Origin of the sequence: Paractinoplanes ovalisporus, from assembly GCF_016834655.1 — a bacterium.
Classification (GTDB): Bacteria; Actinomycetota; Actinomycetes; order Mycobacteriales; family Micromonosporaceae; genus Actinoplanes; species Actinoplanes ovalisporus.
In genome coordinates this window covers 1-114141 of sequence record NZ_JAENHP010000011.1, presented here as the reverse complement: position 1 = coordinate 114141, position 114141 = coordinate 1, and the positions used below count along the sequence as shown (strand labels likewise).

General features: G+C 71.4%; 110 protein-coding genes (1 of these 110 only partly in view). 70 read left to right on the top strand and 40 right to left on the bottom strand.

Annotation, left to right across the window (positions count from 1 at the left end; translation table 11 throughout):
• Together JIG36_RS29315 and JIG36_RS29310 are read right to left on the bottom strand one after the other, a co-directional pair.
• Window positions 1–252, bottom strand: partial view of a cupin domain-containing protein gene (locus JIG36_RS29315; RefSeq protein ID WP_203379634.1) — the 5' portion only. It extends 540 nt beyond the left edge of the window; the window shows 252 of its 792 coding nt (coding positions 1–252); the start codon lies at window positions 250–252; its stop codon lies beyond the left edge, outside the window.
• A complete protein-coding gene (locus tag JIG36_RS29310; protein WP_203379719.1) occupies window positions 249–761 on the bottom strand; it encodes an RNA polymerase sigma factor in 513 nt (170 codons plus the stop codon). The genes JIG36_RS29315 and JIG36_RS29310 overlap by 4 nt, the downstream gene beginning before the upstream one ends.
• Window positions 762–937: 176 nt before the next feature.
• On the opposite strand from JIG36_RS29310, the gene JIG36_RS29305 reads away from it, so the two are divergent.
• The 5 genes from JIG36_RS29305 (at window position 938) to JIG36_RS29285 (ending at window position 6052) form a co-directional block, all read left to right on the top strand.
• Entirely contained in the window at window positions 938–1735 is a 798-nt protein-coding gene (locus JIG36_RS29305) for a GntR family transcriptional regulator (RefSeq protein WP_203379633.1), read from the top strand.
• Window positions 1732–2670: an eIF2B alpha/beta/delta subunit family protein gene (locus JIG36_RS29300; protein WP_203379632.1), complete on the top strand. Its 939-nt coding sequence runs from the start codon at window positions 1732–1734 to the stop codon at window positions 2668–2670. The genes JIG36_RS29305 and JIG36_RS29300 overlap by 4 nt, the downstream gene beginning before the upstream one ends.
• 63 nt (window positions 2671–2733) lie before the next feature.
• The gene (locus JIG36_RS29295) at window positions 2734–3582 is read left to right on the top strand and encodes a nitrilase-related carbon-nitrogen hydrolase (protein ID WP_203379631.1); all 849 of its coding nucleotides are present in this window, start codon (window positions 2734–2736) and stop codon (window positions 3580–3582) included.
• 11 nt (window positions 3583–3593) lie between these two features.
• Window positions 3594–5015, top strand: coding sequence for a dihydropyrimidinase (gene hydA / locus JIG36_RS29290; RefSeq protein ID WP_203379630.1), 1422 nt, complete (start codon window positions 3594–3596; stop codon window positions 5013–5015).
• A gap of 8 nt (window positions 5016–5023) precedes the next feature.
• Complete coding sequence (locus JIG36_RS29285; RefSeq protein WP_203379629.1) at window positions 5024–6052, top strand: TIGR03842 family LLM class F420-dependent oxidoreductase; 1029 nt, start codon at window positions 5024–5026, stop codon at window positions 6050–6052.
• 198 nt (window positions 6053–6250) lie between these two features.
• Here the strand turns inward: JIG36_RS29285 and JIG36_RS29280 are convergent, their stop codons facing one another.
• A complete protein-coding gene (locus JIG36_RS29280; RefSeq protein ID WP_203379628.1) occupies window positions 6251–7261 on the bottom strand; it encodes a LysR family transcriptional regulator in 1011 nt (336 codons plus the stop codon).
• Between the two features lie 238 nt (window positions 7262–7499).
• Here JIG36_RS29280 and JIG36_RS29275 point away from each other — a divergent pair, with 238 nt between their 5' ends.
• The 6 genes from JIG36_RS29275 (at window position 7500) to JIG36_RS29250 (ending at window position 13505) form a co-directional block, all read left to right on the top strand.
• Complete coding sequence (locus JIG36_RS29275) at window positions 7500–8402, top strand: pseudouridine-5'-phosphate glycosidase (RefSeq protein ID WP_203379627.1); 903 nt, start codon at window positions 7500–7502, stop codon at window positions 8400–8402.
• Between the two features lie 272 nt (window positions 8403–8674).
• Window positions 8675–8980 carry an SAM-dependent methyltransferase gene (locus JIG36_RS29270; protein ID WP_203379626.1) on the top strand — a complete coding sequence of 102 codons (306 nt, stop codon included), beginning with the start codon at window positions 8675–8677 and terminating at the stop codon, window positions 8978–8980.
• A 17-nt stretch (window positions 8981–8997) separates the two neighbouring features.
• Window positions 8998–9429: a P-loop nucleotide/nucleoside kinase family protein gene (locus tag JIG36_RS29265; RefSeq protein ID WP_203379625.1), complete on the top strand. Its 432-nt coding sequence runs from the start codon at window positions 8998–9000 to the stop codon at window positions 9427–9429.
• A 113-nt stretch (window positions 9430–9542) separates the two neighbouring features.
• Entirely contained in the window at window positions 9543–10445 is a 903-nt protein-coding gene (locus JIG36_RS29260) for a DUF6282 family protein (protein WP_203379624.1), read from the top strand.
• Window positions 10446–10917: 472 nt separating this feature from the next.
• Entirely contained in the window at window positions 10918–11748 is an 831-nt protein-coding gene (locus JIG36_RS29255) for a haloalkane dehalogenase (protein ID WP_203379623.1), read from the top strand.
• A gap of 413 nt (window positions 11749–12161) precedes the next feature.
• The gene (locus tag JIG36_RS29250) at window positions 12162–13505 is read left to right on the top strand and encodes a hypothetical protein (RefSeq protein WP_203379622.1); all 1344 of its coding nucleotides are present in this window, start codon (window positions 12162–12164) and stop codon (window positions 13503–13505) included.
• Window positions 13506–13563: 58 nt separating this feature from the next.
• Here JIG36_RS29250 and JIG36_RS29245 read toward each other — a convergent pair whose 3' ends face one another.
• From JIG36_RS29245 to egtA, 5 genes are all read right to left on the bottom strand, one after another.
• On the bottom strand, window positions 13564–13935 hold the full coding sequence (locus JIG36_RS29245; RefSeq protein WP_203379621.1) for a YciI family protein: 372 nt from the start codon (window positions 13933–13935) through the stop codon (window positions 13564–13566).
• 92 nt (window positions 13936–14027) lie between these two features.
• Window positions 14028–14972 (bottom strand): L-histidine N(alpha)-methyltransferase, encoded by a 945-nt coding sequence (egtD, locus tag JIG36_RS29240; protein WP_203379620.1) that lies wholly within the window; start codon window positions 14970–14972, stop codon window positions 14028–14030.
• Window positions 14969–15712, bottom strand: a complete 744-nt coding sequence (egtC, locus tag JIG36_RS29235) for an ergothioneine biosynthesis protein EgtC (protein WP_203379619.1) — start codon at window positions 15710–15712, stop codon at window positions 14969–14971. The genes egtD and egtC overlap by 4 nt, the downstream gene beginning before the upstream one ends.
• Window positions 15712–17013: an ergothioneine biosynthesis protein EgtB gene (egtB, locus tag JIG36_RS29230; protein WP_203379618.1), complete on the bottom strand. Its 1302-nt coding sequence runs from the start codon at window positions 17011–17013 to the stop codon at window positions 15712–15714. Before egtB ends, egtC begins: the two co-directional genes overlap by 1 nt.
• Complete coding sequence (gene egtA / locus JIG36_RS29225) at window positions 17010–18296, bottom strand: ergothioneine biosynthesis glutamate--cysteine ligase EgtA (protein ID WP_203379617.1); 1287 nt, start codon at window positions 18294–18296, stop codon at window positions 17010–17012. The genes egtB and egtA overlap by 4 nt, the downstream gene beginning before the upstream one ends.
• Window positions 18297–18601: 305 nt before the next feature.
• Between egtA and JIG36_RS29220 the strand changes: the two genes are divergently transcribed.
• The 6 genes from JIG36_RS29220 (at window position 18602) to JIG36_RS29195 (ending at window position 25985) form a co-directional block, all read left to right on the top strand.
• Window positions 18602–19861, top strand: coding sequence for a pyridoxal phosphate-dependent aminotransferase (locus JIG36_RS29220; protein ID WP_203379616.1), 1260 nt, complete (start codon window positions 18602–18604; stop codon window positions 19859–19861).
• A 152-nt stretch (window positions 19862–20013) separates the two neighbouring features.
• Window positions 20014–20943 carry a diacylglycerol/lipid kinase family protein gene (locus tag JIG36_RS29215; protein ID WP_203379615.1) on the top strand — a complete coding sequence of 310 codons (930 nt, stop codon included), beginning with the start codon at window positions 20014–20016 and terminating at the stop codon, window positions 20941–20943.
• A 37-nt stretch (window positions 20944–20980) separates the two neighbouring features.
• Window positions 20981–23512: an ATP-binding protein gene (locus JIG36_RS29210; RefSeq protein ID WP_203379614.1), complete on the top strand. Its 2532-nt coding sequence runs from the start codon at window positions 20981–20983 to the stop codon at window positions 23510–23512.
• A 66-nt stretch (window positions 23513–23578) separates the two neighbouring features.
• Entirely contained in the window at window positions 23579–24097 is a 519-nt protein-coding gene (locus JIG36_RS29205; protein ID WP_307872958.1) for a SigE family RNA polymerase sigma factor, read from the top strand.
• Window positions 24094–24927 carry a hypothetical protein gene (locus JIG36_RS29200; RefSeq protein ID WP_203379613.1) on the top strand — a complete coding sequence of 278 codons (834 nt, stop codon included), beginning with the start codon at window positions 24094–24096 and terminating at the stop codon, window positions 24925–24927. The genes JIG36_RS29205 and JIG36_RS29200 overlap by 4 nt, the downstream gene beginning before the upstream one ends.
• Window positions 24924–25985: an amidoligase family protein gene (locus JIG36_RS29195; RefSeq protein WP_203379612.1), complete on the top strand. Its 1062-nt coding sequence runs from the start codon at window positions 24924–24926 to the stop codon at window positions 25983–25985. Before JIG36_RS29200 ends, JIG36_RS29195 begins: the two co-directional genes overlap by 4 nt.
• A gap of 109 nt (window positions 25986–26094) precedes the next feature.
• Here the strand turns inward: JIG36_RS29195 and JIG36_RS54255 are convergent, their stop codons facing one another.
• From JIG36_RS54255 to JIG36_RS54250, 4 genes are all read right to left on the bottom strand, one after another.
• A complete protein-coding gene (locus JIG36_RS54255; RefSeq protein WP_203379611.1) occupies window positions 26095–28359 on the bottom strand; it encodes a putative bifunctional diguanylate cyclase/phosphodiesterase in 2265 nt (754 codons plus the stop codon).
• Between the two features lie 132 nt (window positions 28360–28491).
• Entirely contained in the window at window positions 28492–30078 is a 1587-nt protein-coding gene (locus tag JIG36_RS29185) for a ricin-type beta-trefoil lectin domain protein (protein ID WP_203379610.1), read from the bottom strand.
• Between the two features lie 64 nt (window positions 30079–30142).
• Window positions 30143–30787 carry a PulJ/GspJ family protein gene (locus JIG36_RS29180; protein ID WP_236048427.1) on the bottom strand — a complete coding sequence of 215 codons (645 nt, stop codon included), beginning with the start codon at window positions 30785–30787 and terminating at the stop codon, window positions 30143–30145.
• Complete coding sequence (locus JIG36_RS54250; protein ID WP_307872953.1) at window positions 30787–32193, bottom strand: putative Ig domain-containing protein; 1407 nt, start codon at window positions 32191–32193, stop codon at window positions 30787–30789. The genes JIG36_RS29180 and JIG36_RS54250 overlap by 1 nt, the downstream gene beginning before the upstream one ends.
• Window positions 32194–32335: 142 nt before the next feature.
• On the opposite strand from JIG36_RS54250, the gene JIG36_RS29160 reads away from it, so the two are divergent.
• From JIG36_RS29160 to JIG36_RS29150, 3 genes are all read left to right on the top strand, one after another.
• Window positions 32336–32944 (top strand): SAM-dependent methyltransferase, encoded by a 609-nt coding sequence (locus JIG36_RS29160; protein ID WP_203379608.1) that lies wholly within the window; start codon window positions 32336–32338, stop codon window positions 32942–32944.
• Between the two features lie 149 nt (window positions 32945–33093).
• Window positions 33094–34080, top strand: coding sequence for an LLM class flavin-dependent oxidoreductase (locus tag JIG36_RS29155; protein ID WP_203379607.1), 987 nt, complete (start codon window positions 33094–33096; stop codon window positions 34078–34080).
• Between the two features lie 482 nt (window positions 34081–34562).
• Entirely contained in the window at window positions 34563–35234 is a 672-nt protein-coding gene (locus JIG36_RS29150; protein WP_203379606.1) for a YceI family protein, read from the top strand.
• Window positions 35235–35491: 257 nt separating this feature from the next.
• Here JIG36_RS29150 and JIG36_RS29145 read toward each other — a convergent pair whose 3' ends face one another.
• Window positions 35492–36430, bottom strand: a complete 939-nt coding sequence (locus JIG36_RS29145) for a GlxA family transcriptional regulator (protein ID WP_203379605.1) — start codon at window positions 36428–36430, stop codon at window positions 35492–35494.
• 160 nt (window positions 36431–36590) lie between these two features.
• On the opposite strand from JIG36_RS29145, the gene JIG36_RS52345 reads away from it, so the two are divergent.
• The 3 genes from JIG36_RS52345 (at window position 36591) to JIG36_RS29130 (ending at window position 39212) form a co-directional block, all read left to right on the top strand.
• Window positions 36591–37124: a hypothetical protein gene (locus JIG36_RS52345; protein ID WP_438870770.1), complete on the top strand. Its 534-nt coding sequence runs from the start codon at window positions 36591–36593 to the stop codon at window positions 37122–37124.
• Entirely contained in the window at window positions 37121–37384 is a 264-nt protein-coding gene (locus tag JIG36_RS29135; RefSeq protein ID WP_307872952.1) for a DUF3817 domain-containing protein, read from the top strand. The genes JIG36_RS52345 and JIG36_RS29135 overlap by 4 nt, the downstream gene beginning before the upstream one ends.
• Before the next feature lie 286 nt (window positions 37385–37670).
• Window positions 37671–39212, top strand: a complete 1542-nt coding sequence (locus JIG36_RS29130) for a diguanylate cyclase domain-containing protein (protein WP_307872951.1) — start codon at window positions 37671–37673, stop codon at window positions 39210–39212.
• A gap of 94 nt (window positions 39213–39306) precedes the next feature.
• On the opposite strand, the gene JIG36_RS29125 is transcribed toward JIG36_RS29130, so the two are convergent.
• Window positions 39307–39795, bottom strand: coding sequence for a cupin domain-containing protein (locus JIG36_RS29125; protein ID WP_203379604.1), 489 nt, complete (start codon window positions 39793–39795; stop codon window positions 39307–39309).
• 191 nt (window positions 39796–39986) lie between these two features.
• Here JIG36_RS29125 and JIG36_RS29120 point away from each other — a divergent pair, with 191 nt between their 5' ends.
• From JIG36_RS29120 to JIG36_RS29090, 7 genes are read left to right on the top strand one after another with little or no spacing between them, the layout of a single operon-like run.
• Window positions 39987–40997 carry an AAA family ATPase gene (locus JIG36_RS29120; protein WP_203379603.1) on the top strand — a complete coding sequence of 337 codons (1011 nt, stop codon included), beginning with the start codon at window positions 39987–39989 and terminating at the stop codon, window positions 40995–40997.
• Complete coding sequence (locus JIG36_RS29115) at window positions 40994–41956, top strand: DUF58 domain-containing protein (protein ID WP_203379602.1); 963 nt, start codon at window positions 40994–40996, stop codon at window positions 41954–41956. Before JIG36_RS29120 ends, JIG36_RS29115 begins: the two co-directional genes overlap by 4 nt.
• Window positions 41953–42903 (top strand): VWA domain-containing protein, encoded by a 951-nt coding sequence (locus tag JIG36_RS29110; protein ID WP_203379601.1) that lies wholly within the window; start codon window positions 41953–41955, stop codon window positions 42901–42903. The genes JIG36_RS29115 and JIG36_RS29110 overlap by 4 nt, the downstream gene beginning before the upstream one ends.
• A gap of 20 nt (window positions 42904–42923) precedes the next feature.
• Window positions 42924–43775 (top strand): S1C family serine protease, encoded by an 852-nt coding sequence (locus JIG36_RS29105; RefSeq protein WP_203379600.1) that lies wholly within the window; start codon window positions 42924–42926, stop codon window positions 43773–43775.
• A 7-nt stretch (window positions 43776–43782) separates the two neighbouring features.
• Entirely contained in the window at window positions 43783–44469 is a 687-nt protein-coding gene (locus tag JIG36_RS29100) for a response regulator transcription factor (RefSeq protein ID WP_203379599.1), read from the top strand.
• Window positions 44466–45662, top strand: a complete 1197-nt coding sequence (locus JIG36_RS29095) for a sensor histidine kinase (RefSeq protein WP_203379598.1) — start codon at window positions 44466–44468, stop codon at window positions 45660–45662. The genes JIG36_RS29100 and JIG36_RS29095 overlap by 4 nt, the downstream gene beginning before the upstream one ends.
• A gap of 49 nt (window positions 45663–45711) precedes the next feature.
• Window positions 45712–46167 (top strand): MaoC family dehydratase, encoded by a 456-nt coding sequence (locus tag JIG36_RS29090; RefSeq protein WP_203379597.1) that lies wholly within the window; start codon window positions 45712–45714, stop codon window positions 46165–46167.
• A gap of 55 nt (window positions 46168–46222) precedes the next feature.
• On the opposite strand, the gene JIG36_RS29085 is transcribed toward JIG36_RS29090, so the two are convergent.
• The 3 genes from JIG36_RS29085 to JIG36_RS29075 all read right to left on the bottom strand — a co-directional run bounded on the left by JIG36_RS29085 (window position 46223) and on the right by JIG36_RS29075 (window position 50570).
• Window positions 46223–46906, bottom strand: coding sequence for an SCO2207 family protein (locus JIG36_RS29085; protein ID WP_203379596.1), 684 nt, complete (start codon window positions 46904–46906; stop codon window positions 46223–46225).
• 91 nt (window positions 46907–46997) lie between these two features.
• Window positions 46998–47879, bottom strand: coding sequence for an ion transporter (locus JIG36_RS29080; RefSeq protein ID WP_203379595.1), 882 nt, complete (start codon window positions 47877–47879; stop codon window positions 46998–47000).
• A gap of 9 nt (window positions 47880–47888) precedes the next feature.
• The gene (locus tag JIG36_RS29075) at window positions 47889–50570 is read right to left on the bottom strand and encodes an ATP-binding protein (protein WP_203379594.1); all 2682 of its coding nucleotides are present in this window, start codon (window positions 50568–50570) and stop codon (window positions 47889–47891) included.
• A gap of 60 nt (window positions 50571–50630) precedes the next feature.
• Here JIG36_RS29075 and JIG36_RS29070 point away from each other — a divergent pair, with 60 nt between their 5' ends.
• Window positions 50631–51305, top strand: a complete 675-nt coding sequence (locus JIG36_RS29070) for a DUF4386 family protein (protein ID WP_203379593.1) — start codon at window positions 50631–50633, stop codon at window positions 51303–51305.
• Window positions 51306–51347: 42 nt separating this feature from the next.
• On the opposite strand, the gene JIG36_RS29065 is transcribed toward JIG36_RS29070, so the two are convergent.
• Window positions 51348–52058 carry a DedA family protein gene (locus JIG36_RS29065; RefSeq protein WP_307872950.1) on the bottom strand — a complete coding sequence of 237 codons (711 nt, stop codon included), beginning with the start codon at window positions 52056–52058 and terminating at the stop codon, window positions 51348–51350.
• A 200-nt stretch (window positions 52059–52258) separates the two neighbouring features.
• On the opposite strand from JIG36_RS29065, the gene JIG36_RS29060 reads away from it, so the two are divergent.
• On the top strand, window positions 52259–52912 hold the full coding sequence (locus JIG36_RS29060) for a GNAT family N-acetyltransferase (RefSeq protein WP_203379592.1): 654 nt from the start codon (window positions 52259–52261) through the stop codon (window positions 52910–52912).
• Here JIG36_RS29060 and JIG36_RS29055 read toward each other — a convergent pair.
• From JIG36_RS29055 to JIG36_RS29040, 4 genes are all read right to left on the bottom strand, one after another.
• Complete coding sequence (locus tag JIG36_RS29055) at window positions 52909–53361, bottom strand: 2'-5' RNA ligase family protein (RefSeq protein WP_203379591.1); 453 nt, start codon at window positions 53359–53361, stop codon at window positions 52909–52911. The genes JIG36_RS29060 and JIG36_RS29055 overlap by 4 nt on opposite strands.
• Before the next feature lie 2 nt (window positions 53362–53363).
• Window positions 53364–54425 (bottom strand): spore photoproduct lyase family protein, encoded by a 1062-nt coding sequence (locus JIG36_RS29050; protein ID WP_203379590.1) that lies wholly within the window; start codon window positions 54423–54425, stop codon window positions 53364–53366.
• Window positions 54426–54521: 96 nt separating this feature from the next.
• Entirely contained in the window at window positions 54522–55241 is a 720-nt protein-coding gene (locus JIG36_RS29045; RefSeq protein ID WP_203379589.1) for an ABC transporter permease, read from the bottom strand.
• A 30-nt stretch (window positions 55242–55271) separates the two neighbouring features.
• Window positions 55272–56153 (bottom strand): ABC transporter ATP-binding protein, encoded by an 882-nt coding sequence (locus JIG36_RS29040; RefSeq protein ID WP_203379588.1) that lies wholly within the window; start codon window positions 56151–56153, stop codon window positions 55272–55274.
• A 108-nt stretch (window positions 56154–56261) separates the two neighbouring features.
• Here JIG36_RS29040 and JIG36_RS54245 point away from each other — a divergent pair, with 108 nt between their 5' ends.
• The 12 genes from JIG36_RS54245 (at window position 56262) to JIG36_RS28980 (ending at window position 68948) form a co-directional block, all read left to right on the top strand.
• The gene (locus JIG36_RS54245; RefSeq protein WP_203379587.1) at window positions 56262–57419 is read left to right on the top strand and encodes a sensor histidine kinase; all 1158 of its coding nucleotides are present in this window, start codon (window positions 56262–56264) and stop codon (window positions 57417–57419) included.
• Window positions 57416–58018, top strand: a complete 603-nt coding sequence (locus JIG36_RS29030; protein WP_203379586.1) for a response regulator transcription factor — start codon at window positions 57416–57418, stop codon at window positions 58016–58018. The genes JIG36_RS54245 and JIG36_RS29030 overlap by 4 nt, the downstream gene beginning before the upstream one ends.
• A 7-nt stretch (window positions 58019–58025) precedes the next feature.
• The gene (locus JIG36_RS29025) at window positions 58026–58700 is read left to right on the top strand and encodes a GOLPH3/VPS74 family protein (protein ID WP_203379585.1); all 675 of its coding nucleotides are present in this window, start codon (window positions 58026–58028) and stop codon (window positions 58698–58700) included.
• A 40-nt stretch (window positions 58701–58740) separates the two neighbouring features.
• Window positions 58741–59385, top strand: coding sequence for a hypothetical protein (locus tag JIG36_RS29020; protein ID WP_203379584.1), 645 nt, complete (start codon window positions 58741–58743; stop codon window positions 59383–59385).
• Between the two features lie 140 nt (window positions 59386–59525).
• On the top strand, window positions 59526–60236 hold the full coding sequence (locus JIG36_RS29015; protein WP_203379583.1) for an ABC transporter ATP-binding protein: 711 nt from the start codon (window positions 59526–59528) through the stop codon (window positions 60234–60236).
• Window positions 60233–61525 carry an FtsX-like permease family protein gene (locus JIG36_RS29010; protein WP_203379582.1) on the top strand — a complete coding sequence of 431 codons (1293 nt, stop codon included), beginning with the start codon at window positions 60233–60235 and terminating at the stop codon, window positions 61523–61525. The genes JIG36_RS29015 and JIG36_RS29010 overlap by 4 nt, the downstream gene beginning before the upstream one ends.
• Window positions 61522–62733, top strand: coding sequence for a sensor histidine kinase (locus tag JIG36_RS29005; protein ID WP_203379581.1), 1212 nt, complete (start codon window positions 61522–61524; stop codon window positions 62731–62733). Before JIG36_RS29010 ends, JIG36_RS29005 begins: the two co-directional genes overlap by 4 nt.
• Before the next feature lie 3 nt (window positions 62734–62736).
• Window positions 62737–63381, top strand: a complete 645-nt coding sequence (locus JIG36_RS29000) for a response regulator transcription factor (RefSeq protein ID WP_203379580.1) — start codon at window positions 62737–62739, stop codon at window positions 63379–63381.
• 259 nt (window positions 63382–63640) lie between these two features.
• The gene (locus JIG36_RS28995; RefSeq protein WP_203379579.1) at window positions 63641–64204 is read left to right on the top strand and encodes an NAD(P)-binding domain-containing protein; all 564 of its coding nucleotides are present in this window, start codon (window positions 63641–63643) and stop codon (window positions 64202–64204) included.
• Complete coding sequence (locus tag JIG36_RS28990; protein WP_203379578.1) at window positions 64201–64773, top strand: NAD(P)/FAD-dependent oxidoreductase; 573 nt, start codon at window positions 64201–64203, stop codon at window positions 64771–64773. The genes JIG36_RS28995 and JIG36_RS28990 overlap by 4 nt, the downstream gene beginning before the upstream one ends.
• Window positions 64774–64925: 152 nt before the next feature.
• A complete protein-coding gene (rph, locus tag JIG36_RS28985) occupies window positions 64926–67403 on the top strand; it encodes a rifamycin-inactivating phosphotransferase (protein WP_203379577.1) in 2478 nt (825 codons plus the stop codon).
• 93 nt (window positions 67404–67496) lie between these two features.
• A complete protein-coding gene (locus JIG36_RS28980; protein ID WP_203379576.1) occupies window positions 67497–68948 on the top strand; it encodes a carboxylesterase/lipase family protein in 1452 nt (483 codons plus the stop codon).
• On the opposite strand, the gene JIG36_RS28975 is transcribed toward JIG36_RS28980, so the two are convergent.
• Window positions 68870–69352, bottom strand: a complete 483-nt coding sequence (locus JIG36_RS28975; protein WP_203379575.1) for a DUF6578 domain-containing protein — start codon at window positions 69350–69352, stop codon at window positions 68870–68872. The genes JIG36_RS28980 and JIG36_RS28975 overlap by 79 nt on opposite strands.
• A 63-nt stretch (window positions 69353–69415) precedes the next feature.
• Between JIG36_RS28975 and JIG36_RS28970 the strand changes: the two genes are divergently transcribed.
• Window positions 69416–69925, top strand: coding sequence for a hypothetical protein (locus JIG36_RS28970; protein ID WP_203379574.1), 510 nt, complete (start codon window positions 69416–69418; stop codon window positions 69923–69925).
• 81 nt (window positions 69926–70006) lie between these two features.
• On the opposite strand, the gene JIG36_RS28965 is transcribed toward JIG36_RS28970, so the two are convergent.
• Window positions 70007–71089, bottom strand: coding sequence for a hypothetical protein (locus JIG36_RS28965; protein WP_307872949.1), 1083 nt, complete (start codon window positions 71087–71089; stop codon window positions 70007–70009).
• Between the two features lie 213 nt (window positions 71090–71302).
• On the opposite strand from JIG36_RS28965, the gene JIG36_RS54240 reads away from it, so the two are divergent.
• From JIG36_RS54240 to JIG36_RS28950, 3 genes are read left to right on the top strand one after another with little or no spacing between them, the layout of a single operon-like run.
• Window positions 71303–72808: a GGDEF domain-containing protein gene (locus tag JIG36_RS54240; RefSeq protein WP_203379572.1), complete on the top strand. Its 1506-nt coding sequence runs from the start codon at window positions 71303–71305 to the stop codon at window positions 72806–72808.
• A 56-nt stretch (window positions 72809–72864) separates the two neighbouring features.
• Window positions 72865–75162: a bifunctional diguanylate cyclase/phosphodiesterase gene (locus JIG36_RS54235; RefSeq protein WP_203379571.1), complete on the top strand. Its 2298-nt coding sequence runs from the start codon at window positions 72865–72867 to the stop codon at window positions 75160–75162.
• A 46-nt stretch (window positions 75163–75208) separates the two neighbouring features.
• The gene (locus tag JIG36_RS28950) at window positions 75209–76381 is read left to right on the top strand and encodes an NAD(P)/FAD-dependent oxidoreductase (RefSeq protein WP_236048426.1); all 1173 of its coding nucleotides are present in this window, start codon (window positions 75209–75211) and stop codon (window positions 76379–76381) included.
• Here JIG36_RS28950 and JIG36_RS28945 read toward each other — a convergent pair.
• On the bottom strand, window positions 76374–77339 hold the full coding sequence (locus JIG36_RS28945) for a hypothetical protein (RefSeq protein ID WP_203379570.1): 966 nt from the start codon (window positions 77337–77339) through the stop codon (window positions 76374–76376). The two genes, JIG36_RS28950 and JIG36_RS28945, sit on opposite strands and share 8 nt — an antisense overlap.
• Before the next feature lie 148 nt (window positions 77340–77487).
• On the opposite strand from JIG36_RS28945, the gene JIG36_RS28940 reads away from it, so the two are divergent.
• From JIG36_RS28940 to JIG36_RS28925, 4 genes are all read left to right on the top strand, one after another.
• The gene (locus JIG36_RS28940; protein ID WP_203379569.1) at window positions 77488–78981 is read left to right on the top strand and encodes a DHA2 family efflux MFS transporter permease subunit; all 1494 of its coding nucleotides are present in this window, start codon (window positions 77488–77490) and stop codon (window positions 78979–78981) included.
• A 125-nt stretch (window positions 78982–79106) separates the two neighbouring features.
• Window positions 79107–79718 carry a HEAT repeat domain-containing protein gene (locus tag JIG36_RS28935; RefSeq protein WP_203379568.1) on the top strand — a complete coding sequence of 204 codons (612 nt, stop codon included), beginning with the start codon at window positions 79107–79109 and terminating at the stop codon, window positions 79716–79718.
• 246 nt (window positions 79719–79964) lie between these two features.
• Entirely contained in the window at window positions 79965–81395 is a 1431-nt protein-coding gene (locus JIG36_RS28930; RefSeq protein ID WP_203379567.1) for an amino acid permease, read from the top strand.
• Window positions 81396–81490: 95 nt separating this feature from the next.
• Window positions 81491–81802: a hypothetical protein gene (locus JIG36_RS28925; protein ID WP_203379566.1), complete on the top strand. Its 312-nt coding sequence runs from the start codon at window positions 81491–81493 to the stop codon at window positions 81800–81802.
• 9 nt (window positions 81803–81811) lie between these two features.
• Here JIG36_RS28925 and JIG36_RS28920 read toward each other — a convergent pair whose 3' ends face one another.
• Window positions 81812–82660, bottom strand: coding sequence for an aminoglycoside phosphotransferase family protein (locus JIG36_RS28920; RefSeq protein ID WP_203379565.1), 849 nt, complete (start codon window positions 82658–82660; stop codon window positions 81812–81814).
• A gap of 103 nt (window positions 82661–82763) precedes the next feature.
• Here JIG36_RS28920 and JIG36_RS28915 point away from each other — a divergent pair, with 103 nt between their 5' ends.
• On the top strand, window positions 82764–83333 hold the full coding sequence (locus JIG36_RS28915) for a hypothetical protein (RefSeq protein ID WP_203379564.1): 570 nt from the start codon (window positions 82764–82766) through the stop codon (window positions 83331–83333).
• Between the two features lie 290 nt (window positions 83334–83623).
• A complete protein-coding gene (locus JIG36_RS28910; protein ID WP_203379563.1) occupies window positions 83624–84325 on the top strand; it encodes a hypothetical protein in 702 nt (233 codons plus the stop codon).
• Window positions 84326–84486: 161 nt separating this feature from the next.
• Here JIG36_RS28910 and JIG36_RS28905 read toward each other — a convergent pair whose 3' ends face one another.
• Window positions 84487–85164, bottom strand: a complete 678-nt coding sequence (locus JIG36_RS28905) for a hypothetical protein (protein ID WP_203379562.1) — start codon at window positions 85162–85164, stop codon at window positions 84487–84489.
• A gap of 91 nt (window positions 85165–85255) precedes the next feature.
• Between JIG36_RS28905 and JIG36_RS28900 the strand changes: the two genes are divergently transcribed.
• Genes JIG36_RS28900 through JIG36_RS28870 form a run of 7 tightly spaced genes read left to right on the top strand, consistent with a single transcriptional unit; the run spans window position 85256 to window position 92067 of the window.
• Window positions 85256–86593, top strand: coding sequence for a ferredoxin reductase family protein (locus tag JIG36_RS28900; RefSeq protein WP_203379561.1), 1338 nt, complete (start codon window positions 85256–85258; stop codon window positions 86591–86593).
• 15 nt (window positions 86594–86608) lie between these two features.
• Complete coding sequence (locus tag JIG36_RS28895; RefSeq protein WP_203379560.1) at window positions 86609–87040, top strand: FMN-binding protein; 432 nt, start codon at window positions 86609–86611, stop codon at window positions 87038–87040.
• Window positions 87041–87050: 10 nt separating this feature from the next.
• The gene (locus JIG36_RS28890; RefSeq protein ID WP_203379559.1) at window positions 87051–87725 is read left to right on the top strand and encodes a response regulator transcription factor; all 675 of its coding nucleotides are present in this window, start codon (window positions 87051–87053) and stop codon (window positions 87723–87725) included.
• Window positions 87722–89071: a HAMP domain-containing sensor histidine kinase gene (locus JIG36_RS28885; RefSeq protein WP_307872948.1), complete on the top strand. Its 1350-nt coding sequence runs from the start codon at window positions 87722–87724 to the stop codon at window positions 89069–89071. The genes JIG36_RS28890 and JIG36_RS28885 overlap by 4 nt, the downstream gene beginning before the upstream one ends.
• Before the next feature lie 37 nt (window positions 89072–89108).
• Complete coding sequence (locus JIG36_RS28880) at window positions 89109–90638, top strand: GGDEF domain-containing protein (protein WP_203379558.1); 1530 nt, start codon at window positions 89109–89111, stop codon at window positions 90636–90638.
• Between the two features lie 41 nt (window positions 90639–90679).
• Complete coding sequence (locus tag JIG36_RS28875) at window positions 90680–91012, top strand: PadR family transcriptional regulator (RefSeq protein ID WP_203379557.1); 333 nt, start codon at window positions 90680–90682, stop codon at window positions 91010–91012.
• A complete protein-coding gene (locus tag JIG36_RS28870) occupies window positions 91009–92067 on the top strand; it encodes a PepSY domain-containing protein (RefSeq protein ID WP_203379556.1) in 1059 nt (352 codons plus the stop codon). Before JIG36_RS28875 ends, JIG36_RS28870 begins: the two co-directional genes overlap by 4 nt.
• On the opposite strand, the gene JIG36_RS28865 is transcribed toward JIG36_RS28870, so the two are convergent.
• On the bottom strand, window positions 92015–92434 hold the full coding sequence (locus JIG36_RS28865) for an alpha/beta fold hydrolase (RefSeq protein WP_203379555.1): 420 nt from the start codon (window positions 92432–92434) through the stop codon (window positions 92015–92017). The two genes, JIG36_RS28870 and JIG36_RS28865, sit on opposite strands and share 53 nt — an antisense overlap.
• A 23-nt stretch (window positions 92435–92457) precedes the next feature.
• Between JIG36_RS28865 and JIG36_RS54820 the strand changes: the two genes are divergently transcribed.
• Window positions 92458–92715 carry a hypothetical protein gene (locus JIG36_RS54820; protein ID WP_203379554.1) on the top strand — a complete coding sequence of 86 codons (258 nt, stop codon included), beginning with the start codon at window positions 92458–92460 and terminating at the stop codon, window positions 92713–92715.
• Here JIG36_RS54820 and JIG36_RS28855 read toward each other — a convergent pair.
• From JIG36_RS28855 to JIG36_RS28840, 4 genes are all read right to left on the bottom strand, one after another.
• Window positions 92705–93280 carry a dihydrofolate reductase family protein gene (locus JIG36_RS28855; RefSeq protein ID WP_203379553.1) on the bottom strand — a complete coding sequence of 192 codons (576 nt, stop codon included), beginning with the start codon at window positions 93278–93280 and terminating at the stop codon, window positions 92705–92707. The genes JIG36_RS54820 and JIG36_RS28855 overlap by 11 nt on opposite strands.
• Window positions 93281–93399: 119 nt before the next feature.
• Window positions 93400–94524, bottom strand: coding sequence for an epoxide hydrolase family protein (locus JIG36_RS28850; protein ID WP_236048425.1), 1125 nt, complete (start codon window positions 94522–94524; stop codon window positions 93400–93402).
• A gap of 82 nt (window positions 94525–94606) precedes the next feature.
• Window positions 94607–95365, bottom strand: coding sequence for an NAD(P)-dependent oxidoreductase (locus JIG36_RS28845; RefSeq protein ID WP_203379551.1), 759 nt, complete (start codon window positions 95363–95365; stop codon window positions 94607–94609).
• Complete coding sequence (locus tag JIG36_RS28840; RefSeq protein WP_203379550.1) at window positions 95362–96003, bottom strand: GntR family transcriptional regulator; 642 nt, start codon at window positions 96001–96003, stop codon at window positions 95362–95364. The genes JIG36_RS28845 and JIG36_RS28840 overlap by 4 nt, the downstream gene beginning before the upstream one ends.
• A 111-nt stretch (window positions 96004–96114) precedes the next feature.
• On the opposite strand from JIG36_RS28840, the gene JIG36_RS28835 reads away from it, so the two are divergent.
• From JIG36_RS28835 to JIG36_RS28815, 5 genes are all read left to right on the top strand, one after another.
• Window positions 96115–96840 carry a PIG-L deacetylase family protein gene (locus JIG36_RS28835; protein WP_203379549.1) on the top strand — a complete coding sequence of 242 codons (726 nt, stop codon included), beginning with the start codon at window positions 96115–96117 and terminating at the stop codon, window positions 96838–96840.
• Window positions 96837–97526, top strand: coding sequence for a 4-carboxy-4-hydroxy-2-oxoadipate aldolase/oxaloacetate decarboxylase (locus JIG36_RS28830; protein WP_203379548.1), 690 nt, complete (start codon window positions 96837–96839; stop codon window positions 97524–97526). Before JIG36_RS28835 ends, JIG36_RS28830 begins: the two co-directional genes overlap by 4 nt.
• Window positions 97523–98545 carry a 4-oxalomesaconate tautomerase gene (locus JIG36_RS28825; RefSeq protein ID WP_307872947.1) on the top strand — a complete coding sequence of 341 codons (1023 nt, stop codon included), beginning with the start codon at window positions 97523–97525 and terminating at the stop codon, window positions 98543–98545. Before JIG36_RS28830 ends, JIG36_RS28825 begins: the two co-directional genes overlap by 4 nt.
• A 524-nt stretch (window positions 98546–99069) precedes the next feature.
• On the top strand, window positions 99070–99501 hold the full coding sequence (locus JIG36_RS28820) for a VOC family protein (protein WP_203379547.1): 432 nt from the start codon (window positions 99070–99072) through the stop codon (window positions 99499–99501).
• On the top strand, window positions 99498–100241 hold the full coding sequence (locus JIG36_RS28815; RefSeq protein ID WP_203379546.1) for an alpha/beta hydrolase: 744 nt from the start codon (window positions 99498–99500) through the stop codon (window positions 100239–100241). The genes JIG36_RS28820 and JIG36_RS28815 overlap by 4 nt, the downstream gene beginning before the upstream one ends.
• A gap of 48 nt (window positions 100242–100289) precedes the next feature.
• Here the strand turns inward: JIG36_RS28815 and JIG36_RS28810 are convergent, their stop codons facing one another.
• The 7 genes from JIG36_RS28810 to JIG36_RS28780 all read right to left on the bottom strand — a co-directional run bounded on the left by JIG36_RS28810 (window position 100290) and on the right by JIG36_RS28780 (window position 108987).
• Window positions 100290–101564, bottom strand: coding sequence for a sensor histidine kinase (locus JIG36_RS28810; RefSeq protein WP_307872946.1), 1275 nt, complete (start codon window positions 101562–101564; stop codon window positions 100290–100292).
• A complete protein-coding gene (locus JIG36_RS28805; RefSeq protein ID WP_203379545.1) occupies window positions 101561–102217 on the bottom strand; it encodes a response regulator transcription factor in 657 nt (218 codons plus the stop codon). Before JIG36_RS28805 ends, JIG36_RS28810 begins: the two co-directional genes overlap by 4 nt.
• Before the next feature lie 59 nt (window positions 102218–102276).
• Complete coding sequence (locus JIG36_RS28800; protein WP_203379544.1) at window positions 102277–103527, bottom strand: cation:proton antiporter; 1251 nt, start codon at window positions 103525–103527, stop codon at window positions 102277–102279.
• Window positions 103524–104858, bottom strand: coding sequence for a cytochrome P450 (locus JIG36_RS28795; RefSeq protein ID WP_203379543.1), 1335 nt, complete (start codon window positions 104856–104858; stop codon window positions 103524–103526). The genes JIG36_RS28800 and JIG36_RS28795 overlap by 4 nt, the downstream gene beginning before the upstream one ends.
• 76 nt (window positions 104859–104934) lie before the next feature.
• Entirely contained in the window at window positions 104935–105951 is a 1017-nt protein-coding gene (locus JIG36_RS28790; protein WP_203379542.1) for an alpha-hydroxy acid oxidase, read from the bottom strand.
• Entirely contained in the window at window positions 105948–107480 is a 1533-nt protein-coding gene (locus JIG36_RS28785; RefSeq protein ID WP_203379541.1) for an NAD(P)-binding domain-containing protein, read from the bottom strand. Before JIG36_RS28785 ends, JIG36_RS28790 begins: the two co-directional genes overlap by 4 nt.
• A 10-nt stretch (window positions 107481–107490) precedes the next feature.
• A complete protein-coding gene (locus JIG36_RS28780; RefSeq protein WP_203379540.1) occupies window positions 107491–108987 on the bottom strand; it encodes an aromatic amino acid ammonia-lyase in 1497 nt (498 codons plus the stop codon).
• 62 nt (window positions 108988–109049) lie between these two features.
• On the opposite strand from JIG36_RS28780, the gene JIG36_RS28775 reads away from it, so the two are divergent.
• Both JIG36_RS28775 and JIG36_RS28770 read left to right on the top strand, forming a co-directional pair.
• Window positions 109050–110597, top strand: a complete 1548-nt coding sequence (locus tag JIG36_RS28775) for an NAD(P)-binding domain-containing protein (RefSeq protein ID WP_203379539.1) — start codon at window positions 109050–109052, stop codon at window positions 110595–110597.
• A 201-nt stretch (window positions 110598–110798) separates the two neighbouring features.
• A complete protein-coding gene (locus JIG36_RS28770; protein WP_307872945.1) occupies window positions 110799–112166 on the top strand; it encodes a class I adenylate-forming enzyme family protein in 1368 nt (455 codons plus the stop codon).
• 15 nt (window positions 112167–112181) lie between these two features.
• On the opposite strand, the gene JIG36_RS28765 is transcribed toward JIG36_RS28770, so the two are convergent.
• Window positions 112182–113306 carry a cellulose binding domain-containing protein gene (locus tag JIG36_RS28765; RefSeq protein WP_236048423.1) on the bottom strand — a complete coding sequence of 375 codons (1125 nt, stop codon included), beginning with the start codon at window positions 113304–113306 and terminating at the stop codon, window positions 112182–112184.
• Window positions 113307–113554: 248 nt separating this feature from the next.
• On the opposite strand from JIG36_RS28765, the gene JIG36_RS28760 reads away from it, so the two are divergent.
• Entirely contained in the window at window positions 113555–113968 is a 414-nt protein-coding gene (locus JIG36_RS28760) for a hypothetical protein (RefSeq protein WP_203379537.1), read from the top strand.
• Window positions 113969–114141 lie beyond the last annotated feature (173 nt).

Here is a 114141-nt window from a genome sequence, read left to right as displayed (position 1 = left end):
CCACCGGTGGGCGAGGCGACGCCAGGCGCGTCGACGGACCGGCTCGGGCCCGGTACGCACCCCCCGATCGATCATCACCTGCACGTCGTCGAGCAGCGCGGTCAGCGGTTCCGGGGCCACGGCGGCGAGCTGCGCCCGGCAGTCGGGGCAGTTCTCCAGGTGGACCTCGATCGTCCAGACCGCGGTGTCGTCGAGTGCCGGGTCCCCGGTCGTGTAGGCGGCCAGCGAGGCGGCCGGGATGTGGTTCGTCACGACAGTGCCTCCCGCATGACGGTCCGGGCGCGACGCGCCCTGCTTTTCACGGTTCCCTCGGGCAGGCCGAGCAGGATCGAGGTTTCCCGTACGGTCAGCCCGTCCAGCACCATGGCGTGCAGCACGGCCCGCAGTTCCGGGGCGAGTCCGGCCAGCGCGGCGCCGACCTCGTCGCCGATCGACCCGGCGAGCGCCTCGTCCTCGGCGGCGGGCGTACTGCGTACGGGAAGCTCCTCAGCCGGAGTCTCCGGGTGCCGGGCCCGCCGTCGCATGGCGTCGACCAGCCGGCGGGCGGCGATGGTCCACAACCAGCCGGCCGCGCTCCCGCCGCCCTGCACCCCGGCGAACGAACCGGCCGCGCGCCAGACCGCCAGATAGGTGTCCTGCATGACCTCGGCGACCATGCCGTCGTCGGCGCACCGGCGCCGCAGACGGACGGCGAGCCACGGCGACGTACGCCGGTACAGCTCGTCGAACGCGGCCCGATCGGCCCGCGCGACGCGCCGCATCAGCTGTTCCTCGTCCAGCTCGGTCACCTTCACATCCCGTCAGACGACGAGGGCACCCGCCACGGATCATCCTTCGATGTGACCCCGGTCACAGGCGAAGGCCGGTATGTCACGACGCGGTGAACAGCTCGACGCGGGGCTGGAACCTAAGAACATAAACTAATAATCTTTCGCCCGTGACCCCGCCCGGCACCCTGCGCCCGCGCGGACTGCCCCTCTGGGAGCAGATCCGGACCCTCGTGCACGACGAGATCCGTTCCGGCCGATACCAGCCGGGCGATCGGTTGCCGACCGAGAAGGAGTACGCCGACCGCTTCTCCGTCTCGGTGGCGCCCGTGCGGGCCGCCCTGGCCGACCTGACCAGCGCCGGCCTGATCGAACGGCGCTCGGGCAAGGGCACGTTCGTCACCGGCCGCACGGTCAGCTACGAGGTCAGCCTGCTGCGCAGCACCACCGACACGCTGCGCACAGCCGGCGTCGAGTTCACGGTCGACATGGTGACCGCCGGGTTCGTCAAGCCCGACGGCGAGGTCGCCCGCCACCTCGGCCTGACCGGCCGGGAACGGGCCTTCCACCTGCGCCGTACGGTCGAGATCGGCGGCCGGATCGCCGTCATCCTCGAGACCTGGCTTCCCCGCGACGTCGGCGACAAGCTGCCCGGCGCGGAGTTCTTCGAAGACGGCGGTTCGCTCTACCGGGCCCTCGCCGGACACGACATCCACCTCCGTACGGCCGAGGGCACCCTCCAGGTCGTGCGCGCCGACGACGAACAGTCCCGGCTTCTCGGCGTCGACTTCGGCGCCCCGCTGCTGGCCCTGCGCTCGTCCGCCGCCGACCAGCACGGCCGGGTCGTCGAGGTCGCGCGGGCCACGTACGACTCGAATCGCTTCAGCATGCGGTTGCAGATCCCTGCCACCGCCGCCACGGTGGACCGCCCGCCGGCCGCCGCATCTGACCAGAAGGGCACGTCATGACCGAGCTCGAGGATCTCACCCGGGCAGTGGCCGACAACAAGATTCCCGGCGGGAGCCTGTTCGGCCGCACGGTTGCGCGCATCATCGACCTGACCCTCGAACCGCTGCGCGACGCCGAGCCGGCCGTCGTCCGGGCCGAACTCGACAACGTCTGCGGCTGGGCCAACCGCACCAAGCCGTCGATGACGAGTGTCCGCAACGTCGTCGACCTCGCCCGGTCCGCGGCCGCCGGCACCGACGGCACGTCCCGCTCGGTCGTCGAGGCCGTCTCGGGTGCCATGCGCGCGTTCGTCACGCGGTCGGAGAAGGCCGTCGACGCCCTCGCCGACGGCATCACTGAGATCGTGAAGCCCGGCACCCGGTTGCTCTACCACTCCAACTCCGGCTCGCTGCGCAGCGTCATGCGCCGCGTCGTCGACACCATCCCCGACGTGTCCGTCAACGCGACCGAGTCCCGTCCGTACCGCGAGTCACGCGGCCTGATCGAGGGCATCGCCGGCACCGGCGTCCCGGTCACCCTCTACTCCGACGCGGCCATGGCGATCGCCGTCAGCAAGTCGGACGTCGTGGTCGTCGGCGCCGACGCCGTCTTCGCCGACGGCACCCTGGTCAACAAGACCGGGACGCTGCCGCTGGCGCTGGCCTGCCAGTACCACGGCGTGCCGATCTACGGCGTCACCGAGCTGTCCAAGGTCTTCGACGGCGACCCGTCCGAGATCGGGATGGAGCTGCGGCCCGGCTCGGAGCTCAGCGATGGGTGGGAGCTGGCCGAGAACGGCCGGGTCACCGTCTGGAACCAGTTCTTCGAGCCCACCCCGCCCGCCCTGGTCACCGCCTACCTGACCGAGATCGGCCTGGTCGAACCCGCCGGCATGCTGGCGGCCTACCGGGAGAGCGTCGGGCGGCCCCGAGACGCCCGACCTGAAATCCGGTAAGAGCGCCGTTTCCCAGAGCCGTTTCCTAGAGTCGTCTCAGTGTCGCGTCTTGAAAGGAAGTCCATGGCTGTCGTACGAGCCGCCATCACCCAGGCCACCTGGAGCGGCGACAAGGAGTCGATGCTCGACAAGCACGAGCAGTTCGCCCGGGACGCCAAGGCCCAGGGCGCCCAGGTCGTCTGCTTCCAGGAGCTGTTCTACGGCCCCTATTTCGGCATCGTGCAGGACAAGAAGTACTACCGGTACGCCGAGCCGGCCGACGGGCCCATCGTGCAACGGTTCGCCGATCTGGCCCGCGAGCTGGGCACGGTGATGGTGCTGCCGATCTACGAGGAGGCGCAGACCGGCGTCTACTACAACACCGCCGTGGTGGTCGACGCCGACGGCTCGGTCCGGGGCAAGTACCGCAAGCACCACATCCCGCACCTCGACCGGTTCTGGGAGAAGTTCTACTTCCGGCCCGGCAACCTGGGGTGGCCGGTGTTCGAGACGGCGGTCGGCAAGGTCGGCGTGACCATCTGCTACGACCGGCACTTCCCGGAGGGCTGGCGGGTGCTCGGCCTCAACGGCGCCGAGCTGGTGTTCAACCCCAACGCCTCCAAGCCGGGGCTGTCCAACCGGCTGTGGGAGCTGGAGCAGACCGGGGCGGCCGCCGCCAACGGATACTTCGTGCTGGTGCCGAACCGGGTCGGGGCCGAGACCAACGAGTTCGGTGACCAGGCGGTCGACTTCTACGGCACCTCGTACGTGGCCGATCCGCAGGGCAACTACGTCGGCGAGCTCGGCTCCCGGCATGACGAGCAGCTTCTCGTACGGGACCTGGATCTCGACATGATCCGGGCGGTGCGCGACGACTGGCAGTTCTATCGTGATCGTCGTCCGGACGCCTACGGCCCGATCGTCGCTCCCTGATTGGTGGTTCCATGACTACGACTCTGATCCGCGGCGGCACCGTCGTCAGCGCCACCGGCTCGGCCCCGGCCGACGTGCTGGTCGACGGCGAGACCATCGCCGCCGTGCTGCAGCCCGGCTCGACCCTGCTGGGCACCGATATCGCCGCCCTGGTCGACCAGGTGATCGACGCGACCGGCAAATACGTGATCCCGGGCGGCGTCGACGCGCACACCCACATGGAGATGCCGTTCGGCGGCACGTTCGCCTCGGACACGTTCGAGACCGGCACCCGGGCCGCGGCCTGGGGCGGCACGACCACGATCGTCGACTTCGTGGTGCAGTACCCGGAACAGCGGGTGCTCGACCAGTACCAGGCGTGGCACGCCAAGGCGGCCGGCAACTGCGCGATCGACTACGGGTTCCACCAGATCCTGTCGGACGTGCAGGACGAGTCGCTCAAGGCGATGGACGAGCTGATCGCCGAGGGCGTCACCAGCTTCAAGCTGTTCATGGCGTACAAGGGCGTCTTCCTCTCGGACGACGGCCAGATCCTGCGCGCCTTCCAGAAGGGCGCCGACAACGGCGCCATGATGATGATGCACGCCGAGAACGGCGCGATGATCGACGTGCTGGTGCAGCAGGCGTTACAGGCCGGCAACACGTCGCCGTACTACCACGGGCTCACCCGGCCCTGGCAGGCCGAGGCCGAGGCCACCCACCGCGCGATCATGATCGCCGACCTGACCGGGGCGCCTCTCTACGTCGTGCACGTCAGCGCCAAGCAGGCCGTCGAGCACATCGCGACCGCCCGCGACCGCGGCCTCAACGTGTTCGGCGAGACCTGCCCGCAATACCTCTACCTGTCGCTGGAGGAGCAGCTGGGCGCGCCCGGGTTCGAGGGCGCCAAATGGGTCTGTTCGACGCCGCTGCGCTCACGGGCCGAGGGCCACCAGGCGCACATGTGGCAGAGCCTGCGCACCAACGACATCCAGATGGTCTCGACCGACCACTGCCCGTTCTGCATGAAGGACCAGAAGGAGATGGGCGTCGGGGACTTCTCGAAGATCCCCAACGGCATCGGCTCGGTCGAGCACCGGATGGACCTGATGTACCAGGGCGTGGTGTCGGGACAGATCACCAAGGAGCGCTGGGTCGAGATCACGTCGACGACGCCGGCGCGGATGTTCGGCCTGTACGGGCGCAAGGGTGTCATCCAGCCCGGGGCGGACGCGGACATCGTCGTCTACGACCCCCAGGGGCACACGTCTCTGGGTCTTCATAAAACACACCACATGAACATGGACTACTCGGCGTGGGAGGGGTTCGAGATCGACGGCCACGTTGATGTCGTGATGTCGCGTGGCTCAGTGATCGTTGACTCGTCGGGATATATCGGGCAGAAGGGTCACGGCCGCTATGTGCCGCGTGGCCTCTCTCAGTACCTGGTCTAGGGGGAGCCATGGACTTCGGCGTTGTCGTGCAGGTGAATCCGCCCGCGCCCCGGATCGTGGCGCTGGCCCGGCGGGCCGAGGAACACGGGTTCAGCCACTTCTGGACCTACGACTCGCACGTGCTCTGGCAGGAGCCGTACGTGGTGCACTCGCAGATCCTGGGTCAGACCCACCGCATCATGGTCGGGCCGATGGTGACGAACCCGGCCACCCGCGACTGGACGGTCACGGCGTCGACGTTCGCGACGCTCAACGCGTACTTCGGCAACCGGACCATCTGCGGGATCGGCCGGGGCGACTCGGCGGTGCGGGTGACCAACGGGAAGCCGACGACGTTGAAGACGCTGCGCGAGTCGGTGCACGTCATCCGGGAGCTGGCCAACTCGCGGGCGGTCGAGATCAACGGGTCGCAGATCCGGTTCCCGTGGAGTCATGGTTCCCGGCTGGACGTGTGGGTCGCGGCGTACGGGCCCCTCGCCCTGAAACTGACCGGCGAGGTGGGCGACGGTTTCATCCTGCAGTGCGGCGACGTGGACATCGCCCGGTGGATGATCGGGGCCGTGCGGTCGGCCGCCTCCGCTGCCGGTCGTGACCCCGACTCGCTGGCGTTCTGCGTGGCGGCGCCGATGTACATCACCGACGGCACCGAGGCCGGGCGGCAGCACGCGCTCGACCAGTGCCGCTGGTTCGGCGGGATGGTGGGTAATCACGTGGCCGACATCGTCGCCAAGTACGGCACGGACGGCGCGGTGCCGGCCGCCCTGACCGACTACATCAAGGGGCGGCAAGGGTACGACTACAACGAGCACGGCAAGGCGGGCAACTCGCACGTCGACTTCGTGCCGGACGACATCGTCGACCGTTTCTGCCTGATCGGCACGGCGGAGGAGCATCAGGCGAAGCTGGCGCGGTTGAAGGAGCTCGGGGTGACGCAGTTCGCGGGGTACCTCGACCACGACAACAAAGAGGAAACCCTTCGCGTGTACGGCGAAACCGTGATCCCGTCCCTGCAGGAGCACATCATCGCGAAGGTGTGAGCGGGTTGCTCTCGAGCGCGCGGCACGTCATCCCGGTGGCGTGCCGCGTGTGTTTCCGGAGTGCGGGCCTGCTCATCGTGGTGGTGTGCCGGGGTTTCCGGAGTGCGGGCCTGCTTATCGTGTTGGTGTGCCGGGGTTTCCGGAGTGCCGGCCTGCTTATCGCGTTGATGTGCCGGGGTTTCCGGAATGCCGGCCCGGTCATCGTGGTGGTGTGAGCGCCAGGTCGGCCACTGCTCGGATCTCCGGGCGGGCGGGGTCGCGGGGCATGAGGAGCTCCAGCGGCACCGAGGCCGGTCGGGAGAGGGGGATTGCCCGGGTGCCGGGGATGGGCCGTTGCGCGGTCGACTCCGGCACCAGGGTGAAGGCGCGGCCGTCGGAGATGAGGTAGGAGCGGGCGCCGACCAGCTGGGGCGGGCCGGCCAGCAGCAGGGGAGTGAGGCCGCGGTCGGTGCAGATGCCGACGAGGTGGTCGAAGTAGGCGGCGTGGCGTTCGCGGGGCCAGAGCAGAAGCGGCAGATCGCCCTTGCCGGTTTCCCGCTCGCGCCGGTCGTCGTCCCGTTCGCGCCGGTCGTCGTGCCGCTCGCGCCGGCTCTCGTCCAGGCCGACCCGGCGCTCTCTTCCATATGCGCTCGAATCGGTGTCGGCCAGCTCGGCGAGGTTGAGCGTGGCTCGCCGAGCCAGGGGGTGGCTGTCGCCCAGCAACGCGAAGACGGGCTCGCGGCCGATGGTGGCCACGACGTAGCCGTCGGAGGCGGTGAGGAAACGGCCGAGGCCGAGGTCGGCCTCGCCGTGGCGGATCGCGTCTTCGACCTCTCCGGTCGGGACGGGCACGTCGGTCAGGGTGACGTCGGGCAGTTCGCGCTCGGCCCGGCGCACCAGCTCACCCAGGAAACGGTCGAGCACGCTCGGACTGGCCGCGACGCGCACCTCGCCGTGCGGGTTGCTGACCAGACGCTCGGCCCGCATCGTGAGGTCACGGACGGTGGTGAGGGTCCGTTCCGCGTACGGAAGCAACTCGGCCCCGGCAGCAGTGAGCGCGACGCTGCGGGTGGAACGGTCGAACAGGCTCGTGCCGAGGGCCCGCTCGAGGCGGCGGATCTCCTGGCTGATGACCGGCTGGGTGACGTGGATGCGGGCGGCCGCCTTGCCGAAGTGCGCCTCGGCGGCCAGCGCGACGAACGCCTCCAGCTGGCGCAACGACGGATTCATTGCCTGAGGCTATCAGTCCATCTCAAATTCAAGCTTGTTGGAAATCAATCTTCGATCTTCACTGGTTCTGTTGGTCGCTGCGTCCCGCGACGGGCCGGATCTTCGATGGGCCCGTTGTACGACGAGCCGGTCGTTGGTTGGCGGGTTGTGCGACGAGCCGTTTCGTCGGTCACCGCGTCGCCTGACGTAGCGACTCACGCCGGGTCGCGCGACCGCCATCACGTCGAAAGGGAGTCCCATGATCAAGATCTCCGACGAGGTCCGCGACGCCCTCGCGGCCGGCCGGCCCGTGCTGGCGCTCGAGTCGACGATCATCACGCACGGCCTGCCCCGGCCCCGCAACCTTGACGTGGCCGTCGAGGCCGAGACCCGGCTGCGCGCCGCGGGCGTCACCCCCGCCACCATCGGCGTGGTGGCCGGCGTGCCGGTCGTGGGCCTCAGCACCGACGAGCTCGAGCAGCTCTCCTTGGACGACGGCGCCGCCAAGCTCAGCGTCCGCGACCTGCCCGTAGCCGCCGCGAAGAAGCTCAACGGCGGCACGACCGTCGCCGCCACCGCCCTGCTGGCCCACCGCGCCGGCGTGCGTGTCTTCTCGACGGGCGGCCTGGGCGGCGTGCACGAGGGCGCCGGCGTGACGTTCGACGAGTCGGCCGACCTGTTCACCCTGGCCGAGACCCCGATCGTCGTGGTCAGTGCCGGTGCCAAGTCGATCCTCGACATCGCGGCCACGCTGGAACGCCTGGAGACCCTTTCCATCCCGGTGGTCGGCTACCGCACCACCACGTACCCCGGCTTCTACATCGTCGACTCGGGCCACAGCGTCGAGTACGCGGCCGATTCCCCCGAGGAGATCGCCGCCATGGCCGCCTCCCAGCGGGACCTGGGCCTCAAGTCGGCGCTGCTGGTCGCCAACCCGGTCCCCGCCGACAAGCAGCTGGCCAAGGACGAGCACGACGCCGTCATCGAGCAGGCCCGCGCCGCCGCCCGCGACCAGGGCATCATCGGCCACGACACCACCCCGTTCCTCCTCGACCATCTGCTGAAGGCCACCGAGGGCCGCAGCCTCGAAACGAACGTCGCCATCTACAACAACAACGTCGACCTGGGCGGCCGGATCGCCGCCGCCCTCGCCGCCCGGTAGCCACTGTTGCGCTGCTGTACCGGCACGGCGGTCGGTTCTGCCGGGGTGGCGGCTCGCTGTGCGGTGCTGTGGTTGGTTCTGCCGGGTGGCGGCTCGCTGTGCGGTGCTGTGGTAGTTCTGCCGGGTGGCAACTCGCTGTGCGGTGCGGATGGCAGGTCGCTGTGCGGCTCTGGTCGCGGCGGCACAAGTAGTTCTGCGCTCGCGGGCCAGTGAAGGCGATCGATCTGCGGTAGCCTCGGGGTGATCGGATCGGGCGCGAGAGCGGGGAGCCGATGGTCGACGAGCTGCGGGCCGAGCGTGATGCGCCCGAGGGTCTGGACACGTCCACTGTGCAGCCGGCGCGGCGATACAACTACTGGCTCGGCGGCACCGACAACTTCGCGGTCGATCGGGAATCCGGGGATCTCATCGAGCGCGCCCACCCGAGCGTGCGCGTGTCGGTGCGGGAGAACCGGGTCTTCCTGCAGCGCGCCGTCGGGTTTCTGGCCGAGGCCGGCCTTTCCGACTGGCGCCGCGACGGCGACCGCCCGAACCCGGCCGACATCGCCATCTGCGGCGCCGTGGGACGCAAGCCCTGACCGCCGCCCTGCTCGTCGTGACCGGCCCACCCGGCGCCGGCAAGACCACCCTCGCCCGTCGTCTGGCCGCCGACCTCGGCCGCCCGGCCCTGCACCGCGACGAGATCTTCGCCGGCATGGACACCGGTGACATGAACCGGACGTACGAGGTCTTCTTCGCCACGATCCGCCTCTTCGTCGAGGCTGGCGTCTCCCACGTGGCCGAGGCGGCGTTCCAACATCCGGCATGGGCACGTGGCCTGGTTCCCCTGCTGGAACAGGCCGACGTGCGGATTCTCCGTTGCCAGACCCCACCCGCCGTCACCGAACGGCGGATCGCCCGGCGCGGCAAGACACCGGTGTCGCGCCCGTTCGAGCCCATCCACCTCGACGTGCCCACCCTGGACGTCGACACAACCGACGGCTACGCCCCCGACCTGCCCACGCTGACAGCGTTCGCAATCAGCTAGCGCAGACCGCCCGCTCGTGTGCGCCTCGTTCGACCGGGCGCCGGCCCGAACCAGACTCCCGCCCACCGAAGCACACCCATCCACGGCGCCGTTCGATGTTAAGGGAGCAGCGTATGGAACCCTCGGCGAAGGCCCGCGAACTTGTCGCCGGCGCCTACGACACCCATGTTCACGTCGCGCCGGATGTCATGGAGCGGCGCATCGACGACCTCGATCTGGCCCAGCGGTTCGCCGCGGTGGGGCTGGCCGGGTTCGTGCTCAAGTCGCACTATGTGACCACCGCTGAGCGCGCGGCCGTCGTGCGGAAGGCCGTTCCCGAGGTTGACGTGTTCGGCGCCATAACGCTCAACGGCTCGATGGGCGGCATGAACCCGGCCGCCGTCGAGATCGCGGCCCGGCTCGGCGCGCGCACCGTGTGGATGCCTACTGTGGACTCCCGCAATCAGCGCACGAACACGGCCGGCGACCTGCCCGGCGCCAAGCCCGCGATGTGGGGCGCGCTGCAGGAGGCGCTGCGAGCCGAGGGGATCATGCCCGCGATCGTGGAGGTGCTGAACCCTTCCGGCCACGTGACCGAGGCGGTCGAGCAGGTGCTGCGGGTCGTCGCCCGCCACGATCTCGTGCTGGCGACCGGGCACCTCGCCGCGGCCGAGATCCTGACCGTGGTCGAGGTGGCACAGGCTTTCGGCGTTCGCCGGATCGTCGTCACCCACCCCGAGTTCACCTCGCAGCGCCTGACCGTTGCCGACCAGCAGCACCTCGCCGCCCGCAACGTCCTGCTGGAGCGCTGTTTCACCACGCCGCACACCGGCAAGGTTTCGTGGGCGGACATGTTCGCGAACATCCGCGCGACCGGCCCGGCGCACTCGATCCTGTCCAGCGACCTCGGCCAGCCGTTCAACCCGCCGGTCGAGGACGGCCTCGCCCTGTTCGCCGACCGCCTGCTCGAGGCCGGCTTCACCGACCACGAGGTGCACACCATGGCCGTCGAAAATTCACGCGCGCTGCTCACATGAGCGAAACGCGCGCACGATAAACACGAGCACACTCGAACATGAGCGAGGCGCTCACCCGGACGTGAGCGAGGCGCATACTCGGACATGAGCGAGGCGCGCAACCGGACATGAGCGAGGCGCGCAACCGAACACCAGCGGGGCGCGCACCCGGACATGAGCGGGGCGCGCAATCGAACATGAGCGGGGCGCGCAATCGAACATGAGCGAGGTGCGCGAACGGACACGAGGGGGGCGCGCAATCGAACATAAGCGGGGCGCGCAATCGAACATGAGCGGGGCGCGCGAACGGACATGAGCGAGGTGCGCGAACGGACATGAACGGGGCGCGCAATCGGACACCAGCGGGTGCGCGAACGGATACGGGCGGGGCGCGCAATCGGGCACCAGCGGGCGCGCGAACGGATACGGGCGGGGCGCGCAATCGGACACCATCGGGTGCGCGAACGGATATGAGCGAAGTGCGCGAACGGACATGAGCGGGAGCGGGCGGGTGGTGAGCGAACTGCACGTCACGGACACCGGGGGCGGCGGCCCTACGGTGGTGTTCCTGCACGGCAACCCCACGTCGTCGTATCTGTGGCGACACGTCATTGGCGCGCTGGGAGAACGGTTCCGCTGTGTTGCGGTCGACCTCATTGGCATGGGGGAGTCGCCGAAACCGCCGATCGCCTATGACTGGAACGACCACCGCCGCTACCTGACGCCCGTGCTCGACCGGCTCGACGCGCCGTTCTGGCTGGTGGGACACGACTGGGGGATCGGCTTGGCGTTGGAGTATGCCCGCACCCGGTCCGGCCGCGTGCGAGGCGTAGCGATCGCCGAGGGGCACCTGCGGCCACTCGCGTCGTGGGACGAGTTCGACGAAGGGGGCCGCGAACTTTTCCGCCTCCTGCGTGACCCGGTCGAGGGCCGGCGCATGGTCGAGGACGACAACGTCTTCCTGTCCACGGTTCTGCCCGGCGGCACGATCCGGGAGCTGACACCGCAGGAGCTTTCCGCGTACGCCGCCCCCTACCCGACGCCGCAATCCAGGCACCCGATCTGGAAGTGGGTCACGCAGATCCCGATCGCCGGTGACCCTCCCGAGACGCACCGTGTGCTCACCGCGAACTGGGAATGGCTCGGCACCACCGACACCCCCGTGATGCTGCTCGCCGCCACCCCCGGGGCGGTCCTCGGTCCCGAGCAGGTCCGGCGGATCAGCCCGCGGGTGCGCATCCGCAACGTGGGGGAGGGTCTGCATTTCCTGCCCGAGGACAGGCCCGCCGAGATCGCCGCCGAACTGACGGAATGGATGCATTGACGGTTCTCGCGCATCCCGGCAAGACATAGGCGCAGTTCTATGGCGTGGCTCAAACTGACGGCGTGCCCAAGAGAACCCCGCTCACCGGCGGCCACGACCGGAAACTCCCCCTCACAGATGCCACCGCAAGAACGACCAGTCTCGACGGCGGCGGACCCGGCAATTCCCCTCCGGCCGATCGTGCGGAGCCCCACGGTGGGAGCGTGGCCGAGGACGACCCTCACGGCGGGAGCGTGGCCGCGAGCAACTCGAACGGTGGGAGCGTGGCCGAGGGCGACCATCACAGTGGGAGCGTGGGCGCGGGCGGCCCTCACGGTAAGAACGTGACGGCGAGCGGCCCTCACGGTGGGAACGTGACGGCGAGCGACCCTCACGGCGGGAGCGTGGCGGCGAGCGGCCCTCGCGGTGGAAGCGTGGCCAAGCGGATCTGGCGGCTGCTGACCGCCGCCGTTCTGGTCGCCGGGGTGCTTGGCGCGCCGGCCGCGGCACACGGCGCCGCCCGTGGCCCGGTGCTCGACCCGTCGTTCGGCAACGGCGGCTGGGTCAGCAACGACCACGGCGGCGGAGACTCGGTGCTCGACCTGGCGGTCCAGCCGGACGGGAAGATCCTTGCCCTGGGCAACGGCAACGAGGGCTACTTCTGCCTGGAACGACACCGGCCCGACGGCTCGTACGACGACGAGTTCGGCACCTTCGGCGTGGTGATCACCGACGCCGACCCCGACTCGTTCTGGGACGATCCGCACTCGATGGTCCTGCTCCCGGACGGCCGCATCCTGGTCGCGGGTTCGGTGTCGCGGGCCGGCCGCAGCGCCCCGGTGCTGGTGCGCTATCTGGCCGACGGCAGCGTCGACACCTCGTACGGAATCGACGGCCGGGTATTCCCAACGCTCAGCGAAAGCGAAAGCGAAAGCGAAAGCGAGAGCGAGAGCGGGAGCGAGAGCGACACCGTCACCGGGGCCCGCACGAACGGCCTGATCCGGCAGCCCGACGGCAAAGTGGTGATCGCCCTCGAGGCCGCCACCAGCGACGGCAGCGCCCCACCGGTTCTGGTGCGGCTGCGGCCCGACGGCACCCCCGACACCGGCTTCGGCGTGGGCGGGGTGGCCCGAGCCGACGTGGGTCCGCATGAGTTCGACGGCGTACGCGGCCTGGCGCTCGCGCCCGACGGCGGCCTCGTGGTGTCCGCGTGGAGCGGCTATTACGGCAGCCTGCCCGAACCCACCAGCGACGTGGTGCTGGCCCGTTTCAGCGCGCGCGGCACACTCGACACCTCGTTCGGCACGCGTGGCCGGGTGGTCCGCGACTTCACCGGCCCGGGCGGCATCGACGGACCGGCCGGCCTGGCGGTGGGCCGCGACGGCCGGATCGTGCAGACCGTCTGGTACCAGGTCGGCGAGAGTGGCCCCAGACAGCAAGGTCTGTTGCGCTATCTGCCGAACGGCCGCCCGGACCGCTCGTTCGGCCGCAACGGGTTCGCCGCGGGCGTCCCCGGGCCGGTCGCCTCGCCCGTGATCAGGCCGAACGGTCGTATCACCACGACCGGCTCGATCAGCAACAACATCGCCCTGGCCCAGTACCGCCCCGACGGCACGCCCGACTCGTCGTTCGGCTCCCGGGGCGTGGTCGTCACCGACCTCGGCGGCTACGACACCGGCAACGTCCTCAAGATCCAGCCCGACGGCCGCCTGCTGGTCGGCGGCACCGCGGGCAGCGACGGCGGAACCGAATTCTCCATCGTCCGCTACCTACCCTGATCCGCCGGGGACCGGGCTACGTGGCACGTCCGGTTCCCGGCTTCCGATCAGGTGGTCGTCATCGCCCGCCGGCCGCGCGGACCATGGCGTCGGTCTCGGGGTCGGGCAGGATCACGCGGACCTCCTGGGCGCAGCGGCAGGCAGCGGCGATCTTGACCGCCCACGCCTCCGCCTCGTCGCGGGTGGCCACGTCGACGACCACGAACCCGCCGATGACCTCCTTGGTCTCCGGGTAGGGGCCGTCGGTGACCAGGCCGTCCGTCCCCGCGATGGTGGCCCGCTGACTCTCCAGCCCCGCGCCGTAGACAAACACGCCGGCGTCCACGGCTTCCTGGATCACCGCGTGTGCGGCTTTCCCCACGTCGGGGATCCCTTCGGCGCCGATGTGGTCCATCGCGCCGTCGTCGAACGAGATCAGGTATCGAGCCATTCATCACTCCCATGTCCGGGCCGCCCGGAGACCGGCCGCCTCTCACCAGCCCAACGAACGGCCCCCGCCGAATCCGACAACCCCGCGACGGCTCAGACCGCCCGGGCCAGGGAGAGCGCGAACCGTCCCTCGGGGTCGGTCCACCACTGGTCGAGCGCGAACCCCGCCTCGGCCAGCTCCTTCTCGACCCCCTCGCGCCGGAACTTGGCCGAGACCTCGGTGCGGATCTCTTCCCCGGTCGCGAACGAGACGACCAGGCCGACTGCGGGGATCGTCACGCGCATCGGCCACCGGGCCCGCAACCGCATCTCGATCCACTCGTCGTCGGCGTCCCACAGTGCCACATGGGCGAAGCCGTCCACGTCGAAGTCGGCGTCGAGATGGTGGTTGAGCACCCGCAGCACGTTCTTGTTGAACTCGGCGGTGACCCCGGCCGCGTCGTCGTAGGCCGGGACCAGCACCGGCGGGCTCTTCACCAGGTCGGTGCCGAGCAGCAGATGTTCACCCGGCCGCAGCACGCCCCGCACGTCGGCGAAGAACCGGGCGCGCTCGGCCGGCTCGAAGTTCCCGATCGTCCCGCCCAGGAAGGCGACCAGCCGCCCGGGCGTGTCGGGCAGAGCGCCCAGATGCCGGGTGATGTCGCCGACGACGGGATGGACCGGGAGCCCGGGGAAGTCGACGCCGATCTGATCGGCGGCCGCGGTCAGGGCCGACGGCGACACGTCCATCGGCACGAACGACTCCAGGTCGAGCGCGTCGAGCAGTAACCGGGTCTTGGTGGAATAGCCCGAACCGAGCTCGATCAGCGTGCGGGCCCCGGTCAGCCGGGCCACCTCGCCGGCGCGCGTCTCGAGAATGGAACGCTCGGCACGGGTCGGGTAGTACTCCGGCAACTCGGTGATCTCTTCGAACAGCTCACTGCCGCGCGTGTCGTAGAACCACTTCGGCGGCAGCCATTTGCGGGTGGCGGTCAGGCCGGCAACCACGTCGGCTCGCAGGGCGTCTTCCTGGTCGGCGGGGTCGAGGAGGACCTTCATGCTTCTCCCAACGGGATCTGGTGGAGCTCGGCGGCGGTCGCGACCACGAGCGTGCGGTCGCCGACGGGCTGCCAGGACGGGTCGTCGTCGAGCGGTTCGGAGCTGATCAGCACCGAGTCGGCCCGTTTCAAGACCGACAGGGCGTGCCCGTACGTCGTGCCGACCACCGTGGCGCCGTCGGTCAGCAGCAGGTTGAGACGCGACCCGGGAGCGGCCGCGCCCACCTCGGCCACCACGCCCGCGACGGCCTGGCACAGGCCCGTGCCGCGGCGCAACCGGTCACGGACAAGGGCCCACAGCAGCGCCGCGTCGGTGGGCGCGTCAAGCGTGAGCAGGTCTTCGGTGGGCAGCGTGCCCGCGAGCTTGGCGACCGAGCCGGGCCAACCGGTGACCTTGCCGTTGTGGCTGAACAGCCACGGCCCCTCGGCGAAGGGGGCCGCCGCCTGCTCGGTCACCGGCATGCCGACGGTCGCGCTGCGCACCGCGGCCAGCACCGCCCCGGCCGACACCGACGCCGCCAGCCCGGGCAGCGTGGTGTCGCTCCACAGCGGGGTGGCCCGGCGGTAGCACACCGGGCCCTCCGCCAGATACCAGGCCACGCCGAACCCGTCCGCGTTGATCGTGCCGCCGCCCCGCATGTCGCGCGGCGCCCACGACTGGTGCGACAGCGAATGCGGCGGCTCGAACAGCAGCCGCGCCAACGGGACCGGCGGGCCCAGGTAGGCCAGGTGGCGGCACATCAGGCGTCTCGGGCCAGGCGGAAGCCGCTGAAGATCTGGCGGCGGATCGGGTAGTCCCAGTTGCGGAACGTCCCCCTCACGGCGTTGCGGTCGGTGCCGAACGAACCGCCGCGCAGCACCTTGTAGTCGGGGCCGAAGAACACCTCGGAGTATTCGCGGTAGGGGAACGCGGTGAAGCCCGGGTAGCCGGTGAAGTCGGTGGACGTCCACTCCCACACGTCGCCGATCAGTTGCTGCACGCCCAGCGGCGAGGCCCCGTCGTCGAAGGCGCCGGCCGGGGCGGGCCGCAGATGCCGCTGACCCAGGTTGGCGTGCCTCGGCTCGGGCGTCTCGTCACCCCACGGATAGCGGCGCGAGCGGCCGGTCGCCGGGTCCCAGCGGGCCGCTTTCTCCCACTCGGCCTCGGTCGGCAGCCGTTTGCCGGCCCATTTCGCGTACGCCTCGGCCTCGTGGAAACACACATGGACGACCGGCTCCGAGGGCGTGACCCGGGCCGTGCGCCCGAACGTGGTGGCCGACCAGCCGTCACCGTCGCGCTGCCAGTGCGCGGGCGCGACCAGCCCGGCCGCCTGACGATGATCCCACCCGGCCGGGCTCCACCAGCGGGGGTCGTCGTAGCCGCCGGCGTCGATGAACGCCGCATATTGCCCGTTGGTGACGGCGGCCCGGTCGATGTGGAAGGCCGGCACGTCGACCTGGTGGGCCGGTCGCTCGTTGTCGAGCGCCCACGGCTCGGTGTCGGTGCCCATGGTGAACGGCCCGCCCGGCACGAGCACCTCGCCGGTGACCGGGGCGATCACGGCCGGCGGGGGATCGGCCGCCAGCACCGGGGAACCGGCGCGCAGCTGGTGGGTGGCCAGCATGGTCTCGTCGTGCTGCTGCTCGTGCTGGATGATCATGCCGAAGGCGAACCCGTCGGCGACCAGGCGGCGCCCGTCGTCGATGCGGGCCCGGTCGAGCACGTCGAGGGCCTTGTCGCGCACCTGAGCGACGTATTTGCGGGCCTCGACCGGGGTGAGCAGCGGCAGGCCCGGACGGTCGCGGCGGGCGTGTTTGAACGCGTCGTAGAGCTCGTCGAGCTCGGGGCGCAGCGGGTCACGGCCGCCGACGTCGCGCACCAGCCACAGCTCCTCCTGGCTGCCGACGTGGGCGAGGTCCCACACCAGCGGCGACATGAGAGGGGAGTGCTGGCGGACGAGGTCGCCGTCGTCGACGGCCTCGGTGAGCAGGGTGGTGCGCTCGCGGGTGCGCAGCAGTTCGGCCGCGACGCGGTCGCGCAGCCGGTCGGTCTCGATGGTCATCGCAGAATCCGTTCGATCGAGTCGAGAACCCGGTCAAGAGCCGGGCCGCCCTCAAGAAGCCGGGCCTGAGCCCGGTCGCCGCCGGCAACCGAAGCCGAGTGCGGAGCGGACGCCGGGGTCGGGGCGGTGGAGAGGCGCCGCGCGGCCAGGTCAAGCACGGCGGTGGCGGCGCGTCGCAGGGCCGGGTCGTCGAGCCCGCGCTCATAGGCCGGCACCCACCGGTCGGCCACCGGCTGGGCCAGGTCGAGGGCCTGGCCCGTGGTGGCCGGGTCGGCGAGCAGGGCGGCGAGCACGGCGACCGGCGCGAACCAGTCGTCGCCGGCCTGGGCGTCGAGGTAGCGCACCTCGAGGTAGCCGTGCGGGCGGACGGGAGGGAAGAGCGTGGTCAGGTGATAGTCGACGTCGTCGGTGGTGAGCGCCCACGGCAGCGCCCCGCCGACCCAGTCGCCCAGCGTGACACCGGGCGGGGCGTCCCAGCAGCCGCCGTCACGCCGCACGCACGTGAGCGGGGCGGCCAGCGCATAACGCACCCACTCGCCGGCCGGGTCGTCGCCGGTGCCGACCGGGTGGGTGAGCCGCGGGTCCATCGCCCACCAGGCCGCCATGCGGGCCGAGGCCAGGCCGGTGTCACGCCCGGCCCGCCGCCGGGAGTTGGCGAACGCGGCCAGCAGCGGCGGCCCGAGCGCGCTGACCGCGGCCCAGCGGGTCGCCAGCTCGGAGCCGGTGCCCGCGTCGAGGCAGACCTGCAGGCCGGCCGTGCTGCACATCATGACCCGGCCGTCGGGCCCCCGCGCGTCGAACGACTGCTCCATCGCGGAATAGCGCGGCGTGTGGACGAGCCGGCGGGGTTCGCGGTGGGCGTCGACGCCGTGGCGGCCCAGAGTGAGGCCGGCCGAGCCGAGCCGGGAGGAGAGATGGGCCAGATCGACGCTGACCGCCGCGTGCAGGGCGGTGAGCGAGGAGGCCGGGGCGGAGGAGATCTCCACCTGTCCGCCGGGCTCGACCGTGATCGTGCCACCGGCGGGGAGGGGATGAGCGGGGGCGGGCGGCCCGAGGGTCGCCGGGGTGTGGGGGCCGAGCGCCTGCCGGAGCTTCTCGGCCGACAGCGGCGCCGACGGCGCCGCGGTGTGGTGCAGGGTCCATTCGAGTTCGGCGCCGATGAGCGACGGTGGGCCGGTCTTGAAGCAGATGGCGCGGATCCGCGCCTCCACATCACTCTGGGTGCGAAGGACGGCGGCCGTGTCGGCGTCACCATCCGTCAGCAACCGTATGCTTTTGGTCATGGCACCGAACCTAGGGCCGGGGTACGACATTTTCCCGAACCGGGCCCGAACGGTCCTCTGTGTACGGGCATCGAGCAGGCAGTTCACAGCGAAGTGATCTGGGTCACTCGCCCCCGGTCCAAGACCATCTCCCGTTAAGGGGCTCTTAAGGCGGGACCGACTTACCGCAAGCGCATTGACCTGCGTAAACGCGAATTTGTCTGTTACTGCTTCGAAAAGCCTGAACTCTTCCTGGACACATCCCGTACTGGAGGGCGGCACGCCACGGCGGAGTGGCGTGATGTCGTACGAGTTAGGGAGTCGCGATGGCCGGGACCGGAATCGACACCTCGATCCTGCACAAGGGTGCGCACAGCGCCTCCTACTTCGACCTGTCGCGCAGCGCGGGCGAGGGCGTCGAGATCGTGGACTTCTGCATCCCCTGCAACCCGTACTTCCCGACCCCCGACATGTTCGACGAGCTCAGCCGCGACCTGAAGAACATCCTGAAGTACTACCCGAGCGACTCCACCAGCATCACCAAGAAGCTGTGCAGCGTGCTCGGCCTGCACCCACAGACCGTGGCCATGGCCAACGGCTCGACCGAGCTGATCACCTGGATCGACCACCTGCTGATCAAGGAGAGCGTGGCGATCCCGATCCCGACGTTCGGCCGCTGGACCGACCAGCCGCTCGAGACCGGCAAGCGGGTCGACATGTTCCCGCTGCAGGAACGCGACGGTTTCCGCCTCAACCTCGACGACTACGTGCGCTTCATCCGCGACCGCGGCTCCCGCGTGGCCGTGGTCTGCAACGTCAACAACCCCGACGGCTGCTACCTGCCGCGCCGCGACGTCATCCGGTTCATGGACATGCTGGGCGACCTCGACCTGGTCGTCATCGACGAGTCGTTCATCGACTTCTCCGACATGGAGCAATATCCGTCGGTCGGCCCCGACGCGGTGATCCGGCCCAACACGGTGGTGCTCAAGAGCCTGGGCAAGAACTTCGGCCTGCACGGCATCCGCTTCGGCTACCTGATGGCCAACCCGTCGATCGCCGGCAAGATCGCCAAGGCGCTGCCCAAGTGGAACCTGAACTCGCTGGCCGAGAAGGTCGTCTTCATGATCCAGGACCACGAGGAGGAATACGAGGACAGCCTGCGCCTGCTCAGCCGTGACCGCCGCGCCATGGCCGGTGAGCTGGGCCGCATTCCGGGGCTGACCGTGTTCCCGTCGCAGGGCAACTTCATCCTGGTCAAGCTGCCCACCGAGTGGTCCGGCACGGCGCTGCGCGACTACCTGGTCGCCAACCACGGCGTCTACACCCGCGAGTGCGGCAACAAACTCGGCATGACCAGCCAGTTCATGCGTCTGGTGGTACGCCCGGCCCGCGACGTCGACCGGCTCATCGACGGCATGATGGACTACGGCCGTCAGTTCCGCGTGCGTTCCTACGAGGAGGAGCCGCCCATGGAGGCCCGGCGCGGCTGGAGCAACGCCGCCGACGAGGCGCCCGACAACCTCATCCAATACCCGTCCCGCCGCTCCACGGAGTACACGGCCCGCCGAGCCGCCAATGCGTAGGCTCCGCCGCCGCCACTGGTCGGGGTGTGCCGGCCGCCGTCCCCGCTGGTGGATGGTGACCCGCCGCCCGGCCCGACGGCGGAGATAGAAGGTCAGCGCCGCGCCGACTGTCGAGGCGGGGAGCAGCGTGCTCACCCGATAGGGTCGGCGGGATGCGCACCAAGGAGCAGCTGACCGCCGACATCCACGACAAGAAGCGTGCGGTGCTGGTGGTCAACACGCACTCGCGGCGCGGGCGGCTGCTCTACGACACCGCCCTGGCCCGCCTCAAGGAGGCCGGGTTCACTCTTCTCGGCGCCAAGCGGGTCGACCGGCCCCACGAGCTCCCGGCCATCCTGCGTGAGGGCCTCGAGCGGGGCCCCGACCTGCTCATCGCGGGCGGCGGCGACGGCACCATCAGCACCGCCGCGCGCCTGCTGGCCCACCAGGACGTCGCACTGGGCCTGCTTCCGCTGGGCACCACCAACAACTTCGCCCGCACCGCGCACACCCCGCTCGACCTCCATGAGGCGATCGAGGTGCTGGTCGAGGGCAAGGTGATCGACCTCGACCTGGGCCTGGCGGGCGACGAGCCGTTCACCAACCACGTCGGGGTGGGGCTGTCGGCCGAGGTGATGCTCAAGGCGCCGCGCCCGCTCAAGCGCGCCCTGGGCCGGTTCGCCTATCCGCTGACCGCGCTCGGGCTGCTGACGAAACACCGGCCACTGCGCATCACCGTACGGGCGGAGGGACGCCACCACGAGTTCCAGAGCCATCAGGTGTACGTCGCCAACGGTGGCCACCACGCGGGGCGCCCCATCGCGGGGGATGCCGACGCCGACGACCGCCTCCTGGTGGCCTACCCGGTCGGCGGCCCGACCCGGCGGGAACTGCTGGTCGAAACCGCCCGCAACACAGCCAAAGGGCCCTCGCGCACCTTGCGGGAGGAGCCGTTCCTGGCGGTGGGGGAGTTGTGGCTCGAAACCGACCGCCCGGCCCGGGTCGAGATCGACGGCGAGCCCAGCGGCAGCACCCCGATGCGCATCGGGCTGGCCGCGAACGCCCTGCGGGTGATGGCCCCGGCCGGCGCGCCCGACCGCTGATCCTCAACTTCCGGGCCGATCTGCCGATGCATTTTTTATGCGGACGGCCCTCGACAGCCCCCTCGCGGCCCCCGAACGGCTGCGCGTGCTGCGCGCCACCGGCCTGCTCGACTCGGGGCCGGTGCCCTCGCTCGACCGGCTCACCGCGATGGCGGCCCGGCTCACCGGCGCGCGCCTGGCGCTGGTCTCGCTCGTCGACGACGAACGGCAGCGCTTCGCCAGCGGCTGCGGCCTGACCGGCCGGCTCGAACGCGACCGGCAGACCCCGCTCAGCCACTCGTTCTGCCAGTACGTGGTGATCGACGAGGCGCCGCTGATCATCACCGACGCCCGCGCCGACGACCGCCTGCACGCCAACCTGGCCATCGCCGACTACGACGTGATCGCGTACGCGGGCTTCCCTCTGCGGGCACCGAACGGGCAGGTTCTCGGCTCGTTCTGCGTGACCGACGACAAGCCCCGCGCGTGGACCGAGGAAGAACTGGCCACCGTACGGGACCTGGCCGCGGCCGCCGAGTCCGAGATCGCGCTGCGGCTGCTGCACGGCGAGCAGGTGCTGGCGTCCAAGCGGATGCAGTCGGTGCTCGACAGCGCCTACGACGCGTACGTCTCGATCGACGCCGACGGTGACGTGGTGGCCTGGAACGCCGCCGCCGAGCGTCTGTTCGGCTGGAGCGCGGCCGAGGCCATGGGCCGCCCGGTGGCCGACCTGATCGTGCCCGAGCGCTTCCGCGACATGCACCGCGCCGGCATGGCCCGGGTCCGCGACACCGGGCAGTCCCAGCTGGCCGGCCAGCGCCTCCAACTCGCCGCGACCGACCGCACCGGCCGCGAGTTCCCCATCGAGATGACCATCCAGGTCGTCCACGAGCAGGGCGAGCTGATCTCGCACGCGTTCCTGCACGACATCACCGACCGGGTGATCGCCACCAAGGAGCTGGAGCGCCGCAACCAGGAGATCGAGGACGACCACGCGTTCCTGCAGGCCCTGCTGGACAGCCTCGACACCGGCGTCGCGGCCTGCGACAGCGACGGCCGGCTGGCCTTCTTCAACCGGGCGCTGCGCGAGATCCACGGCACCGACGCCACCCCCGGCTCCCCGGGCGAGAGCTGGTCGCAGCGGTACGGCCTGTACGCCGCGGACGGGCACACCCTGGTTCCGGCCGACGAGGTTCCGCTGGCCCGGGCCTTCACCGGCGAGGTGGTCGAGCGGCAGCAGCTGGTCGTGCCCGCCCCGGACGGCACCCCGCGCCGCTTCCTGACCAACGCCCGCCCGATCGACACCCCGGACGGCCGCCGCCTGGGCGCGGTCGCCGCCATGCACGAGGTGACCGACGTGCACCGGGCCGAGGTGCTGCGCCGGGCCCGGCACGCCGTCGCGCAGGTGCTCTCCGAGGCCACCAGTGCCGAACAGGCCGCGATCGGGGCGGTCTCGGCCGTGGCCGACGCGCTGGGCTGGCTGTGCGGCGAGTACTGGCAGGTCGGCGAGGACCGGCGGAAGATCGTACGGCTCAGCTCGCACACCGCCGCCGGGCGTGACCTGACCGATTTCACCGGCGACGGGCCGCTCGAGTTCGGCCGCGGCGAGGGCCTGCCCGGCCTGGTCTGGCGCACCGGCGCCGAGGTGTGGGGCGGCCGTGAGCCGATCTCGTCGGCGCGCGCCGAGGCGGCTCGGGAGGCCGGGATCCGTACGGTGGTGGGCCTGCCCGTGCGCGCCGGTCGCCGGGTGCTCGGCGTGCTTGCGTTCTTCCTCGACACCGACCTGCCGCACGACCCGGACATCGCCGCCGTCCTCGACACCATCGGCGCCCACCTGGGCCGGTTCGTCGAGCGCCGCCGGGCCGAGGACCTGCAGCTCGCCCTGGTCGACGCCCAGCAGGAACTCGACCGGATGAAGGACGAGCTGACCGCGCTGGTCATCCACGAGCTGCGCAACCCGATCGGGGTGATCCGTGGCTACATGGAGACCCTGCTCGAGAGCCCCGCCCTGGACGGCGCCGACCGTCGCTACGCCGGGGTCGTCGACCGCAACGCCGAACACCTGCAACGGCTCGTCGACGACCTGCTCGACCTGGCCCGCCTCGACGCCGGTCACCTGAGCATCGACCCGCGCCCGATGTCGGCCGGGCGGGTGCTGCGCGAGGTCGTCGAGAACCACCGGCCCAACGCCGACGCCAAGCAGCTGACCATCGGCCTGCGGCTCGAACCCCATCTGCCGGTGCACGCCGACGCGCACCGGTTGCGGCAGGCCCTGGACAACCTGATCTCGAACGCGATCAAGTACACGCCCGCCGGCGGCCACGTGACCGTGACCGCCGAGACCGGCGGAGACGGCGTGACCGTCGAGATCAGCGACACCGGCATCGGCATCCCGGCCGAGCAGTACCCGCACCTGTTCAGCCGGTTCTTCCGGGCCAGCAACGCCAGCCGCGAGGGCATCAAGGGGACCGGGCTCGGACTGGCCGTGACCAAGGCGATCGTCGAGGCCCACCAGGGCACTCTGGCCGCACGCCCGGCCGAGGGCGGGGGAACGACGTTCACCGTTACGCTGCCCGCCGTGGAAGCCTGATCCCGCGCTCAAAATATTCTTCGCACGGGATTGCACAGATTCAGTACGGGGTGCGTCGTAGTGGTTGTGACCTTCGAGCAGTTCGCGATGGCCCGGCTCCCCAGCCTCCTGCGCTACGCGGTCGTCCTCACCGGCGACCGTGATCTCGCACAGGACATAGTCCAGGAGGTGCTGGCCCGGGCCCAGGTTCGATGGCGGCGGATCAGCGAGGCGGAAGTCCCCGAGGCGTACGTACGGCGCATGGTGCTCAACGAGTACCTGTCCTGGCGGCGCAGCTGGGCCGTCCGTCACGTGCACGCGGTCGGGGAAAGGCTCGTCGACCTCGACGACGCCCGGGGTGGTGTGCGCGACCACGCCGACGGTGTCGTCATGGCCGACGTCCTCTGGAAACGCCTGTCCACACTCGGGCGCAAACAGCGGGCGGTCCTGGTGCTGCGCTATTACGAGCAGCTGGAGGACGACCAGATCGCCGACCTGCTGGGGTGTTCCCCGGCCACGGTCCGCAGCCACGCTTCGAGGGCGCTGAAAACGCTCCGGCTCTCACCGGAGCTCATGGAACGCATTCCCGCCGAGGAGAAGTCGTGACTGAGCAGCCGCACCACGATCAGCTGCGCGAGGCCTTTGAGTCCCACGAGAACAACACCCCTGACCCGGAAGCGGTCTACGCCCGCGTCCAGGAGCTTTCCGTCAAGTACAAGCGGCGCCGGCGGGGCGCCCAGATCGCCGCCGGTGGCGTGCTCGGCGCCGGTCTCATCGCCGGGGCGATCAACCTGCCCGCGTTCCTGCCCGCGAACAACGCGGTCACCAACACCGCCGCCGGTGTGCCGGCCGGTGCGCCCGCGTCGCCGTCGGCCGCCGCGTCGCCCGACACCAGCACCCGCGACGCCAACCTGGCCGCCTACAGCGAGGCCGGCTACGGCTACGACGACGCCGGCAAGCTGGCCCGGCTGTGGAAGATGAACGGCGACGACCGTCTCTCGGTCAAGGCCGAGGCCGGCCGCCGCCTACTGCTCGGCGAGACCCTGCCGATCCAGCCGTCGCCCGACGAGCCGGTCGAGGAAGAGACGATCTCCCCGACCCAGGAGAAGCAGTTCCGGGCGTTCTTCAACGCCGGCTACACCTGGGACGAGGCCGAGAAGCTGGCCAAGATCTGGAAGATCGCCGACCCGGCCGATGCCAAGCTCGAGGCCGGCAAGCGCCTGCTCGCCGGCGAGACGCTGCCGGTCAAGCCGAAGAAGGAGAACGTCGCCGCCGCGCTGGAGAACAAGCGGGCCGAGGCGTTCTTCGAGGCCGGCTATGACGTCGACGACGCGGTGAAGCTGGCCAAGCTCTGGAAGCTCAAGGACGCCTGGGGCGCCAAGGTCGAGGGCGGCAAGCGGATCCTGGCCGGTCAGACGCTCCCGATCCAGCCGTGACGGCCCGGTTGCGCCGGCGCATCGGCTTCGAGATCGAGCTGATGGCGCCCCCGGGCGTCAGCCGGCGCAGCCTCGCCGACGACCTGGCCGCCCGCACCGGCGGCCGGGTCCGCCCGGTCTGGCACCGCGACAGCGAACCGTCGCTGGTGCCCGGCCTGGGCCGGTTCCTCAACCTCACGCTGGGCTTCGCGGTCGACCGGCCGGACGGCAGCCCGCTCTGCACCCTGGTCGACGACATCACCCTGATCGACGGCCTCGAGCCGCGCACGCCGGCCCCACCGGGCTGGTTCCGCGTGCTCAGCGACGACTCGCGCCTGCTCGGCCTGCTGGCCGGGCAGTGCGACCCGGCCTCCGGCCTCGACACCGTGCTCGACCCGGTGGCCGAGCTGTGGGGCGTCAAACCGGAGCAGATCGGCGACGTCTGGCGGCTCGACGACGGTTCGGGCAGCACGATCGCCCTGGCCGCCCCGGCCGGCGGTGAACGCGAACGGCCCTGCGAGGTGATCACCCCGCCGCTGGCCGGCGGTCACCAGGAGGCCCTGGAAGAGCTGCTCGGCCCGGCCCGCGAGCTCGGGTTCACGGTGCCCTCCGAGGCCGCCGTCCACCTGCACTTCGACGGCGTGCCCTTCCGCCAGGCCGCGGCCCTGGCCAACGTGGTGCGGTTGTTCGCGCACTGGCGTGAGCCGTTGCGGGCGCTGCTGCAGACCAATCCGGCCTGCCGCCGCCTCGCCCCGCTGCCCGAGCCTCTGGTGGCCGCCACCACTGGCAGGCCCGGGTGGGACGACTTGCACAAAGCCGCCGACGAGGGCGGGCTGACCAAGTTCTTCGACATCAACCTGACCCAGCTGTTCGCCGAGCATCCGATCCGCGACACGGTCGAGGTCCGCATCCTGCCCGGTGCGATCGATGCCGGCGCCATCGTCGCCCGGGCCGCCCTGGTCGAGCTGCTGCTCGAGCGCTGCCTGGTGTCGTCGTCGTTGCCCGCGGCCGACCCCGACCCGGCGGCCGCCGCCGAGCAGCTGATGCACTTCGCGGCCGAGGCGATGGCCCGCCGCTGAGTCCCGGCCGAGCGGCCGAGGCGATGGCCCGCCGCTGAGCCCCGGCCGAGCGGCCGAGGCGATGGCCCGCCGCTGAGCCCCGCCGGGTGGCCGTGGCGATGGCCCGCCGCTAGGAGACCGTCACCGCGGCCTCGGAAGCGAGCCGGTCCGAGGCGGCCGCGGCCGGGCCCGGGCGGCCGAACAACCAGCCCTGGCCCTTATCGCAGCCGAGCGTGCGCAACAGCTCGGCGTGCTGCGCCGTCTCCACGCCCTCGGCCACGGTGACCAGCCGCAGGCTACGGGCCAGGTCGACCACGGCGCGCACCATCGCCGCCTGCTGCGCGTCGGTCGCGTCGTCCGGCATGAACGACTTGTCGATCTTGAGGATGTCGATCGGCAGGTCGCGCAGGTAGGCCAGCGACGAGTAGCCGGTGCCGAAGTCGTCGATGGCCACCCGCACCCCCTCGGCCCGCAACGCGGCCAGATGCGCGAGGGTGAGCTCGGCGTGCCCGCCCGACCGCACGAGGACCCCTTCGGTGATCTCCAGGACCAGCGCCGCTGCGGGCAGCCCGGCGGCGTTCAGGGCGCCGCGCACCACGTCGGTGAAGTCGTGCTCGGCGAGCTGCCGCGGAGAAACGTTGACGCTGATGTTCGCCCCGTACGTGTGCCACCAAGGTGCCGCGTCGAGGCAGGCCCGGCGCAGCACCCACTCGCCCAGGCCGACGATCAGCCCGCTGTTCTCGGCGGCCGGGATGAACCTGTCCGGCCCGATCGGGTCCTGCCCGGGTGGTGTCCAGCGCACCAGGGCCTCGAAGCCGGCCGTGGCGTCGCCCCGCATCCGCACGATCGGCTGGTAGTGCACGGTGAACTCCTCGGCCGCCAGGCCCGCCCGCAGCCGTTCGACCGTCCGGAAGCGCTCGGCCTGCTCGTGCCGCAGCCGCGGATCGAACTCCCGGCAGCGGTCCTTGCCGTCGGCCTTGGCCGCGTAGAGGGCCAGGTCGACGTCGCTGAGCAGCTCGTCGGGGCCGGCGCCGGGTTCGAGGCGGCGCACTCCGATGCTGCCGGTGACGTGCAGCGTGTGCCCGGAGACCTCGATCGGGTCGCGCAGGGCGTCGAGGATCCCTTCGGCCCGCGCCGGGGCGTCGTCGCGGATGAGGACGGCGAACTCGTCGCCGCCGGGACGGGCCAGCAGCTCGCCCGGCCGCAGCAGCGTCCGCAGCCGTCCGGCCACCGCGACCAGCAGCTGGTCGCCTATGGTGTGACCCAGGCGGTCGTTGACCTCCTTGAAGCCGTCGAGGTCGAGCAGCAGCAACGTGCCCTCCCCGGTCAGCTGCTCCTCCAGCTTCCGGCGGTTGGGCAGTCCGGTGAGCGTGTCGTGCAGCACCATGTGCCGCATCGACTCCTGCAGGGCGGCCTGCCCGGTCAGCGACTGCTTGAGCGTGGCGGTCTGCTGCTCGGCGAGGTGGGTGGCGAGCGCCATCCGCACCACCAGCAGCACCGACACCGCTCCGGTCAGGGTGAGCGGCACCGCCAGGTCGTCCAGGCCGAGCTCGCCCGCCCGGTGGTCGCGCAGCATCGAATAGACGGCGGCGAACGGGCCGATCAGCACCAGCACGACGTAGAGGGCCAGGACCCGCCAGGTGCGGACCACGGCGTCCGGCCCCGGGTCGGTGCGCGCGACCGAGGGATGCAGCGCGGCCACGCTGATCAGCGTGAACGCGATCGTCCAGCCGGCCGTGCTCAGCGTCGTGCCGGTGGTCTCGTCGAGCGACGTGACCTCGAGGAAGTAGCGGACGTCGGACGCGGTGAGCACCGTGGCGGCGGCCAGCACGGCCAGGTGGGCGCCACCGACGCGGCTCTGCACGATCAGCAGGCGGATGGCCAGGCCGATGATCACGGCGTCGAGGAACGGGTAGGCCACCACGGCCGGCACGGCGGGCTCGACGTCGCGGTCCAGCACGTACGGGTCATAGAGCAGCACCCAGGCCAGCACGGTGCCGGTGCAGAGCACGATCGCGGTCTCGGTCAGCCCGGCCCAGCGGGAGGTGACCGTGCGCTCGGGCAATCGCGCGATGCCGACCGCCAGGGGCGGGTAGCCGGCGAAGAACAGGATGTCGACGACGCCGAGGCCGTTGACGGTGAGTGACCCGGTCAGGCCCTCGGCCGCCCAGAGTGCCGTCGCCACGGTGCCGCAGGCGGCAGCGAGCGCGAGCAGCCGCCACTCGCGGGACCGGGCCGGGCGGTGCAGCCGGACGCCGAGCAGGATGGCGCCGGTGAAGCCCGCGCCGAGCACGGCGGACACCGCGAGTTGCCCGCTCACCGGAAGGGCGGAGGAGACGAGCATCGCCGGCACGACGATCAGCAGCCACCACCACCAGCCGCGCTGTCCGGGCACCCGACCACCTTCCCTGCCGCCGAATCTTCATCTTCCCGCTGCTGGGCGCGCAGTTCCGGCAAATCACGGACTTGCCTGCGCATCGAGGACCTTCGCTGTCCCGCGCTCCCGCTGCAGGGGTGACGGGCCCGGTCAGTTCGTGCGGGCCGGGTTCTCGTTGATGTCCTTGAGCGCCAGCGCCTCGATCACGTTCTTGTCGGCGTTCCACTTCTGCAGCGTCGACCCGTCACAGTCGGCCACGTAGATCTTGCTGATCTTGTTGACGGCCTGGTACAGGTCGGCCGGGCTGGCGTTCGGGTCGCGGGGTTGCAGGCATTTGCCGTTGACGTCCTTGATGATGTAGCTCGTGGCATAGAGCTTGGTCCGGCCGTAGACGGTCCACTGCTGGGCCGCGCTGCCGTCACAGATCTTGGTGGTCACATACTTGTAGACCGCGGTCGACAGCGGGCTCTGCAGGCAGTAGGTGACGGCGGTGAACGTCATGGTGATGGTGCCGGTGTTGTAGTTGAGCTCGGTCGCGTCCTTGCTCTTGTCGCTGTCACCGGGGAACGCGGGCAGGGTGTAGCGCTGGTTCCAGAGCACCTTGTTCGGGTTCGGGTTCTGCTTGCAGGGCCAGGCGATCATGTGGGTCGCGTTCGGGTTGGCGCCGGTGTCGTCGAGGCAGCGCCCGAACTGGTTGTAGTTGATCAGCTGGCCGATCGACCGGCCGACGTCCGAGGCGGCCTGCCCGGCGCCCACATTGGCGTCGGCCGAGAACGTGGTCACGTTGTTGTAGCCGCTCGTGCAGGTCTTGGTGATGATCAGGTAGCTGCCGGGCTGGTTGGCGGTCTCGACGTTGAAGCAGAAGCCGTCCACGTCGGTGCCGGTGCTGTTGGTGCCGACCAGGTTGGCCGAGTCGTTGAAGCTCCACTGCTGGCGGTAGATCGACGGCTTGGTCGTCTGGCAGGGCTGAAGCAGCACGCGGGCGTTGGCCACGTGCGTGCTTCCGGCGTCCAGGCACATCCCGTACGGGAGGGATTTGGTCTGCGACGAGACGAGCACGAACTGCAGGGTCGCCGTGTAGGCCCAGGTCTGCGCCGTGCTGCCGGCGCTGCAGAGCTGGAGCCGGGCCGGGGTGTCGGGCGCGGGATCACCCGAGCCGGCGTCGATGCAGAGGTCGTTGAGCGCGGTGCTGCCCCGATAGACGTGGACCAGGCCGCCGAGGATGTTCGTGTTCTCCAGGTGGAACACGTACGTTCCGGTCAGCGTCCGGCGGGCGATCTGGCCCTGGTACGACGCGGTGCCGACCGACGTGAAGACCGCGAAGAAGGGCACGTCCTTCGGGCCGTCGGTGGTCGTGCAACTGATCCGGTGCGCGGTCAGCCATGTCGTGTCGGTCCAGTGGCCCTGCGGGTCGGCGTCGTAATAGACGACCGAGACCGACCACGTGCCCGAGTTGCCCTGGCCGACCGAACCGGTCATCGGGTCGCACTGCAGTTTGGTCTTGTCGCCCCGGGTCTCGCCGTCCTTGTTCACCTTGGTCGAGGCCCGGATCTGGGCCAGTCCCGCCTCCAGGCCCGACTGCGAGGCGTGCAGCGCCATGATCCGTCGCGCGTCGTAGCCGGCGCTCTTGATCTGGCTGATCACCAGCGTGCCCAGGGTGCCGCTGAGCGTCAGTCCGACCACCACCACGAGCATGGCGAGCGTCATGTTGCCCCGGTCGTCCCGCCCGATCTTCACGACGCCACCCCGCGGGCCTCGGAGCGAGTCGACGCCACTCCGTGTGCCTCGGAGCGAGTCGACTTCACGACGCCACTCCGCGCGCCTCGGTGCAGGTCGAGGCGTTCGAGTCGCCGGTCGACGAGGTGTCGCTCTGCGCGGCCGAGGCGTTGAGCGCGGTGAAGGTCACGTTGGTCTCCTGGGTGGAGCCGGCCCGGGTGCCGCCGCCCTGACCGCCGCCCCCGCCCACCACCGAGCTCATCGCCAGGGTGAGCCGCTGGAACCGGAACCCGGTCAGCGTCTTCTTGTCGGCCGGGATCACGGTGAACGGGGTGGTGCCGACGACGTTGCTCGCGAGCACGGTCCAGGCCGACGGCACGAGCGGGTCGATGTTCTTGGTCCACTGGCGGCGCTGCAGCTCGCCGGTCGTGGTGTTCAGGCGCAGCCCGACGCAGGTGTCGACGTTGCTGACGCTGAGCAGGTACTCGACGTACCAGTCGCCGCTCACCTTGGCCGGGTCGCTGATGCTGCGGGCGTAGCGGATCTCGGTGTCGAGCCGCACGTACATGGCCTCGATCTGCCGCTGGGCGTCGAACGAGGCCTCGACCTGGTTGGTCGAGCGGTAGATCTGGATGACCGCGACCGTGAACAGCGACCCCGCGATCCCCATGATCAGCATGGCGAACACGATCTCGATGAGCGTGACGCCGTCGTCGTCGCGTGGGCGCATCATGTCACCTTCCAGCTGACCGAGCGGGTGGCGCTGGCGTTGGCCGAGTCGACCACCCGGATCACGGTGCTGTAGGTGCCGGCCACGGTCGGGGTGCCGCTGATCACGCCGGTCGTCGGGTCGATGGTCAGGCCGACCGGGAGGGCGGTCGCGCTCCACAGCGTGTACGGGCGGATGCCGCCGGTGCCGGCCATGGTCACACTGCTGATGGCCGTGCCGCGGACCGACGTCGGCACGGTGAACGCGTTGACCGACAGCGCCGGCACGACCCAGCTGAACGTCTGCGAGCTGGACTGGTTCCACTTGTCGGTGACCGTCAGCGTCACGCTGTTGGTGCCCACGGTGGTCGGGGTGCCGCTGACGATGCCGGTGCTCGCGTCGAGCGAGAGGCCGGGCGGCAGGCCGGTGCTGCCCCACGGGCCGGCGGCCGCGGCCCAGGTGTACGGCGACGTGCCGTTCGAGACGGCGAACGTCTTGCTGTAGGCGGCGCCGCCCTGCGAGGTCACCGTGCCGGGCGCGGTCATCGTGGGCAGGGCCTTGATCACCCAGCTGAAGCTGACGTAGCTCTCCTGCAGGTACGCGTCGGTGACGGTGACCTTGGTGGTCGAGGTGCCGGTGGTGGTCGGCGTGCCGCTGACGGTTCCAGTGCTGGGGTCGATGCTCAGCCCGGCGGGCAGGCCGGTCGCCGACCACGTGTACGGGGTCTGGCCGCCCGATGCCGTGAAGGCGAGGCCGGCGGGCACGGTGACGTCGTTGGTCTGGGTGCCGGGCGTGGTGGTCAGGGTCAGCGCGGTGGCGCCCTCGTTCGTGTTGAAGAGCGGTTCCTCGGTGTTCTTGGCGATCAGCTCCGAGGTGACGTACGAGCAGGCGTCGTTCCGGCAGTACTTGTCGGTCCAGGTGACCGCGATGATGACCCGGTAGAACTCGGGGCCGTTGCCGCCCTTCCCGCAGGTCCCGTTGTTCTTGCTCACGCACGAGCCGATGTACCAGTTCTGGCGGTACTCGATGCCGCTGAGCCGGAGCGAGCGGTAGGTGGTGGGCAGGGGCGCCGCCGGCCCGCTGCCGGGCAGGGCCGACTCGTCGTACTCCATGGTGTCGGTCAGCAGGCCGGCCACGCCCGCGGCCGGATTGGCCCACTGGGTCAGCGAGCTGGCCTGGTCACGGCCGGTGAGCATGGCGCTGACCTGCAGGCCGCGCACGCGTTCCATGGCGTCGCCGGCGGCCTGGATCGCGGCCTGGCGGTCACCCTGCAGGTGGATGATGCGCATGCTGATCACGAAGAACGAGGCCAGCGAGAGCATGACCACCGAGATGATCGCGATGCTGACCAGCACCTCGATCATGGTGAAGCCGTCGTCCCGTCTTCCGGGCCGCGCTCTGAGGGTGTGCCGGGTCCGGTGAGACACGACGGCTCTCCCTCCGGGGCGTTCCGGGCGCACAACCACTCATGAGCCCCATCGGCCGGGTTCCGGTTTTCCTGAGCACCCGTTGCCGTCGCACGGGTGCCCTTCCGTCACAGCGGCACCGCGGGCCCGGTACTTTCTTCAGGTGGCACGAGCTCTCGACGACGCGCAACCCCCGGCCGACACGGTGTCGCTGGACCACTTCCTCGGTCTCTACGAGGCCAAGGACGACCCCTGGGACGTCGCGACCAAGTGGCACAACCAGCGCAAATACGCCGTCACGCTGGCCAGTCTGCCGCGTGAGCGCTACCGCCGGGCATACGAGCCGGGCGCGTCGATCGGCCTCTTCACGGTGATGCTGGCCGAGCGTTGCGACGAGGTGCTGGCGGTCGATTCGGTGCCCGCCGCGGTCGAGCAGGCTCAGGTCAACGTCAAAGGCCTTCCCCACGTACGGGTGGAGCGGGCGAACCTGCCGGCCGAGCTCCCCGACGGCGTGTTCGACCTGATCGTCATCGGTGATCTGCTCTACTACCTGTCGGCAGCCGACCTCGACGCCGCCGTCGACGGGATGGTCTCGCGCCTCGAACCCGGCGGAGACCTGGTCTCGCTGCACTTCCGCGACCGGGGCGAGGGCGCCCATTACGACGGCTTCGCGGTTCACGAAGTTCTGGCCGCCCGGGCCGGCCTCGAACGGGTCGTCCACCACGAGGACGAGTGGTTCCTGCTCGACGTCTTCCGGCGGGTTTCCGCCTGACGTTCCTGCGGATTTCGGCCTGACGTGTCCCGGCCGGTTTCGGCTCGACGTGTCCCGGCTGGTTTCGGCTCGACGTGTCCCGGCTGGTTTCGGCTCGACGTGTTTGGGCGCACAGTGCCGGTGTAAGGACCGCGGAGTAGGTTCGAGCCATGTCGATCGCGATCTCGATTCTCGACCTGGCCCCGATCAGCAAGGGGCAGACCGCCCGGGAGAGCTTCGAGGGCAGCGTGGCGCTGGCCCGGGCCGCCGAACGCAGCGGCTACGAACGGGTCTGGTACGCCGAACACCACAACATGCCGACCATCGCGTCGTCGGCGACCAGCGTCGTGATCGGTTACGTCGCCGCCCACACCGAGACCATCCGCCTCGGCGCCGGCGGCATCATGCTGCCCAACCACTCGCCGCTGGTGATCGCCGAGCAGTTCGGCACGCTGGCCACGCTCTATCCCGGCCGCATCGACCTGGGCCTGGGCCGCGCGCCCGGCAGCGACCAGAACACGATGCTCGCGCTGCGCCGCGACAACAGCTCGGCCGAGTCGTTCCCGCAAGACGTGCTCGAGCTCAACGGCTACCTCACCGGTCACTCCCGCATCCCCGGCGTGCAGTCGGTGCCGACCCCCGACGGTCCGGTGCCGCTCTACATCCTGGGCTCGTCGCTGTTCGGGGCCCAGCTCGCGGCGCAGCTCGGCCTGCCCTACGCGTTCGCCTCGCACTTCGCCCCCGACGCCCTGCACCAGGCCGTCACCGTCTATCGCGAGACGTTCCGCCCGTCCGAACAGCTGGCCGAGCCATACGTGATCGCCGGCGTCAACGTCTTCGCCGCCCCCGACCACGACACCGCCGAGCAGCAGCGGGTCAGCGCCTACCGCTCACGGACGCGGGCGTTCATCACCAGGGGCGCCCGAGGCGGCAACTTCACCGACGCCGAGATCGACGCCTTCCTGGCCTCGCCGGCCGGCGCCGGGCTGGCCGGCATGACCCGTTACACGGCGGTCGGCACGCCCGACGAGGTCCGCGAATACCTGCTGAAGTTCGCCGAGGAGGCCGGCGCCGACGAGCTCATCACGGCGCACCACGCCTCCGACCTGGACGACCGCGTCCGCTCAGTCGAACTGACCGGAGAAGCCCTGCGCTGACGCGGCAACGCACCCGCCGCCGCGTCCCTCACTGCGGCCCGCCGCGCGGTCCTGGCCGATCACCGCCGGTTCGATTCTTTGCTCAGTGACGGCTTTCGGTGTGTGCGTGAGCGCTTCGTCCCGGGTGCGTGTCCCGGGTTTCGGGACGCGAGTCCATAATGGATAAAGGTTGGTCGAACTTCTGACACGCCCAAGGCATCGAAATGGGTCGAACCGCGCCGGATGGGGTGTTCAGCATCACCCGAGATGAGTTTGTTTCGGTGGATAAAACACTGCGTCACGAAAACCTGAAGAATGTGACGCCGGTCGCCGTACGAATCGGTCTATTACCGCACCTTTGTGACGGTGTCCCAGGCCACTGAGCTGCCCGTCTGTACCCACAGTGGCCGGGCGGGGGTTCGCGAAGAGCGTCTTGGCCCTAAGATCCTTTGAATTCGGAGAATGCATTCTGATGTGACGAGGCCGAGGGGTGGAGCGCAGCTATGGTCGATCGACCGATCCGTGAGTGGAACGGCCTGACCATTCCCGACCCGGGTTTGTACAAATTGGACGAGGCACACAAGCGTCTCGGTTTCCACGCCCAGCACATGATGGTCAGTCCGGTGCGGGGGGAATTCGCGCGTGGGAGCGCGACCATCTTTGTCGCCGAAGACCCGGCCCGCTCGTCGGTCACCGCCAGCATCGACGCCACGAGCCTCAACACGCACAACCCGGAACGGGACACGCACCTGTCCAGCCCCGACTTCCTCGACGTCGAGAAGTACCCGACGCTCGAGTTCCGCAGCACCGGCGTGGAGTGGCAGGAGAACAACGAGGCGATCATGCTGTGGGCGCGGCTGCGGAACAACCCGCTGTCCCGCCGCCCCAACACCGCCCCGCTGCCGGCGGCCAAGCCCACCGGCAAGTTCGTGGTGCACGGCCTCCTGAAGATCAAGGACGTGACCCGCCCGATCGACCTCAACGTCGAGTACGGCGGCGCCCGCCGCGACCCGTACGGCCGCGACATCTTCGGCTTCAACGCCTGGGCCGAGTTCGAGCGCGCCGACTACGGCCTGATCTGGAACGTGGTCCTGGAAAGCGGCGGCGTCCTGGTCGGCAAGACCGTCCGGGTCGAGATCGCCGGCGAGGCCATTCTCGAGGCCCCCGCCAGCTGACCCCAGCCCGTCCCGCGTGGCTGCCCGTCCCGCGTGGCTGCCCGTCCCGCGTGGCTGCCCGTCCCGCGTGGCTGCCCGTCCCGCGTGGCTGCCCGTCCCGCGTGGCTGCCCGTCCCGCGTGGCCGCCCGTCCCGCGTGGCTGCCCGTCCCGCGTGGCCGCCCGTCCCGCGTGGCTGCCCGGGCAAGCGTGGCCGCCCGTCCCGCGTGGCCGCCCGTCCCGCGCTTGCCCGGGCAGCGCGGTGGCTCGTGTGGCGACGTCAGCGGAAACTGCGGCGGTAACTCTGCGGGCTGGTGCCCACCACCCGCTTGAAGCGGTCACGGAACGCGGTGGGGGAGCCGAACCCGACCTGGGAGCCGATGCGGTCCACCGGGTGGGCGGTCGTTTCGAGCAGGTGCTGGGCCCGGCGGATGCGGGCCAGGTGCAGCCACTGCAGCGGCGTGGTTCCGGTCTGCTCGCGGAAACGCCGGTTCAGGGTGCGGGTGCTCATTCCGGCCCGGGCGGCGATCTCGTCGAGGGTCAGGTCGCGGCCGGCGCTCTCCTCCAGCCAGATCAGCAACGGCTCCATCTGGGAGCCGCGCGGGGCGGGCAGCTGTTCGGGAACGATGAACTGGGCCTGGCCGCCCTCGCGTTCCAGCGGCATCACCGACAGGCGCGCGGCCTGGGCCGCCACCGCGGAGCCGTGGTCGCGGCGGACCAGGTGCAGGCAGAGGTCGAGCCCGGCGGCGGCGCCGGCCGAAGTCAGCAGCTCTCCCTCGTCGACGTAGAGCACGCCGGGGTCGAGGTCGACCCGGGGAAACATCTCGGCGAACCGGGCGGCCCCGACCCAGTGGGTGGTGGCGCGGCGGCCGTCCAGCAAACCGGTGGCGGCCAGGGTGAACGCCCCGGCGCAGATCGACGCGATCCGGGCGCCGCGCGCGTTGGCCGCCCGCAGCGCGTCAAGGACATCGGGGGAGACGCCGCGCCCGGCGTCGTGGCAGCCGGGGACGATGATCGTGCCGGCGTCGGTCAGGGCTTCCAGGCCGTGCGGGGCGCGCAGCGTGAAGGCGCCCGCACTCACCTCGGGCTCCGGGGCGCAGACCCTGACCTCGTACGGCGGTGAGCCATCCTCCAGACGCACCCGGCCGAACACCTCGAGCGGCGTGGCCAGGTCGAACGCGACGACGTTGGGCAGAGCCAGGACGGCGATCCGATGCACGTCCCCATCCTATGGCTGGAATCCGTTGACCTATGGCATTCGAGCCACTGTCGCCTCGGCGGGAACGGCCATACGGTCGGTGACCGTGACAAAAGTGCTGCTCTCCCTGCATGTTCTGGCCGCGATCGTGGCCATCGGACCGGTCACCGTCGCGGCCAGCATGTTTCCGGCCGCGCTGCGCCGTGGTGACCTCGCCCAGCTGCGCACGCTGCACCGGATCTGCCGCGTCTATGCCGTGCTGGGCCTCAGCGTTCCGGTCTTCGGGCTGGCCACGGCGGCCTCGCTCGGGGTGCTGACCGACGCGTGGCTGCTGGCGTCGATCGTGCTGACCGCGATCGCCGGCGTCGTCCTCGGCTTCGCGATCCTGCCGGCCCAACGCGACGCCCTGACCGCATCAACGGCCCCACGCGACCCTGGAGCGTCAACGCCTGCAGGCGACCCCGGAGCGTCAACGCCTGCAGGCGACCCCGGAGCGTCAACGCCTGCAGGCGACCCCGGAGCGTCAACGCTCGCACGGGAGCCCGCAGCATCAACGCTCGCACGCGAGCCGGCAACAGCGCCGGCGTCGGCCCCCGGAACACCCGGCGAAACAGCCGGTAAGCGTCTCGGCATGGTGTCGGGGATCTTCAACCTGCTCTGGGCGGCCGTCGTCGTGCTGATGATCGTGCGTCCGGGCTCGACGACGGGGGCGTGACGGCCGTGATGCTCAAGCTCGCCGCCCGCGTCGAACTTCTCTCGCTGCTGGTGCTTCTGGTCAACCTGGCCACCGTGCACGTGCAACCAGTGGCCACGGTGCTCGGGCCGCTGCACGGGTGCGCCTACCTGGTCGTCATCGGCGCCACCATCGCCGAGACCGGACAGATCCGGCCCAGGCTGCTGGCGCTCATACCGGGGATAGGTGGCGTGCTGGCCCGTCGCAGCCTCCGGCCGGTGGCGAGCACCGCTCGTCAGTAGCACTGGAAAATCCCGTACGAAATCCTGGTGGTGAAGCGCAAGCCGACCGCCTGGAGTGAGCCACGCGGGGTTCCTCCTGAAGCGCCACCGACTCGCCCGGAGTGAGCCACGCGGCGTTCCTCGTGAAGCGCACCGACTCGCCTGGAGTGAGCCACGCGGGGTTCCTCCTGAAGCACCACCGACTCGCCCGGAGTGAGCCACGCGGCGTTTCCTCAACCCGGCCCGCGCAGTGTCGATCTGGAGCGCCATGGACCGCAGTGGTCCGTGACGACTCAGGGGAGGCCGTGTGGCCCGCTCGGCGCGCGAGGACGGCCCGGTCACGGCCATGTCCGCGCTTCGCCGTGACCCCTGGCTGCTCGCCATGCTGGCCTGGACGGGTCTCACCTTCATCCTGTTCACCGTGTTCAACGGGAACGCGGAATGGCAGGTACGGATCTTCTGGACGTTCCAGCCGCCGCTGGACGTGCTGCTCGCCTTCTTCTCGTGGCGGGTGGCGCGGCTGGCGACGGGCGCGATCCGGCGGTTCTGGCTCGTGCTGGCGGCGACCGGCACACTGTTCACGTTCGGTGACGGCTTCCAGGCGCTGATGACCTGGTTCCCGGGCACCTGGTCGACCAACGGCGGCACTCTGCAGACCGTCTGCCTGGGCATCGGCCTCTTGTCGGTGTTGACCGCGATGCTGGCCTACCCGCATCCGAACCGTACGGGCCGGGAGCGTCTGGGTTTCTGGCTCGACTCGGCGACCGTGCTCGTCGCGGGCGCGGTGGTCGCGTGGTGCTCGCTGGTGACACCGGACGGGGACTGGCGCTCGGACATGCTGGCCGTGCTGGCCGCGACCGGGGTGGCCGTCACGGCGTCGTTCGCGTCGGTCAAGATGATCCTCAGCGGCAACGCGCCCATGCACAAGGCGTCCGCGTTCCCGATGATCGGCGCGACGATGGTGATGAGCGTCGGCATGTTCCTCGCCCCGCACGGCACCGACGTGTCGCCTGCGGTCTACTTCGTGCGCTATCTGCCCTCGGTGCTGATCGCCGTCGGCCCGCGCATCCAGTTCCTGCTGGCCAGCTTCGACCGGTCGGCGTTCGGTGAGCGGCGGCGCAAGCCTTACAGCCTTCTCCCGTACGGGGCCATGGTCGTGGCCTTCGTCGTGCTGGTGATCGTGCTTCCGGGCGGCGTGAACCAGCGCCTGTGGGGTGTGGTCGTCGGGCTGGCGCTGATCTGCGCCCTGGTCGCGTGGCGTCAGCTGGTGGCCTTCCACGACAACCAGGCCCTGATCAGCCGGCTGCGCGAGCATGAGGTGCGGCTGCGGCACCAGGCCCACTTCGACGGGCTGACCGGCCTGGCCAACCGGGGTCACTTCCACGAGCAGGTCGAACACGCGTTGGCGGCGTCGCCGGGTGCGGTGTCGGTGCTGCTGGTCGACCTCGACGGGTTCAAGGCGGTCAACGACACGATGGGTCACGCGGCCGGCGACGCGCTGCTGCTCGGGGTGGCCGACCGTCTGCGCGGTGCGATCCGCTCGGGCGACGTGGCGGCCCGGCTCGGCGGTGACGAGTTCGCGGTGCTGCTGCCGGGCTGCACGGTGACCGAGGCCGAGCAGACCGCCGTACGCATCCTGTCCGCCCTCACCGTCCCCGAGCTGATCGACGGCGTGCCGGTGCGGGCGGCGGCCTCGATCGGCGTGGCCGCGGCCGGCCCGGCCACCGATGTGGGTTCGCTGCTGCGCGAGGCCGACATCGCGATGTACGCCGCCAAGCGCGGCGGCAAGGGCACCTGGCTGCGTCACCACCCCGGCCTGATCCATCCGGGCACTGAAGTGGCGCGGTGAGCGGCGACGATCTCTGGGGCGACGAGGCGGTTCGGGCCATCGCCCAAGAGATCATCGCCGCGGAGCCGGACGAGAAGTACCAGCGCTTCTGGCGTCAGCGCCCGTCGAGCCAGTGATTGTCGTGGTCCAGATAGAACTGGACCTTCTCCTCGTCGCTCATCTGGGCCACGTGCACCAGGCCCTCGAAATAGCCCTCACGCGGCGCACCCGGTGAGAAGTGCAGCAGCATCGAGGCCGGGGCGCCGGACTCGTTCTTGAACGCGTGGATGCCGCCGATCGGCACGTGCACATAGTCGCCGGGTTCGGTGTCGATCCATTCCTTGCCGTTGTAGATGCGCATGCTGCCGCTCAGGATGTAGAACGATTCGCTGATCGACCGGTGGAAGTGCGGGTCGGGGCCGGTGACGCCGGGCCCGCACTCCCAGCGGTAGAGCCCGAACAGGCCGCCGGTCGACTCCCCAGTGGACAGGTAGCGGACCTTGGTGCCGTTCGGATAGACGAGCTCGGGCGCGGTCGCGTCCGGCCGGTAGGTGGCGCTGACTTCTCCGGTTTCCCCGTGGTACTGCGGTGGTGGATACGTCATGATTCCCATCTTGCCCGGTAGCACCGACAAGATTCCCTTTCCAATTCACCCACCACCACCCCCAGCCACCCAGGGCAGGGCGTGAGACTAGCCCCCGGCGAAGTGCCGGAGGGTGGTTGTCCACAGGGCCCTTCGGTCTTTTTTCGGTCCCGCTTCGGCTCGCTTTCGGTGTCAGTTGCTGTCATCGACACATGACAGATGACGCAACGGACCGCCGGCTCGAGCGGACCCTGTTCGAAGTCAAGAAGGTGATCGTCGGACAGGACCGGCTCGTCGAGCGGCTGCTGACCGCACTGCTGGCCGGCGGGCACTGCCTGCTCGAGGGCGTTCCCGGCGTGGCCAAGACCCTGGCCGCCGAGACCCTCGCCGTCGCGGTGGGCGGCACCTTCCACCGCATCCAGTTCACGCCCGACCTGGTGCCGTCGGACATCCTCGGCACCCGCATCTACCGGGCCGGCAAGGAGAGCTTCGACGTCGAGCTCGGCCCGATCATGGCGCACATCGTGCTCGCCGACGAGATCAACCGCGCTCCCGCCAAGGTGCAGTCGGCGCTGCTCGAGGTGATGGCCGAGGGCCACGTCTCGATCGGGGGCCAGACCTATCCCGTACCGAAACCGTTCCTCGTGCTCGCCACCCAGAACCCGATCGAGAGCGAGGGCGTCTATCAGCTGCCGGAGGCGCAGCGCGACCGCTTCCTCATGCGGGTCGTCGTGGGCTACCCGACCGAGCAGGAGGAGCTGGGCATCCTCTATCGGATGGGCGGGGCCCGGCCGGTGGCGCAGCGGGTGCTCGACCCGGTGATCCTCAACGAGCTGCAGGCCCGGGCGCGCGGCGTGTTCGTCCACCACGCGCTGGCCGAGTACGTCGTACGGCTCGTGCTGGCCACCCGCGAACCCGAGCGCTTCGGCCTGCCCGACGTCGCGGCCCAGCTCGCGTACGGGGCCAGCCCGCGCGCCACCCTCGGACTGGTCGCCGCCGGCCGCGCCCTCGCCCTGCTGCGGGGCCGCGACTACGTGCTGCCGGCCGACCTGCTCGACATCGCCCCGGACGTGCTCGCGCACCGCCTCGTCCTGTCGTTCGACGCGGTGGCCGACGGCGTGCAGCCCGAACAGATCGTGCGCCGCGTCATCGACTCGGTGCCGCTGCCGATCATCGCGCCGCAGCAGGAGGACAGCGGCCCCGGCCTGGGGATGGCGGCATGAACGAGGGCAACTTCGGACCCGAGCTCGTTCCCGAGCGGCGCCTCCGGCGGCTCGAACTGATGATCACGCGACGGCTCGACGGGCTGCTCCACGGCTCGTACCTGGGTCTGTTGCCCGGCATCGGCAGCGAACCGGCCGGCAGCAAGGAATACCGGCCCGGCGAGGACGAGGTGCGCCGCATGGACTGGGCGGTCACCGCCCGGACCACCGTGCCCCACGTGCGGACGGTCGACGCCGACCGTGAGCTCGCCACCCATGTGCTGGTCGACGCCAGCGCGAGCATGGACTTCGGCACCGCCGACCTGGAGAAGCGGGAGCTGGGCCTGGCGGCGGTCGCGGCCGTCGGGTTCCTCACGCTCGGCAACGGCAACCGGCTCGGCGCCCACCTGCTTTCCGGCGAGGGTGTACGACGGTTCCCGGCCCGGGGCGGACGGGCGTCGCTGCTCGCCCTGCTGCGGGCCATGATGCTCACGCCCCGCAACCAGCGGCCGGTGTCACTGGGCGGCGGGATCGAGGCCCTGCACCGCCAGACCCCCCGTACGGGCCTGGTGGTCGTGGTCTCCGACTTTCTGGACGGGCTCGACGAGGACGGCCTCGGCCCGGCCGCACCGGAGTGGGAGGAACCGCTGCGCCGGCTCGCCGCCCGCCACCAGGTGCTGGCCGTGCAGGTGGGCGACCCGCGCGAGCACGAACTGCCGGACGTCGGCCTGCTCACGCTGATCGACCCCGAGACCGGTCGCCGGCGCGAGGTGCCCACGGCCAGCCGGAAGCTGCGCGAACGCTACGCCGCCGCGGCCGCCCAGCAGCAGGCCACCATCGCGGCCGCCATCAAACGGGCCGGCGCCGCCCACCTACCGCTGCGGACCGACCGGGACTGGATCGCCGACATCGTGCGCCACGTGCACGCCCGGCGGCGCCTGAGCCGGGCGGCCGCGAGACCCGTGAGGACCCCACAATGACCTGGCTCTCCCCGGAACGGCTGTGGCTGCTGCTCGGCGTCGTCGCGCTCGCCGTGGCGTACCTCTTCGCGCAGCGCCGCCGCAGCCGGTACGCCGTGCGTTTCACCAACCTCAAGCTGCTCGACCGGGTCGCCCCCAAGCGTCCCGGCTGGCGCCGGCATCTGCCCGCCTCGCTCTTCCTGGCCATGCTGGGCCTGCTGGTCGTCGGTTTCGCCCAGCCCCAGGCCGAGGTGCAGGTGCCACGGGAACGGGCCACCGTGCTGGTCGCGGTCGATGTGTCCCGGTCGATGCTGGCCGAGGACGTCGCCCCGAACCGGCTCGACGCGGCCAAGGCGGCCGCCCGCGGCTTCGTCGAGGACCTGCCCGAGCAGTTCAACGTCGGGCTGGTCGGGTTCGCCGGGCAGGCATCGGTCTTCGTGCCGCCGGGCACCGACCGCAACCAGCTCGGCAGCGGCATCGACCGGCTCGCGGACGGCGCGGCCGGGCAGGGCGGCACCGCGATCGGTGACGCCATCGCCTCGGCCCTGGAGCAGATCCGCTCGGTCGACGCGTCGGCCGGCGAGGACGTGCCGCCGGCCCGGGTCATCGTGCTCTCGGACGGCGCCAACACCTCGGGCCAGGACCCGGCCGAGGCGGCGCGGATGGCCAACGAGCTCGGCGTGCCCGTCGACACCATCTCGTTCGGCACGCCGTCGGGCACCATCGGTGGCGGCCAGGAGGTGCCGGTCGACGGCGAGACCCTCGAATCGGTCGCGTCGGCCACTGGCGGGCGCTACTTCGAGGCCGCCAACACCGAGGAGCTGCGCAACGCGTACGCGGACATCGGCAGCTCGGTGGGTTACCAGACCGAGGTGCGTGAGGTGTCCGCCTGGTTCATCGGCATCGGGCTGGTCCTGGCGCTGATCGTGGCCGGCGCGTCGATGTTCTGGTTCGCCCGCCTTCCCTGACCTTCCCCGAAAGGATCGCCATGTCTGGACTTGGGACACCCCGCGGACCTGAGTTCCACTCCCCGTCGTGGGCCTCCGAGCCGCTTTTGACGGAAGCTCCGGTCCATTCCGCTGCGAAAGGCCGCCGCTTTCCCGCCGCCGCTCTCGCCGCTCTCGCCGTCGTCGGTCTCTCGGCCGGCGCCGGCGGCGCCGCCGGTTACTTCGCCGGGCGCGACGATGACGCCGAGCCCGCCACCGCCGCGCCCCTGCCACAGGGCAACGTTCCGGCCGACCTGGTCGGGGCGGCGGCCCGGGTGCTGCCCAGCGTCGTCTCGGTGCAGGTGCGCACCGGGCAGGGCGGCGCCTCCGGCTCCGGGTTCGTCTTCGACAACCGCGGTCACATCGTCACGAACAACCACGTGGTCGCGGCCGGCCGGGGCGGCTCGGTCAGCATCGTCGGCGCGGACGGCCAACGCCGTACGGCCGAGGTCGTCGGCACCGATCCCGGCAGCGACATCGCCGTTCTGCGGGTCACCGACGGCGCTCCGCCGCAGCCCTTGGCGCTGGCCGACCCGAACGGGACCCGGGTCGGCGAGCCGGTGCTGGCCGTCGGCTCGCCGCTGGGCCTGAGCGGAACCGTGACCGCCGGCATCGTCAGCGCCCTCGACCGGGAGGTCCGGCTCGGTGGTCAGGCACGTCAGACGGCGGTGCAGACCGACGCCTCCATCAACCCGGGCAATTCCGGCGGACCGCTGGTGAACGCCCGAGGCGAGGTGATCGGGGTCAATACGGCCATCGCGACCATGGAGGGCGGCGGATCGATCGGGATCGGCTTCGCGGTTCCCATCGAACGGGCCCGCCAGGTGGCTGATTCGCTCATCGCCCGGGGATAGTTGACCGATGCGGTTGCTGGTGGTGGAAGACGAAGAGGATCTGGCGGAGGGCCTGCGCGTCGGGCTCGCCCGCAGTGGATACGCGGTCGACGTCGCTCTGGACGTCGCCCAGGCCTATGACCGGCTGACCGTCAACGAGTACGACCTGATGCTGCTCGACGTGAACCTGCCCGACGGCGACGGGTTCACCCTGTGCCGCACGCTGCGCGCGGGCGAGGTGCCGACGCCCGGCGACGGCGACCTGCGGGTGCTCATGCTGACCGCCCGTGGCGGCCTCGACGACCGGGTGCGGGGCCTCGACGGCGGCGCCGACGACTACCTGGTCAAACCCTTTCATCTGGCGGAACTGCAGGCCCGCGTACGGGCTCTGCTGCGCCGCGACACCACGGGCGGCTCGGCCCGGCTCACCGTGGGTGACATCGTGCTCGACTCGGCCCGCCACCAGGTGACCGTGGCCGGCCGGCCGCTGGCGCTGACCCCGAAGGAGTTCGGGGTGCTGGAATACCTGATGACCCGCCCGGGCCACGTGGTCTCCAGCGAGGAGTTGCTCGAGCACGTGTGGGACGCCAACGCCGACCCGTTCACCCAGACCGTGCGGGTCACGGTCGGCACGCTGCGGCGCAAGCTGGGCGAGGGCTCCATCGAGACCGTCGTCGGCCGGGGCTACCGGCTGCGGGAGGGACAGGCGTCGTGAAACGCCCCGAGGTGTTCCGGTCGATCCGGTTCCGGCTGACCGTCATCTATTCGACGGTGCTCTTCGCGCTGGCCGGCCTGACCCTCGGGGTCATCTATTTCGCGCTGGCCGAGACCACGGAACCCCGGCCGGTGACCGCACTGCGGGCCAAGGTCATCCGCGACGGTCAATACCAGGGCATGACCAACGTCGCCCAGATCAGCGAGTTCGAGGCCGCGGTCAACTACAACACCCTGGAAAAGCTCCGGTCATACTCGCTGATCGCCCTGGGGGGGCTGTTCGTGGCCAGCCTCGGCGTCGGCTGGGTGCTCTCCGGCCGGGCCCTGCGGCCGGTCGGGGCGATCACCCGGACCGCACGCGAGATCCAGGCCACCGACCTGTCCCGCCGCATCCGGCTCAACGGGCCGCCCGACGAACTGCGTGACCTGGCCGACACCATCGACTCGATGCTCGACCGGCTCGACCACGCGTTCCAGTCCCAGCGCCAGCTCATCGACGACGCGTCGCACGAGCTGCGCAGCCCCCTCGCGATCATCCGCACCAACCTGGACGCGTCGCTCACCGCTCCCGACGCGACGCCGGAAGAGAGGGCGCGGGCCGTGGCGGTGGTCGACCGGGCCACCACCCGCATGTCCCGGCTGGTCGAAGACCTGCTGGCGACCGCGCGGCGCGACGCCGACGGTTCGGCCGACAGCGACGTCGACCTGTCGGTGGTGGCGCGCGAGGCCGGTGAGGAGGCGTTCGTCACCGAGCGGCCGCTGCATCTGCGCTACGAGACGGCGGCCGGGCTCCACCTGATCGGCGACGCCGACGCGTTGCGCCGGGCTGCGGGCAATCTGCTGTCCAACGCCGTACGGCTGGCCCCCTCGCACTCGACGGTGACCATGGCAACGGGTCAAGCGGGGTCTTGGTTGTGGCTGGCGGTCGCCGACGAGGGCCCGGGCATCGCCCCGGCCGACCTGTCCCGGGTGTTCGACCGCTTCTGGCGTGGCCCCAACGGTGAGCCCGCCGGTTCGCGGCCGGAACGCCGCACCGGCCTCGGGCTGGCGATCGTCCGGCAGATCGTGGAGTCGCACGGCGGACGGGTGGCGGCGTTCTCGGAGCCGGGCCAAGGGAGCACGTTCGTGTTGTGGCTGCCCGCCGCCGACCGTACGGACGAGGAAGCCCCGCCACCCGGCAGCCCCTGGCCGTAGGTGTTCACGTCGTCGATACTCGGGGCCTGACGACGGAAGGGGAGCCGGCATGCTCACGGTGAGTGGACTGGACGAGCTCAAGGCCTTGGCCGGGCGGGAACTCGGGCACAGTTCGTGGCTCGAGATCACGCAGGAGCGGGTCGGCCAGTTCGCCGACGCCACCGGCGACCACCAGTGGATCCACCTCGACGTGGAACGGGCCGCGAAAGGGCCGTTCCGGGGGACGATCGCCCATGGCTATCTCACGCTGTCGCTGGTGATCCCGCTGTTCGGCGAGATCCTGCACGTCGAGGGCGTGAAGATGGGCGTCAACTACGGGCTCGACCGGGTGCGCTTCCCGAGCCCGGTGCGGGTCGGCTCGAAGATCCGGCTGGCCGCGACGGCGGTGGCGGCCGAGGAGGTGCAGTCGCGCTGCTTGCAGGTGTCGTACGACTTCACCGTCGAGATCGAGGGTCTGGACAAGCCGGCCTGCGTGGCCCGTCCGATCTACCGCTATTACGCCTGAGACTTCCCTGCCGGCGAGCGGGGCGACTCCGCTCGCCGGCAACCATCGGGGAAAGTCAGCCGATCTTCTCGATGACGGCGCGGCGGATCAGGAACTTGCCGGGCTCGCGCACCTGCTCGAAGGCGGCGTTGTTCAGCAGCACGCAGCTGCCGGAGGTGGTCTCCACCTTGACGGTGATGCTCTTGTTGTTGTCCAGGTTGGTGACCTTGAGGGTGGTGCCGAGCGGGAACTGGCCGCTGGAGGCGAACGGCTGGCCGCCCTCACCGGAGAGCGTGACCGTCGAGCCCGCGCAGACGACCTCGCCGGCGCCGGAGCCCTGGGCCGGCGGAGCAGCGGCCGGGGGAGTCGTGGCGGCCGGGGGGTTCGCAGCCGGCGGGTTGGCCGCGGGCGGGTTGGCCGCGGGCGGGTTGGCGGCCTGGTTACCCCCGGCGGCACCGGGCACCTCGCCGGCTACGTCGGCCGTGCAGCCGGCCACGTCGCGACGCTGGTTGATCAGGTCGACCACGGCCTGACGGTTCGCGATGCGCGCCTCGGACTGGGCGTCGGGCGCCGACCGCTGGCCCGCGATGAACTGGAGGTTCTGGCGCAGGGCCTGGTCGAGGCCGGCACAGTTCTCGCCCGCGCTGCTCAGACCCGTGCTGATCGCGAACGCGCCGCCGGCCAGCACCACCGCGGAGGCGCCGAGAACCACCTTGCGGGTGGTCGAGGACATCTTGTTGCGGCCGCGGTTCCGGTACATGCGAGGGCTCCTTCTGGCTGTCGGGCTTACTGCTTCGGTGCAGTACCGACAACTACGGGAAGGCGCTCGATCATGGATCAGGGTCGTTACCTTAAACATCCTTAAAAGACTGGGCGCGCGGCCGGCGGGGGTCGCGGTCGATGCGCAGATCCCGTTCCAGCTCGGTGATCATCGAGCGCAGATCGTCGAGCCGCTGACTGATCTGGATGCGGTCGATGTTGTCGGGCACGCCGTCGTGGTCCTCGTCCACGGCCAGGCTCTCGGTCATCTCCAGGCGCCGCGCCTCCTCCATCGAGTTGACGATGACCGCGATCAGGATGTTCAGCAGCAGGTTGACCGTGAGCAGCACATAGCTGACGTAGTAGACGAGCGTCCACGGCGACATGTCCAGGCCCTGCTGGATGAGGTCGGGCAGCGTCTCCAGCGACAGCAGCACGAACAGGGTCACCACGGCGCGGCCGATCGTGCCGTACTCCTCGGGGTAGGCGTCCTTGAAGATCAGCCAGCCGGTCATGCCGTACACATAGAAGGTCACCAGGGCCAGCGCCAGGAACCCGCCGACGCCGGGCAGGCTGCGCAGCAGGGCGGTGACGATCGTGCGCAGGCCGGGGGAGAAGCGCACGAGCCGGACCACGCGGGCCATCCGGATGATGCGCAGCGCGGCCGTGTCGCCGTGCAGGCCGGGGATGAACACGGCCGCGATCACGACGAAGTCGAACACGTTCCAGCCGTGCTTGAAGAAGTCCTGCGGCCGCCGCCCGTAAGCCAGGATCCGGATGGCGATCTCGGTGACGAACACGACCCGGAAGAACCACTCCAGCCAGTGCAGATACGCGATCCGCTCGGCCACCGGGTAGGTCTCGACGCAGAGCAGGACGGCATTGAGGCCGATCATCACGACGATCGTCACCTCGAACGCGCGGGAGTCGACGATCCGGGAACATCGGCGGGCCACACGCGTGAGGTCAGACATCCGGCCAGCCTACGGACGTTCGCCGTCCCCGAGTTCGGCCAGGGTGATCATCTCCAGCTCGCGGTCCCCGGCGTCGCGGGCGTTCTTCAGCACGGCTTCGAGCCCCGGGACGTCCCGTGCCAGGGCGGCCCGCAGATAGCGACCGTACGGGTCGTCGTAGTACCCGAGGGCCACGCTCAGCTCGGCTTCCGCCTCGTCGAGACGGCCCAGCTCCCGCAGTGCGCCCGCGCGCCGGGCCCGGGCGTAGGCCACGTTCCGCAGATCCCCGACCGAATCGGCTCGTCCGGCCGCTCGTTCCAGGGTCTCCAGGGCCTCGGCCGGCGGTTGCGCCCGGCCCAGGTTGGTCAGGTGCAGCGATTCGGCCGCGGTGAATCCGAGGCGGTGCGCGGCCTCAGCGGCGGCGCTGTAGTGGGCGGCGGCGTCGTCGGGGCGGTGTTCGGCCTGGGCCAGACCGCCGAGGATCGCCTGGGCGTGGCTCAGCGCCCAGGCGTCACCGAGCGGGGTCAGCCGCCGCAGCGCCTCGTCGCAGGCGGCGCGGGCCCGGCCGAGGTCACCGAGCCCGGTGCGGGCCCACGCCTCCAGCAGGGCCGCCGCGCCCGCTTCCCAGCCCGTGGCCGTTTCGCGGAACGCATCGAGGGCTTCGAGCGCGGCGGCCGGCTGCCCCTGCTGGCTGTGCAGGAAGGCGAGGAACAGGTCCGTACGGGGGAGGGGCGCGATGCGGCGGGCCCGATCCACATCGGAGAAGGCGCGTTCCAGGTCGCCGCCTGAGGCCTCGAACCAGGCTGCGAACAGCAGCGCGTCCACGCGTTGCTCGGCCGGGGCGCCGTCGAACAACGCCGACCGGCTGCGTGCGGCGGCCTCGCTGCCCGCGCCCAGGAACACCCAGGCCCAGCCGAACCCGGTGACGATCCGCAGGGCCAGCCCCGGGTCGTTCGCGCGCGCCCAGGCGACCGCGGCGTCGATGTCGGCCCGCTCGGCGCGGACGAAGGCCAGGGCGCTCGCCTGGCCCGGCCCGCGAAGGTCGGCCGCGGCGGCCATCGAGCCGTACCAGGCGGCGTGGGCGGCGGCGGCCGTTCCGGTGAGCCCGGCCTCGGCCAGGCGCTCCCGCCCGTAGGCGCGGACGCTGTCCAGCAGCCGGTACCGCGCGTCGGTGCCGACCTCGGCCACGGCCAGGGAACGGTCGACGAGCCGGTCCAGCACGTCGAGGGCGGCCGGCCCGGGCACGTCGAGCGCGGCCAGCACATGCTCGGCCGCCGCCAGGGGCGCGCCCGCGGCGAACGTGGCGAGCGCCCAGAGGCCGCGCTGGTCGTCCGGGAACAGCAGGTCGTAACTCCACCCGAGCGCCGCACGCAGGGTGCGCTGCCGAGGTGGGCGACGGCTGTTCGGGTCGGCCAGCAGCGTGAACCGGTCGTCGAGGCGGCGGGCGATCTCCCGTACGGGAAGCGCTTTGGCCCTGGCCGCGGCCAGCTCGATGGCCAGGGGCAGCCCGTCGAGCCGGCGGACGACGCGGCCGACATCCTCCTGCGGGTCGAGGCGGCGATGACGGGCGGCGCGCTCCCGGAACAGCTTTTCGGCGTCCTCGTGGGGCAGCGGGCCCAGCCCGTAGGTGGTCTCGCCCTCGATGCCAAGCGGGATCTGGCTGGTGGCGAGCACGGTGATGCCCGGCGCGGTGGTCAGGATCCGTTCGACGACCGGGCCGAGAAGGTCGGCCAGGTGTTCGCAGTTGTCCAGGACGAGCAGGGCGCGCAGGTTTCGCAGCCGGTCCAGGACCGTCGGTTCGACCGCCTCGGCCAGTGCGAAGGTCTCGCCGATGGCCTGCCACACCGTGTTTTGCGTGGTTTCCAGGCGGGTCAGCCAGCCGCCCCGGCCCCGGGCTGTCTCGACGGCCAGCCCGGTCTTGCCCACGCCGGCCGGGCCGACGACCGTCACCAGCCGGTTCTGCGACAGCAGCTCGCCGAGGCGGCGCAGGTCGCCGTCGCGGCCGATCAGCGGGCCGGACCGGGCGGGCAGGTTGCCGGCGGCGAGACCGCTGTCCTGCACCAGGATCCGGCGTTCCAGGTCGCGCAGCGCCGGCCCCGGGTCGAGGCCGAGCTCGTCGGCCAACCGCGCCCGGACCTGCCGGTAGGCGTCGAGGGCGTCGGCCTGCCGTCCGTCGCGGTAGAGCGCGGTGATGAACAGGCGCCACAGATTCTCGCTCAACGGTTGCGCGGCCACGAGCTGCTGCAGCGCGCCCGTGTCACCGGTGTCCAACAGCGTTTCCCCGTACGCCTCGGCCAACCGCCCCCGAGCCTCGGCCAGCCGCCCGCGCCAGGGTGCCAGCCACTCACCTTCACCCGCGTCGGGCAGCAGCTCATCGCCACGGAACAACTCCAGCGCCCCGGCGTCGGTGCGGCGCAGCACCTCCAGCGCGTCCACGTGCTCCGGTTCGACGTGCAGGGTGTAGCCGCCCGTGCCACCGGTGACAAGCCCCGCGTCGCCCAGCACCCGGCGCAGCTTGGACACTTTGGCCTGCAACACGTTCGGCGAGACCGGCCCGCCCCACAGGTCCTCGATGAGCCGTTCCGCCCGCACCGGCCGCCCCGCGTCGAGGGCGAGCCGGATCAGCACCTCGGTCGTCCGCCCGGCCGGAACGTCGAGCCGGACGCCGTCCCGCCGCAGGTCGACCGGGCCCAGAACCGCCACGGTCAGCACTGACGCAGCATATGGCGGCGGCGTCAGCCCAGCGTCAGCCGTTCCGGCGAAGCTGCCCCCATGACCCGCCGAGCCACCGCCGCCCTGCTGCTGACCGCCGCCGTGCTGACCAACATCGCCTTCACCGCGCTGGGCAGCGTCTTCGACTATCCCGACATCCTCCAGGAACCGACCGACGTCATCCTGGCCTCGTTCACCGCCCACCGGTCGGCCGTCGTGGGCTGGTTCGTGGTGCTGGCCCTGTCGGCGGCGTTGTTCGCCCCGATCGCCCTCGGCGTGGGTCGCCTCTCGCCCGCCCGGGCCATGCGCATCGCCGTACCAGTGGGCATCGCGGCCGCGGTGGTCCAGGTAGCCGGCCTGTCCCGCTGGTTCCTGCTGGTCCCCACCTACGCCGCCGACGGCAACATCTCCGCCTTCGAGACCGCCCACCACGTGCTCGGCACCCTGATCGGCGAGACCATCGGCTACGCCCTCACGGCTGCCTGGACCCTGCTGGTGCTGGCCGCTCTGGGCCGCTCCTTCACCGGCTGGTGGTTCGTCGCCCTGGGCGCCGTCTCCGCCACCCTGATCGCCACCGGCGTCCTTTCACCCCTCGGCGTGCCCGGCGTCGATTTCGCCAACTTCCTGGGCTACGTGCTGTGGAGCGTCTGGCTGGTCGCCTTCGCGGTGGTCCTGCTCTGGCGCCGCCGCCCCGTCCCGACCGCCCCGTCCGCTCGCACCGCCGCGGCCGCCTGAGCGCACGCCCAGCGCCTGCACCCCATCCGGTCGGCCGAGGCGTCAGCGGCGGTGGCTGCGGGGCCGGTCGCGGATCACCGGAAGGACCACCGTGGCGTCGGTGTCGGCGGCGCCTACCTTGGCGGCCCGCAGGCGCTGCCAGATGAAGTAGCCGATGCCGATCACGACGCCGGCGATGACGACCTTCTGGAAGATGCCGGCGTAGCCCTCGACACGGTGCCAGTTCTCGCCCAGGACGAAGCCGGCCGTGACGAAGATGGTGTTCCAGATGAAGCTGCCCAGGGTGGTCAGCACGGTGAACTTCCAGAAGCTCATGCGTTCGACGCCGGCCGGCAGCGAGATGAAACTCCGGAACAGCGGGACCATGCGGCCGAAGAAGACCGCCTTGGTGCCGTGCTTGGCGAACCACTCCTCGCAGCGGTCGAAGTCCTGCACCTTGACCAGCGGGATCAGCGCGACCAGGCTGCGGGTGCGCTCACGGCCGAGCAGGGCCCCGGCCCAATAGACGATGATCGCGCCGAGGACCGAGCCCAGGGTGGTCCAGAACAGGGCCTCGGGCAGGCTGAACACGCCCCGGCTGGCCGAGAACCCGGCCAGCGGCAGCACCAGCTCGCTCGGGATGGGCGGGAACAGGTTGTCGAGGCCGACGATCAGCGCGGCGCCCACACCGCCCAGCTGTTCCATCAGGCCGACGGCCCACCCGGTCAGCCCTCCGGACTCGGTGTCGGGGGCGGCTTCGGCGAGCACGGTCACAAACTCTCCTCGGTCAGCTCGGCACAGGACCCTCAGAAGTATCGGGGCTTTGCCTGAGAGTTCCCTGCCAGCCGCCCGGAGCCCCGGCCGGCGACGGCAGAGCGACCCGGCGGGGCCGCGACGGCAGAGCGACCCGGCGGGGCCGCGACGGCAGAGCGACCGGCCGGTGCCGGACGACGTGAAGTGATCTACTGGCCGGCATGCGGGACCTGATCGAGCGCTGGCAGCGGGGATGGGCGGTGGCCCGGCACGTGCCCGAGGCCGAAGATGTCGGCGGCGGGCTGCGCACCGAATGTCACCAGATGGGACGCGACATCGAGTACGTCGCGTCCGACCCGGAGGCGCTGCCCCGGCTGAGCGAGCTGGTGCTGGCCGAGCGCGACATCACCTGGCTGACCGTGCCCACGACCGACCCCGATGCGGTGGCGCACGCCGTGGAGACGTACGGGCTGGTGGTCCTCAAACGCTCCGAGCAGCTCATGACCATCAACCTCGCCGACCACCCGGCCGCCGAGGCGCTGGGCGGGGACTACCGCCTCCGGCAACGGCGCGACGGGGACGCCCTCACCGTCGAGATCGTCCAGGACGGCGGTGAGGTCGCCGCCCGGGGCTCGATGGGCCTGCACGCCCGCGACGCCATCGCCGACCGCATCGAGACCTACCCCGAACACCGCCGCCGCGGCCTGGCCGGCGTCGTCATGGGCGCCCTGGCCGGGTCCGCCCGTGAGGAGGGCGCCGACCACGGCCTGCTGATCGCCAGCGAGGACGGTCAGAAGCTCTACCGGGCTCTCGGCTGGCAGCCCGTGGCCGACGTCGTGATCGCCGCACCACCCGGAGTGACGTACCCGACCTAAAGGGCAATGACCGTCCGCACGGACGTGTCATAGCTCCGGGCCGCGACGAACGACCCCTCGACCCGCCCGAACGACGATGCCGCCGTGAGCGCCGCCGGGGAGGCGCGGAGGGCCAGGCTCACATGCGGCACCCATTCGGCCGGTGGCGGCCACGCCGAGGGCAGCGCCGACCACACCCGCTCGTGCATCTCCCGCAGCTGGTCGGTCACCTCGACCGGAAGCACCAACGCCCGCCCGAGCATCCGCGCCGCCCCGAACGACACCGCCACCGGCAGGGAGAGCGCCGGCAGCCCGTCCAGCGACGCCGCGGTCACCACGGTCAGGTGCGGCCGGTTCGTCGGGTGCCCGTGCGAAGCGAGGCTCGGCAACCCGGCGTCGAGCAGAAGACCCCATTGCTTCCGTACGGCGGAATCCAGCCCCTCATCCGGCAGAAGCTCGACGGTGTGCACGGTTAGAAGGCGTACCGGACCCGGCAGTAGGGCAGCCGCGCGCCGATCAGGTCGACCAGCGCCGCCACATATTGCCCCTTCGCGCCGGTGCGGTAGCGGACGTTCCACGAGCCGTTCTGCGACCTCTTGGGCTGCTGCAGCGAAGGCCGCCAGATCAGCTCCTCCGCCTTCGGGTGCCAGCCCAGGTTGACCTCGTGCAGGTCGCGGTTGTGGGTCAGGAAGATGACCTCGGCCGCCAGCTGGGCTCGCGCCGCCGCCCCGATCGACGCGTCCAGCTGGTCGAGCAGCTCCGCCCAGTCCTCCAGCCAGCCGTCGCGCACCACGACCGGGCTGAAGTTGACGTGCACCTCGTAGCCGGCCGCCACGAAGTCGTCGATCGCCGCCATCCGCTCGGCGATCGGGGAGGTCCGGATGTCCAGCAGCTTCGCGTCGCGCGCCGGCATCAGCGAGAAGCGGACCCGCGTACGCCCCTGGGGATCCCAGTCGAGCAGGTCGCGGTTCACGTGCTTGGTCGCGAACGACGCCTTCGCGGCCGGCATCCACCGGAACAGCTCGACCAGGTCGCGGACGTTGTCGCTGATCCGCGCGTCGACGCTGCAGTCCGAGTTCTCGCCGATGTCGTAGACCCAGGCGACCGGGTCGCACTCGTTCGGCGCCGGCTTCACCCCCTGCCGGGCGACATGCCTTTGCACGTACGCGGAAATCTTGTCGATGTTGGCGAACACGGTGATCGGGTTGCTGTAGCCCTTGTGGCGCGGCACATAGCAATAGGCGCAGGCCATCGCGCACCCGTTGGCGGTGGACGGCGCGATGAAGTCGGCCGAGCGCCCGTTGGGCCGGGCCGTCAGCGTCTTCTTCACCCCGAGGACCAGCGCCTCGCGTTTGATGCGCACCCACCGGTTCACGTTCGTCTCGTCGCCGTAGAGCTCGTCGATCCGGTTGTGGCTCTCGACCTCGACCAGCTGGGCGGCCGGGAAACGGGCCAGGACCTCTTTGCCGCGCGGAAGCTCGGCCGCGGCCGGCTCGACGTAGATGCGTCGGATGTCCAGCAGCTCAGAAGTCATGGCCCGTCCAGCATATCCGCCCAAATCACCCCTGGCGAGGCGGAGGGGTGGGCGCCGGTCCCGTCCGGATCACGTCGCAGAGGAGCGCGTGCAGGATCATCGGCGCGGCTCCCAGCGGAACATGCGGTGGGCGAACGAGACCGCGACGACGACCCAGGCGAACGTGGGCGCCAGCAGGATCAGCGAGTCGGACAGGGCGACCCCGCCGTTCCAGGCGTTGGTCACGAGCTCGGTCGCGGCGCCGCCGGGCAGCAGGCGCTTGAGCATGGTCAGTTCCTCGGTGCCGGTGATGCCGACCCAGCTGGCCACGGCGATCACCCCGAGGCTGACCGGCAGCGTGGTCACCTGCGCGTGCTCGGGCGAGTTGGTCACCCCGGCCGTGGCCAGCGCCAGGCCGATCATCATGGCGATGACGGCGATGACGGCCACCACGAGCAGCGGCACGTTGGACGGGGCGCCGGCGACCACACCGAACACCGTCAGAATTCCGGCCACCTGCACGGCCGCGATGACCGTGGCCGGCAGGATCAGGCCGCTCAGAATGCCGGCGTCGCTCTCGGCGGTGGACCGCAGGCGTTTGAGGAACAGGTTCTGCCGCCGCGAGGCGAGCGTGGTGACGGTGGTGGTGTAGAGCCCGAAGGCGCCGACCGTGAACATGACGATGGCCGCGATGTAGCCGAGGCTGGCGAACGAGGCGAACGCGTCGTGGCGGTAGATGAAGAACGCGCTGACCGCCACCGGCATGATGAAGCTGGTGACCAGCACCAGGCGGTTGCGGAAGATCTGGGTCAGCTCGGTGCGGGCGATGGCGAACATGAGGGGTCCTTCCGAAGAGAGGGTGACGCGTCAGGACTCGATGGCGCGGAACACGTCGTCGAGCCGGGTCGGCCCGGCCGAGAGGTCGCGCAGGTCGACCGCGTTGTCCTGGGCCCAGGCGAGCAACAGGTTCAGGTCCTTCTGCAGGCCGAACGTCTCGACCAGCACCGCGCCGTCGGCGCCCACGGTGGCGGCCAGGGGCAGCGCCGGCACCGGGCCGTCCAGCGTGAACTTGATGACCGACGGCAGCGTGCGGGTCAGTTCGGTGACCGTGCCCTCGCGGTGGAAGACACCCTGGTGCATCAGGCCGATGCGGTCGGCGCGCTGTTGCGCCTCCTCGAGGTAGTGCGTCGTCAGCACAACCGTGGAGCCGTTCTCGCGCAGGCGGTCGACGGCCTGCCACAGGTGGTCGCGCGACTGGATGTCCAGGCCGGTCGTCGGCTCGTCGAGGAAGATGAGCTCCGGGGTGCCGTAGACGGCGGTGGCGAAGTCGAGCCGCCGCTTCTCGCCGCCGGACAGCTGGGACACCAGGGTGCCCGCCTTGCCGGTGAGGCCGACGATGTCGATGACCCGGCCCACGTCGTCCGTACGCCGGGTCAGCCGGCCGATCAGCCCGACCGACTCGCGGACGGTGAGGTCGGGGGAGAAGCCGCTCTCCTGCAGCATGATGCCCATGCGGGGCCGCACGGCGCGGCGGTCGCCGGGGCTGTGCCCGAAGACCCGCACGGTGCCCGAGCTCGGCGTGCGGTGGCCCTCGACGGCCTCCAAGGTCGAGGTCTTCCCGGCGCCGTTGGTGCCGAGCAGCGCATAGAGCTCCCCGGGCCGCACCTCGAACGTGAGGTCCTTGACGGCGTGGAAGTCGCCGTACTTGAGGTTGAGGCGTTCGACTTCGATGACTGGCGTTGTGGACATGACTTGATGACACCGCGGAACCGGCCCGGCGGTCAGTGCCGCAGTGTCATGCGTGGATATGACGTGGTGTCACTGTGCGGCCGCCCGGACGATCCGAATACTGGTGGGGTGAAGGCCCGACCGCTGCACCTCACCGAGCTGACCCAGGGACGCCTGCGCCGGCTCAACCTCTACACGGCGCTGCCCCCGCTCATTCTGGCGGCGGTCGTCGTGGTGGCGGTCGATGTCGGCGCGTGGTGGCACGTCCTCGTGCTCGCGCCCGGCGTCATCGCGGCGATCGTGGCCTTCGAACGCTGGACGGCCAACGACATCGGCCGCGTGTTCTGGCCGTGCCTGGCCGTCGCGGCGCCCGTGTGGCCACTCGGCGTGCTGCTCGTCGGCAGCCCCAACGCGTACTGGGGTGTCGCCAGCGTGGCGTCGCTGGGCCTGCCCCGGCTGCCGGGCCGGCGCTACCTGGCCGGGGCCGGGCTGGTCGTCTTCGTGGCCGCGATCGGGGCCCTGCGCCTGGCGGTCGGGCCCGACGACGACCGGATCCGGGTCGGGGCCGCGCGTTTCCTGGTCGGGGACAACGAGATCCTGCTCAGTTACGTGCTCGTCCCGACCGCCTTGACCGTGTTCATCACGGTGCTGTCGTTCGTCGGTGAGCGGTTCTACGACATCGTCCAGGAGCTTGAAATGTCCCGGGAACGCGAGGCCGAACTGGCCGTCATCCGTGAACGCGTGCGCTTCGCCGGCGATCTGCACGACATCCAGGGGCACACGCTGCACGTCGTCAAGCTGAAGACCGCGCTGGCGCAGAAACTCGTGCACAGCGACCCCGACCGGGCCGCCGACGAGCTGCGCGAGATCCACGGCCTGGTCAGCGACACGATCAGACAGACCAAGGAGCTTGCGTACGGGCAACGGCGGCTGAACCTGTCGGCCGAGCTCGAGAACGCGAAGAACCTGTTCGAGGCGGCCGGGATCCGGGTCCGCATCACGCGCGAGGCCGAGGCCGAGGCCCGGGTGAGCGAACTGCTCGGCCAGGTGCTGCGCGAGACGACCACGAACATCCTGCGCCACGCCCAGGCGACCCAGGTGCGCATCACCCTGTCGGCCGCGGGCATCACGATAGTGAACGACGGCGCCCCGGCCGGGGAGGTGGTGCTGCGCGGGCTCTCGGCCCTGCGGCAGCGGCTCTCCGAGGACGGCGGCGTGCTGACCGCGTCGGTCATGGCGGGCGAGTTCACCACGGCCGCCTCCTACCCGACGGCCGATGTGCGATGACGACCGTGGTGCTGGCCGACGACGAGGCCCTGCTGCGCAAGGCGATGGCCGCCCTGCTGCCGATGGAGGGCGACATCACCGTGCTGGCCGAGGCCTCCGACGGTGAACAGGCCGTGGCCGAGACGCTGCGGCTCGAACCGGACGTGCTCGTGATCGACCTGGAGATGCCGAACGTGGACGGGCTGGGCGCGGTCGCCGCGATCCGCCGGGAACGGCCCCGGCAGGTGATCCTCATGCTCACCCGGCACGCCCGTCCCGGCGTCCTGCGCAAAGCGTTGAAGCTGGGGGTGCAGGGGTTCGTGAGCAAGTCGGCCGAGCCGGCGCACATCGCGACCGTCATCGCGACCCTGAACTCGGGCAAACGCTGGATCGACCCCGAGGTCTCGGCCCTCGCCGTCATCGACGACTGCCCGCTCACCGACCGCGAGCTCGACGTGCTGCGGGTGACCGGCGAGGGCTACTCGGTGGCCGACATCGCCGCCCAGCTCCACCTGGCCCAGGGGACCGTCCGCAACTACCTGTCCAACGCCATGCAGAAGACCCAGACCCAGACCCGGCACGAGGCGGCACGCTACGCCCGCGAACACGACTGGCTGTGAGGTAACGATGCTCGTAGTGGAAGACCTGATGCTGCTCCTGCTCGACGACGAGACCGGGACCCCGGCCGCCGCGGGCACCCTGCCCTACACGCTCGGCGGGGCCGTCCTGGTCGAGCTCGCGTTGCTGGGCCGCATCGAGGCCGACAGCGCCCAGGGACTCAACGGCCCCAAGGTGTACGCGGTGGGCGACGGGCCGCTGGAGGATCCGTTGCTGCAGGAGGCGTACGACAAGGTCGCCGAGAAGCCGCGCGGCGCGCAGACCTTGCTGCTGACGATCGGCAGCAAGCTCTGGGACCCGGTCGTCGAGCGTCTGATCGAGCGGGGCCTGATCCGCCGCGAGAAGAAGCGGGTGCTCGGCCTGTTCAAGATGACCATGCTCCCGGCCGCCGACACCGAGTACGAGGCGGCCCTGCGCGACCGGATCCGGGCCGTGCTGGTCGACGGCGCGGAACCCGACCCCCGGACGGCGGCTCTGATCGCTCTGCTCTCGTCGAGCGGCGCGCTGCCGCAGCTCCGTCCCCAGCTGGCGTGGTCGTCGGCGGTCATCAAGCGGGCCAAGGAACTCGAGCAGGGCAACTGGGGCGCCGTGGCCCTCGACACCGTCGTGACCCGCACCGCGGCCGCGATCGCCGTGTCGACTGCCGTCGCCGCGGTCACCGTGACCACCCCGCCCTCCTCCTGAAGTTCGCGGAATCGCAACACAACCGCTCTAGATTGAGCGGGTGTTCGTCTTCGGCGAGGAGGGCGCCCCGTCCCGCCGCTTCGGCCCCGTCACGATTCTGGTGTTGCTCGTGGTGACGGCCGGCGCGGTGGCCGCCGTGCTGTGGAGTCCGCAGCCACGGCGTCAGGCCGCGCCGGCCCGCTCGGCCCAGCCGGCCCCGGGATGCCCGCTCGGCGACGGCCTGACCGTCTCCACCTACGCCGACGAGAACGGCGAACCGATCGATCCCAAGGCCCTCGACGACTATCTGCTGCGGTGGGAGGCCGACCAGTGCGGCCCCGAGGTGGCGGCCGACCCGGCCCGGCTGCAGCTGGCGGCGTCCTGGGTCGTGAGCACCCAGGCCGGCAAGATCAATACCGGGCTGAACGCCGTGCTCTGCCCGCTCCCGGAATCCTGTTCCCGCCGCCGGTCGGCCGCGGGGGAGGACGTCGACGTCGTGCGGGCCGCCCTGCGGAAGATGGGATACCCGGCGGCCGAGGTCCGGCGCCCGCAGGAGGGCGACGGGGTGCCGTACGACAGCGTTGTCTACGGGATCCCGCTCGACCGGTCGGCGTGCCTGGTGTCGTACGTACGCATGGGTTCCGGGGTGGTCAGCCTGCCGCCGGTCGGCCGGTTGCGGACGGGCGGCTGCCTGCGCCCGGTCTGAGGTGCGGACAACCGCCCGCCGGTCCGGCCGGTTGCGGACGGGCGGCTGCCTGCGCCCGGTATAGAGGTGCGGATAACCGCACCTGCGCGGGGACGGCCGGCTCGGATGTGCCGTCGTCCCGCGCTGACCAGAGTGGACGCATGGAATCCGTGATCTCGCTGACCTCGGTGTCGCGACGTTATCCCCGCGGCGTGCAGGCGCTGCGCGACGTGTCCCTCGGCATCCCGGCCGGGCAGTTCGTGGCCGTGATGGGCGCGACCGGCTCGGGCAAGAGCACCCTGCTGCACTGCGCGGCCGGCCTGGACCGCCCCGACGGCGGCCGGGTGCGGCTGGCCGGGCAGGACATCACCCGCATGCGCGAGGCCCGCCTGACCCGGCTGCGGCGTGACCGGGCCGGCTTCGTCTTCCAGTCCTACAACCTGCTCTCCGAGCTGACCGTGCGGCAGAACGTGGCGCTGCCGGTGCGGCTCGGTGGCCCGCGCGCCCGCACCGTGGACGAGGTGCTGGGACTGGTCGGCCTGGGCGGGCTCGGCGACCGGCCGGTGGGGGAGCTTTCGGGCGGCCAGCGGCAACGGGTCGCGGTGGCCCGGGCACTGGTCACCGCGCCCGCCGTCGTCTTCGCGGACGAGCCGACCGGCGCGCTGGACCCGGCCACCGGAGCGCACATCCTGCGGCTGCTGCGCACGGCGGCCGACCGCGACGGCGTGACCGTGCTGATGGTGACCCACGACCCGGCCGCGGCCGCCTGGAGCGACCGGCTGGTGCTGCTGCGCGAGGGCGCCGTGGCCGATGACGGCCCGGCCGCCGACGCGACCCGGATCGCCCACCAGCTCCAGGCGGTGGCCGCGTGATCCGGCAGGCGTTCCGGGCCAACCCGTGGGCCTTTCTCGGCCCGGCCGCGACCCAGGCCCTCGCTGCCGCGCTCGTCACCACCGGTCTGGGCCTGACGGCGTCGCTCGACGGGGTGCCGCCGGACAACGGGATCGCCGACCTCGGGATCATCTTCACGCTCTCCTCGGCCTATCTCACCGTGCTGGTCGTCGGCGTCACCATGGGCACCGCGATCGCCGGCCAGGCCCGCGACATGGCGCTGGTCCGCACGATCGGGGCCACCCCGGGCCGGGTCCGGCGGGCCATCGCCGCCCAGGCCGTGCTGGTCGCGCTGCCCGCTACCGCCGCCGGCATCCCGCTCGGCCTGCTCGCCGGCTACGCCTGGTGGCACGGGCTGGCCGGGGCCGGGGTGGTGCCGTCCGAGGCCACGTTCCGGGTGTACGGCGGCACAGTTCCCATCGCGTACGCGGTCACGGTCGGCACCTCGTTGCTGGGCGCACTGGTCGCCGCGATCCGGCCGTCCCGGCTGCGGCCCTCGGTGGCCCTGACCGAGGCGCTGGTGTCGCGGCGGGGCCGGGGACGGGTCCGTACGGCGATCGGTGTTCTGTTGCTGGCCGGCGGCGTCACGCTGGCCGTGGTGATCAGCGGGTTCGACGCCGCGACGGCCGACCAGGCCGGGCTGTTCGTCATGCTCGCCATGTGCGTCGGGGCCGGTCTGCTCGGCCCGGTGCTGCTGCGGGTCACGCTGCCGGTCGTCCGCCGGCTCGGCCCGGTCGGCGCGCTGGCCGCCGACGCCGTCACCGCCCGCGCCCGCTCGTTGTCGGGGGCGCTGGTGCCGCTCACCCTGGCCGTGGCCTTCGCCGCGTTCACCGTTGTGCTGGGCACCACGACCGCGCATGTCACCGGTGTCGCCGCCCCGGCCGCCGACCGGTGGCTGGAATACTCTGGAACCGGTGCCTACACCGCGTTCGCCGCCGTCGCCGCGGTCAACACCCTGCTGACCGTCATGCACGCCCGGCGGCGGGAACTCGCGGTCGTCCGGCTCGCCGGCGGCACCCGCGGGCGCACGCTGGCCGTGGTGGTCTGCGAGGCTCTGGTGGTGACGAGCACCGCGCTGGCGGCCGGGGCCGCGGTCGCCGCGACCACCCTGCTGCCCCTCCTGCACACCGCCCTGGGCACGTGGCGGCCCTGGCTGCCGGTGTCGTGGCTGGTCGCCGGCATCGCGGGAACCACCGCTCTCGTCTTCGCGGGCATGGTCGGGCCGGCCGCGGCCGCGCTGCGCCGCCCGCCGATCGAGGTGGCCGGGTGATCCTGCTGCGGGTGTGGACGACCGGCCGGATGTGGCGGGAACTGCTCTACGTGCTGACCGCGGCCGTGTTCCGCCTCCCGGCGTTCGCCCTGGCGCTGCTCGGCATCGTCGCGGGCGCGCTGTCGGTGCTGGTGTTCGGGCTCGGGCTGCTGGCCGCGGTGCTGTTCACCGCCCGGCGCGGCGTGCGCTGGTTCCGCGCCCCGGCCCGCCGCCTGCTCGGCTGGAACTGGCCCGACCCGCCACCGCCGGCCGCGCCGACCCGGTGGGGGCGGTTCCTCGCGCTGTTCGGCGACTCCACCGCGTGGCGGGCGCTGGCCTACTGCTTCGTCAGCTTCCCGGTCATCTACGCCGGCGCCTACGGCACGCTGATCGCCCTCGGCACCGGCCTGGTGGCGGTGACCTACCCGGCCTGGTGGTTCCTCGACCCCGAAGGGCTCGGCGTCGAGGCGCACACCTGGCCGCAGACGTGGCGCGAGGCCGGCCTGGGCCTGCTGTTGCTGCTGGCCGTGCCGTGGCTGCTGCGGCTGGTCGTGCTGGTCGACGGCGTTCTCGTCCGCGGGTTGCTGCATCCCGGCCCGGCGGCCCGGCGCATCGCGGCGCTCGAGGCGGCCCGGGCCGCGCTGCGGGAAGATGCCGCGGCCCTGCTGCGCCGGGTCGAGCGCGACCTGCACGACGGCACCCAGGCCCGGCTGGTGTCGCTGGGCATGACCCTGTCGCGCATCGAACGGCAGAGCACCGAGCCGCCCGTACGCGAGGTGGCCGCCGACGCCCGCCGCACGGTGACCGAGGCCCTGGCCGAACTGCGCGACATCGTCCGCGGCATGCACCCGCCCGCCCTCGACGACGGCCTCGACGTCGCGCTGACCAGCCTGGCCGGGCGCAGCGCGGTGCCCGCGTCGGTCGCCGTCGACCTCACCACGAGACCACCCGACGCGACGGCGTCGGCGCTCTACTTCGCCGCGGCCGAGCTGCTCACCAACATCGCCCGGCACGCGGGCGCGACCCGGGCCGAGATCCGGCTGCGCGAGGAGGGCGACCGGCTGACCCTGGTCGTCCACGACGACGGCCGGGGCGGGGCGGGGACCGGCGCCGGCGGCACCGGCCTGAGCGGACTCACCCGCCGGGCCGAGGCCCTCGACGGCGCCCTGCACGTCAGCTCGCCCGAGGGCGGCCCCACCACCGTCACCATGACCGTCTCCCGGGAGTGAGAAGTGCGCGTCGTCATCGCCGAGGACAATCCGTTGCTGCGCGACGGGATCGTGCTGCTCCTGCGCGAGCACGACATCGAGGTGGCCGCGGCCGTCGACAACGCGGAGACGCTGCTGGCCGCGGTCGCCGAGCACCGGCCCGACGCCGCGGTGGTCGACGTGCGGATGCCGCCCGACCACACCGACGAGGGGCTGCGGGCCGCGCTCACCATCCGGGCCGAGCACCCGTCGGTCTCCGTGCTCGTGTTCTCGCAGTGGATCGAGACGAGCTATGCCCGGCGGCTGCTCTCCGAGCACAGCGGCCACGTCGGCTACCTGCTCAAGGACCGGATCGTGAGCACCGGCGAGTTCGTCGAGGCGCTGCGCCGGGTCGCCGCCGGTGGCACCGCCCTCGACCCGGAGGTGGTGCGGCACCTGCTCGCCGCCCCGTCGGCCGACGCCGGTCTGGCCCGGTTGTCCGCCCGCGAACGCGAGATCCTGGGGCTGCTGGCCGAGGGGCGCTCCAACATCGCCATCGCCGAGCTGCTGCACCTGGCCGACCGCAGCGTCGAGAAGCACGTGACCGCCATCTTCACCAAACTCGACCTGCCGCAGGACCGCTCCGACCACCGCCGCGTGCTGGCCGTGCTGCGCTACTTGCGCGCCTGAGATTTCCGGGCGCCAGCCTCGCGCTGGCCCGTGCCGCCTTCGCGCTGGCCCGTCCCGCCTTCGCGCTGGCCCGTGCCGCCTTCGCGCTGGCCCGTGCCGCCCTCGCGCCGCCTCGCGCCGCCCTTGCGGGGCCCGGGCGCCTCGCATTGCCCCGCACCACCGCGCGCTGCCTTGCGGCCTCGCGCCGCGTTGCGCGGTGCCGGAGATTTCCGGGCACCCCGGATGTACCGCGGAACATGAATCGAGCACACTTCTGCGCATGGGAAGTGTGACTGTGCTCGGCGCCGGGGCGGCCGGGCTCGCGGTGGCGGCTCAGCTGAAGGCGCGCGGCGTGGAAACCGTCGTGCTCGAGCGCGGGCCCGCGGTGGCCACCAGCTGGCGGGGCCGCTACGACCGGTTGCGCCTGCACACCGTCCGGCGGCTGTCCGGCCTTCCCGGGTTCGCCATTCCCCGGCAGTACGGCCGGTGGGTGCGCCGCGACGACCTGGTGCGCTACCTGGAGGCGTACGCGGAACGTTTTGGTCTTGACGTGCGGACCTCGACAACCGTGGAGCGGGTCAAGCCGGGCGACGGCGGATGGTCGTTGCGCCTCGCCGACGGATCCGAGCACACGACCCGCACCCTGGTCGTGGCGACCGGATATCTGCACACGCCGGTGGTGCCGCAGTGGCCGGGCCTCGCGTCGTGGAGCGGCGAGCTGAGGCACTCGGCCGAATACCGCAACGCCGAGCCGTTCCGGGGGCGGAACGTTCTGGTCGTGGGCCGGGCAACAGCGGCGCCGAGATCGCCACCGACCTGGCCGAGGGCGGCGCGGCCTCGGTGAGTCTCGCCATCCGCACGCCACCGCACATCGTGCGCCGCACGACGGCCGGCTGGCCCGCGCAGATGAACGGGCTGCTGCTGGGGCGGCTGCCGGAACGGCTCTTCAACCCGATGGCCGCGGTGATGGCCCGCCTCGAGATTCCGGACCTGAGGCCGTACGGGATCGCCCGCCCGGCCGAAGGCCTGAAGACGCGCCTGCGCACGGGGCGTTACGTGCCGCTGCAGGACGTGGGGATCGTGCGCGACGTCGTGGCGCGGCGCGTGCGCCCGGTCGCGGCCGTGACGGGGTTCGACGAGAACTCGGTGCGGCTGGCCGACGGCACGAGCGTGCAGCCGGACGTGGTCATCGCGGCCACCGGCTACGGCACCGGCCTGAGTGACCTGTTCGAAGACCCGTCCCTGCTGGATGACACCGGTGTTCCCCTGGTGCACGGTGGGGCGCCGGCCCGGCCGGGTCTGTACTTCGTGGGATACGACGTCACGCTGGGCGGGATGCTGCGGCAGGCGGCGATCGAGTCGCGACGGGTGGCCCGCGCCGCCGCCCCGCATCAGCCACGAAACGGACGCTGAGACCTCAGCCCGAAACAGGCGCTGAGACGCGAAAAGCAGGGAGAACACCTCCCTGCCACCTCTAACGTATATCGCACCCCGGGGCTTGCGGCAAGGCCCGGGCCGTCACGCAGAATCGTCGGCCGAGGTTGAATCGGGCGGGGGTAATGCGAATGATCGAGCAGTACGTACTGGGCTTCGACGAGATCGACCGGACGCTGGTGGCGGCGGTCGGGGGCAAGGGCGCTCATCTGGGTGAACTGTCGAGGATCGACGGGGTGCGGGTGCCGCCCGGCTTCTGCGTGACGACGGCGGCCTTCCGGCGGGTGGTGGACTCGCTCGACCTCGATGACATCGGTGACGCACGGGCGGCCATCGAGGCGGCCCCGATGCCGGACGAGGTCGCCGAGGCGATCGCCCGGGCGCTGACCGATGGCCCGTACGCGGTGCGGTCCAGCGCGACTGCCGAGGACCTGCCGACCGCCTCCTTCGCCGGGCAGCAGGACACCTACCTCAATGTCACCGGTGTCGACGCCGTGATCGAGCACGTCCGCAAATGCTGGGGATCGCTGTTCACCGAGCGGGCCGTCGTCTATCGCGAGCGCAACGGGTTCGACCACCGCCGCGTACGGATGGCCGTGGTCGTGCAGCAGATGGTGTTCCCGCAGGCGTCGGGCATCCTGTTCACCGCCGACCCGGTCACCGGCAACCGCAAGGTGACCACCGTGGACGCCGGGTTCGGGCTCGGCGAGGCGCTGGTCTCGGGACTGGTCAACCCGGACGTCTACCGGGTGCGTGACGGCGCGATCGTCGACCGGGCCGTCGCCGCCAAGGAGCTCGCCGTCGAACCCGCGCCGGGCGGCGGAACCCGCGAGGTGACGGTCGACCCGCAGCGCCGGGAACAGCCGGCGCTCACTGACGAACAGGTCGTCGAGCTGGCCGGGCTGGGGCGCCGGATCGAGGCCCATTTCGGCCGCCCGCAGGACATCGAGTGGTGCCGGGACGGCGACGGCTTCGCGATCGTCCAGAGCCGCCCGATCACCACGCTCTACCCGGTTCCCGAGGCGGCCGACGACCGCAACCACGTCTATGTCTCGGTCGCCCACCAGCAGATGATGACCGACCCGATGAAACCCCTCGGGATCTCCTGCTGGCAGCTGACCGCCATGGCCCCGATGGTCGCGGCCGGCGGTCGCCTCTGGGTCGACGCCACCCGGCATCTGGCCACCCCCGCGAGCCGCGACGCCCTGCTGGACATGTCGGGCCGCTCCGACCCGCTGGTGGCCGACGCCCTGCGGACCGTCATCGCCCGCGAAGGCTTCGTCCCGTCCCAGCCCGACGCCGCCCCGGTCCGGCTGCCCGGCGGTGGCGCGCCCGCCGCCATCGGCAACGATCCGGCCGTCGTGACCGAGCTGATCAAACGCAGCGAGGACTCGCTGGCGACGCTGAAACGCGACATCGCTTCGAAGACCGGGCCCGAGCTGTTCACGTTCCTGCTCGAGGCGTTCGAGGAGCACAAGCGGGTGCTGGCCGACCCGCTCAGCATGCAGGCCATCATGGCGGGCATGCAGGCCACGTGGTGGCTCAACGACCACCTGCTCGACTGGCTGGGCGAGAGGAACGCGGCCGACACGCTCACCCTGTCCGCGCCCGGCAACATCACCTCGGAGATGGGGCTCGACCTGCTCGATGTCGGTGACGCGCTCCGCTCGTACGGGGAAATCGGCAGCCCGGAATTCCTCGCGCGACCCCCGGCCGCCTTCCGGGCCTATCTCGACCGCTACGGCATGCGGTGCGCCGGCGAGATCGACATCACCCGGCCCCGGTGGAGCGAGGAGCCGGCCACGCTGGTGCCGCTGATCCTCGACAACATCCGGGCGTTCGAGCCGGGCGAGGCGGCCCGCAGGTTCGACCACGGCCGGCGCGAGGCCGCGGCGAAGGAGCAGGAGGTGCTGGCGCGGCTGCGGGAACTGCCGGATGGTGAGGCCAAGGCGGCCGAGACCAAACACATGATCGACCGGGTCCGCACCTTCATCGGCTACCGCGAATATCCCAAGTACGGGATCATCAGCCGCTACTTCGTCTACAAGCAGGCGCTGCTGGGTGAGGCCGACCGCCTGGTGGCCGCGGGCGTGCTGCGCGACCGCGAGGACATCTACTTCCTCACGTTCCCAGAGCTTTCCGACGCCGTACGGGATCAGGCCGTCGACAACGCACTGATCGACCGCCGCCGTGCGGAGTTCGGGACGTTCGCGGCTCTCACCCCGCCCCGGGTTCTCACCTCCGAGGGCGAGTGCCTCAACGGTGCCTACCGGCGGGACGACCTGCCCGCCGGGGCCCTGGCCGGCCTGCCGGTCTCGGCCGGAACCGTCGAGGGCCGCGCCCGGGTCGTCCTGGACATGGCCCGGGCCGACCTCGAACCGGGTGACATCCTGGTCACCGCGTACACGGATCCCAGCTGGTCGCCCGTGTTCGTCGCCGTCGCCGGCCTGGTCACCGAGGTCGGCGGCCTGATGACCCACGGCGCGGTGATCGCCCGCGAGTACGGGCTGCCCGCGGTCGTCGGCGTCGACCGCGCGACCCGGCTGATCCGCGACGGTCAGCGGATCCGCGTGCACGGCGCCGCCGGTTACGTCGAGCTGCTGGACTGAAGTTGTCGGGCGTGCGTGGCGCGGCCGGTTCCGTCGAGCGGCTGGGCTGAAATTGGCTGGCGGGCCGGCCGGGGCTCGCGTGAGGATGCCGCCATGTCGACTTCGGAGGTCGCCGTCGCGGCCGGAAAACTGCGCGGCCGCTGGGAATCCGGGGTGGCCGTGTTCCGCGGCATCCCTTACGCGGCGCCGCCGGTCGGGCCCCGCCGGTTCGCCGCGCCGCAACCGGCTCCGGGCTGGGCGGGCGTCCGGCCCGCGGGGTCGTTCGGGCCGCCGGTGCCGCAGGCCGACATGTTCGGCGGCGCACCGGACCCGGCGGCGGGCGACGACTGGCTGACGGTCAACGTCTGGACACCCGACCCCGGCCCCGCGGCGAGGCTCCCGGTGATGGTGTGGATCTACGGTGGTGGTTACACGGTCGGCATGTCGAGCTGGCCCGAATACGACGGCGGCCACCTGGCCCGCGACGGTGACGTGGTCCTGGTGACGTTCAACTACCGCCTCGGCGTCGAAGGCTTCGCCGCGATTGCGGGCGCACCGGCCAACCGTGGCCTGCTCGACCAGGTCGCCGCCCTGGAATGGGTGCGCGACAACATCGCGGCCTTCGGCGGTGACCCGGCCCGGGTCACGGTCTTCGGCGAATCGGCCGGCGCCGGCTCGGTGGCGGCCCTGCTGGCCATGCCCCGTACGGCCGGGCTCTTCCGCCGTGCCGTCGCGCAGAGCGTGGCCGGCCCGTTCTTCTCTCGCGAGCTCGCCGACGACATCGCCGCCGCGCTGGCCGCCGAGGTGGGGAAGCGGCCTACGGTCGACGACCTGTCCGATGTGGATCCGGCTCGCCTGGCCGCGCTCGACCCGTCACGACCGGCCCGCTGGGGCGCGGCCGGTCTCAGATCGATCCTGTTCGCCCCCGTGGTCGACGGCGAGATCCTGCCGGCCACGCCCTGGCATGCTTTGGCGGCGGGCGCCGCGCGGGAGGTCGACCTGCTGGCCGGCCACACCCGCGACGAGCACCGGTTGTTCGCGCTGATCGAAAGCCCGACGGGAACCGACCTCGGCCCCTTCGTCCCCGACGACCTCGGTCGATACAGCGCGGCCTACCCGGGGTCCGACCTCCACGAGATCGTCCATTCCGACTGGCTGTTCCGCATGCCCAGCGTCTTCCTGGCCGACGCACACGCCCGGGCCGGCGGCCGCACCCACTTCTACGAGCTGACCTGGCCGGCGCCCGGCCTGGGCGGCACCCTGGGCGCATGCCACGGCCTCGACGTCCCGCTGGTGTTCGGCAACCTGACCAGCGGCCGCCCGGCAATGCTGCTCGGCGACGATCCCGGCGACGACGCCGCAGCGCTGTCGTCCCAGATGCGCGCCGCGTGGACGGCGTTCGCCACCTACGGCGATCCCGGCTGGCCCGCCTACACCCCCGACCGTCGCCTGACGCAGATCTTCGACGTCCCGGCCACGGTGGCGCCCTATCCCGAGCAGGCCTCCCACCAGATCTGGCAGACCCACCCCTTCGACCCGCTCACCTTGGCCCCGGACCTCCGCTGACCTCGGCTGGGCGCGGAAGGTGTCGCCGGCCGGTTGTCCGGGTTCGGAGTGTGGAGGCGTACGAGGAAGCCTGCGAAGAAACGGTCGTCGAGGTCGCTGGTCCACTTCGCGGCGGCCGCGACGGGAGTGATGAGGCCGGAACCAGCGACCGGCTCAGGGTCGAAACGGCAGTGCAGCATGGCGATCGAAGCCACGGTGCCCGCGGTCGGCGGGGTGCCCGGTTCGCCGTGATGGTCCTCGACCGCGTTCACGGTTGCGGCGAAACCGTTGTGCGTGGCGGCGTCGAGCCAGTCCAGCTCGGCCGGCTGAGGGGTTCGGAGCCGCCACGAGACCGCGTCGCCCCGGCGGAACGGCGTGCCGCAGCAGTTCATCTGCCAATGGGCGATCCACACGGTGAGAGGCACCGCCCGAGCCTGCCAGACCTGCTGCGCGCGGCGTCGCTGGACCGGCGTCGCTACCTTGGGCCGGTGCGAACAGTGGAGGTCACCGCGCCCGGCGGGGCGCGGTGGAGCGTGCGGGTGGTGTGGGAGCCGCGGTGGCGGGTGATGGCCCGGCGGTTCGGCGGGTGGCGGGCCAAACGCAGCAAGGACGTCGGGCCCGGCGATGTGCTGGGCGGCGGCGCCGACGTGAGTTCCCGGCTCGGCAGCAACGGGGGTGGTGGGAGCATCGGCGACGAGCTGGTGGTCGTCGCGATCGCGCTGTTCGCCCTGGTCGTGGCCGGCGTGCTGTTCTGGTGGGTGCTGCTCCCGCTGCTGCTGATCGTGCTGGACGGCCTGATCGTGCTGGTCCTGCTGCTCGTCTCGGTGGTGGCCCGCGTGCTGTTCCGGCGGCCGTGGATCGTGCGCGCGGCCTCCGGGTCGGGCGAGGTCGACGAGGTCGAGGTGGTCGGCTGGCGGGCCGCGCTGCGCCGCCGTGACGCGATTGCCGAGTCGCTGCGCCACGGTCTGAACCCGGCGTCCGAGACGGTCGCGCGCTGAACGACACCCGGGCCGGTCGATGGTCAGCCGCGGCGTCCGAGGCGGCTTGGTGCTGACCGGCGGCCCGGGCCGGCCGAGGGGTCAGTCGCTCAGCTCGTGGTCGATGCGCCGCCGTTCCTCGTCGCGCAGCCGCGCGTAGTGCTCGGCCCGGGGCTGGTCGCCGACCTTGGCGGCGGCCTCGGCGGCGCTCTGCCACACCACGAGCGGGAGCCGGGGGACGTCCCGCGCCTGGCGGTCGGCCTCGGTGAACGCCCGCGCCGCCAGGTCGCCGTCGGCCGCGACGGCCAGCCGGAGCAGCTCCTCGACATACATCCGGCCCAGGCCTACCTCGGTCCAGCCGGACACGTCGGCCAGGGCCCGGCGGCACTCGCTCAGCGCCGCCCAGGCCGCGTCGTGGTGGTCGGCCTGACGTTCCAGCTCGGCCAGGGTGTGCCAGGCCGACGCGCGGTCCCAGGCGCTCTCCGCGAAGGCCAGGCTGTCGCGCTGGGCCGCGGCCGCTTCGGCGAACGCGCCCAGCTCGGTCAGCTCGTATCTCAGGGTGGACAGCGTGTCCCGGTCGCGCGTCCGGCCGGCCGCCCACTGATCCAGCAGCTCACGGGCCCGCGGCCGGTCACCGGCGAACTGGGCCCGTTCGATCAGGGTCAGCGGGTCTTCGTCGGCCGGGTCGTCCGGGAAGGTCAGCCGTTGCCGCTCCGCCCACTCCGTCACGCCCTCCTCGGAGATGTCGGACCGGCCGGCGAGATATTCCAGCACCTCGTCGCGGTCGGGGTGCCCGCTCTCCCGTACGAAATCGAGGGTCGCCCGCACCCCGGCCGCGAGCAGGTGCTCGCCGTCGTAACCGCACCAGGTGTCGAAGTTGGCCCGCTTGATCTCCCACTGCAGCCAGACATCCTCGACCTGCCGGTGCTCGGCCACGAGGGCGCCGGCCAGCGTGATCTGGTCGGTGAGCCCCTGAAACGGCGCTTCCCGGCGGCACACGGCCTCCTGCCGGGCCAGCCACCGCAGCAACGGCAGGTCTTGCGGGCGGCGGTCGTACTGCAAAGACCACAAGACCTGAGCCCGCCGTACGGCGTTACGGTCGTAGTCGTATCCGTCGTCGCCGGTCGCCTTCTCGTAGCAGAGCTCCGCCCACAAATCCGGCGACTCCCGATACCTGTCCGTCACCGCACCAGCATCGCATCGACCCATTCCGCTGTGCGCCGCAGGACCGTGGCGTCACCGGCCGATGGGTGAACCCGGGCAGCACCTCGCCGGGAGCCAGGCTGCGACGCCAAAGGCGCCCTGACGTGGTGGTGAACAGGCCGGTGAATGGCCGGTCTGACGTTCAATCCGCCGGAGAAGGCCCCAAGCGGCCCGCGGATTGCCGATTATTGAGCGGTGACGCACGATCTGCTGGACCACACCGACCAGCCGGTCGACGTGGCGGCCATCCGCGCCACCGAGCCGGAACCGGACGCCGGGAACGAACCCGACGAGACGAGGCAGGCCCGGCTCAAGCGGATCTGGCTGGCCTGGCTCGGCGCCGGACTGCTCTTCTCGGTGGGGCAGATGTTCACCGCCGCCGACGGCAAGGTCGGCGGACTGCTCAACGTCCTCATGCCGGTGCTGTTCAGCGCCGGCATCGTGGCCGGCGTCCGGCTCAACCGGCCGCGGTCGATCTGGCCGTGGATGGTGCTCTCGTCGGCCGGGCTGGTCACCGTCGCCGGCTTCGGCATCTGGGCGGCCGGGGCCGTGACCGCCGCCTTCGCCGTGTTCATGAGCGTCTACCTGGTCGAGGCGGTGGCCCTGCTGCTGATCGTGCGCGGCGGCTCGTGGCGGCAGGACCGGGCCGGACTGCTCGACACTGCGATGATCAGCGTGGGGCTGACGCTGGCCTGCTGGATGCTGGTCATCACGCCGCTGATGCGGGTGCGCACGGCGCTGCCGGACGAGTTCTTCGTGGCGCTGTTCCCGCTCGGTGACGTGCTGCTGCTGAGCGTGCTGGTCCGCCTGTTCACCTCGCGGGGCCTGCGTAGCGCGGCGTTCTGGCAGATCAGCGTCTCGGTGCTGTTCCAAGCCGTCACACACATGGCGTCCCTGCTGCCGGCGATCTTCTCGGTTGCCGCGCCCGACGTCCGCGCGGTCTCGTCGATGTCGGCGTTCCTGATGGCGGCCGCGGCCTTCCACCCGTCGATGCGCACCCTGACCAGTGTGCCGTTGCGCCCGGTGACCGACATGTCGCCGCGACGGGTGCTGCTGGTCAACCTCGCCTGCATGGGCGCGCCGGCCTTGCTCGTCGCGCAGGGCCTGCTGCAGGGCGACAAGGTCAGCTGGCTTGCGGCCGGTGTCGGATGCATGCTGCTTTTCGGCCTGGTCACGCTGCGCATGATCGACCTGGTCGGCCAGGTGCAGGACAAGGCCCGCCAGCTCGACGCCGTCGCGCACATCGACGCGCTCACCGCCCTGCCCAACCGCCGGGCCTGGGACCTCGAACTCTCCCGCCGCATCGCCGCCGCCCACCGCCACGGCACCCCGGTCGTGGTCGCCATCTTCGACCTCGACCACTTCAAGAAGTACAACGACGAGCACGGCCATCAGGGCGGCGACGAGCTGCTCAGCGCGGCCGCGGCCGCCTGGCGCACCCAGCTGCGCCCGGAGGACCTGCTGGCCCGCTACGGCGGCGAGGAGTTCGGGGCCGTCTTCGACCACTCGCGGCTGGCCGAGGCCGACCACATCATCGAACGGCTGCAGGCGGTGACCCCGTCCGGTCAGACGTTCTCGGCCGGCGCCGCGCAGTGGAACGGCATCGAACCGGCCGAGGCCCTGCTCTCCCGGGCCGACGCCGCCCTCTACGCGGCCAAACGGGCGGGCCGTAACCGTGTCTACGTCTCCGCCACCCGCTGACCTCATCTGCGCAGTTCGGGGCACCTCTACGGCCGGGTTGTGCGACCTTGGGAATTGTGGGGAAGAGGTCGGCGCCGGTGTGGGTGGCCCTCGGCGCGACCGTGGTGCAGATCGGCTGCGCGTTCACCGTCTCCACGCTCAGCGGCCTCGCCGGGTTGATGCTGGCCAGCGCGGTGACGGTGATTGTCGCGATTGTTGCCGGGGTCCGCCGGCACCGGCCACGCTTCCCGGGCGCCTGGTGGCTGATCCTCACCTCGGTGGCGCTGGCCCTGGCCGGCAACGTCATCTGGGCCACCGCGCTGCCCTCATCGGTGACCAGCAACGCCGCCGCCATCAACGTCATCTACGGCATCACCTACCCGATCCTGTGCGCCGGCGTGGCCGTGCTGCCCAACCACCGCCGCCCGGGCGCCGCGAAGGTCGGCATGACCGAGAGCGCCATCATCACCTGCGGCACGGCCGTTGCCTGGTGGATGCTGTTCGTCGACCCGCGGCTGATCGACACCGGCAGCATCCACACCCACGCCTACCTGCTGGTCGAGCCGTTCCTCGACCTGATCCTGCTCGGGCTCGGCGTCCGCCTGCTGCTGCTCAGCGACTCCGGCGCGCTCTCCTACCGGCTCGTCTCCGCCTCGTGCCTGGCCCGGCTGGCCGCCGACACCGCCTACCTCACCGTCGGGAGCAGCGCCGGCTTCCCGACCTGGGTGAGCATCGTCGGCTGGGTCGTCTGCAACGGCCTGCTCGCGGTGGCCGCCCTGCACCCGTCGATGGGCCGGACCGTGCCGCTCACCCCGGACGGCGCCACCCCGGGCCGGCCGGGCACCACCCGCATCTACATCGGCACGGTTGTGGCCACCCCCGTGCTCACCGGGCTCTTCCTGCTGCGCGAGGGCGTCAACAACGAGCTGAGCAGCCTCGACGTCGTGGTCCCGTGCATCGCCACCGCCCTCACGTCGGCGCTGGTCGTGCAGCGGATGCGCGAGCTCAACCGGATCGCCGCCCGGCGCGCCGCCGACGTCCAGGAGGCCCTGCACAAGGAGGCCCAGCTCCAGCAGGAGCTGCGGTTCCGCTCCGAGCACGACGTGCTCACCGGCCTGCCCAACCGGGCCGTGCTCTATGACCGGCTCACCGCAGCGCTGGCCCGGGGCCACGAGGGCGCGCTGTTGCTGCTCGACCTGGACGGCTTCAAGGAGGTCAACGACCGCTTCGGCGACACCGTCGGCGACGAGCTGCTGGTGCAGGTCGCGGCCCGGCTGCGGCTGCTGGTCGAGCGGGGTGTGGTGGCCAAACTGCACAGCGACGAGTTCGCCGTGCTGCTGCGCAACACCAGCCTCTCCGGCGCCCGCGACTGCGCCGAGCACGTGCTGGAGACCATGCGCCGCGCGGTGCCGGTGCAGAACAACGACCTGTTCGCCCCGGTCAGCATCGGGTTGCGCGAGCTCGAGGACGGTCTGATGCCGGCCGACATCGTGCGGGACGCCTACCTGGCTCTGCACGCGGCCAAGGAGGCCGGCCGCGACCAGCTGATCGTCTTCGACCAGTCGCTGCGCGAGAAGCGCCTGGAGGTGGCCCAGACGGTCGAGCGGCTGGGCCGCGCGCTGACCCAGGGCGAGCTGCTGGTGCACTTCCAGCCGCTGATCCGGCTGGCCGACGAGCGCATCACCGGCGTCGAGGCCCTGATCCGCTGGCAGCCGCCGGGGGAGCGGATGGTGCCGCCGGACCGGTTCATCGGCGTCGCCGAGGACAGCGGCCTCATCGTGGGGATCGGGGAGTGGATCCTGCGCGAGTCGTGCCGGGTGGTGGCCGGGTGGCACGGCCGGCACGGCACGGTCGTCTCGGTCAACGTGTCACCGCGCCAACTGCGCGAACCCGACTTCGGGGCGATGGTGCTGGACGCGCTGCGCGACTCCGGGCTGCCCCCACCGGCGCTGATCCTGGAGATCACCGAGGGCGTGCTGGTCGACCAGGGCGCGGTCACCGAGCAGGCCATCGGCCACCTGAGCATGCTGCGCTCGCACGGCATCAAGGTGGCCGTGGACGACTTCGGCACCGGCTACTCGTCGCTGGCCTACCTGCGCGATCTGCCGATCGACCACATCAAGATCGACCGGTCCTTCATGCCCGCGCCCGGCGACACCGACCCGGCCGCGCGCACCCTGGTCAAGGCCATCGTCGACCTCGCCGCGGGCCTGCGCCTGGGCACCATCGCCGAGGGGGTCGAGACCGCCGAACAGGTGGCCCTGCTGCGCGAGCTCGGCTGCGAACGGGCCCAGGGCTACTTCTATTCGCGCCCGGTTCCCGAGCCGGACGCGGCCCGTCTGATCCTGGAGTCAGCCTCCTCGGGGGTGGTCTGAACGGCCGGCGTCGTCCACTATGGCGGGGACGACGACGAGGGGGAACATGTACGACGCCATTGTGATCGGGGCCCGGTGTGCCGGGTCGCCGCTGGCCATGTTGCTGGCCCGCCGGGGCTACCGCACGCTGCTGGTCGACCGGGCCACCTTCCCCAGCGACACGGTCTCCACCCACGTCATCCACCCGCCGGGCGCCTCCGCGTTGCAGCGGTGGGGCCTGCTCGACCAGGTGACCGCGACCGGGTGCCCGCCGGTGGGGCGCTACTCGTTCGACTTCGGACCGCTGACGCTGGCCGGGGCGCCGGGAACGGCCGATTCCCCGTACGCGTACGCACCGCGCCGTCAGCTGCTCGACAAGATCCTGGTGGACGCGGCGGCCGCGGCCGGGGCCGAGGTCCGTGAGGGCTTCAGCGTCGAGGAGGTGGTCGTCGAGGACGGCCGGGTCGTCGGCATCCGCGGCGGCAACGGGCAGGTCGAGCGGGCCCGGGTGGTCATCGGCGCCGACGGGCGCAACTCGGTGGTGGCCAAGGCGACCCAGGCGGCCACCTATGAGGAGCACCCGCCGCTGACGGTGGGCTACTACTCGTACTGGAGCAACCTGCCGACCGACACCTTCGAGGCCTACAGCCGCCCGGGGCGGGGCTGGGCCGTGTGCCCCACCAACGACGACCTCACGCTGGTCATCGGCGGATGGCCGCACGCCGAACTGGCCGAGCACCGCAACGACGTCGAGGCCACGCTGACGGCCATGTTCGAGTCGGCGCCCGCGTTCGCCGAGCGCATCCGCGACGCCAAACGCGAGGAGAAGATCGTCGGCGCGTCGGTGCCGAACTACTTCCGGACCCCGTACGGGCCGGGGTGGGCCCTGGTCGGCGACGCCGGCTACAGCCGCGACTTCATCACCGCGCAGGGGATCACCGACGCCTTCCTCGACGCCGAGCACCTGGCCGAAGCGCTCGACGAGACGCTGGGCGGGGGCAAGCCGTGGGACGAGACGCTGGCCGGCTATCAGACGCGGCGTGACACCCGGGCCATGCCGCACTATCAGATGACGCTGGGGATCGCCTCGCTGCAGCCGCCGGACGAACAGATGATCCAGCTCGTCTCGGCGATCGCCGGCAAGCAGCCGGCCATGGACGCGTTCGCCCGCCTCAACTCCGGGGTCACCTCGCCGGTCGAGTTCTTCGCCCCCGAGAACGTGGGCAAGCTGGTCAGCTGACGCCCGTCACGCGCACCAGAACGGCGTGCCGGCCCGGTCCGTACTTCGCGGACCACAGGGCCAGCACGCCCTTGCGCGTCTCGGCGCTCACGTCGGCCAGGGTGGCCGCGGTGACCTCGGCCGGCAGGTCGGCCGTGTCGAGGTCGACCCAGTGCTCGCCCTCGTGCGTCACATAGCGCAGGGCCGGGGCGCCGTTGAGCACGGGCAGCCGCATCCGGAAGTGGTCGGCCAGTCCCAGCAGGCCGGCGGCGCCCCACCGGGTGGTGAAGGCCTCGAGGGCCAGCCCGCCCACGTCGCCCCGCACGCGGACCTCGCGCTGATGGTTCTCGCTCATCCGGCGGTCGCGGAACAGCCCGTACGAGAGCCAGTCGTCGACCCGGTAGAACGCGTGCGCCGGCCCGATCTGGCTGATCCGCACCTGGAACCGTTCGCGGTCGCGCTCGGGCAGCGCGTGCCGGAAGGCGTCGAGCCGTTCCAGGTTGAGCCGCATGAGCGCCACGGCGTCGGTCGGGGCGACCTGCCGGGCCCGCTCGGCCGCGTCGGGGCAGGAGGGGTCGGTGAGCATGATGCGGAAATGCACGCCCCGGTCGAGCGCCGACCGCACGGCGGCGGTGAAGTCGTCCAGATAGGACGGCTCGAGCAGCCCGGTCCAGTGTTTCCAGATGTCGACCCGGTCGTCCGAGGCGCGGATGCGCCGGATCACCTCGCGGTAGTCGAGGCGGTTGCGCCACCGCACGGCGTTGCGGTTGAGCGAGAGCACCAGCGGCTGCAGCACCAGCACGGCCAGCACCAGGTCGAACAGGTTGGCGCCGATGTTGATGCGCAGCTCGGAGCCGAACCCCTCGGTGTGCCGCATCGGCCACAGCGTCAGGAAGCTGCCGAGCAGCAGCACCGCGCCGATCCCGGCATACAGGTAGGACAACCAGTATCTGCTCCCGGGCAGCCGCGGCCGACGCATGCCCGTCATAGTGGCAGCCGGGAACCACCGCCGTCGATGCCGGGCGGAACGGTTGCGGTTCGGTTGTTTCGCTGGATACGTGCCTTATGAAACGCCGGCCTTCTGCCGATGCGGGATACGACTCGAACCCGCTCGTGGAAGGTTACGGATGACCACCGACACTCAGGCCCGCCCGGCACCGATGCCCGGGCCGCCGCCGGCCGCCCCCACCGGGCGCTGGTGGGCGCTCGTGGTGCTCGCGATGGCCCAGCTCATGGTGGTGCTGGACGCGACCATCGTGAACATCGCACTGCCGACGGCCCAGGCCGATCTCGCGTTCTCCGACGCCGACCGGCAGTGGGTCGTCACGGCGTACGCGCTCGCCTTCGGTTCGCTGCTGCTGCTCGGCGGCCGCCTGTCGGACTTCTTCGGCCGCAAGCGCATGTTCATCATCGGCCTGGTCGGCTTCGCGCTGGCCTCGGCCCTCGGCGGCGCCGCCGACGGCCTCGAGATGCTGATCGTCGCCCGCGCGCTGCAGGGTGCCTTCGGCGCGGCCCTTGCCCCGGCCGCCCTCTCGCTGCTCTCCACGACCTTCACCGAGCCCGCCGAGCGCGGCAAGGCGTTCGGCATCTTCGGCGCCATCTCGGGCGCCGGCGGCGCGGTCGGCCTGCTGCTCGGCGGCGTCCTGACCGAGTACGCCTCCTGGCGCTGGTGCCTGTTCGTCAACCTCGTCATCGCCGCGCTGGCCGTGGCCGGCGCGCTGTGGCGCCTGAACGACGAGCCGGTCCGCTCCCGCGCCCGCATCGACATCCCGGGCGTGGTCACCGCCGTGGCCGGTCTGGTCGGGCTCGTGTTCGGTCTGGGCAAGGTCGAGACCGACGGCTGGACCTCGGCCACCGCCCTGCTGCCGATCATCGGCGGCGTGGTCATGCTGGTCGCGTTCGTGGTGATCGAGCTGCGCGTCACCAATCCGCTGCTGCCGCTGCGCGTCGTGCTCGACCGCAACCGCGGTGGCTCCTACGCCGCGATCGGTATCTCCGGCGCCGGCATGTTCGGCATCTTCCTGTTCCTCACCTACTACCTGGTCGGCAACCTCGGCTTCACGCCGGTGCAGACCGGCCTGGCGTTCCTGCCCATGCTCGGCGCCATCATGCTCTCGGCCACCACGGCCGGTTCGATGCTGACCCCGAAGATCGGGCCGCGCCCGCTGGTCCCGCTGGGCGCGCTCATCGCGGCCGGTGGCATGGCCTTCCTGACCCGGCTCGACCTCGACTCCACGTACGCCTCGGGGGTGCTGCCCGGCCTGCTGATCCTCGGCCTCGGCCTGGGCCTGGTGTTCGCGCCCACCCAGAACGCCGCCACCAGCGGGGTCGAGCACCGCGACGCCGGTGTGGCCTCGGCGATGATCAACACGGTGCAGCAGATCGGCGGCTCGATCGGCACGGCCGTGCTGAGCTCGTTCGCGGCCACCGCCGCGGCCGACTACGCGTCGTCGCACCCGCAGTCGGCGACCCTCATGGCCGAGGCCTCGCTGGCCAGCTACCACACCGTGTTCTGGTGGTCGTGCGGCCTGTTCCTGGCCTGCGCCGTGGTCTCGGCGCTGCTGTTCCGCACCGGCCCGCTGGCCGTCGACCCCGACGCCCCGCGCGCCATGGCGCACTGACATTCCTCGCCCGAGATCCCGGTCACCGAGTGTGGTGGCCGGGATCTTTCATATTTGTGCCAGATGGGAAGCGTTCGGGTGGCGATGTCACCACTCTCAGCTAACCGTGGTAATAATGTCCGTCGATGAACGGGGATGCGGAGTGGCAGCGGTGGCGGCGTGAGATCTTCGGCGATCCGTACGACGTGTGGCATGAGGGGCCGCAGTTCACGGCCCTGATCGAGGCCGCGCGCCGGGAGCCCGCAGCCGTCGAGCGCATGCTCCGGGCCGGCCTTGCCACCGGTGACACCGTCGCCGCCCAGTCGTTCACCGCTCTCGCCGGGGCGGGTCTCGCGCCCGCCGACGCCGTCAGCATCCTGCGCACGGCGCTGATCCGGGCCGGTGACGAGTTCCGCATCCGCGTGGCCGAGTCGCTCTACGCGCTGACCCGCGACCCGGGCTGGGCCACCCCGATCGCGGGCGTCCTGGCCGGTTCCGCTTCCGAGTTCGTACGGCTCGACGCCGCGATCGCCCTGGCCGGCTTCCCGCCCAGCACGCCCCTGGTGCGGGCGCTGGCCACCGCGGTCCGCGACCCGGAATACCTCGTGCGCTACCACGCCGCCAACACGCTGCTGCGCTGGTCGGGCGACCGTCGCCGGGTCGACGGCGTGCCCGCCCTGTTCGAGAAGATCACCGACGAGACCGAGGGTGCGTGGCGGGCCGCCGCCGACGAGCTGACGTCCCGGCTGTGCCCCTGACCCCCCCGTACGGGGGAACCGCCGTTGATTTGCCGCATCGCCGATCGTTGGGTGGTTGTGGATGACGAGGAGTGGGAGCACTCGATCGGGCCCGGGACGACGATCGCCATCATCGCCGGGTTCATCGTGTTCTACGGGCTGTTCATCGCGGTGGCCTTGAGCCGCGGCTGAGATATCTACTTCTGTAGATGCGAAACCAGACCTGACGTGGTACTCCGGGAGGAGCGCTCACGTCAGGAGGCCGCCATGTCCGTCTCACCGCAACGGTTCGGCCGGGGGTCCGGCATCTTCCGCCGCAAGCCGGTCGACGACGTCACCGACGAACGCGACACCGACCTCAACCGGTCGCTCGGCCTGTGGCAACTGACCGCGATCGGCGTCGGCGGCATCATCGGCGCCGGCATCTTCGCGCTGGCCGGGGCGGTCGCCAACGAGACGGCCGGTCCCGCCGTGCTGTTCTCGTTCCTGATCGCGGGCATCGCCAGCGCCGCCGCCGCCCTGAGCTACGCCGAGTTCGCCGGCATGATCCCGAAGGCCGGATCGGCGTACACGTACGGCTATGTCGTGCTCGGCGAGGTCGTGGCCTGGTTCATCGGATGGGACCTGCTGCTGGAATACACGGCGATCGTCTCGGTGGTGGCGATCGGCATCAGCGGTTACTTCTCGTTCCTGATGGGCGAGATCGGGCTCGACCTGCCGGCCTGGATGCTGGGCGCCCCCGGCACCGGCGACGGACACGTGGTCGACCTCTTCGCCGTGCTGCTCTGTCTGCTCATCGCCTATCTGCTCAACCGCGGGATCCGAGCCGCGGCCCGGGCCGAAACGGCCGTCGTCATCCTCAAGGTGCTGGTGGTCCTGCTCGTCGTCGGGGTCGGCGTCTTCCACATCACCAGCTCGAACTACGACCCGTTCTTCCCGTTCGGCTGGAGCGGCGCCTTCACCGGCGCGGCCACGGTCTTCTTCGCCGTCTTCGGCTACGACGCGATGAGCACGGCGGCCGAGGAGTCCAAGGACGCCCGCCGCCACCTGCCCAGGGCCATCATCTACTCGCTGATCATCTCGATGGTCCTCTACGTGCTGGCCACGCTGGTGCTGACCGGCATGCAGAACTACAAGGAGATCGACCCCGAGAGCGGCTTCTCATCGGCGTTCGCCGCCGTCGGCCTCTCCGGCTTGGCCGACGTCATCGCGGTCGGCGCCATCATCGGCATCCTCACGGTCATGTTCACCTTCATGCTGGGCGTGACCCGTGTCTGGTACTCGATGAGCCGCGACGGCCTGCTGCCGGCCTGGTTCGGCAAGCTCCACCCGACCCGCAAGGTGCCGAGCCGGGTCACCTGGATCGCCGGCGCCGTCTCGGCCGTCATCGCCGGTTTCCTGCCGATCCGCGAGGCGGCCGAGCTCACGAACATCGGCATCCTGCTGGCCTTCGTCGTGGTCTGCGTGGCCATCATCGTGCTGCGCTACCGCCGCCCCGAGATCCCACGCACCTTCAAGGTCCCCTTCATGCCGGTCGTCCCCGTGGTCGGCATCGTCTTCTCGATCTGGCTGATCACGTTCCTCGACCCGGTCACGTGGTTGCGTTTCGCCGTGTGGTTCCTGCTCGGCCTCATCCTGTACGCCCTCTACGGCCGTCACCACTCCAAGCTCAACGCCCGAGCGGACCGCCGCGACTGAACGCGCCCTGGTTGCCGCGAACGGAGCTTTTCTCGGACCGAACGTCCGGCCTGCCGGAGTGCGTTCCGGCCGGTGTGCATCGACATGATGCACCGGTGGCTGATGGGATCGAAAGCAACGTCGTGGCGGCGCCGGACCAGTACAAATTTGTCGTCGAGCCGCAGCCGGACGCCGCTGCCGACATCATCGACTTCGGGGAACTGGTGCAGGTTGTCGAACGCCTCAGGATCGTGGGCTACGACCCGGCTGGGGCGCTCGCGGGAGCTGTCGGCGCCAGCGCGTTGCTGTCCAGCCCGGCTTACGTTCCCGACGTCTGGTCGGGCGGGTCCGGCACCGTCCACCGGCAAGTCGGCAGCTACCTGGCCGAGGTCATGCGGCAGGCAGCCGAGCGATCCGATACGGCGTGACGGTCGGCGCTAGAACCCGCCGCCGAGAGCCTCCACCACGGTCCAGAGGTGGGGGTCGCGGGGCGTTTCGAGGACGCAGCGTGCGCCCAGGTAGAGCCGCACCCGCGCGGCGTCCAGGTCGAGCAGGTGTGCCATGCGGTCGGCGAACCCGCCCGGGTCGGCGAGCAGCCGGTCGTGGAAGTTGAGCATGTGCTGGACCGGCTCGTAGTCGGGATCTCCCACATACGGCTTGGGGTCCACGATCAGCCACGGCTCGCGCTCGGCGCGCAACACGTTGCCCGGGTGCAGGTCGGTGCAGAGCAGAGTTTCCCGTACGGCGGTACGCGGCAGCTCGCGCCAGACGTCCAGGCCGGCGCGGGCCAGACCCCGGTCGGGCAACCGGTCGGGGTCGACGCGGCCCGCCCAGTCGTCGGCCATGGCCGTCAGCGTCTGGAACCCGGGCGGCGCTTCCACCCACAAACGTGGCAGCAGCGACGCCACCACCTCGTCCTGGTCCGGCGGCGACAGCGCGTCGGCGAGCGTCGTTCCCGGCCGGCAGCGCTCCAGCAGCAGCGCGTTCGTCTGCCCGAAGACCTCGGACCGCAGCAGCCGTACGGTCCCACGCCCTTCCCACACCCGCAGGGCGGTCGCTTCATCCCGGGCTTCGTCATGCATCCAGCTCACTTTGAGCACCCGGTCGCCCGGCACGGGTGCCACCCACGACACCGTGCCGCCGGGCTGGAAAGGCCGGCCCAGCTCCAGTCCCCACCGCTCGGCCAGCCCGGCCACCACCTCGGGCAGTTCGGCCAGCCACTCCTCGAACGGCGGCCACCCCTTGTCCCGTTCGAGCAGGTTCGCCGGCATCTCCCACGCGTCCATACCCGCATGATCCCGACCAGCCGTCCCGGCTGTCACACCCATTTCGCGCTGGCGACCATGACCGGCCGATGCTTACCGTGGAAGGACCCGGTGGAGGTGCCGCGTGAGCGTTCTGGGGCCGCTGATCGCGCTGCTCGGCGTCGTCGTCGGTGGGGCGCTCTCCTACGTTTTCGCCGCGCTCGGCGAGAGCCGCAAGGAGCGCTGGGCCCTCGGGCGCGAGTGGCGCGGCCGGAAGATCGATGCCTACGCCACGTACATGGCCGACGTCCGGCATCTTCGCGACTCGGCGCAGCGCGTCGCGGCCGGCGCCGGGCTGGACGACACCGCGCTGCCGCTGTCCCGCGAAGAAGGCGTCGAGCGGCTGTCCGAGGCCAATCTCGTGCGGAACCGCTCCTTCGAGACGGTGACGCTCCTGGCCGACGGCGAGGTGGTGGAGGCCGGACGAGCGCTGAACCGGGCGGTCTGGCGACTGGAATGGTTCGCGCGCGGACTGCTCGACGACCGCGACACCGAGGGGTGGCGGACGGCGTGCCACGCCTACAGCGACGCCGTCAACGCCTTCCACGAGTGCGCCCGGCGCGAACTTGGCGTCCAGGGCCGCTTCACGCCCCGGGAACCGGAGGTGTCCCCGCGCAGCCGCTATGAGCAGGAGCGAAAGCTGACAGGCGGCTGAGGCCGGTTCAGCGGGAGCTCAGGCCGTGGCCGACACTATCGGGGCGTGGTGAGGGAGGCGCGGCATGCATGGGCTCTGGGAGTGGTCGCTTTTCTGGCGGGGGAGGCAGTGCTCCGCGGGTACTGGCTGGCCGGCGGTCGTTGGGGATACACCGTCTGTGACCGCCGGGGGTTGCCGGCGGATCCGGGCGGGGGCTGTGGCGCCGATCAGGCGGCGTCGGTCACCCTCGCGGCCGGGTGGGGTGCGCTCGCCGCGATCGCGTTAGGCGGCGCGCTGGTCGCCCGGGCCTGGTGGCGGCCGGGTCGCGTTCCGGCGGTCGCGCTCTGGTTCGCCGCCGCCGGGGCCGGCATTGCGGCGTTCCCGCTGCATCTTCTCTTCGAGATCCCCGCGGGCTCGCCGGCCGCGCCTCCGACTGGCGTGATCTGCTCGGCCGCCTGGCCCTGACGGCCGGTGCGCTCCTGCTGGCCGGGCTGGCCGCCGCGACCGCGCCGGCCCGCCTTTCACCGCCCACCGGCTACCGTCCGGTCGCGTCGTGGGCGCGGCGCTGGGCGTACGCGGCGGTTCTGGCGCCCGTGGTCGGCTGGGCCCTGCCGCACGGCTTGTGGGTGGCCGGCATCCCCTTCGGCATCTCGGCCGAGGGCCTGGACGACATCCGCCAGAACCTGGACCTGCCCACCGCCGTGGCCGTCACCTTCGTGCCGCCGCTCGCCGGCCTGCTGGCCCTGGGCCTGGTGCAGCGCTGGGGTCAGCAGTTCCCGGCCTGGGTGCCACTCCTGGGATCCCGTCGCGTCCCCCGGTTGCTCGCCCTGATCCCCGCCTCGACGGTATCGCTGGCCCTGGTCTTCTACGGCGTACTGAGCGCAACCGCCGCCGTGGGCGGAACGCTGAGCCGGGCCGACTGGGCCGTGTTCGGCACCCTGTTCGTCTTCGCCGGCTGGGGCGTGGCCCTCGGCGTCACGACCGCGGGCTACTACGCCGCGACCAGGGCCTAAGGCCTGTTTTATGACTGGGGTGGGAGTGAGGCGGGGTCCAGATTTCGTCTGGTGTCGGCCCGTGGAAGTCTGGCTCCCGGTGTTGGAACCGGGCTTCCACGGGACGCCGCCAGACGGGATCTGGGCCCCTCCGCAGCCCCATCTCAGTCATAAAACAGGCCTTAGTTACGGCGGGCCTCGGCCAGGCGGTCGCGCCAGGCCAGCACCGCGGCGACGGCCTCCTTGCGCTCGGCCGACGTCGAGGCCGCGTCGTCGAACGTTCCGCGGTACAGCTCCTCCGCCTTGGCCAGGTAGGCCTTGGCCCGCAGGATCCGCAGGTAGCGGTGCTCGGCGGACGGCTGGCCGGCCTTCAGGTCGGTCAGCGACTGCCGGGCCGCCTCGATGTCGTACTGCGCGATCAGCAAGTCGGCCCGGGTGGTGCCGGGCGTGGCCTCCAGCTGCCGGTACGCCTTCTCGGCCTTCGTCACGCGGGCGCGCGCCTGGGCCAGCTCGGCCGGCGAGGCCGTGTAGGCGGGGGTGGGCCGCGACGTCGGGGACGAGCCGGCGGTCTGGGCCACACGGGCCACGGCACGGGCCCGGGACGTCGGTGAGGGCGACGGCGCCGGAGCGGCCGACGCCACGACGACGCCGGGTGCCGCGTCCACGATCGTGACCTCGCCGGCGGATCGGAAGGCGAGGCCGGCGGCCGTGGCGATACCGGCCGACACGGCGACAACCGCCGCGGCGACCGCGACGACGGGGCCGCGCTTGCGGCGGGGCGCCTGGTCGTCCTCCGGGGGCGGGGCGGGCGCACTGCCGACGTACGGCGGGGTCCAGTCCTTCATCTCGTGCTTCGCCACGGGGGCAAGAGTCGGCAGCCGGTGGCGGTTTCTTAGGGACCTCTTAGACTCGTTTACTTGAGCCTTCATCTAACCAGGGCACCGTGAGGGCATGACGATCATGACCGAAAGGCGGACCCGACCGGACGCCGCCGCGGTTCTGGCCGGTGGGACCCTGCTCGTCGTCACGGCGCTGTGGGTCTCGAACGGCGGCCTGCAGGATCTGACCGGTGGCGGCGCGCTCTCCGCCACCGGTCGCCTGCTCGGCCTCTGGGCCTCGAACCTGCTGCTCATCCAGGTGCTGCTGATGGCCCGGATCCCGCTCGTCGAACGCGCCTTCGGGCAGGACCGGCTGGCTCGCTGGCACCGCTGGACCGGTTTCTCCTCGTTCTGGCTGATGGTCGCCCACATCGTGCTCATCACGCTCGGCTACGCCGCGACCGCGCGCACCAACCCTCTGCAACAGCTCTGGCAGATGATCTGGAACTTTCCCGGCATGCTTCTGGCCGCCGCCGGGTTCCTCGCGCTGTGCATGGTCGTGGTGACCTCGATCCGCGCGGCCCGGCGCCGGCTGCGGTACGAGTCGTGGCACCTGCTGCACCTGTACGCCTATCTCGGCGCCTTCCTCGCGCTGCCGCACCAGCTCTGGTCGGGCAGCGACTTCGTGGGCTCGCCGTGGGCCACGGCCTACTGGTGGGGGCTCTGGGGTGCCGCGGTCGCGGCCGTCATCGCGTACCGGCTGATCGTGCCTCTGCTGCGCAATCGCCGGCACCGGCTGGTCGTCGATCGAGTGGTGCCCGAGGCCAACGGCATCACGTCGGTCTACTTCAACGGCAACAACCTGAACAAGCTCCCCGTACGGGCGGGTCAGTTCTTCCACTGGAGGTTCCTCGACGGCCCGGGCTGGACGCGGGCCAACCCGTTCTCGCTCTCGGCGGCGCCGGCCGGGCAGATCCGCATCACGGTCAAGGATTCCGGTGACGGCAGCGCGCGCGTCGCGACCCTCAAGCGGGGCACCCGCGTTCTCGTCGAGGGCCCCTTCGGCAAGCTGACCGGCGAGAACTACACCGGCGGCCCGGTTGTCCTGCTCGCCTGCGGCATCGGCATCACCCCGCTGCTGGCCCTGCTCGGCGAGCTTCCGTACGGGCCGGGGGAGGCGACCCTGCTCTACCGCGTACGGGATGAGGCCTCGACCGCCTTCCGCCACGAGCTCGACCGGTTCGCGGCCGAGCGGGGCGTCCGCGTGGTCTACCTGACCGGCCCCCGCGCCCGCAGCCGCTCCTGGCTGCCGGCCGGCCGCACCGACGAGCTCACCGCCCTGGCCCCGGACATCCGTGCCGCCCGGGTCTTCATCTGCGGCCCCGAGGCGTGGGCGACCGAGGCGCAGGCCGCCGTCCGCGCCGCCGGGGTGCCCGCGAGCCGGGTGCACACCGAACTGTTCAGCTGGTAATCGAGAGGCCTTCCGATGCGACGTATCACCCTCTGGGCGTTCTCCACCGTGGCCGCCCTCGTGCTGCTCTTCAGCTATCGCACCAGCACCAACACCCCGGCCGCGACCACCGAGGCGGTGCACACCACCGGTCCGGCGCCCTCGGGCCGTCCGGACGCCGACGGCCGCGGCGGAACCTTCGACGGCTCCTCGGTCGCGACCAACTGGGGACCCGTGCAGGTCCGCATCACCGTGGCCGATGGCAGGATCACTCAGGTGGAGACGCCGGTCTCGCCGGCCGACGACCCGGCCGACGCCGGGGTCACCAAGGGCGCCCTGCCGACGTTGCACGAGCAGACCCTGGCCAAGCAGAGCGCCGACATCGACTCGGTGTCGGGCGCGACGTTCACCAGTGCCGCGTACAAGGAGTCGCTGCAGGCGGCGCTGGACGCCGCGCAGGTGGGATGACGGAGGCACGATGCGGATCCTGGTGGTCGACGACGACGCGGCGGTGCGCGACTCGCTCGCGCGCACGCTGCGCTTCGAGGGCTACCAGGTCGACTCGGTCGCCGACGGGGCGCAGGCCCTGGCGCGGGTGCACGAAGCCCCGCCCGACGCGATGATCCTGGACGTCAGCATGCCCGTGCTCGGCGGCCTGGAGACCTGCCGCATGCTGCGGTCCGAGGGCCGGTCGCTGCCGGTGCTCATGCTGACCGCGCGCGACAGTGTGGGCGACCGGGTGGCCGGCCTGGACGCGGGCGCCGACGACTATCTGGTCAAGCCGTTCGCGTTGCAGGAGTTGCTGGCGCGCGTCCGGGCGATGCTGCGGCGCTCGGCCCTGAGCGCCACCGCGTCCCCGCTGCTCACGTTCGCCGACGTGCGCCTCGACCCCGAGACGCGGGAGGTGTGGCGCGGCGACAGTCACCTTCGCCTCACCCGTACGGAATTCAGCATTCTCGAGGTCTTCCTCCGTCACCCGCGCCAGGTTCTCAGCCGGGCCGCGCTCTACGACCAGGTGTGGGGCTACGACTTCGGCGAGGGGTCGAACAGCATCCACGTCTACCTGGGTTATCTGCGCCGCAAACTGGGGGAGCCGCGGCTGCTGCACACCGTGCGCGGCGTGGGGTTCGTGTTGCGCGAGGACCCTCTGTGAAGACCCTGCACACCCGGCTCGCCGTGATGGTCGCGGCGGCCGTGGCGGCGGCGGTCGTGGTGATGGCCGGGGCGGCGCTGCTGACGGTCGCCGCGCTGCAGGCTCACCAGATCGAGGCCACGTTGTCGGCCGACGCCCGGGCCATCGCGGCCCAGCCCGACCAGTGGCAGGCCACACCGACGTACGGGAACAAGCCTTTCGGTCCCCGCTGGCAGTTCCTGGACGCGGCGGGATCGGTGACCGCGAGCCCGACCGGCCTGATGCCGGTGACCGCGGCCGCGGGCGCGATCGCCGCCGGGACTAGCCCGCCGCGGCAGGAACAGGTGACGATCGACGGCCACATCCACCGGATGCTCACCGTGCCGCTGCGGGACGGCGGCGCGGTGCAGGTCGCCATCAACCAGGAGCGGACGCGCCACACGCTGACGATGCTGGCCGGGCTGCTGGCGGCCGTCTGCGTGCTCGGGGTGGCCGGTGCGGCCTGGCTGGGCCGGGTGGTGGCGCGGGCGGGTCTGACCCCGGTCGACCGGCTCACCGAATCCGTCGAGCGGGTGGCCGTGACGATGGATCTGAGCCGCCCGATCGAGGTCACCGGGGCCGACGAGGTGGCTCGGCTGGGTCGTTCGGTCAACACCATGCTGGCCGCCATCGACACCGCCCGGCGGGCCCAGCGCACGCTCGTCGAGGACGCCGGGCACGAGCTGCGGACGCCGCTGACGAGCATCCGGACGAACGTGGAACTGCTGCTGGAGGTGGAGCGCCGGCCGGGTGAGGCGCACCGGCTGCCCCCGCAGGAACGCGCGGCGCTGCTGACCGATCTCGACGCGCAGGTGCGCGAGCTGACCACCCTCACCACCGAGCTGGTGGAGCTCGCCCGCGAGGACGCCACCCGTGAGCCGGCCGAACCGGTCGACCTGGCCGAGGTCGTCACGGCCGCGGTGGCCCGGGTGCGCACGCGCGCTCCGGCCGTCGTTCTCGACCCTTCCCTCGTACGGGCCATGGTGTCGGGCCGCCCGGGCGAGCTGGAACGCATGGTCGTCAACGTGCTCGACAACGCGGCCAAGTGGAGCCCGGCCGGCGGCACGGTCGAGGTGCGGCTGGCCGCCGACGGACCGCGCTGGTGGCGGCTCACCGTCGCCGACGAGGGACCCGGCATCGCCGACGAGGACCGGCCGCACGTGTTCGACCGCTTCTACCGGGCCTCCGCCGCCCGCTCGATGCCCGGCTCCGGCCTGGGGATGGCCATCGTCGCCCAGACGGCCGGCCAGCACGGCGGCACGGTCACCGCGGCTGCCCGCGAGCCGCACGGCACGGTCGTGACCATCCGCCTGCCGCGCCCGGACTAATCCTCAGGCCCGCCGCGGCGCCGCCGATAGCCTCGGAGTGAACCAGCACAGGTCGGGACTCGTCGCACTCCGCCGGGATCCCGTCATCCTCGCGGCCGCCCTGTGGCTGCTGGCCGGGTGTGTGCTGTTGTTCGCGTACGCCGGCCACGCCAACCGGCAGGTCCAGCTCTTCTGGGTCTTCCAGATGCCGCTCGACGTGCTGCTGGCCTACACCTGCTGGCGGGTCTACCGCATCTCGGCGAGCCCGGCCCGGCGCTTCTGGGGCGTGCTCGCGGCGGCCGCGGCCGCGTTCGTGGTCGGGGACGGCTCGCAGGCGGTCATCGCGCTGCTCAGCGAGGGCCAGTGGTCGACGATGGGCGGCCCGGTCCAGAGCACCGTGTTCGCGCTCGGCGTCGGCGCGCTCATCATCGTGATGCTGATCCACCCGATGCCCGGCCGCACCCGCCGCGAGATGGTGGCGTTCTGGCTCGACGCGACCACGGTGCTGATCGGCGGCGCGGTGGTCGCCTGGTGCTTCACGGTCGGCCCGGACAGCCAGGGCAACGTCCTCGGCACGCTGGCCACCGGCGCGGTCATCCTCACCTCCGGGTTCGCCGCGGTGAAGCTGGTGCTCAGCGGCAACGCGCCCATGCACCGGATCGCGGCCCTGCCGATGGTGGCCTCGGCCGCCGTCAACACCCTCGGCTTCTTCCTGGCGCCGGCCGCCGACGGCCCGATGCCCGCCCACGTCTACGCCGTCCGGCTCGTGCCGTCGATGCTCATCCTGGTCGGCCCACGGCTGCAGGAGGTCGTGGTGCGCGACCGCGAGGCCTCGGCCTTCGGTCCGCGTCGCCGCAAGCCCTACAGCCTTCTCCCGTACGGCTCGATCGCCGTCGCCTTCACCGCGGTGCTCGTCGTTCTCCCGGCCGGGCCCGACCCGCGCCTGTGGGGTGCCATCACCGGTCTCGGCCTCATCTTCGCGCTGGTCGTGTGCCGCCAGCTCGCCGCGTTCCACGACAACACGCGGCTGATCGACCAGCTCGACGCGACCCTGGCCGAGCTGCGCGAGCACGAGTCCCGGCTGCGGCAGCAGGCGCTGACCGACGGCCTGACCGGGCTGGCCAACCGCACCCACTTCTACGACGAGGTCTCGGCTTCGCTGCCCGCGAAGACGTCGGTGCTGCTGATCGACCTGGACGGGTTCAAGGCGGTCAACGACACCCTGGGCCACGCGGCTGGCGACGCGCTGCTGATCGGGGTGGCGGCCAAGCTGCGCGACTCGGTGCGCCCGGGCGATCTGGTGGCGCGTCTCGGCGGCGACGAGTTCGCGGTGCTGCTGCGCGACTGCGACGGGCCCGACGCGGTGCCCACGGCCGAGCGGATTCTGCGGGCGCTGGCCACACCGATTCCGTACGAGGGGACGGTGGTTCTCGCCAACGCGAGCATCGGCGTCGCCTGCTCCGACCCGACCGACGACGCCGGAAGCCTGCTGCGCGCGGCCGACCTGGCCATGTATGCGGCCAAGCACGACGGCAAGGGACGCTGGAAGCGTTTCGAGCGCCCGATCGCGGTGGCCCTCGAACCATAGTACGTTTGACGGCATATGCAGTCTCCCGTACTGTCGGCCGCATGCAGGAACCCACCTTTCTGATCCTGGCCTCGGTGGCTGATCAGCCGCTGCACGGCTACGGCATCATCCGCGCGGTCGACGAGCTCTCCGACGGCGACGTCAAGCTGCGCGCCGGCACGCTCTACGGCGCGCTGGAACGCCTGGCCGAGCGGGGCCTGATCGAGGTCGACCGCGAAGAGACGGTCGAGGGCCGGCTGCGCCGCTACTACCGCATCACCGACAGCGGCGCGGGGGCGCTGGCGGTCGAGATCGAGCGTCTGCGGCGCAACGCCGAGGCCGCCGAGAAGCGGTTGAGCCGCCGTCCCAAGCTGTCGTTCGGCGGTGCCGCGTGAGCCTCGAACGCCGCTACCGCCGGCTGATGCTGGCCTACCCCGGTCCCTACCGCACCGGTCACGGCGCCGACATGGTCACCACCCTGCTCGAGATGGCCGAGCCCGGCCAGACCCGCCCCTCGCGGGCCGACGCGTGGCACCTGGTGCTCAGCGGGCTGCGGCAACGGTTCCGGCTGCCCTCCGGGCGTCCCCTGGTCCTTCTCGCGGCCGTGCTGATCACACTGATCGGCGGCGCGTTCGGGGCGGCCGCGGGCTCGTGGGCGGCCGAGCAGACTTTCACCCGTCTGCCCGGCGACAGCGGGGTCGAGGCCCTGACCCGGCAGGTGTCGGGCGGCGGCAGCGAGTTCACCGTCTCGCGTTCCGCCTCCCCGTGGTGGACCGGGATGGCCAGTGGCCACATCGACTCGCCCGGCTGGACCCCGGAGGCCGCCCAGCAGCGCCTGACCGCCGCCGGCTGGCAGGTCACCGCGATCGAGCGGCGCGACGGCACCTCGTTCACGATGGATCCGGCCACCGGCACCGGTGTGGAGGAGAAGATGCGGGGCGCCGCCTTCACCGCGGCCCGGGACGGATTGCGGCTCGACGTCTCCGGCTACGTCTCGGCCGAGCGCGGCTCCATCTCGGTGGTGACGTGGCCGGCCGACACGGGCGCGACGCGTCCTCTGCTGGTGGCCGGCGCCGTCATCGGTCTGCTGGTGGGGTGGCTGCTGGCCGCCGCGGGCGCCTACCGCCTGGGCCGGCAGTCCGTGGCCCGGCGACGCCTCGGGGTCGCGCTGACCGGCCTCGCGGTGGTCGCGTCGGCGCTGCCCGCGTTCGCGTTCGGGGTCAACGTGTGGCGGGTTTTCCGGTACTCCGACTCGATGGTGTTCACCGTCCACAGTGCCCTCAACCGGGGCCCGTACTGGTCGTACGGCACGCCGTGGATGCTGCTCCAGCTGGCCGTGGCCGCCGTGGTTCTCGCCGTTGTGGCCTGGGCGTGTGTCTCGGTGCGCCCGAAGGCGGTCAGCGCGGCCGATACGAGTCGAGCAGGCTCGCCAGCTCCCGCGGGCGACTGAGCGCCGGTGTGTGCCCGCTGTCGATCTCGTCGGGCGTGACACCCAGGCGCTCGCGGGCCACGCGCCGGATGTAGCCCGGCGGCAACAGACGGTCGTCGCGGCCCAGCACGACCCGGGTGGGAATGCCGGGCCACGCCCGCAACGGGGAGGGGTCGCCCAGCCGGGCTTCGGACTGGTCGACCCCGTGGGCGAGGGCCTCGGCGGCCGGCGCGGGCGGCACGTCCTGATAGAACAGGGCAGCCGTGTCGTCGGCGCACGGCAGGTCGGGCGCGACCGTGTCGTGGCCGCGGGCGCGCAGCTCGGCCTCCACCAGATGCCAGTACCATCCGACGTCCCCGGCGCCGTGGATCAGAACAAAGGTGGCCACGGCGCGAGCGTATCGTTCGCCCGGTGGAACTGCAGTTCGAGACGCGCCGCTCCGACTCGCCGTGGGTCGACAGCGTCTGGACGTGCACGAGCGAGCGGGTCACGACGATGACCTCGGTCGCCGGGGTGCGCTGGGGCCTGGTGTTCTGGAAGCAGGCCGGGCAGGCGTACGCGGGTCTCACCGGGCCCGGGCATTGCGCTCCTACGTGGGGCGCACGGCCGGGCAGCTGCGCGACGGCGCCGGGGGAGCGATCGCCCTCGACCCGGCCGATCAGCGCTTGACGTCGTAGACCAGCTTGAGGATGCCGTTCGAGTAGGTCTCCGACTCGCGCAGCGTCAGCATGTGCTTGTCGCGGTCGGCCCGGCCGAACAGGCTCTTGCCCGCGCCCAGCAGCACCGGGAAGACGAGCAGGTTGTACTGGTCGATCAGGCCGGCGTCGGACAGCCGCCGGGCCAGTTCGGCGCTGCCGTGGATGAAGACGGCGCCGCCCTCGGTCTGCTTGAGTGCGGCCACGTCGTCGGTCGAGCGCAGGATCGTCGTCGGCCCCCAGCCGTCGACGAGGGCGTCCTCCTTCAGGGTGCCCGACACGACGTACTTAGGCAGCTCCTTGTAGGAGACGTGGTCCTCCGAGCCCGGCCAGGTCGCCGCGAACGCGTCGTAGCTGCGGCGGCCGAACATCAGCGCCGTCGTGTCGGCCAGCTCCTCGCCCTTGAGCGACCAGGCCTCGGGGACGAAGTCGAGGTCCTGGAACACCCAGCCGCCGCTGCGGTGGCCCTCGACCGTGCCGCCGGGTGAATCCACGACGCCGTCCAACGACATGAAGCCGGTCCAGACCAGGTTGCGCATGACTGTGTCTCCTCGACGCGGTAGCTGCTGCCGACCTCGAAGCTAGACGACGTCCATGGCAATGTCTTGGACAGAAACGACAGCGGCCGGTCACGGGCCGGCACGGCGGGGGCCTCGGCTCACGCGCCCGTGCGGTAGGGGCGGAAGAACTCGCGCAGCTCGGCCGCGTAGGCCTCCGGCTCCTCGAAGGCCGCGAAATGGCCCCCGGCCGCCGCCTCGGTGACCCGGACCGTGTTGGCCGTGCGGTCGAGCCAGGCCCGCGGCGGGCGGACCAGGTCGGCCGGGAAGATCATGAAGCCGGAGGGCACCTCGACGCGCCGTTCCAGCTGGGCGGGCGGGATGTTCGCGTTGGCCCGGTACATGCGCATCGACGAGCCGATCGTGCCGGTCAGCCAGTAGATGGTGAGGTTCGTGAGGATCTCGTCGCGGGTGAAACGGCGTTCGATGTCGCCGCCGCAGTCGCTCCACGCGCGCATCTTCTCGACGATCCAGGCGGCCAGACCCGCGGGCGAGTCGTTCAGCCCGACGGCGGCGGTCTGCGGTTTGGTGCGGTGCATCATCCCGTACGCCCCCTCGCGCGCACCCCAAGCGGCGGCGCCCCGGAGGAAGTCGCCCTCCTCGGCCGTCAGCGTGGCCGGATCACCCGTGAAGATTGGGATGCCGGCGTCGGTGCGGTGCACGGCGACGACCCGCTCGGGGTGGTCGAGCGCCAGGTAGCGGGCGACGTGGCTGCCGATGTCACCGCCCGCGGCCGCGAAATGCCGGTGGCCCAGGTCGCTCATCAGCGCCGCCCACAGGTTGGCGACGTCGATCGAGTTGAGCGGCTGGGCCGGGCGCTCCGAATAGCCGTAGCCGGGCATGTCGGGCACCACCACGTCGAACGCGTCGGCCGGGTCGCCGCCGTGCGCGCCCGGGTCGGCCAGCAGCGGGATCACCTTGGTGTAGCGCCAGAACGAGTCGGGCCAGCCGTGACACAGGATCAGCGGCAGCGGGGCCGGGCCGTGGCCCCGCTGGTGGACGGCGTGGATGCCGTTGTGCCGCACGTGGTCGAACCGGTCGAGCGCCGACTCCTGCTTGCGCCAGTCGAAACCGTCGGCCCAGTAGGCGACGAGCTCACGCAGATAGTCGACGTCGGCGCCCATCTCCCAGCCGACCTCTTCGGGCGAATCGGGCCAGCGGGTGGCCCGCAACCGGGCGCGAAGATCCTCGAGCTGCGCGGTCGTGGCCGCCGGCATCATCGGCATGAGCCCGACCATAGTCGCCCGAAGCGAACCGTACTGTCCCGATTCACTCCATCGATGACGATAGTGTGCTCCCGGCCCCGGTTCAGGGCCGCAGATCGGCCAGCCAGTCGCGGCTGGCGCGGGCCACCCGGGCCGGCACCCCCAGCGAATCCAGCAGGTCGGCGGCCGCGGACATCTCCTCGCGGCGGCGCACGGCGTGGGCGCGGGAGCCCTCGACGATGCGGTCCAGGGTGGATTCGTCGCTGCGGGCGAACTCGGCCCGGATGTTGCCGGCCAGCCACTCCTCGAGCCCGGCGGCGCGGGCGGCGGCCAGGGCCTCGGTCACGGCGGCCGACATGCCCTTGTAGAAGACGCTGCGCAGCAGTTTGCGGGTGGCCGCGGCGCCGACCGGGCCTTCGATGAGGTCGACCCTTGCGCCGTACGGGGAAATCGCCTCGGCGAACGCAGAAGCGGCGGGACCGCTGGCTGTCATCGGCGTGCTCAGCCCATGGCCGGGGACCGGCGCCATCAACGCGACGTCGACCACCTCGACCGTGCCGCCGGCCGCGTCGCGCAGCGCCTCCTTCAGGGCCGGGGCGGAGGTGTTGAGGTCGGCCCAGAGCGTGCCCGGGCGGCAGGACGGCAACGCTTGCCGCAGGGCCGCGAGCGCTTCCTCGGCCGTGGTCAGGCTCAGCACCACCTCGGCGTGGCGGCAGGCGTCGGCGTCGCTGCCGGACCCCCGTACACCCGCCGGGGGTGGAACCAAGGGATCGAAGCCGTGCACGACTGCCCCGGCGGCGACCAGATCGGCGGCGATGCGGCCACCGGCCTCGCCCAGCCCCAGCACGGCGAACACCCTCATGCCGGGCCGCCGGGAAAGTCGATCGAGCGCAGCGCCTCGATGACGCTGGCGATGTGGTCGCGCATCGCGGTCTCGGCCGCCTTCGGGTCGCGGTCGCGGATCGCGGCGATGACCCGCTCGTGCTGGGGCAGCGAGGTCTGCGGGCGCCCCGGCAGCAGCGACAGCATAAACTGGTGGCGCACCAGCTGGCCGCGCAGGGTCTCGACGATGCGGTCGGCCGTGCCGTGGCCCGCGATCTGCCGCACGAGGGAGTGCAGGCGGTGGTTGAGGTCGCTGTAGCGCCGGTATTCCTGGGCGTCGACCGCCCGCCGCATCAGCAGGCCGATCTCGTCGAGCTCGCTGGCCTGCTCGTCGGTCACCCGTTCGGCCGCGCGGGCGGCGATCAGGCCCTCGAGCACCATGCGGACCTCGGTGATCTCGACCGCCTCGCCGAGCGGCACCTTGCGGACGTGGGCGCCCCGGTTGCGCTCCATCTGCACCAGGCCCTCGCCGGCCAGGTCTTGCAGGGCGGCCCGCACGGTGAAGCGGCTCGCCTCGAACCGGGTCATCAGCTGGGCCTCGACCAGCCGCTCACCGGGCAGGTATTCGCCGCCGAGAATGGCGCTGCGGAGCCCGTCACGGGCGGGGGTCTTCGACATGGCCGTCCCGACGTTTCCCGATGGCGACAGAATTGTCAACAATTGATGTGTGGCTCTGAACGGCCTACGGTGGCAGTGCTGACGAGATTGTCAACAATCCTCGGAGGAACGATGGCCGACCGTCTGCTGGTCCTGACCGCGCACCCCGGCGACTTCGTCTGGCGGGCCGCCGGCGCGATCGCCCTCGCCACGTCCCGCGGCGACCGGGCCGTGATCGGCTGCATGAGCTTCGGCGAGCGCGGCGAGTCCGCGTCGCTGTGGCGCCAGGGCCACACGCTCGACGAGATCAAGGCGCAGCGGCGGGCCGAGGCCGAGAAGGCGGCCTCGGTGCTGGGCGCCGAGATCCGGTTCTCCGACGCCGGCGACTACCCGCTGACTGAGACCCCCGGCCTGACCCGCGAGCTGATCGACCTCTACCGCGAGGTGCAGCCCACGGTCGTGCTCACCCACGCCGCGGCCGACCCCTACAACCACGACCACGCCACCGCCCACGCCATCGCGCTGCGGGCCCGGGTGCTGGCGCAGGCGCCCGGGGTCGAGGGGCCGGGCGAGGTGATCGGGGCGCCGCCGGTGTTCTGCTTCGAACCTCACCAGCCCGAGCAGTGCGGCTTCACGCCCGACGTGCTGCTCGACATCACCGAGGTGTGGGACCGCAAACGCGAGGCCATGCAGGTGCTCGCCGCCCAGAAGCACCTGTGGAACTACTACACCGAGCTGGGCGCGCGGCGGGGGCTGCAGGCGGCCCGCAACTCGGGTCCCAACCTGGGCCTGCCCAGCGACACCCGGGCCGAGGCCTACCAGCGCGTCTTCCCCCAGGTCACGCGGGCGCTGTCGTGAGCCGGCACGTGGTCGTCCGGCGGGTGCCCCGGGTGGCGGCCGAGGTGCTCGCCGGGCTCGCGTCGGCCGGAGTGTCCACTGTGCACGAGGCCGACGGCCGCCGCGGGGCGCTCGACCCGGCCCTGCGGCCCGTTCAGGCGGGGGCGTGCATCGCGGGGGCGGCGGTGACGGTGTCGTGTCATCCGGGGGACAACCTGATGATCCACGCCGCGGTCGAGGTGTGCGCGCCGGGCGACCTGCTCGTCGTGACGACCACCTCGCCGTCCACCGACGGGATGTTGGGGGAGTTGCTGGCGACCTCGCTGGCCGCGCGCGGGGTGGCCGGGGTGGTGCTCGACGCCGGCGTCCGCGACGTGGCCGAGCTGCGGGCGATGGGTTTCCCGGTGTGGGCCCGGGCGGTGAGCCCGCAGGGAACCGTGAAGGCCAGCCCCGGCTCGGTGAACGTGCCGGTGGTGTGTGGCGGCCAGCTGGTCTCGCCGGGCGACGCGGTGGTGGCCGACGACGACGGCGTGGTGGTCGTGCCCCTGGCCCGGGCCGAGGCGGTGCTGGAGGCCGCCCGGCGACGGATCGACAGCGAGGACACCAAGCGCGCCCGGCTGGCGGCGGGGGAGCTGGGGCTCGACATGTACTCGCTGCGGCCGCTGCTCGACCGGCTCGGCGTGGTCTACGAGGACGGCTCGTCGTGATCCCGGTGCTGGTGATGCGGGGCGGGACCTCCAAGGGGGCCTACTTCCTCGCGTCCGACCTGCCCGCCGACCCGGCCGAGCGCGACGACCTGCTGCTCCGCGTGATGGGGTCGCCGGATCCGCGGCAGATCGACGGCATCGGGGGTGGGCATCCGCTCACCAGCAAGGTGGCCGTGGTCAGCCGCTCGCCCGATCCGGAGGCCGACGTCGACTACCTGTTCCTGCAGGTGCACGTGGACGAGGCCCGGGTCAGCGCGGCCCAGCCATGCGGCAACATCCTGGCCGGGGTGGGACCGTTCGCGGTCGAGCGGGGGCTGGTCGACGCTGCCGGCTCGCACACCAGCGTGCGGGTCCGGATGGTCAACACCGGGGCGCTGGCCGTGGTGTCGTTTCCGGTCTCCGGCGGTCGTCCGGTCTATGCGGGTGACACGGCGATCAGTGGGGTGCCGGGCCGGGCCGCGCGCATCGTCGTCGAGTTTCGTGACACGGCCGGGTCGGTCGCCTCCTCCTTGCTCCCCACGGGCAACGCGGTGGATTCGGTCGACGGGGTGGCGGCCACGCTGATCGACAACGGGATGCCGGTCGTGCTGGCCGAGGCCGATGACTTCGGTGTCACCGGATACGAGGCGCCGGCGTCTCTCGAGGCCATGTCGGATCTGTCCGTACGCATCCACGGTCTTCGGCTGGCGGCCGGCAAGCTGATGGGCCTGGGGGATGTCACGGCGGCCACGGTCCCGAAGGTCTGCCTCATCGCGCCGCCGCGTGCGGGCGGTGACGTGTGCACCCGCATGTTCATCCCGCGCCGCGTCCACACCGGGATCGGGGTGCTCGCGGCGGTCACGGTGGCGGCGGCCCTTGTCACGCGGGGCGCGGTCACCGGTGACACGGTCCGGATCGAACACCCGACCGGCTTTCTCGACGTGGTCATCGACCTCGTTGCCGGGCGGTCGGCCGTCGTGAGCACGGCCCGCCTGCTGCTGGAGGGCCGCGCCTTTCCTCGTCCCGTGGAGTCCGTATGACCCGTTTCCCTTGCCGCTTGGAGTCCGTATGACCCGTGATGTCGCGCATGTCTCGGCGGTCGAGCTGTTCACCCCCGTACTGCGGGAATCGGTCCGGTTCTTCGTCGACCTGATGGCGTTCGAAGAGGTCGGGCGGGAGGGCGACAGCGTCTATGTGCACTCGTGGGACGACTACGAGGCGTTCACCGTGAAGCTGACCCCGCGCTCGACGGCGGGTCTCGGGCATACCTGGCTCCGGGCCGCCTCGCCGTCCTCGCTGGACGCGCTGGTGGCCCGCGTCGAAGCGGCCGGGCTGAGCGACGGCTGGGACGCGGAGAAGCGGGTGCTGCACTTCCACGACCCGGACGGGCATCCGTACGGCGTCTACTGGGAGACGCGGCGCTACGAACCCACCGAGGCGACCCGGCCGTCGCTGAAGAACCAGGCGTCCCGCTTTCCGGGGCGGGGTGCGAACATCCGGCGGCTCGACCACGTCAACTTCCTCGCCCGCGACATCCCGCCCAACGAACGGTTCCCTGGCCGAGGTGCTCGGGGCCCGGCCCAGCGAACAGATCGTGCTCGACGACGGCACCACGTCGGCCGTCTGGTACACGGTCAGCGACAAGAGCTACGACCTCGTCTACACGCGCGACTGGACCGGCTCGCAGGGCCGCCTGCACCACGTGGCGTTCGCGGCCGACACCCGCGAGGACATCCTGCGCGCGGCCGACGTCTTCCTCGAGGCCGGCATCCACATCGAGACCGGCCCCCACAAGCACGCCATCCAGCAGACCTTCTTCCTGTACGTCTGGGAGCCCGGCGGCAACCGCATCGAGCTCTGCAACGCCGGCGCGAGGCTGCTGCTCGCCCCCGACCACCGGATGGTCACGTGGACGGAGGCCGAACGGGCGAAAGGACAAGCATGGGGCCTCAAGACGATCGACACGTTCCACACGCACGGGACCCCGCCGGTGTGACCCACCGATACCGGTCGCTGCCCGGTTTCCGGCCGCTGTTCCTCGACCTGTACGAGGGTGGGCCGGGCGCGCCGCTGGTCGTGTTCGTGCACGGGGGCGCGTTCCTGGGCGGCTCCCGCTCGGTGCTGCCGCCCGCGTTGGACGGCCTCTTCGAGCTGCTGCCGCGGGCCGGGTTGACGGTGGCGTCGGTCGACTACCGCCTGAGCGGCGAGGAGATCTGGCCCGGATGTGTCGAGGACGTGGAGGCCGCCGTCCACTGGCTCCTCGAACGGACGGCGGCTCCGGCGGTGGCGCTGTGGGGTGAGTCGGCCGGCGGCTACCTGGCGGTGACGGCCGGCCTGCGTCTGGCGGCGCAGGGCTTGCCCGTACGCGGTCTGGTCGACTGGTACGGCCCGGTGGACTTCCTGACGATGGCCGTCGAGGGCGCGCCGTGGACCGACGAGGCCGACTCACCCGAGTCGCGGCTGTTGGGGGCGCCCGTGCAGACCGTGCCCGGGTTGGCGCGGCTGGCCAATCCGTGCCGCCTGGTCACGCCCTCCAGCCCGCCGTTGCTGGTGATGCACGGGACGTCCGACGAGCTGATCCCGTATGCCCAGGCCCTGCATCTCGCCGCCGCCTATGAGAAGGCGGGCGTCGCGTGCGCGCTCCACCCCGTGGACAAGGCGCGGCACGGGTTTCCCGGCCTCCCGCAGGCCCGGCTTCTCCCTCCCGTGCTGACGTTCCTCCGATCGGTCTTCTGAGCCCTCGTCCCCGTAGGTGCGGCGCGGGCGGCCCAGCGTGGGCGGGGGTCAGCGGCGAGGGGCGTAGGCGCGGCGGGGGTGGGTCCAGCGTGGGCGCAAGGTGCGAGGCTCGCGGCGGCGCGGGCGGGGTGTGGCGGGCAGGTTCACCGTGAACGTGGCGCCGTCGCCGGGGCGGCCCTCGGCCGTGATGGTGCCGCCGTGGCTGGTCACGACCTCCTTGAGCAGGGCCAGGCCCAGGCCGAACCGGCGGTCACCGGCGCCGGCGCCGCGGTGGAAGCGGTCGAAGAGGCGGTCGGCGTGGGCCGGGTCGAAGCCGTCACCGGTGTCTTCGACCCGCAGTTCCGCGCGGTCGTCGGACGAGCCGACGGTCACCGCGATGCGCCCGCCGGTCGGTGTATGGGTGAGCGCGTTGGCAAGAAGTTCACTCACCACGCGGTGCAGGGCCGACGTGATACCGGTGACTTCGACCGGGCGGCCGGGCGTCGACAGCGTCACCGTGACGGACCGTTCGGCGGCCCGCTCGGCCTCGAGCGCCACCGCCGCCTCGGCCAGGGCGGTCAGGTCGACCGGCGAAGTGGGTGGACGGTCGTCGGGGGAACCGGCGAGCCGGGCCGAGAGCAGCAGCTCCTCGACGATCTCGCCCAGGCGGCGGGTCGTGCCGACCAGGCGTTCCAGGTCGTGGCGGTCGGTCTCGGCGGCGCGCCGGGCCAGCAGCTGGGCCCGGGTGTGCACCTGCGCGATCGGCGTGCGCAGCTCGTGGCTGGCGTCGGCGACGAAGCGGCGCTGGCGGGCGAGCGCCTCGGCCAGCGGGGCGACCGAGCGGTGCGCGACGATCAGCCCGGTGACGAGCGCGGCCAGCAGCCCGATCGCGGCCGCCAGCGCGAACGCCCACAACAGGTGCTGCCGGTCGGCCAGCTGGTAACGCGCGTCGAACACGACCTGGATGACACCGGTGGCGGTCGCCTGCGTCCGTACGTGATAGATCGTGTCCCCGCGCGGAACCGTCGTGATCTCGCGGGAACCGCCGGCCGCGACCCGGTCCATGGCGTCGCGCAGCGGGAAGCCGGGCGGGGGAGCGGCCGGCCCGGCGGACACGCGGCCGTCCTCGAGCGTCAGGATCCAGTTGCACCCGACCGGACCCGACACCGTTCCGTGCTCGGCGCCCCACGCGAGTTCGCGCTGGATCTGCCGCTCCTGGCTGGCCACGAGCGTCGCGTAGGCCACCCCGCCCACCAGCGTGAGCAACAGCCCCACCGCGAGCCCGACCAGAAGCCCCATCCGCAGCCGGGCCCGCCGCACAATCGCGCGCTCAGCATCGGTCACAGCGTGCCCAATCGGTAACCCAGCCCGTGCACCGTCCGCACCACGCCGCGGCCGAGCTTGCGCCGCAGGTAATAGACGTAAGTGTCCACGATGGAGGCCGCCGCCGCCTCGTCGAACACCCGTGAGCGCAACTGGTCGCGCGGATGCACGGTCGCTGGGCGGGCGGCGAGGACGCGCAACAGTTCGAACTCACGTGACGACAACGCGACCCGCCCGCCGTCGGCCAGGACGACGTCGCGCATCGCCAGGTCGAGCAGGCCGCTGCCGACACGCAACACCTCGGCCGTGTCCGGCGTGCGGCGGCACAGCGCGCGCAGCCGGGCGCTCAACTCGTCGAGGTCGAACGGTTTCGCCAGGTAGTCGTCGGCGCCCGCGTCGAGGCCGGCGATCCGGTCGCCGACGGTGCCGAGCGCGGTCAGCATGAGCGCGCGGGCCGGGACCGCGCGTGAGCGCAGCCGGGCCAGCAGGTCGAGACCGTCCAGCGCGGGCAGCAACCGGTCGATGACCATGACGTCGTACGGCCTGGTCAGGCCCAGGTGCAGACCCCGCTGGCCGTCCGGGGCCTGATCGACCTCGTACCCCTCGTCGCGTAGCGCGTCGGTCAGCAGCTCGCTCAGCTCGGTGTCGTCCTCGACGAGGAGAAGCCGGTGCATCCATCGACCCTGACATATGTCTTGGTGATTGCATAGAAGAAAGTTGAGTATACAACCTTTTAAGAAACGGCTTGTTTTTCCGGCTCCGGGATGATCTTCCGTTCCCGCCGCTCGATCAGGGTGAGCAACGGCGTCGTCATCAGTGTCGTGACCAGCGCGACCAGCACGAGCACGGTGAACAGGGACGAGTTGACCACGCCGGCCTCGAGGCCGACGTTGAGCGCGATCAGCTGCATCAGGCCGCGGGCGTTCATCAGGGCGCCGACGCGCAGCGACACGCCCTGAGTCTCGCCCCGCAGCCGGGCCGCGGCCCAGCAGGCGCCGAACTTGCCCGCGATCGCCGCCGCCACACAGGCCACGGCGAACAGGAGCACCGCGGGATCGCCGAGCAGCCCGAACTCCGTACGCAATCCAGAGAAGGTGAAGAACAGCGGCAGGAACACCGCCGTCGCCACGGGCGTGAGCGTCTCGATCACCCGGTCGGTCTCGGGCCGCCGCGGCATGACCACGCCCACCGCGAACGCGCCGAACACGGCGTACAGGCCGATCTCGTCGGTGTACCAGGCGACCAGGAACAGCAGCGCCACCGTGCCCAGCAGGCGGCCGGTCTCGCTGATGCGCGGCGAGCCCATCAGGGTGCCGGTGACCCGCCGGCCGCCCAGCCACAGCGCCAGACCGAACACCACCGCGCCGCCGGCGGTGACGAACGCCGGGCCCGCCTCGCCGGACGCGAACGCCAGCACGACGGCCAGCATGATCCACGCCACCATGTCATCGATGGCACCGCTGGCGAGCGCGAGCGATCCGTGCCGGGTGCCGGCCTGGCCCCGCTCGGTGATGATGCGGGCCAGCATGGGGAACGCGGTGATGGCCAGGGCCACACCGACGAACGCGGCCGTGACACCGAGAGACACGCCCTCCTTGCGGATCCCGCCGCCGGCCACGAGGACGAGCAGAGCGCCGAGCGCCAGCGGGGCGGAGATGCCGGCGAGCGAGACGGCGCCCGCGGTTCCGGCCAGCCGGGCCGTGCGGTGACTCGTGAAGGCGTAGCCGGCCTGGAACATGAACAGCACCAGGCCGACCTGACCCACCACATAGAGCACCGGATAGAGGGCCGTCGGGAACAGCGATTCCTGTACGCCGGGCGCCAGCAACCCGAGCAGCGAGGGCCCGAGCAGGACCCCGGCCAGCATCTCGCTCACCACGGGTGGCTGGCCCACCTTGCCCAGCAGCCACGCGATCAGCTTGCAGAACAGCAGGATCACCGCGACGGCGATGAAGAACCGCGGCGCCAACTCGGTCGGGGTCATGGCCGTACCTCCTCGAAATGGTTGGCACACAGGCGTTTGCGGCGGGCGTCGAACACCATCCAGGTGCCGAAGACGAGCTGCAGCACGGACCGGCCGGCGTTCTCCCACCGGTCGCGCAGCCGCATCCCGTGCCGTCGCAGGGTTCCGGGTTCCCGCCGTCCGGCGGGCGTGAGATAGACCGGTCCGCGGCTCGGCAGGCTGCGCGTGTGCGCGGCGGTCGACGTGAGGGCGAAGCGGCGCAACACTTCCCGCGTCACGGCCCGCAGCATCACGGGGGCGACACCGCGCGCCGGGCAGGCTCGGTTGGCGGTTATCCCGTACGGGATGAAGTGGGCCTCCTTGCGGCGCAGCGTGAGCCACCGCTCGGGCCGGAACTCGTCGTCGGCGGCCGGCCCGGTGCGCTGGAAGGCCAGATAGTTGAACAGCAGCACCGACCCCGCGGGCAGGGTGACCCGCTCGTTGACCGTGATGGGGGCGGAGGTGATGCGGTGCGCGATGCCGAACAGCGGGTGCACGCGCAGGGTCTCGTCGATGAGCCGGTCGAGGGCGTCATCGTCGTCCGGGTCGGTGGTCGTTCCGGCGGCGCACAACAGGATGTGGGCCATGGCCTCGGACATCTGGACGATCGCGGTGTTGAAGAACGCGCCCTGCAGATACCAGGTGGTCTCCTGCGCGGTGAACGGATCCGGCAGCACGACCGGGCAGGTTCCGTTGTCCACACGCGCCCGCAGATAACGTGTGAGCCGGTCGCGGCGCCACATGCGGCGCGGTCGTGTGCCCTTGAGCGCGGTGACGACGTCGTCCGCGTTGCCCACGATCAGATCGCGGACCTCGCGCGGGCACGCCTCGCCGAAGACGACCTCGTAATAGACCTCGGCCCACAGCGGCATCATGAGATCCCGTACGCGGGCGAAGCTCGTCCGGTGGCGGGGGAGCGCGTCGAGGATGCGGCGGGCGGCGGCCGTGGCCAGCTCGTCCGACCGCTGGTGCGGCATGGCCAGCACCTGCCGGGTCGTGCGGGCCACGGTGCGATAGCGGTCGCCGGGTTCGAGGTGTTCCTGGTGCATCTGGGGGCCGGGTGCGAGCCAGTACCAGAACAGGTCGGACAGCCCCGCCCCACGGCTGCGCCCGTCGGCGGCCGGATCCGCGTAGACCCGTTCGAAATCCTCGGCCCCGACCAGCGGGCCCGGCACCGGAACGCCCTCCTCGCCGTTGACCCGGGCGAAAATCCACTCCCGGAGCCGGATGACGGCCGGCGGCAGCCACCTCGGCAGGCTCCACAGGACGGCACCGCCCACCGCCACACCGGCCAGCGTCACGAGCGGATTCATGCGCCGCACTCCTCGGGCTCAGCTTGCCGACCGGGCATGCGGCCGGTCGCCCGGCTGCGGTGGCCGTGGTGGGGCGTCATGCGACCTGGTCCGCGGTCAGGTCGGACGGGCGGGCGGCGCCGGCCAGAGTGAGGACGTGGTCGAGCTCGTCGCGGAAGGCCTCCAGCACATCCCGTACGCCCGAGGGACCGCCGGCGGCCAGGCCCCAGATGATCGGGCGGCCGATCAGCACGGCGGTGGCGCCCAGGGCGAGCGCGACCGCGATGTCGGCGCCACGCCGGACCCCGCCGTCCACAAGGACGGGAATCCGCCCGTCCACAGCCCGGACGATCGCCGGCAGCGCATCCACCGTCGCGATCGCGCCGTCAAGTTGCCGCCCGCCGTGGTTGGAGACGATCAACCCGTCGACACCGTGCTCGACGGCGAGCCGCGCGTCGGCCGGGTGCAGCACACCCTTGAGGACGATCGGCAGACCGGTGGACGCCCGCAGCCGGTGGACATGCTCCCAGCCGAGCGTCGGATCAAACCCGATCTCCCGTACGCGGCCCTCGCCGTCCCGCATGTTCTCGCAGGTGTAGCCGTCGGGGAGGTCGTCGAATCCGTTCCGCCGGTCGCGTTCCCGCCGCCCGAAGACCGGGGAGTCGACGGTTACGACCAGCGCGCGACAGCCGGCCGCCTCGGCGCGTTTCACCACGTGCCGCTGGAACTCGTCGTCCGGCTGTGGATAGAGCTGGAACCACACAGCGGCGCCGGTGGCCGTGATGTCCTCCACAGGTTGGGTGGCGGCCATGCTCACCACCATCACCGTGTCCGACGCGGCCACCGCCCCGGCCGTCCCCACCTCACCGGCCGGATGCGCCAGCCGGTGGAAAGCCGTCGGGGCGACCAGGACCGGCATGCTCAGCCGCGTCCCGAACAGTTCCGTGCTCAGGTCCCGGTCGCCCACGCCACGCAGCACGCGGGGCACGATCCGCCGCCGCGAGAACGCCTCCTCGTTGGCCCGCAGGGTCCGTTCCTCCCCGGCCCCACCCGCGAAGAAGTCCCAGTGCACAGGGTCGAGCGCCGCCCGGGCCCGCTCCGCGAGTGCGGTCACGAGGCCAGGCAGCGCGCGACGAAGGCCGTGAGCGGCGCGACGTGGGCCTCGGGGCGGTTCCACTGGTTCTCCAGGTTCTCGGCCATGTGGTGCGTGGCCACGACCTGCCCGCCGGAGTGGAAGCGGACGACCGGATGCAGGTAGGCCGCGTCGTGGGCCTGGCCCGGCGTGTCCTGGGCGATCCGGCTCACCGTGATGTCGAACGGGTCGACCTTGTCGTGGTCGGGCCCGTATTCGAGCGTCACCTCGAAGGCCGGCGCCGTGCCCACGCCACCCTCGGTGAAGTAGGCGACGGGCACCTCCTCCAGGTATTCGCCCCCGGCGGTCACGACATCGCCCAGGAAGCCGAACTGCTGCCAGAGGGCTGAGGTGCGGTTGACCCGGGCCACGATCGCGTCCGTGATGCCCGCCGGCGTGTTGTCCACAGACACGGACGGCCACGGCTTCCCGCCGTACCTTTGCTCGAGGATCCGGTGGAGGGCGCGCACGCTGTAGCGGAACCCGTGGATGAACCCGCTTGTGGATTTCTTGAAGTCGCGCTGCTGGGTGAGCGTGCCCGCGAAGTACAGGCCGGGGACGTCGACCGATTCCCAGGCCGAGGTCTGCTCGGGGAAACGGTCGTTGATGACCAGCGACGGGCGGGCGCTGTCGTCGAAGGGCGACGGGTCGAACGCGAACCCGGTGCACACCAGCACCCGGTCGTACCGGAGCTCCTTGATCACCTCGTCGGCGCGCGCGAACGCGAACGTCACCTTGAACTCGTCGCCGTCCTTCTCGATCGAGCGCACGTCACCGTCGAGGATCGCGTTGGCCGACTTGAGCTGATAGGTGTCGAGGAAGTTGTTGTTCACGGCGCGCAGGTGGCCGACGTAGTGGGTGCGCCAGGCGAGCCGGATCGAGTGCGGCCCGGCCACGTGGATGAGCGACGTGGTCTCGATGAGGTTGTCCGCCGTCTCGAACCCCGAGTTCCCCTTGCCGATGATCAGCACCCGCTGGTCGAGGAAGTCCTCGGGGTCGACCGGCATCTCGTCGTACCCCTCGGCCAGCTCCAGGCCCGGGATGTCGGGGCGGTACGGGCGGGACACGCCGGTGGCGACGATGACGCGCCGGGCGCGGAACGTCTCGTCCCCGGCGGTCACCACAAAACCGTCGTCGTCACGCGCGATGCGGTCCACCCGCGTGTTGTAGCGGACGTTGACGCCGGTCTTGGCCGCGAAGTCGGCCAGGTACTGCACCATGACGTCGGCGTCCGGGAAGTACCGGCCGGTGTAGCCGGTGAACCGCAGCGCCGGGTCGTCGGAGAGCAGCGAGTTCCAGTCCATGCGCAGGTTGAGCTCGGGGTCGTCGGTGCCCGTGCGCGGTTTGTTGATCGAGATGAGCGTGCGGTGCCGCGGGTATGTCGCGAAGAACGCGCCCGGGCCGTCGCCCTCCTCCAGCACCAGGTAGTCGGGTCGGTCGCCGTCTTCGAGCAGGGCCGCCAGCTGAAGACCGGCCGGCCCGGCCCCGATGATCAGGTAGTCGAGCGTCACGGCGCGCACGCTACGAGCCGGAAATCAGAGAAATTTCAATATCTTCGGCGATCTGTGCGCACGTGTGTATTTCTTGCTCGAGTGGACGGTCCGGATCAACCGGGTCAACACCCTTCTCGAGCGCTTCGAGCAGTGTCGCGCCGCCTGTGGACAACGGCCTTCGCGCGCCCACATGCGCGGCCTGCCGCAGGCCGAGGGCGAGCGATCCACAGAGCAGCCGCAGCAGCCGCGCCTGGTCGAGGGCGCGCAGGGCCGCCATCGTGCCGAAGGGGACGACGTCCTGGTTGTGGAGATTGGTGGGCAGGCTCTGCATGCTGGCCGGTGTCGCGTCCCGCCGGATCTCCGCGACCAGTGCCGTCGTCGCCAATTGCACACCCTGCAGGCCGTGCTGCTGTCCCGGACCGGCCGCGAGCATGGGCGGCAGGCCACCGTTGCGGTGCGGGTCGACGAGCAGGTCCAGCTGCCGTTCGACCAGGTTGCCGACCTGGGCGAGAACGATCGCGAGCATGTCCGCGCCGAACGACGCGGGCTGGCCGAAGAAGTTGCCGCCGTGCACCACCGCGTCGTCCACCGGGAAGAACAGCGGGTTGTCGCTGACCCCGCCCAGATCCGCCTCGACGACGTTGTCCACATACCGCAGCGCGTCCTCGGCCGCGCCCAGCAGTTGAGGAGAACACCGGATGCTGTACGGCTCCTGCAGCGGCCGCTCACCGGACGGCACACACCCGCTCAGCACGGCGCGCATGGTCGCGGCCACCGACGACACGCCGGCATGGTGGAATCGCCCGATCAGGCGCGGGTCGAGAAACTGGGGATCGCAGCCGAGCTGGTCGGCCAGCAGGCACGTCAGCAGCTGGGCCGAGCGGTGCGAGCGGCGGACGCTGTGCAGGGCCAGGGCGAGCGCTGCCGTCGTCAGCGAGGTGCCGTTGACCAGGGCGAGCGCGTCCCGCCCATCCAGAGGCAGAGGTTCCAGGCCCGTACGGCGGAGGGCTTCGGCCGCCGGCAGGCGCTCGCCGTCCACATACGCGTGTCCCCGGCCGCGCAACGCCTGGGCCGCCGCCCCGAGCGGGATCAGGTCGCCGCTCGCGCCGACCGAGCCGAAACGTGGCACGGCCGGGGTGAACGTGGTGCCCAGCATGGCGGCCATCGCGTCCACCACGTGCGGCGACGCGCCCGAGGCACCCTGGGCGAGCGACCACGCCCTTACGAGAAGCGCCGCCCTCACCACGGCCGGGTCCAGGTCGGGCCCCTGACCGGCGCCGAGATGCGCGAGCGTGTTGTCGGCCTGGTCCCGCTGGTCGGGGCGGCCGGCATAACCCACCAGAGCGCCGAAACCGGTGGTGGCGCCGTAGACGGCCCGGTCGTCGCCGAGGGCCTTGTTCAGGAATGAACGGGCGGCCGCCATCCTCTCCCGTACGGCCGGGCCGGTGTTGACGGTGATGGGTTCGCGCGCGGCCAGCAGGTCGGCCGTCCCGAGCGGACCGCCCAGGTCTACCTGAATCGTCATGGGCCGGACGGTAGGGCCGAATTCTCAGAACCCTCTGAAATCGCCCCGTTAGGTTCCGGCGCATGACGCACGAGTACCTGATCATCGGGGCCGGGCCGGCCGGACTTCAACTCGCCGCCCTGCTGGAGCGCGACGGTCGTGACTACCTGGTTCTGGAGGCGGGTGAGGGGCCCGGGACGTTCTTCCGGACGTATCCCCGGCACCGCACGCTGATCTCGATCAACAAGGTGTGGACGGGGTCGGAGGACCCGGAGTTCAACCTGCGGGCGGACTGGAACTCGCTGCTCACCGACGACCCGGCGCTGCTGTTCAAGAACTACAGCGAGCGCTACTTCCCGGACGCCGACGACCTCGTCCGCTACCTCGGGGATTTCGCCCGGGGCCTCAACATCACGTACGACACGCGCATCGACTCGGTGACGCGCTCGGACGACGGGTTCGTCGTCACGGCGGGAGACCGGTCGTGGGAGGCCGCGCGGGTCGTGGTGGCCACCGGCGTGTCGCGGCTGCACGTGCCGCCCATCCCCGGGGCCGAGCTGGCCGAACGGTACGACACCGTCAATGTTGATCCACGTGACTTCGTCAATCAACGTGTCCTCATCGTGGGCAAGGGCAACTCGGGCTTCGAGACGGCCGACGCGCTGATCGAGACCGCGGCCGTCATCCACGTGGCCGGACCGCACTCGATCAAGCTGGCGTGGCAGACCCACTACGTCGGGCACCTGCGCGCCGTGAACAACAACTTCCTCGACACGTACCAGCTCAAGTCGCAGAACGCCGTGCTGGACGGCACGATCGAGCGGATCGAGAAGCGGGACGACGGCGGATACCGGGTCGAGTTCCGCTATGCCCGCACGGTCGAGGCGATCCGGGTGCTCGAGTACGACCGGGTGATCCTGTGCACGGGTTTCGCGTTCGACGCCACGCCGTTCGCCGGATCCGCCCGGCCGACGCTGGTCATCAACGACCGTTTCCCGTCCCAGACCCCGGCCTTCGAATCGGTGAACGTGCCCGGCCTCTACTTCGCCGGCACCCTCACCCAGCAGCGCGACTTCAAGAAGTCCACCAGCGGGTTCATCCACGGTTTCCGGTACGGGGTCCGCGCCCTGCACCGGATCCTCGGTGCCCGCCACCACGCCTCACCGTGGCCGGCCGTCCCTGTGGACAACACGCCCGAGGCCATCACCGCGGCCGTGATCGCGCGCATCAACCGCACGTCCGCGTTGTGGCAGCAGTTCACCGTCCTCGGCGACGTGGTCACCGTGGGCGGCGGCGTGGCGTCCTACCTGGAAGAGGTGCCGGTCGCCTACTTCCGGTCCGGTGAACTGGGCCCGTACGACACGGCCTTTGTGGTGACACTCGAATACGGCCCCGACCACGACCAGGTGGACCCGTTCGACATCACCGTGCCGCGGATCGCCGAGAACGACGCCGCGGCCGCGCACGACGCCAGCTACCTGCACCCCGTGGTGCGGGCCTACCGCGCGGGCGAGGTCGTGGCGACTCACCACCTGGCCGAGAACCTGGAGAACCACTGGAACTTTCCCGGCGTGCACGTCGAGCCGCTGGAGGTCTTCATCAAGGGCGTCCTGGCCGACTCCCCGTCGTAGCGCCCTGACAACGCCCACCGTTGTGGACGCAGCGGCGTGTCGGACGGCGGCGGCTCGCTTGTGTGGCCAGCTCGGCGTTGTGGATGCGACAGCGTGTTGTGCGGCGGTGGTCGGCTCGATTGTGGGGACAGCTTGGTTTGGCGCGGCGGTGCGGGGTTCGGCATGTGGACGGGCGGGCCTGATGGGGATGAGGGGGACGGGGTGAGCGAGGTGTGGCCCCGCGGGGTGCTGGATCTGCTGGCGGCGGCCGGTGGGCGGACCGTGTTCGAGGACGAGGAGCGGCACGTCTCGGGGGACGAGATGCTGTCGATGATCTGGCGGGTGGCCGGAGGGCTGCGGGACAGCGGGGTCGGGCCGGGGGACGGCGTGGCGTTGCGGGTCGGGGTGGACGCGGAAGCGTTTGCCGCTGTCATGGGCGCGTTCGTGGTGGGGGCGCGGGTCTCCGGCGTACGGGATCAGAAAGTGCCTGTGGACAGCAGCGACCTGGTGGTTGACGGGGAGCGCGTCACCGGGTGGATGGACACGCCCGGGCGTCCACAGGAGGTGGCGGGGCGACCGGGGGACATCGCCCGGGTGCTGTGGACAAGTGGCAGCACCGGTGTGCCCAAGGGGTGTTGCCAGACGTACGGGTCGATGACGGCCGCGTGGGCCGCGCATCCGGATCGGTGGCCCCAGGCCGTTCGCCGGCTGGCCGAACGGCTGCAGCGCTATCTCGTGTTCGGGTCGCTGAGCAGTCAGGTGATGCTCGAGTACGGGGTGCTCACGCTGGCCGCGGGCGGGACGCTGGTGGTGGCGCGGCCGCCTGGCTTTCCCGACGCGATCGTGCGGCACCGGGCCACGGCCAGCGTCATCACCGTCGGCAAGCTCAATCAACTGGTGCGTGACCAGCGTGGACGGCCCGCCGACCTGAGCAGCCTCCGTGCCCTGATGGTCTCGGGATCGCCACTGCCGCCGGGCCGGCTCGCCGAAGCCATCGACGTTCTCGGGCCGGTTGTGTTCCACGGGTACGGGCAGACCGAGACCGGCATGATCGCCATGCTGACGCCGCCCGAGATGACGCCCGGGGCGCTCGACTCGGTCGGACGGCCGCCGGTGGAGGTGCAGGTCCGCGACGGCGAGATCTATGTGCGTACGCCCGCGCAGGCGTCCCACTACTGGAACGACCCCGCCGAGACGGCCGCGGTCTTCGTCGACGGCTGGGTGCGGACCCGCGACCTCGGCGCGGTGGGCGACGACGGCCTGCTCCGCCTGACCGGCCGCGCCCGCGACGTGATCATCGTGCAGGCCGAGATCGTGTACGCGGGCGCGGTCGAACGGGTCCTCGCCGCCGACCCCGCCGTGGCCGAGGCCTACGTGGTGGGCCGCCCCGACGACACGACCGGCGAAGCCGTCCACGCCTTTGTCGTGCCGGCTGTGGATGCCACGCCGGATCCGCTCGCCCTGACCCGCCAAGTGGCCTCGGCGCTTGGGGACAACGCGGCCCCGGCCACGGTGACGCTGATCGAACGGGTCCCGGTGGCTCCCAGCGGCAAGCCCGACAAGGAGGCGCTCAAGGCCGCGCTCGTCTGAGCCCGTCCGAGGTCGTCAGTCGCAGGGGGCGTTGTTCAGGGTGAACGACGTGGGGGCGGCGTTGCTTGTGGTCCAGCGGCCCAGCAAGCCGGCCGTGACGGAGGCGCCGGCGGGGATCCGGGCGTTCCAGTGGGCGTCGGTCAGTGTGACCGCGGCGCCGGTCTGGGTGAACGCGGCGTTCCACGACGTGGCGACACGCTGGTTGCCGGGCATGGTGAAGGCCAGGGACCAGCCGTTGACCGGTGTGGTGCCCGTGTTGGTGATCGTCACCTCGGCCACGAAACCACCGGTCCACTCGGAGGTGGTGCGGTAGGTGACGCGGCACGTGCGGGCCGGCGGTGGTGTGGTGACCGGTGGCGGGCTGACCTGGTTGGACGCGATGGAGAGGTTGCCGGCCGCGTCCTTGGCGCGTACGTAGTACGACCGCAGGCCCAGCCCGCTGTTCAGCAGCGGCGCGACGATCGACGTGCTGGTGGTCGTGCCGACCAGCGTCGAGGTGAACCAGCCGTCGAAGAAGTAGATGTTGTAGCCGGTCACGCCGGTGTCGTCGGTGGCCGCGTCCCAGGCCAGCGCGGGACCGTCCGCGGTCATGGCCGTGATGCGCAGGTTGCCGGGTGTGGACGGCGGGGTCGTGTCACCCGTGGCCGACGCCGGCGTGATCACCGTGACGCCCTCCGAGACGGGGGACGGCCGGTTCTCGGTGTCGCGGGCCGAGACCGACAGGCGGTATTGCGTAGTGGCGCGAATATTCGAGGTAAGGGTGACCGTTGTGACGTTGCCGACCGATTGCGACCAGTAGATGTCATTGAATGCCTGGGTGTAATTGACGGTGTAACCCGAGATCGGGTTCGTGCCCGGATTCGACGCCGTCCAGGAAAGCGTGATGGAGACCGGCGTAATGGCCGTGACCCGCAGATCGGCCGGCGTGCTGGGCGGCTGCCCGGTCGGAGTGGGGGTCGGCGGCGCCGGCGTGGTCGGGGCCGTGGTCGAAGTGGGAGTCGGTGGTGCCGGGGTCGTCGGGGCGGAAGTCGGCGGCGGCGCCGTGGTGGGGACCGGGCTCGGCCCCGACGTGCTGGTCGGCGTGGCGGTCGGCGCCGGTCCGGCCATCGCCGCGCCACCGATTCCGGCCAAAAGCGCCATTGCGCCCAACGTCACCACAGTAAATGAACGAATGCGGGTCCCCATGCCCCGACCGTCCAATATGCATTGACGATTGTCAACGGCTACCGATCGGTCATCGTCATGCGGACTTCAGGTCGGTCAAGCCGGCGTCGACTGGGCCGGGGCGACGAGCGCTCCGGCCGGGGGTTGATGGGGCTCGGTAGGGTTTGCCTCTCAAGGGCGGGATCTCAGGACTCCCCAGGGGCCAGAGCCAAGGAGTTGCAGCGATGATGAGGCAGGCCGCCATCGTGGCGGCGGAGTCGACCAGCAGCGACACCTCGTACAGCCTCGGCTATGCGGTCGGAAGGATCCTCTGCTGCCTGATCGTCGTCGGCGGCATCGCGGCGGCGATCGTCCTGCTGGTGCGTTCGTCCCGTCGCCGTTCCGCATCCAAGAACTTCGGTCCGGGGCCCTATCCGCCGCCCGGTCAATACCCACCGCCGCCGCCCGGTCAGTACCCGCCGCAGGGTTATCACCCACCACAGGGCGGATACCCGCCTCAGGGCGGCGATCCACAGCAGGGTGGCTACCCGCCGCAGGGCGGTTACCCACAGCAGGGTGGCTACCCGCCGCAGGGTGGCTACCCGCCGCCCTCCGCGCCGCCGCCCCCGTCCGACCCGCCGCCTCCGCCGCCCGCCTGATCGGCCCGGTTGCCAAGGTTGGAAGGCGTTTCGTGAGTGGGCGGGGTTGAACCGCCCCGGGTTTGATATCGGCCCGATCTCTTGGAGGATCGAGTTCATGTCACGCCCTTCGCCGTACCCCGCGGAACTTCGTGAGCGAGCGGTGCGGATGGTCGCCGAGGTGCGGCCGAGTT

Bases quoted from the DNA above. Each gene is read 5' to 3' on its own strand.
- JIG36_RS29050 (WP_203379590.1), bottom strand. From the start codon at position 54,425: ATGACTTCTGAGCTGCTGGACATCCGACGCATCTACGTCGAGCCGGCC.
- JIG36_RS29180 (WP_236048427.1), bottom strand. From the start codon at position 30,787: ATGCGCCCACGCGACGACGACGGCGTCACGCTCATCGAGATCGTGTTC.
- JIG36_RS29275 (WP_203379627.1), top strand. From the start codon at position 7,500: ATGATCAAGATCTCCGACGAGGTCCGCGACGCCCTCGCGGCCGGCCGG.
- JIG36_RS29080 (WP_203379595.1), bottom strand. From the start codon at position 47,879: ATGTCTGACCTCACGCGTGTGGCCCGCCGATGTTCCCGGATCGTCGAC.
- JIG36_RS29150 (WP_203379606.1), top strand. From the start codon at position 34,563: ATGGTCGATCGACCGATCCGTGAGTGGAACGGCCTGACCATTCCCGAC.
- JIG36_RS29125 (WP_203379604.1), bottom strand. From the start codon at position 39,795: ATGACGTATCCACCACCGCAGTACCACGGGGAAACCGGAGAAGTCAGC.
- JIG36_RS28775 (WP_203379539.1), top strand. From the start codon at position 109,050: ATGACGCACGAGTACCTGATCATCGGGGCCGGGCCGGCCGGACTTCAA.
- JIG36_RS28840 (WP_203379550.1), bottom strand. From the start codon at position 96,003: ATGTCGAAGACCCCCGCCCGTGACGGGCTCCGCAGCGCCATTCTCGGC.
- JIG36_RS29100 (WP_203379599.1), top strand. From the start codon at position 43,783: ATGCGGTTGCTGGTGGTGGAAGACGAAGAGGATCTGGCGGAGGGCCTG.
- hydA (WP_203379630.1), top strand. From the start codon at position 3,594: ATGACTACGACTCTGATCCGCGGCGGCACCGTCGTCAGCGCCACCGGC.
- JIG36_RS29255 (WP_203379623.1), top strand. From the start codon at position 10,918: ATGAGCGGGAGCGGGCGGGTGGTGAGCGAACTGCACGTCACGGACACC.
- JIG36_RS29015 (WP_203379583.1), top strand. From the start codon at position 59,526: ATGGAATCCGTGATCTCGCTGACCTCGGTGTCGCGACGTTATCCCCGC.
- JIG36_RS29295 (WP_203379631.1), top strand. From the start codon at position 2,734: ATGGCTGTCGTACGAGCCGCCATCACCCAGGCCACCTGGAGCGGCGAC.
- JIG36_RS29300 (WP_203379632.1), top strand. From the start codon at position 1,732: ATGACCGAGCTCGAGGATCTCACCCGGGCAGTGGCCGACAACAAGATT.
- JIG36_RS29210 (WP_203379614.1), top strand. From the start codon at position 20,981: ATGCGGACGGCCCTCGACAGCCCCCTCGCGGCCCCCGAACGGCTGCGC.
- JIG36_RS28940 (WP_203379569.1), top strand. From the start codon at position 77,488: ATGACCACCGACACTCAGGCCCGCCCGGCACCGATGCCCGGGCCGCCG.
- egtC (WP_203379619.1), bottom strand. From the start codon at position 15,712: ATGTGCCGCCACCTGGCCTACCTGGGCCCGCCGGTCCCGTTGGCGCGG.
- JIG36_RS28900 (WP_203379561.1), top strand. From the start codon at position 85,256: ATGACGATCATGACCGAAAGGCGGACCCGACCGGACGCCGCCGCGGTT.
- JIG36_RS28850 (WP_236048425.1), bottom strand. From the start codon at position 94,524: ATGCCGATGATGCCGGCGGCCACGACCGCGCAGCTCGAGGATCTTCGC.
- JIG36_RS29040 (WP_203379588.1), bottom strand. From the start codon at position 56,153: ATGTCCACAACGCCAGTCATCGAAGTCGAACGCCTCAACCTCAAGTAC.
- JIG36_RS28780 (WP_203379540.1), bottom strand. From the start codon at position 108,987: ATGACGATTCAGGTAGACCTGGGCGGTCCGCTCGGGACGGCCGACCTG.
- JIG36_RS29030 (WP_203379586.1), top strand. From the start codon at position 57,416: ATGACGACCGTGGTGCTGGCCGACGACGAGGCCCTGCTGCGCAAGGCG.
- JIG36_RS28920 (WP_203379565.1), bottom strand. From the start codon at position 82,660: ATGGACGCGTGGGAGATGCCGGCGAACCTGCTCGAACGGGACAAGGGG.
- egtD (WP_203379620.1), bottom strand. From the start codon at position 14,972: ATGAAGGTCCTCCTCGACCCCGCCGACCAGGAAGACGCCCTGCGAGCC.
- JIG36_RS29310 (WP_203379719.1), bottom strand. From the start codon at position 761: ATGCGGCGCGTCGCGCGGGCCGATCGGGCCGCGTTCGACGAGCTGTAC.
- JIG36_RS28890 (WP_203379559.1), top strand. From the start codon at position 87,051: ATGCGGATCCTGGTGGTCGACGACGACGCGGCGGTGCGCGACTCGCTC.
- JIG36_RS28950 (WP_236048426.1), top strand. From the start codon at position 75,209: ATGTACGACGCCATTGTGATCGGGGCCCGGTGTGCCGGGTCGCCGCTG.
- rph (WP_203379577.1), top strand. From the start codon at position 64,926: ATGATCGAGCAGTACGTACTGGGCTTCGACGAGATCGACCGGACGCTG.
- JIG36_RS28800 (WP_203379544.1), bottom strand. From the start codon at position 103,527: ATGACCCCGACCGAGTTGGCGCCGCGGTTCTTCATCGCCGTCGCGGTG.
- JIG36_RS29090 (WP_203379597.1), top strand. From the start codon at position 45,712: ATGCTCACGGTGAGTGGACTGGACGAGCTCAAGGCCTTGGCCGGGCGG.
- JIG36_RS29045 (WP_203379589.1), bottom strand. From the start codon at position 55,241: ATGTTCGCCATCGCCCGCACCGAGCTGACCCAGATCTTCCGCAACCGC.
- JIG36_RS29120 (WP_203379603.1), top strand. From the start codon at position 39,987: ATGACAGATGACGCAACGGACCGCCGGCTCGAGCGGACCCTGTTCGAA.
- JIG36_RS28895 (WP_203379560.1), top strand. From the start codon at position 86,609: ATGCGACGTATCACCCTCTGGGCGTTCTCCACCGTGGCCGCCCTCGTG.
- JIG36_RS28935 (WP_203379568.1), top strand. From the start codon at position 79,107: ATGAACGGGGATGCGGAGTGGCAGCGGTGGCGGCGTGAGATCTTCGGC.
- JIG36_RS29110 (WP_203379601.1), top strand. From the start codon at position 41,953: ATGACCTGGCTCTCCCCGGAACGGCTGTGGCTGCTGCTCGGCGTCGTC.
- JIG36_RS28760 (WP_203379537.1), top strand. From the start codon at position 113,555: ATGATGAGGCAGGCCGCCATCGTGGCGGCGGAGTCGACCAGCAGCGAC.
- JIG36_RS28995 (WP_203379579.1), top strand. From the start codon at position 63,641: ATGGGAAGTGTGACTGTGCTCGGCGCCGGGGCGGCCGGGCTCGCGGTG.
- JIG36_RS29070 (WP_203379593.1), top strand. From the start codon at position 50,631: ATGACCCGCCGAGCCACCGCCGCCCTGCTGCTGACCGCCGCCGTGCTG.
- JIG36_RS52345 (WP_438870770.1), top strand. From the start codon at position 36,591: ATGTTTCCGGCCGCGCTGCGCCGTGGTGACCTCGCCCAGCTGCGCACG.
- JIG36_RS29260 (WP_203379624.1), top strand. From the start codon at position 9,543: ATGGAACCCTCGGCGAAGGCCCGCGAACTTGTCGCCGGCGCCTACGAC.
- JIG36_RS29215 (WP_203379615.1), top strand. From the start codon at position 20,014: ATGCGCACCAAGGAGCAGCTGACCGCCGACATCCACGACAAGAAGCGT.
- JIG36_RS28765 (WP_236048423.1), bottom strand. From the start codon at position 113,306: ATGGCGCTTTTGGCCGGAATCGGTGGCGCGGCGATGGCCGGACCGGCG.
- egtA (WP_203379617.1), bottom strand. From the start codon at position 18,296: ATGACCAAAAGCATACGGTTGCTGACGGATGGTGACGCCGACACGGCC.
- JIG36_RS29220 (WP_203379616.1), top strand. From the start codon at position 18,602: ATGGCCGGGACCGGAATCGACACCTCGATCCTGCACAAGGGTGCGCAC.
- JIG36_RS28945 (WP_203379570.1), bottom strand. From the start codon at position 77,339: ATGCGTCGGCCGCGGCTGCCCGGGAGCAGATACTGGTTGTCCTACCTG.
- JIG36_RS29085 (WP_203379596.1), bottom strand. From the start codon at position 46,906: ATGTACCGGAACCGCGGCCGCAACAAGATGTCCTCGACCACCCGCAAG.
- JIG36_RS29155 (WP_203379607.1), top strand. From the start codon at position 33,094: ATGTCGATCGCGATCTCGATTCTCGACCTGGCCCCGATCAGCAAGGGG.
- JIG36_RS28930 (WP_203379567.1), top strand. From the start codon at position 79,965: ATGTCCGTCTCACCGCAACGGTTCGGCCGGGGGTCCGGCATCTTCCGC.
- JIG36_RS28980 (WP_203379576.1), top strand. From the start codon at position 67,497: ATGTCGACTTCGGAGGTCGCCGTCGCGGCCGGAAAACTGCGCGGCCGC.
- egtB (WP_203379618.1), bottom strand. From the start codon at position 17,013: ATGACCATCGAGACCGACCGGCTGCGCGACCGCGTCGCGGCCGAACTG.
- JIG36_RS29280 (WP_203379628.1), bottom strand. From the start codon at position 7,261: ATGAATCCGTCGTTGCGCCAGCTGGAGGCGTTCGTCGCGCTGGCCGCC.
- JIG36_RS28855 (WP_203379553.1), bottom strand. From the start codon at position 93,280: ATGCGCAACCTGGTCTGGACCGGCTTCATGTCGTTGGACGGCGTCGTG.
- JIG36_RS29025 (WP_203379585.1), top strand. From the start codon at position 58,026: ATGCTCGTAGTGGAAGACCTGATGCTGCTCCTGCTCGACGACGAGACC.
- JIG36_RS28845 (WP_203379551.1), bottom strand. From the start codon at position 95,365: ATGAGGGTGTTCGCCGTGCTGGGGCTGGGCGAGGCCGGTGGCCGCATC.
- JIG36_RS28875 (WP_203379557.1), top strand. From the start codon at position 90,680: ATGCAGGAACCCACCTTTCTGATCCTGGCCTCGGTGGCTGATCAGCCG.
- JIG36_RS29105 (WP_203379600.1), top strand. From the start codon at position 42,924: ATGTCTGGACTTGGGACACCCCGCGGACCTGAGTTCCACTCCCCGTCG.
- JIG36_RS29115 (WP_203379602.1), top strand. From the start codon at position 40,994: ATGAACGAGGGCAACTTCGGACCCGAGCTCGTTCCCGAGCGGCGCCTC.
- JIG36_RS29245 (WP_203379621.1), bottom strand. From the start codon at position 13,935: ATGGCTCGATACCTGATCTCGTTCGACGACGGCGCGATGGACCACATC.
- JIG36_RS29285 (WP_203379629.1), top strand. From the start codon at position 5,024: ATGGACTTCGGCGTTGTCGTGCAGGTGAATCCGCCCGCGCCCCGGATC.
- JIG36_RS28835 (WP_203379549.1), top strand. From the start codon at position 96,115: ATGGCCGACCGTCTGCTGGTCCTGACCGCGCACCCCGGCGACTTCGTC.
- JIG36_RS28795 (WP_203379543.1), bottom strand. From the start codon at position 104,858: ATGAATCCGCTCGTGACGCTGGCCGGTGTGGCGGTGGGCGGTGCCGTC.
- JIG36_RS29270 (WP_203379626.1), top strand. From the start codon at position 8,675: ATGGTCGACGAGCTGCGGGCCGAGCGTGATGCGCCCGAGGGTCTGGAC.
- JIG36_RS29060 (WP_203379592.1), top strand. From the start codon at position 52,259: ATGCGGGACCTGATCGAGCGCTGGCAGCGGGGATGGGCGGTGGCCCGG.
- JIG36_RS28805 (WP_203379545.1), bottom strand. From the start codon at position 102,217: ATGCACCGGCTTCTCCTCGTCGAGGACGACACCGAGCTGAGCGAGCTG.